Source organism: Agreia sp. PsM10 (assembly GCF_030433855.1).
GTDB lineage: Bacteria > Actinomycetota > Actinomycetes > Actinomycetales > Microbacteriaceae > Agreia.
Window position 1 is genome coordinate 111,184 of sequence record NZ_JARUXC010000004.1, and the last position, 115,343, is coordinate 226,526.

The 115,343-nt window shown below is 67.2% G+C and carries 102 protein-coding genes and 2 pseudogenes (2 of these 104 only partly in view); 61 read left to right on the forward strand and 43 right to left on the reverse strand.

The window, feature by feature from the left end; translation table 11 throughout:
- From QCD70_RS06590 to QCD70_RS06625, 8 genes are all read left to right on the forward strand, one after another.
- Nucleotides 1–1,403 carry the 3' portion of an ABC transporter substrate-binding protein gene (locus QCD70_RS06590; protein WP_301214383.1) on the forward strand. 136 nt of this gene lie to the left of the window's left edge, so 1,403 of the gene's 1,539 nt are visible here — the last part of the coding sequence; the start codon falls outside the window, past its left edge; its stop codon occupies nt 1,401–1,403.
- 95 nt (nt 1,404–1,498) lie between these two features.
- Complete coding sequence (locus QCD70_RS06595) at nt 1,499–2,443, forward strand: ABC transporter permease (RefSeq protein ID WP_301214385.1); 945 nt, start codon at nt 1,499–1,501, stop codon at nt 2,441–2,443.
- Complete coding sequence (locus QCD70_RS06600; RefSeq protein WP_301214387.1) at nt 2,440–4,383, forward strand: dipeptide/oligopeptide/nickel ABC transporter permease/ATP-binding protein; 1,944 nt, start codon at nt 2,440–2,442, stop codon at nt 4,381–4,383. The genes QCD70_RS06595 and QCD70_RS06600 overlap by 4 nt, the downstream gene beginning before the upstream one ends.
- A complete protein-coding gene (locus QCD70_RS06605) occupies nt 4,380–5,231 on the forward strand; it encodes an ATP-binding cassette domain-containing protein (RefSeq protein ID WP_301214389.1) in 852 nt (283 codons plus the stop codon). Before QCD70_RS06600 ends, QCD70_RS06605 begins: the two co-directional genes overlap by 4 nt.
- Nucleotides 5,228–7,402 (forward strand): beta-galactosidase, encoded by a 2,175-nt coding sequence (locus tag QCD70_RS06610; RefSeq protein WP_301214391.1) that lies wholly within the window; start codon nt 5,228–5,230, stop codon nt 7,400–7,402. Before QCD70_RS06605 ends, QCD70_RS06610 begins: the two co-directional genes overlap by 4 nt.
- Nucleotides 7,399–9,186 carry a glycoside hydrolase family 3 protein gene (locus QCD70_RS06615; RefSeq protein WP_301214393.1) on the forward strand — a complete coding sequence of 596 codons (1,788 nt, stop codon included), beginning with the start codon at nt 7,399–7,401 and terminating at the stop codon, nt 9,184–9,186. The genes QCD70_RS06610 and QCD70_RS06615 overlap by 4 nt, the downstream gene beginning before the upstream one ends.
- 3 nt (nt 9,187–9,189) lie before the next feature.
- On the forward strand, nt 9,190–11,673 hold the full coding sequence (locus QCD70_RS06620) for a beta-glucosidase family protein (protein ID WP_301214395.1): 2,484 nt from the start codon (nt 9,190–9,192) through the stop codon (nt 11,671–11,673).
- Nucleotides 11,670–13,196: a glycoside hydrolase family 43 protein gene (locus QCD70_RS06625; protein WP_301214397.1), complete on the forward strand. Its 1,527-nt coding sequence runs from the start codon at nt 11,670–11,672 to the stop codon at nt 13,194–13,196. The genes QCD70_RS06620 and QCD70_RS06625 overlap by 4 nt, the downstream gene beginning before the upstream one ends.
- An 89-nt stretch (nt 13,197–13,285) precedes the next feature.
- Here QCD70_RS06625 and QCD70_RS06630 read toward each other — a convergent pair whose 3' ends face one another.
- Together QCD70_RS06630 and QCD70_RS06635 are read right to left on the reverse strand one after the other, a co-directional pair.
- Nucleotides 13,286–16,180, reverse strand: a complete 2,895-nt coding sequence (locus QCD70_RS06630; protein WP_301214399.1) for an alpha-L-rhamnosidase — start codon at nt 16,178–16,180, stop codon at nt 13,286–13,288.
- Between the two features lie 279 nt (nt 16,181–16,459).
- Nucleotides 16,460–16,672 carry a hypothetical protein gene (locus QCD70_RS06635; protein ID WP_301214401.1) on the reverse strand — a complete coding sequence of 71 codons (213 nt, stop codon included), beginning with the start codon at nt 16,670–16,672 and terminating at the stop codon, nt 16,460–16,462.
- Nucleotides 16,673–17,252: 580 nt separating this feature from the next.
- Here QCD70_RS06635 and QCD70_RS06640 point away from each other — a divergent pair.
- Entirely contained in the window at nt 17,253–17,963 is a 711-nt protein-coding gene (locus QCD70_RS06640) for a hypothetical protein (RefSeq protein ID WP_301214403.1), read from the forward strand.
- A gap of 269 nt (nt 17,964–18,232) precedes the next feature.
- Here the strand turns inward: QCD70_RS06640 and QCD70_RS06645 are convergent, their stop codons facing one another.
- Both QCD70_RS06645 and QCD70_RS06650 read right to left on the reverse strand, forming a co-directional pair.
- The gene (locus QCD70_RS06645; protein WP_367316699.1) at nt 18,233–19,315 is read right to left on the reverse strand and encodes a sensor histidine kinase; all 1,083 of its coding nucleotides are present in this window, start codon (nt 19,313–19,315) and stop codon (nt 18,233–18,235) included.
- A gap of 16 nt (nt 19,316–19,331) precedes the next feature.
- Nucleotides 19,332–20,027: a response regulator transcription factor gene (locus QCD70_RS06650; protein WP_301214407.1), complete on the reverse strand. Its 696-nt coding sequence runs from the start codon at nt 20,025–20,027 to the stop codon at nt 19,332–19,334.
- 87 nt (nt 20,028–20,114) lie between these two features.
- On the opposite strand from QCD70_RS06650, the gene QCD70_RS06655 reads away from it, so the two are divergent.
- The 7 genes and pseudogenes from QCD70_RS06655 (at nt 20,115) to QCD70_RS06680 (ending at nt 26,710) form a co-directional block, all read left to right on the forward strand.
- Entirely contained in the window at nt 20,115–21,158 is a 1,044-nt protein-coding gene (locus QCD70_RS06655) for an NAD(P)-dependent oxidoreductase (protein ID WP_301214409.1), read from the forward strand.
- Nucleotides 21,151–21,957, forward strand: a pseudogene (locus tag QCD70_RS19200) (hypothetical protein); the annotation flags it as partial. The gene QCD70_RS06655 and the pseudogene QCD70_RS19200, both read left to right, overlap by 8 nt.
- A 221-nt stretch (nt 21,958–22,178) precedes the next feature.
- Nucleotides 22,179–22,385, forward strand: a pseudogene (locus QCD70_RS06660) (D-alanine--D-alanine ligase A); the annotation flags it as partial.
- Entirely contained in the window at nt 22,382–22,990 is a 609-nt protein-coding gene (gene vanX / locus QCD70_RS06665) for a D-Ala-D-Ala dipeptidase VanX (protein WP_301214411.1), read from the forward strand. The pseudogene QCD70_RS06660 and the gene vanX, both read left to right, overlap by 4 nt.
- Nucleotides 22,991–23,469: 479 nt before the next feature.
- The gene (locus QCD70_RS06670) at nt 23,470–24,816 is read left to right on the forward strand and encodes an efflux RND transporter periplasmic adaptor subunit (protein ID WP_301214413.1); all 1,347 of its coding nucleotides are present in this window, start codon (nt 23,470–23,472) and stop codon (nt 24,814–24,816) included.
- A 65-nt stretch (nt 24,817–24,881) separates the two neighbouring features.
- Nucleotides 24,882–25,523 carry an ABC transporter ATP-binding protein gene (locus tag QCD70_RS06675; protein WP_301214415.1) on the forward strand — a complete coding sequence of 214 codons (642 nt, stop codon included), beginning with the start codon at nt 24,882–24,884 and terminating at the stop codon, nt 25,521–25,523.
- Nucleotides 25,520–26,710, forward strand: coding sequence for an ABC transporter permease (locus QCD70_RS06680; protein ID WP_301214417.1), 1,191 nt, complete (start codon nt 25,520–25,522; stop codon nt 26,708–26,710). The genes QCD70_RS06675 and QCD70_RS06680 overlap by 4 nt, the downstream gene beginning before the upstream one ends.
- 840 nt (nt 26,711–27,550) lie before the next feature.
- Here QCD70_RS06680 and QCD70_RS06685 read toward each other — a convergent pair.
- Together QCD70_RS06685 and QCD70_RS06690 are read right to left on the reverse strand one after the other, a co-directional pair.
- Nucleotides 27,551–28,507: an aldo/keto reductase gene (locus QCD70_RS06685; protein WP_301214419.1), complete on the reverse strand. Its 957-nt coding sequence runs from the start codon at nt 28,505–28,507 to the stop codon at nt 27,551–27,553.
- A gap of 99 nt (nt 28,508–28,606) precedes the next feature.
- Nucleotides 28,607–29,593, reverse strand: coding sequence for a cytochrome c oxidase assembly protein (locus QCD70_RS06690; RefSeq protein ID WP_301214421.1), 987 nt, complete (start codon nt 29,591–29,593; stop codon nt 28,607–28,609).
- Nucleotides 29,594–29,624: 31 nt separating this feature from the next.
- Here QCD70_RS06690 and QCD70_RS06695 point away from each other — a divergent pair, with 31 nt between their 5' ends.
- Nucleotides 29,625–30,299: an AIM24 family protein gene (locus QCD70_RS06695; protein ID WP_301214423.1), complete on the forward strand. Its 675-nt coding sequence runs from the start codon at nt 29,625–29,627 to the stop codon at nt 30,297–30,299.
- Nucleotides 30,300–30,329: 30 nt separating this feature from the next.
- Here the strand turns inward: QCD70_RS06695 and QCD70_RS06700 are convergent, their stop codons facing one another.
- Nucleotides 30,330–31,343, reverse strand: coding sequence for a sugar phosphate isomerase/epimerase family protein (locus QCD70_RS06700; RefSeq protein WP_301214425.1), 1,014 nt, complete (start codon nt 31,341–31,343; stop codon nt 30,330–30,332).
- A gap of 86 nt (nt 31,344–31,429) precedes the next feature.
- Complete coding sequence (locus QCD70_RS06705; RefSeq protein ID WP_301214427.1) at nt 31,430–32,686, reverse strand: Gfo/Idh/MocA family protein; 1,257 nt, start codon at nt 32,684–32,686, stop codon at nt 31,430–31,432.
- 108 nt (nt 32,687–32,794) lie between these two features.
- Between QCD70_RS06705 and QCD70_RS06710 the strand changes: the two genes are divergently transcribed.
- The 4 genes from QCD70_RS06710 (at nt 32,795) to QCD70_RS06725 (ending at nt 37,078) form a co-directional block, all read left to right on the forward strand.
- Nucleotides 32,795–33,049: a hypothetical protein gene (locus tag QCD70_RS06710; protein WP_301214429.1), complete on the forward strand. Its 255-nt coding sequence runs from the start codon at nt 32,795–32,797 to the stop codon at nt 33,047–33,049.
- 451 nt (nt 33,050–33,500) lie between these two features.
- On the forward strand, nt 33,501–33,998 hold the full coding sequence (locus tag QCD70_RS06715) for a hypothetical protein (protein ID WP_301214431.1): 498 nt from the start codon (nt 33,501–33,503) through the stop codon (nt 33,996–33,998).
- Nucleotides 33,999–34,646 (forward strand): hypothetical protein, encoded by a 648-nt coding sequence (locus QCD70_RS06720; RefSeq protein ID WP_301214433.1) that lies wholly within the window; start codon nt 33,999–34,001, stop codon nt 34,644–34,646.
- A complete protein-coding gene (locus QCD70_RS06725) occupies nt 34,643–37,078 on the forward strand; it encodes a nucleoside triphosphate pyrophosphohydrolase (RefSeq protein ID WP_301214435.1) in 2,436 nt (811 codons plus the stop codon). Before QCD70_RS06720 ends, QCD70_RS06725 begins: the two co-directional genes overlap by 4 nt.
- A 53-nt stretch (nt 37,079–37,131) precedes the next feature.
- Here the strand turns inward: QCD70_RS06725 and QCD70_RS06730 are convergent, their stop codons facing one another.
- Nucleotides 37,132–37,701, reverse strand: coding sequence for a TetR/AcrR family transcriptional regulator (locus tag QCD70_RS06730; RefSeq protein WP_301214437.1), 570 nt, complete (start codon nt 37,699–37,701; stop codon nt 37,132–37,134).
- A 153-nt stretch (nt 37,702–37,854) separates the two neighbouring features.
- On the opposite strand from QCD70_RS06730, the gene QCD70_RS06735 reads away from it, so the two are divergent.
- Both QCD70_RS06735 and QCD70_RS06740 read left to right on the forward strand, forming a co-directional pair.
- Nucleotides 37,855–38,898, forward strand: coding sequence for a zinc-dependent alcohol dehydrogenase (locus tag QCD70_RS06735; RefSeq protein ID WP_301214439.1), 1,044 nt, complete (start codon nt 37,855–37,857; stop codon nt 38,896–38,898).
- A gap of 72 nt (nt 38,899–38,970) precedes the next feature.
- On the forward strand, nt 38,971–39,633 hold the full coding sequence (locus QCD70_RS06740) for a pentapeptide repeat-containing protein (RefSeq protein ID WP_301214441.1): 663 nt from the start codon (nt 38,971–38,973) through the stop codon (nt 39,631–39,633).
- A 92-nt stretch (nt 39,634–39,725) separates the two neighbouring features.
- On the opposite strand, the gene QCD70_RS06745 is transcribed toward QCD70_RS06740, so the two are convergent.
- From QCD70_RS06745 to QCD70_RS06765, 5 genes are all read right to left on the reverse strand, one after another.
- Nucleotides 39,726–41,942, reverse strand: a complete 2,217-nt coding sequence (locus QCD70_RS06745) for an MMPL family transporter (protein WP_301214443.1) — start codon at nt 41,940–41,942, stop codon at nt 39,726–39,728.
- A 201-nt stretch (nt 41,943–42,143) separates the two neighbouring features.
- Nucleotides 42,144–42,497, reverse strand: coding sequence for a DUF4342 domain-containing protein (locus QCD70_RS06750; protein ID WP_301214445.1), 354 nt, complete (start codon nt 42,495–42,497; stop codon nt 42,144–42,146).
- Between the two features lie 129 nt (nt 42,498–42,626).
- Nucleotides 42,627–43,277, reverse strand: a complete 651-nt coding sequence (locus tag QCD70_RS06755; RefSeq protein WP_301214447.1) for a response regulator transcription factor — start codon at nt 43,275–43,277, stop codon at nt 42,627–42,629.
- Between the two features lie 8 nt (nt 43,278–43,285).
- Entirely contained in the window at nt 43,286–44,479 is a 1,194-nt protein-coding gene (locus QCD70_RS06760; protein ID WP_301214449.1) for a sensor histidine kinase, read from the reverse strand.
- Between the two features lie 172 nt (nt 44,480–44,651).
- On the reverse strand, nt 44,652–45,704 hold the full coding sequence (locus QCD70_RS06765; RefSeq protein ID WP_301214451.1) for an SDR family NAD(P)-dependent oxidoreductase: 1,053 nt from the start codon (nt 45,702–45,704) through the stop codon (nt 44,652–44,654).
- A 63-nt stretch (nt 45,705–45,767) separates the two neighbouring features.
- Here QCD70_RS06765 and QCD70_RS06770 point away from each other — a divergent pair, with 63 nt between their 5' ends.
- The 4 genes from QCD70_RS06770 (at nt 45,768) to QCD70_RS06785 (ending at nt 48,182) form a co-directional block, all read left to right on the forward strand.
- Nucleotides 45,768–46,367: a TetR/AcrR family transcriptional regulator gene (locus QCD70_RS06770; RefSeq protein WP_301214453.1), complete on the forward strand. Its 600-nt coding sequence runs from the start codon at nt 45,768–45,770 to the stop codon at nt 46,365–46,367.
- Between the two features lie 89 nt (nt 46,368–46,456).
- Nucleotides 46,457–46,615: a hypothetical protein gene (locus tag QCD70_RS06775; protein ID WP_301214455.1), complete on the forward strand. Its 159-nt coding sequence runs from the start codon at nt 46,457–46,459 to the stop codon at nt 46,613–46,615.
- Between the two features lie 109 nt (nt 46,616–46,724).
- On the forward strand, nt 46,725–47,552 hold the full coding sequence (gene ppk2 / locus QCD70_RS06780; RefSeq protein ID WP_301214457.1) for a polyphosphate kinase 2: 828 nt from the start codon (nt 46,725–46,727) through the stop codon (nt 47,550–47,552).
- Between the two features lie 66 nt (nt 47,553–47,618).
- Nucleotides 47,619–48,182 carry a cysteine hydrolase family protein gene (locus QCD70_RS06785; protein WP_301214459.1) on the forward strand — a complete coding sequence of 188 codons (564 nt, stop codon included), beginning with the start codon at nt 47,619–47,621 and terminating at the stop codon, nt 48,180–48,182.
- Here the strand turns inward: QCD70_RS06785 and QCD70_RS06790 are convergent.
- The 4 genes from QCD70_RS06790 to QCD70_RS06805 form a co-directional block, all read right to left on the reverse strand.
- On the reverse strand, nt 48,179–48,499 hold the full coding sequence (locus QCD70_RS06790) for a DMT family transporter (RefSeq protein ID WP_301214461.1): 321 nt from the start codon (nt 48,497–48,499) through the stop codon (nt 48,179–48,181). The two genes, QCD70_RS06785 and QCD70_RS06790, sit on opposite strands and share 4 nt — an antisense overlap.
- The gene (locus QCD70_RS06795; RefSeq protein WP_301214463.1) at nt 48,499–48,855 is read right to left on the reverse strand and encodes a DMT family transporter; all 357 of its coding nucleotides are present in this window, start codon (nt 48,853–48,855) and stop codon (nt 48,499–48,501) included. The genes QCD70_RS06790 and QCD70_RS06795 overlap by 1 nt, the downstream gene beginning before the upstream one ends.
- 124 nt (nt 48,856–48,979) lie before the next feature.
- Nucleotides 48,980–50,380, reverse strand: a complete 1,401-nt coding sequence (locus QCD70_RS06800; protein WP_301214465.1) for an alpha-hydroxy acid oxidase — start codon at nt 50,378–50,380, stop codon at nt 48,980–48,982.
- Between the two features lie 11 nt (nt 50,381–50,391).
- Nucleotides 50,392–51,180: a FadR/GntR family transcriptional regulator gene (locus QCD70_RS06805; protein WP_301214467.1), complete on the reverse strand. Its 789-nt coding sequence runs from the start codon at nt 51,178–51,180 to the stop codon at nt 50,392–50,394.
- Between the two features lie 213 nt (nt 51,181–51,393).
- On the opposite strand from QCD70_RS06805, the gene QCD70_RS06810 reads away from it, so the two are divergent.
- A complete protein-coding gene (locus tag QCD70_RS06810; protein ID WP_301214469.1) occupies nt 51,394–51,921 on the forward strand; it encodes a YbhB/YbcL family Raf kinase inhibitor-like protein in 528 nt (175 codons plus the stop codon).
- A gap of 13 nt (nt 51,922–51,934) precedes the next feature.
- Here QCD70_RS06810 and QCD70_RS06815 read toward each other — a convergent pair whose 3' ends face one another.
- Nucleotides 51,935–52,297: a hypothetical protein gene (locus QCD70_RS06815; RefSeq protein ID WP_301214471.1), complete on the reverse strand. Its 363-nt coding sequence runs from the start codon at nt 52,295–52,297 to the stop codon at nt 51,935–51,937.
- A gap of 111 nt (nt 52,298–52,408) precedes the next feature.
- On the opposite strand from QCD70_RS06815, the gene QCD70_RS06820 reads away from it, so the two are divergent.
- From QCD70_RS06820 to QCD70_RS06840, 5 genes are all read left to right on the forward strand, one after another.
- Nucleotides 52,409–52,795, forward strand: a complete 387-nt coding sequence (locus QCD70_RS06820) for a PadR family transcriptional regulator (RefSeq protein WP_301214473.1) — start codon at nt 52,409–52,411, stop codon at nt 52,793–52,795.
- On the forward strand, nt 52,792–53,157 hold the full coding sequence (locus tag QCD70_RS06825) for a DUF1048 domain-containing protein (RefSeq protein ID WP_301214475.1): 366 nt from the start codon (nt 52,792–52,794) through the stop codon (nt 53,155–53,157). Before QCD70_RS06820 ends, QCD70_RS06825 begins: the two co-directional genes overlap by 4 nt.
- Nucleotides 53,117–53,941: an ABC transporter ATP-binding protein gene (locus QCD70_RS06830; RefSeq protein WP_301214477.1), complete on the forward strand. Its 825-nt coding sequence runs from the start codon at nt 53,117–53,119 to the stop codon at nt 53,939–53,941. The genes QCD70_RS06825 and QCD70_RS06830 overlap by 41 nt, the downstream gene beginning before the upstream one ends.
- Nucleotides 53,938–54,702: an ABC transporter permease gene (locus tag QCD70_RS06835; protein WP_301214479.1), complete on the forward strand. Its 765-nt coding sequence runs from the start codon at nt 53,938–53,940 to the stop codon at nt 54,700–54,702. Before QCD70_RS06830 ends, QCD70_RS06835 begins: the two co-directional genes overlap by 4 nt.
- Nucleotides 54,703–54,997: 295 nt before the next feature.
- Entirely contained in the window at nt 54,998–59,455 is a 4,458-nt protein-coding gene (locus QCD70_RS06840) for an SdrD B-like domain-containing protein (protein ID WP_301214481.1), read from the forward strand.
- 112 nt (nt 59,456–59,567) lie between these two features.
- On the opposite strand, the gene QCD70_RS06845 is transcribed toward QCD70_RS06840, so the two are convergent.
- The 8 genes from QCD70_RS06845 to QCD70_RS06880 all read right to left on the reverse strand — a co-directional run bounded on the left by QCD70_RS06845 (nt 59,568) and on the right by QCD70_RS06880 (nt 68,202).
- On the reverse strand, nt 59,568–59,720 hold the full coding sequence (locus QCD70_RS06845; protein WP_301214483.1) for a hypothetical protein: 153 nt from the start codon (nt 59,718–59,720) through the stop codon (nt 59,568–59,570).
- A gap of 61 nt (nt 59,721–59,781) precedes the next feature.
- On the reverse strand, nt 59,782–60,420 hold the full coding sequence (locus tag QCD70_RS06850; protein WP_367316702.1) for a phosphotransferase: 639 nt from the start codon (nt 60,418–60,420) through the stop codon (nt 59,782–59,784).
- 154 nt (nt 60,421–60,574) lie between these two features.
- Nucleotides 60,575–62,011: a rhamnulokinase gene (locus QCD70_RS06855; protein ID WP_301214487.1), complete on the reverse strand. Its 1,437-nt coding sequence runs from the start codon at nt 62,009–62,011 to the stop codon at nt 60,575–60,577.
- 52 nt (nt 62,012–62,063) lie between these two features.
- Entirely contained in the window at nt 62,064–64,112 is a 2,049-nt protein-coding gene (locus QCD70_RS06860; RefSeq protein WP_301214489.1) for a bifunctional aldolase/short-chain dehydrogenase, read from the reverse strand.
- A gap of 133 nt (nt 64,113–64,245) precedes the next feature.
- Complete coding sequence (locus QCD70_RS06865; protein ID WP_301214491.1) at nt 64,246–65,007, reverse strand: DeoR/GlpR family DNA-binding transcription regulator; 762 nt, start codon at nt 65,005–65,007, stop codon at nt 64,246–64,248.
- 152 nt (nt 65,008–65,159) lie between these two features.
- On the reverse strand, nt 65,160–65,876 hold the full coding sequence (locus QCD70_RS06870) for an alpha/beta fold hydrolase (protein WP_301214493.1): 717 nt from the start codon (nt 65,874–65,876) through the stop codon (nt 65,160–65,162).
- A gap of 57 nt (nt 65,877–65,933) precedes the next feature.
- Nucleotides 65,934–66,452: a MaoC family dehydratase gene (locus tag QCD70_RS06875; protein WP_301214495.1), complete on the reverse strand. Its 519-nt coding sequence runs from the start codon at nt 66,450–66,452 to the stop codon at nt 65,934–65,936.
- Complete coding sequence (locus QCD70_RS06880) at nt 66,442–68,202, reverse strand: MFS transporter (protein ID WP_301214497.1); 1,761 nt, start codon at nt 68,200–68,202, stop codon at nt 66,442–66,444. Before QCD70_RS06880 ends, QCD70_RS06875 begins: the two co-directional genes overlap by 11 nt.
- A gap of 435 nt (nt 68,203–68,637) precedes the next feature.
- Between QCD70_RS06880 and QCD70_RS06885 the strand changes: the two genes are divergently transcribed.
- The 3 genes from QCD70_RS06885 to QCD70_RS06895 all read left to right on the forward strand — a co-directional run bounded on the left by QCD70_RS06885 (nt 68,638) and on the right by QCD70_RS06895 (nt 71,040).
- Nucleotides 68,638–69,555: an AraC family transcriptional regulator gene (locus QCD70_RS06885; RefSeq protein WP_301214499.1), complete on the forward strand. Its 918-nt coding sequence runs from the start codon at nt 68,638–68,640 to the stop codon at nt 69,553–69,555.
- Nucleotides 69,552–70,304: a helix-turn-helix domain-containing protein gene (locus QCD70_RS06890; RefSeq protein WP_301214501.1), complete on the forward strand. Its 753-nt coding sequence runs from the start codon at nt 69,552–69,554 to the stop codon at nt 70,302–70,304. Before QCD70_RS06885 ends, QCD70_RS06890 begins: the two co-directional genes overlap by 4 nt.
- Nucleotides 70,305–70,608: 304 nt before the next feature.
- Nucleotides 70,609–71,040: a hypothetical protein gene (locus tag QCD70_RS06895; RefSeq protein ID WP_301214503.1), complete on the forward strand. Its 432-nt coding sequence runs from the start codon at nt 70,609–70,611 to the stop codon at nt 71,038–71,040.
- A gap of 105 nt (nt 71,041–71,145) precedes the next feature.
- Here the strand turns inward: QCD70_RS06895 and QCD70_RS06900 are convergent, their stop codons facing one another.
- The 8 genes from QCD70_RS06900 to QCD70_RS06935 all read right to left on the reverse strand — a co-directional run bounded on the left by QCD70_RS06900 (nt 71,146) and on the right by QCD70_RS06935 (nt 80,875).
- Nucleotides 71,146–72,684 (reverse strand): DHA2 family efflux MFS transporter permease subunit, encoded by a 1,539-nt coding sequence (locus QCD70_RS06900; protein ID WP_301214505.1) that lies wholly within the window; start codon nt 72,682–72,684, stop codon nt 71,146–71,148.
- A gap of 223 nt (nt 72,685–72,907) precedes the next feature.
- Nucleotides 72,908–74,071 carry an L-rhamnose isomerase gene (rhaI, locus tag QCD70_RS06905; RefSeq protein WP_301214506.1) on the reverse strand — a complete coding sequence of 388 codons (1,164 nt, stop codon included), beginning with the start codon at nt 74,069–74,071 and terminating at the stop codon, nt 72,908–72,910.
- 103 nt (nt 74,072–74,174) lie between these two features.
- Nucleotides 74,175–74,525, reverse strand: coding sequence for an L-rhamnose mutarotase (locus QCD70_RS06910; RefSeq protein WP_301214508.1), 351 nt, complete (start codon nt 74,523–74,525; stop codon nt 74,175–74,177).
- A gap of 13 nt (nt 74,526–74,538) precedes the next feature.
- Entirely contained in the window at nt 74,539–75,987 is a 1,449-nt protein-coding gene (locus QCD70_RS06915) for an L-fucose/L-arabinose isomerase family protein (protein WP_301214510.1), read from the reverse strand.
- Between the two features lie 137 nt (nt 75,988–76,124).
- Nucleotides 76,125–77,186 carry a rhamnose ABC transporter substrate-binding protein gene (gene rhaS, locus QCD70_RS06920; RefSeq protein WP_301214512.1) on the reverse strand — a complete coding sequence of 354 codons (1,062 nt, stop codon included), beginning with the start codon at nt 77,184–77,186 and terminating at the stop codon, nt 76,125–76,127.
- 44 nt (nt 77,187–77,230) lie between these two features.
- On the reverse strand, nt 77,231–78,286 hold the full coding sequence (locus QCD70_RS06925; protein ID WP_301214514.1) for an ABC transporter permease: 1,056 nt from the start codon (nt 78,284–78,286) through the stop codon (nt 77,231–77,233).
- Nucleotides 78,279–79,319, reverse strand: coding sequence for an ABC transporter permease (locus tag QCD70_RS06930; RefSeq protein WP_301214516.1), 1,041 nt, complete (start codon nt 79,317–79,319; stop codon nt 78,279–78,281). Before QCD70_RS06930 ends, QCD70_RS06925 begins: the two co-directional genes overlap by 8 nt.
- On the reverse strand, nt 79,316–80,875 hold the full coding sequence (locus QCD70_RS06935; RefSeq protein ID WP_301214518.1) for a sugar ABC transporter ATP-binding protein: 1,560 nt from the start codon (nt 80,873–80,875) through the stop codon (nt 79,316–79,318). Before QCD70_RS06935 ends, QCD70_RS06930 begins: the two co-directional genes overlap by 4 nt.
- A gap of 237 nt (nt 80,876–81,112) precedes the next feature.
- On the opposite strand from QCD70_RS06935, the gene QCD70_RS06940 reads away from it, so the two are divergent.
- Nucleotides 81,113–82,126 (forward strand): LacI family DNA-binding transcriptional regulator, encoded by a 1,014-nt coding sequence (locus QCD70_RS06940; RefSeq protein WP_367316703.1) that lies wholly within the window; start codon nt 81,113–81,115, stop codon nt 82,124–82,126.
- 3 nt (nt 82,127–82,129) lie between these two features.
- On the opposite strand, the gene QCD70_RS06945 is transcribed toward QCD70_RS06940, so the two are convergent.
- From QCD70_RS06945 to QCD70_RS06970, 6 genes are all read right to left on the reverse strand, one after another.
- Entirely contained in the window at nt 82,130–83,293 is a 1,164-nt protein-coding gene (locus QCD70_RS06945) for a glycosyltransferase WbsX family protein (RefSeq protein WP_301214522.1), read from the reverse strand.
- Nucleotides 83,290–84,987, reverse strand: a complete 1,698-nt coding sequence (locus tag QCD70_RS06950; protein ID WP_301214524.1) for a hypothetical protein — start codon at nt 84,985–84,987, stop codon at nt 83,290–83,292. Before QCD70_RS06950 ends, QCD70_RS06945 begins: the two co-directional genes overlap by 4 nt.
- Nucleotides 84,984–85,775 carry a carbohydrate ABC transporter permease gene (locus QCD70_RS06955; protein WP_301214526.1) on the reverse strand — a complete coding sequence of 264 codons (792 nt, stop codon included), beginning with the start codon at nt 85,773–85,775 and terminating at the stop codon, nt 84,984–84,986. Before QCD70_RS06955 ends, QCD70_RS06950 begins: the two co-directional genes overlap by 4 nt.
- Before the next feature lie 2 nt (nt 85,776–85,777).
- The gene (locus QCD70_RS06960) at nt 85,778–86,752 is read right to left on the reverse strand and encodes a carbohydrate ABC transporter permease (protein WP_301214528.1); all 975 of its coding nucleotides are present in this window, start codon (nt 86,750–86,752) and stop codon (nt 85,778–85,780) included.
- A gap of 131 nt (nt 86,753–86,883) precedes the next feature.
- Nucleotides 86,884–88,215, reverse strand: coding sequence for an ABC transporter substrate-binding protein (locus QCD70_RS06965; RefSeq protein ID WP_301214530.1), 1,332 nt, complete (start codon nt 88,213–88,215; stop codon nt 86,884–86,886).
- An 89-nt stretch (nt 88,216–88,304) separates the two neighbouring features.
- Entirely contained in the window at nt 88,305–89,792 is a 1,488-nt protein-coding gene (locus tag QCD70_RS06970) for an ADP-ribosylglycohydrolase family protein (protein WP_301214532.1), read from the reverse strand.
- 228 nt (nt 89,793–90,020) lie between these two features.
- Here QCD70_RS06970 and QCD70_RS06975 point away from each other — a divergent pair, with 228 nt between their 5' ends.
- The 24 genes from QCD70_RS06975 to QCD70_RS07090 all read left to right on the forward strand — a co-directional run bounded on the left by QCD70_RS06975 (nt 90,021) and on the right by QCD70_RS07090 (nt 112,888).
- A complete protein-coding gene (locus QCD70_RS06975; protein WP_301214534.1) occupies nt 90,021–91,046 on the forward strand; it encodes a LacI family DNA-binding transcriptional regulator in 1,026 nt (341 codons plus the stop codon).
- Between the two features lie 67 nt (nt 91,047–91,113).
- Complete coding sequence (locus QCD70_RS06980) at nt 91,114–92,124, forward strand: LacI family DNA-binding transcriptional regulator (RefSeq protein WP_301214536.1); 1,011 nt, start codon at nt 91,114–91,116, stop codon at nt 92,122–92,124.
- A gap of 348 nt (nt 92,125–92,472) precedes the next feature.
- Nucleotides 92,473–93,828: a Tm-1-like ATP-binding domain-containing protein gene (locus QCD70_RS06985; protein ID WP_301214539.1), complete on the forward strand. Its 1,356-nt coding sequence runs from the start codon at nt 92,473–92,475 to the stop codon at nt 93,826–93,828.
- 17 nt (nt 93,829–93,845) lie between these two features.
- On the forward strand, nt 93,846–94,667 hold the full coding sequence (locus tag QCD70_RS06990) for a phosphoenolpyruvate hydrolase family protein (protein ID WP_301214541.1): 822 nt from the start codon (nt 93,846–93,848) through the stop codon (nt 94,665–94,667).
- Nucleotides 94,668–94,682: 15 nt separating this feature from the next.
- Nucleotides 94,683–95,111, forward strand: coding sequence for a cupin domain-containing protein (locus QCD70_RS06995; RefSeq protein ID WP_301214543.1), 429 nt, complete (start codon nt 94,683–94,685; stop codon nt 95,109–95,111).
- Complete coding sequence (locus QCD70_RS07000; protein ID WP_301214544.1) at nt 95,111–95,503, forward strand: cupin domain-containing protein; 393 nt, start codon at nt 95,111–95,113, stop codon at nt 95,501–95,503. Before QCD70_RS06995 ends, QCD70_RS07000 begins: the two co-directional genes overlap by 1 nt.
- A gap of 79 nt (nt 95,504–95,582) precedes the next feature.
- On the forward strand, nt 95,583–96,449 hold the full coding sequence (locus QCD70_RS07005) for an NAD-dependent epimerase/dehydratase family protein (protein WP_301214759.1): 867 nt from the start codon (nt 95,583–95,585) through the stop codon (nt 96,447–96,449).
- A 24-nt stretch (nt 96,450–96,473) separates the two neighbouring features.
- Nucleotides 96,474–96,725: a hypothetical protein gene (locus QCD70_RS07010; RefSeq protein ID WP_301214547.1), complete on the forward strand. Its 252-nt coding sequence runs from the start codon at nt 96,474–96,476 to the stop codon at nt 96,723–96,725.
- Nucleotides 96,726–96,775: 50 nt separating this feature from the next.
- Nucleotides 96,776–97,243 carry a Dabb family protein gene (locus tag QCD70_RS07015; RefSeq protein WP_301214549.1) on the forward strand — a complete coding sequence of 156 codons (468 nt, stop codon included), beginning with the start codon at nt 96,776–96,778 and terminating at the stop codon, nt 97,241–97,243.
- A gap of 383 nt (nt 97,244–97,626) precedes the next feature.
- Nucleotides 97,627–98,304, forward strand: a complete 678-nt coding sequence (locus tag QCD70_RS07020; protein WP_301214551.1) for an IclR family transcriptional regulator — start codon at nt 97,627–97,629, stop codon at nt 98,302–98,304.
- Nucleotides 98,301–99,410, forward strand: a complete 1,110-nt coding sequence (locus QCD70_RS07025) for an ABC transporter ATP-binding protein (protein ID WP_301214553.1) — start codon at nt 98,301–98,303, stop codon at nt 99,408–99,410. Before QCD70_RS07020 ends, QCD70_RS07025 begins: the two co-directional genes overlap by 4 nt.
- Complete coding sequence (locus tag QCD70_RS07030; protein WP_301214555.1) at nt 99,407–100,057, forward strand: ABC transporter permease; 651 nt, start codon at nt 99,407–99,409, stop codon at nt 100,055–100,057. Before QCD70_RS07025 ends, QCD70_RS07030 begins: the two co-directional genes overlap by 4 nt.
- The gene (locus tag QCD70_RS07035; RefSeq protein WP_301214557.1) at nt 100,054–100,785 is read left to right on the forward strand and encodes an ABC transporter permease; all 732 of its coding nucleotides are present in this window, start codon (nt 100,054–100,056) and stop codon (nt 100,783–100,785) included. The genes QCD70_RS07030 and QCD70_RS07035 overlap by 4 nt, the downstream gene beginning before the upstream one ends.
- Nucleotides 100,786–100,868: 83 nt before the next feature.
- Entirely contained in the window at nt 100,869–101,786 is a 918-nt protein-coding gene (locus tag QCD70_RS07040) for an ABC transporter substrate-binding protein (RefSeq protein WP_301214559.1), read from the forward strand.
- Between the two features lie 53 nt (nt 101,787–101,839).
- Nucleotides 101,840–103,528, forward strand: a complete 1,689-nt coding sequence (hutU, locus tag QCD70_RS07045; RefSeq protein ID WP_301214561.1) for a urocanate hydratase — start codon at nt 101,840–101,842, stop codon at nt 103,526–103,528.
- Between the two features lie 2 nt (nt 103,529–103,530).
- Nucleotides 103,531–105,069, forward strand: a complete 1,539-nt coding sequence (locus tag QCD70_RS07050) for an HAL/PAL/TAL family ammonia-lyase (RefSeq protein WP_301214563.1) — start codon at nt 103,531–103,533, stop codon at nt 105,067–105,069.
- The gene (locus QCD70_RS07055; protein ID WP_301214565.1) at nt 105,062–106,270 is read left to right on the forward strand and encodes a CaiB/BaiF CoA transferase family protein; all 1,209 of its coding nucleotides are present in this window, start codon (nt 105,062–105,064) and stop codon (nt 106,268–106,270) included. The genes QCD70_RS07050 and QCD70_RS07055 overlap by 8 nt, the downstream gene beginning before the upstream one ends.
- A 2-nt stretch (nt 106,271–106,272) precedes the next feature.
- On the forward strand, nt 106,273–107,193 hold the full coding sequence (locus QCD70_RS07060; protein ID WP_301214567.1) for a 3-hydroxyacyl-CoA dehydrogenase family protein: 921 nt from the start codon (nt 106,273–106,275) through the stop codon (nt 107,191–107,193).
- Complete coding sequence (locus QCD70_RS07065; protein ID WP_301214569.1) at nt 107,190–107,960, forward strand: enoyl-CoA hydratase-related protein; 771 nt, start codon at nt 107,190–107,192, stop codon at nt 107,958–107,960. Before QCD70_RS07060 ends, QCD70_RS07065 begins: the two co-directional genes overlap by 4 nt.
- Nucleotides 107,961–107,962: 2 nt before the next feature.
- On the forward strand, nt 107,963–109,174 hold the full coding sequence (locus QCD70_RS07070; RefSeq protein ID WP_301214571.1) for an allantoate amidohydrolase: 1,212 nt from the start codon (nt 107,963–107,965) through the stop codon (nt 109,172–109,174).
- Nucleotides 109,171–110,523, forward strand: a complete 1,353-nt coding sequence (locus QCD70_RS07075; RefSeq protein WP_301214573.1) for a formimidoylglutamate deiminase — start codon at nt 109,171–109,173, stop codon at nt 110,521–110,523. Before QCD70_RS07070 ends, QCD70_RS07075 begins: the two co-directional genes overlap by 4 nt.
- Before the next feature lie 28 nt (nt 110,524–110,551).
- Nucleotides 110,552–111,757 (forward strand): imidazolonepropionase, encoded by a 1,206-nt coding sequence (hutI, locus tag QCD70_RS07080; RefSeq protein WP_301214575.1) that lies wholly within the window; start codon nt 110,552–110,554, stop codon nt 111,755–111,757.
- A gap of 8 nt (nt 111,758–111,765) precedes the next feature.
- Complete coding sequence (locus QCD70_RS07085; RefSeq protein WP_301214577.1) at nt 111,766–112,305, forward strand: HutD/Ves family protein; 540 nt, start codon at nt 111,766–111,768, stop codon at nt 112,303–112,305.
- Between the two features lie 4 nt (nt 112,306–112,309).
- A complete protein-coding gene (locus QCD70_RS07090) occupies nt 112,310–112,888 on the forward strand; it encodes a hypothetical protein (protein ID WP_301214579.1) in 579 nt (192 codons plus the stop codon).
- 11 nt (nt 112,889–112,899) lie between these two features.
- On the opposite strand, the gene QCD70_RS07095 is transcribed toward QCD70_RS07090, so the two are convergent.
- Nucleotides 112,900–114,162, reverse strand: coding sequence for a D-arabinono-1,4-lactone oxidase (locus QCD70_RS07095; protein ID WP_301214581.1), 1,263 nt, complete (start codon nt 114,160–114,162; stop codon nt 112,900–112,902).
- On the reverse strand, nt 114,159–115,343 hold the 3' end of the coding sequence (locus QCD70_RS07100; protein ID WP_301214583.1) for a family 78 glycoside hydrolase catalytic domain. The gene runs 1,560 nt beyond the window's last position; 1,185 of the gene's 2,745 nt are visible here — the last part of the coding sequence; the start codon falls outside the window, past its right edge — the gene reads right to left on this strand; its stop codon occupies nt 114,159–114,161. Before QCD70_RS07100 ends, QCD70_RS07095 begins: the two co-directional genes overlap by 4 nt.

Consider the following 115,343-nt stretch of genomic DNA (forward strand, 5'->3'; position numbering starts at 1 on the left):
AGATCGTTCAGCCGACCACGTTCGCTGCAGCGCAGTCGAACTGGGCGAACGAGTCGCCCTACATGCAGGCCGTCTACGACACCCTCCTCACAGCCGACACCGAGGGTGAGGTTCAGCCCGGACTCGCCACCAAGTGGGAGTACAACGACGACAAGACGCAGCTCACTCTCACGCTGCGCGACGACGTGAAGTTCACCGACGGCACCGCCCTCGACGCCGAGGCCGTGGCCCAGAACCTGGTCCGCTTCCGTGACGGCGCCGGCCCCAACGCCTCGTACCTGGTCGACATGACGGATGCCGTCGCCACCGACGCCACGACCGTCACGATCACCCTCAAGGCCGCCAACCCGGCGCTCCTCACCTACCTCTCGCAGAACGCGGGCCTCGTCGAGGCGCCGAGCGCCTTCGAGTCGTCCGACATCCAGACCGTCCCGGTCGGCAGCGGTCCCTACACGCTCGACACCGCGGCGACCGTCATCGGAACCTCCTACGTGTTCAACAAGAACCCCGACTACTGGAACGCCGAGAACCAGCACTACGACAAGATCGTGATGAACGTGTACGGCGACCCGACCGCTCTGCTCAACGCCGTCAAGGGTGGACAGGTCAACGCGGCGAACACCCTCAACAACAACGATGTCGCGCAGATGGAGGCCTCCGGCTTCACGGCGAACCCGCTCGAGCTCAACTGGGCCGGCCTCACTCTGATGGACCGCGACGGCACCGTCGACCCTGCGCTCAGCAACGTCAAGGTGCGCCAGGCCATCAACTACGCGTTCGACAAGGACGCGATGCTGAAGACGGTCGAGAGCGGCTTCGGCACCCCCACCACCCAGGTGTTCCCCGAGCGCTCCGCCGCCTACGACAAGAGCCTCGACTCGGCCTACGACTACGACCCCGCCAAGGCCAAGGAGCTCCTGGCCGAGGCCGGCTACGCCGACGGCGTCACCATCCAGATGCCGAGCACGCCCCTTCTCGGAACGGCCACGTTCACGCTGATCCAGCAGCAGCTCGCCGATGTCGGCATCACCGTCGAATACGGTGAGCCCGGCAACAACTTCATCGCCGACGTGCTGACCCCGAAGTACCCCGTGGTCTACATCCCCCTCCAGCAGGGTGGCGACTGGGAGCTGATCCAGTTCCTCATCTCTCCCACGGCGACCTTCAACCCGTATCACACCACCGACGACACGGTGAACGGCTACATCGCCACCGTGCAGAACGGAACCGAGGAGGAAGCCGACAAGGCGGCCGCGGACCTCAACAAGTACCTGGTCGACAACGCCTGGTTCGCACCGTGGTACCGCCCGCAGTCGACCTACGTGACCGATGCGAACACCTCGGTCGTGATGCAGCCCGGCAACGCCGTGCCCTACCTCTGGAACATCACGCCCAAGGCCTAGCCGCCCTGAGCCCCGCCGGTGCCGACACATCGTGTCGTCGGCACCGGCGGGGCGTCTCCCACAGCTTCATCCCTCCTCATTCCCGTAAAGGAACAATGGTGTTGAGATTCATCCTGAGGCGTTTGGCCTCCGGCGTCGTGCTGATCGTCGTCATCTCGACGATCGCCTTCGGCCTGCTCTACGTCGGCGGTGGCGACATCGCCCGCCGCATCCTCGGCCAGACCGCGACGGCCGAGACCGTCGCCCAGAAGACGGAACAGCTGGGTCTCAACCGGCCTCTCTACGAGCAGTTCGTCGACTGGGTGTCCCACGCCGTCATCGGAGACTTCGGAACATCGTGGTTCACCGGGCAGGAGGTCATCCAGGCCATCTCGTCGCGAGTCGCCGTGACACTGTCGCTCGTGATCGGCGCGACGCTGATCAGCGCGATCGTCGCCGTGCTGCTCGGGGTGTGGGCCGCGCGTCAGCGTGGGTGGCCCGACAGGCTCGTGCAGGTCATCTCCGTTCTCGGCTTCGCCATCCCCGGGTTCCTCATCGCCCTCGGCCTTGTCATCGTGTTCGCCATCAACCTCGGCTGGTTCAAGCCGACGGGCTTCGTGCAGTTCGCGACGTCGCCCTCGGGCTGGTTGTCATCGATCACGCTCCCCGTCATCGCCTTGGCCATCGGCGGCATCGCCGGTGTGACCCAGCAGATCCGCGGATCGGTCATCGACGCCCTGCGCCAGGACTACGTGCGCACCCTGCGCAGTCGCGGGCTCTCGGCGAATCGGGTCATCTACAAGCACGTGCTGCGCAACGCGGGTGGCCCGGCCCTCGCCGTTCTCGCCGTGCAATTCGTCGGTCTTCTCGGCGGAGCCGTGATCGTGGAGCAGGTCTTCGCCATTCCGGGCCTCGGCCAGGTTGCCGTGACCGCCACCAACCAGGGCGACATCCCGCTGGTGATGGGCCTCGTCGTGGTCACCGCCATCATCGTCGTGGTCGTCAACCTCGTCATCGACATTCTGCAAGGCTTCCTCAACCCGAAGGTGCGACTCTCGTGACCTCCTCCATGCCCCTGCCCGATCCGCAGCTGACTCCCGCGCTCGAAGAACGTGCCGCCCGGGTCTCGCTGTTCCGCAAGCTGCTCAAGAACCCCGTGGGCCTCATCGCCCTCATCTTCCTCGGGCTGCTCGTGCTCTCCGCGATCTTCGCGCCGCTGCTCGCGCCGTCCGATCCGAACACCGCCTCGCTGCAGGAGGTTCTCGCTCCTCCGGGAGGCGAGCACCCGCTCGGTGCCGACTCGGCCGGGCGCGACGTTCTCTCGCGACTCCTCTTCGCCACGCGGTTCTCGCTCGCCGGCGCACTGCTGGCCCTCGCGGTCGCCGCGGTCATCGGCGTGGTCAGCGGTCTGATCGCCGGATACTTCGGCAAGTGGTTCGACTCCGTCTCGTCGTGGTTCGCGGGCCTGCTCATGGCGCTCCCCGGCATCGTGGTGCTGCTCGCCGCGCGGGCCGTGCTCGGCCCGTCGATGTGGCTGTCTATGGCCATCTTCGGTGTTCTGCTGTCGCCCGCCTTCTTCCGCCTGGTCTACGCCTCGGTCTCGGCCGTGCGCAACGAGCTCTACGTCGACGCGGCACGAGTCGCGGGGCTGTCGGATGCCCGGATCATCGCCCGACACATCCTCACGGTCGTGCGCGCCCCCGTCATCATCCAGGCCGCCATGATCACCGGAATCGCGATCGCGATCCAGGCCGGACTCGACTTCCTCGGCCTCGGCGACACGACGGTGCCCAGCTGGGGATCGATGCTGAACGACGCGTTCGCCAAGATCTACACCAACCCCGATCTGATGATCTGGCCGGCGTCGGCGATCGCCCTCACCTGCATCGCGCTGACGCTGCTCGCCAACGTCATGCGCGACGAGCTCGAGCGAACGGCCGGTCCGGTCAAGCGTCGCAGGAACCGCAACCGCGACACCGAGGCGCCCATCGTCAAGGCTGCACACCTCTCCACCGTCGGCATGGCCACGATCTCCGAAGAGGAGCGCCGCCTGGCCCTCGAGCAGCCCGCCGCCTCGGAGCCCCGAGAGATCGTGCACCCCGTGGTCGTGCATCCGGACCCCGAAGACGGAGGCCGGTCGTCGACCGGCAACCCGTTCGGCGAAGAGCTGCTCTCGGTCAGGAACCTCGCGGTCGGCTACGACCAGCCCGACGGGTCGATCAAGGTCGTGGTCAACGACGTGTCGCTGCGCGTGCGTCGCGGCGAGGTGCACGGACTGATCGGCGAGTCGGGATCGGGGAAGACCCAGACCGCGTGGAGCGTTCTCCGCCTTCTGCCCGACGGAGGCCGCGTCATCGACGGGTCGATCTCGTTCGAAGGAAAAGACCTCGCCCACGCGACCGAGAACGAGATGACCAAGCTCCGCGGCGCGAAGATCGCGTACATTCCGCAGGAGCCCATGTCGAACCTCGACGCGTCGTTCACGATCGGCTCTCAGCTCGTCGAGCCGATGCGCGTGGTGCTCGGACTCGGCAAGGCGGAGGCGACCAAGCGTGCCCTCGGACTGCTCGAGCGGGTCGGCATCCCGAACCCCCAGCGCACCTTCGACGCGTACCCGCACGAGGTGTCGGGCGGTATGGCCCAGCGCGTGCTGATCGCGGGCGCCATCTCGTGCGACCCCGACCTGCTGATCGCCGACGAGCCGACGACCGCCCTCGATGTGACCGTGCAGGCCGAGGTTCTGAGCCTGCTGCGCGAGCTGCAGGCGGAACTGAACATGGGCGTGATCCTGGTGACCCACAACTTCGGCGTCGTCGCCGACCTGTGCGACAGGGTGTCGGTCATGCGTGCCGGCCGCATCGTCGAGACCGGTCCGGTGCGGTCGATCTTCGCGGCCCCCGAGCACGAATACACGAAAGCGCTCTTCGCGGCGATCCTCGAGGAGGGCGAAGCCCGCGGCGAGCTCGTCACCGCACAGACAGAGAAGGAGGGCCTGCGATGAGCGAGCTGCTGCTCGACGTCAAAGACGTCGTGGTCGAATACCCGATCAAGGGATTCCGCAAGGAACCCTTCAAGGCCCTCAAGGGGGTCTCGCTCGACATCCGTGCCGGCGAGACCGTCGGTCTCGTGGGCGAGTCGGGATCGGGCAAGACGACGCTCGGTCGCGCCGTGCTCGGACTCGCTCCGGTCACGGGCGGCTCCATCCTCTACAAGGGCTCCGACATCGCGCACCTCGGTCGTCGTGAGCGTCGTGCGCTGTCGAGCGAGATCCAGGTGGTCTTTCAGGACCCGTACACCTCGCTCAACCCGTCGCTGACGATCGAGCAGATCCTCGTCGAGCCGCTGACGGTCAAGAACATCCCGGCGAAGGAGGCCTCGCGTCGGGTCCTGTCGCTGCTCGACCAGGTCGGCCTGCCGCAGTCGGCCGCCGACCGCCTGCCGCGCGAGTTCTCCGGCGGCCAGCGTCAGCGCATCGCCATCGCGCGGGCCCTCGCCCTCGAGCCGCGACTGATCGTGTGCGACGAGCCTGTCTCCGCCCTCGACCTGTCGACGCAGGCGCGGGTCATGGACCTCTTCAAGGAGATCCAGGAGCGTACCGGCGTGGCCTACCTCTTCATCTCCCACGACCTCGCGGTGGTGCGCAACCTCAGCCACCGCGTGGCCGTGATGTACCACGGCGAGATCGTGGAGTGGGGCGACGGCGATCAGGTCACCGCTCGCCCGACGCACCCGTACACGCAGCGACTGTTCCTCGCCGCTCCGGTTCCCGACCCCGTGCGGCAGGAGCAGCGTCGGGCCGACCGCGAGCGCCTTCTCGCCGAGCAGGGCCAGCAGGCGGGAGCTCTGTGAGCATCCGTTTCGGAGCCGCTTACTATCACGAGTACCAGCCGAGCCCCCGGCTCGATGACGACCTCGACCTCATGCAGCAGGCCGGGTTCACGGTCATCCGCGTGGGCGAGTCCGTCTGGTCGACGTGGGAGCCGGAGGACGGCGTCTTCGATCTCGACTGGCTGCAGCCCGTGCTCGACGGCGCCCACGCGCGCGGCATCGGCGTGATCCTCGGCACGCCGACGTACGCCCTGCCCATGTGGCTGGCCCGCAAGCATCCGGAGGTCGCGGCCGACGTGGCGACCGGCGTGCCGAACCGCTGGGGCAACCGGCAGGAGATGGACTTCACCAACCCGGCGTTCCTGTTTCACGCCGAGCGCATCATTCGCAAGATCGTCACGCGCTATCGCGACCACCCGGCGATCATCGGCTACCAGGTCGACAACGAGCCGGGCATCCGACTGCTCTACAACCACGGCGTCTTCGAGGCGTTCAAGGACTCGTTGCGGCACACCTATGGCGATGTCGAGACGCTGAACCGCGAGTGGGGCCTCGTCTACTGGTCGCACCGGCTCTCGACCTGGGACGACCTCTGGGTTCCCGACGGCAACTACCAGCCGCAGTACGACCTCGCGTGGCGGCGTTTCCAGGCCAAGCTCGTGACCGAGTTCATCGGCTGGCAGGCCGCGATCGTGCGAGAGATCGCCGATCCCGCGCACTTCGTGACCACCTGCATCTCGTACGACCAGCTCGGCGTCGAAGACGTCGACCTCTCGGCCGAGCTCGACGTGGCCAGCGGAAACGCCTACTACGAGATGGAGTCGTCTCTCGCGCACCCGTCGACCGAGGAGCGCTCGACCGGCTGGATCGTGAAGGGCACCTGGGCGCTCTTCCACCTCGCCGACCTCATGTACTCGTCGAAGCAGGCCCGTTTTCTCGTGACCGAGACGAACGCCTCGTCGATCGGCCACTCGCCCATGAACTTCTCGCCCTACGACGGACAGTGGCGCCAGGCCGCCTGGGCGCTCGTCGCCCGCGGCGCCGACATGATCGAGTACTGGCACTGGCACACGCTGCACTTCGGCACCGAGACCTACTGGGGCGGAATCCTGCCTCACAGCCAGAAGCCCGGTCGCACCTATCGCGAGCTGGCGCTGCTGGGTGCCGAGTTCGGCCGCGCGGGAGAGCTCGTCTCAGACGGCACGCCCGACGTCGACGTCGCCGTGCTCTACGACTCCGACAGCAAGTTCGCCCTGTCGTCGCAGGCTCCGTTCCCCGCGCCCGGCCAGTATCTGGATGCCGACGCGTACCGCAAGATCATGGCGTCGTTCGTGCGGGGCGCGTTCGACGCGGGGCTGCAGACGCGGCTCGTGCGACCGCAGCAGCTCTTCCCCACGCGGGCCGCGGATGGCGTGGAGCCGATCGCGGGCCGGGACGCCGCCGCGGTCGCGGCCGAGCTGCCCGTGCTCATCGTGCCCGCCTTCTTCACGGCGGCGGACGCCGAGCTCGACTGGCTGCGCGACTACGCCGAGGCCGGCGGACACCTCGTTCTCGGGCCGCGCTCCTCCTACTCCGACAGGGAGGGCCGCGCCCGCCTCGAGCAGAAGCCCGCGCGCCTCGACGACGCGGCGGGGGCCTGGTACGACGAGCTCGCGAACCTGACCGAGCCGCTCGAGGTGGCCGCGGCATCCGATGCGCCCGACGGCGTCGCCGGACTCGCCCTGCGAGACGGCTCGGCGGCGACCGACTGGATCGACGGACTCACCCCCACCACGGCCGACGACCTCGTGTCGTATGTGCATCCGCATTTCGGCCGCTGGCCCGCCGTGACCACGAGGGCTCACGGCGCGGGCCGCATCACCATGGTCGGAACCGTGCCCAACCAGCAACTCGCCCACTCGATCGCCGAGTGGCTCGTCGCCGAACCCGTGGCCGCGTGGGGCGACCTGCCGCCCAGCGTCACCGTGACGAGCTCGACCGGGCCCGACGGACGCCGCGTCTTCTTCGTGCACAACTGGTCGTGGCTCGAGCACTCGGTTGCGATTCCGCGCGAGCTCGTCGACGTGCTGGATGCCGAGGGCCCGGTGCTCGCGTCGGGCTCGGCTCTCGAGCTGGGCGCGTGGGACGTGCGGGTGCTCGCGACCGAATCTCCGACGCCTTCTGCAACACCCTCACACAAGGAGACACCATGACCCGCTCGCTCGAACTCGACGAGGCCGGAGAAGCCCGCCTGGCGGAGATCGTCGCGTCGCTGACACTCGACGAGAAGGCCGGCCAGATGTTCCACGCCATGGCCTTCGTCGACGACTCCGCCATTCCCGACGAAGACGGGCAGCCGCTGCTTCCGGGCCCGGTACACGACTTCGTGGTGAAGCACCACGTGACCCACATGAACCTGGTCAACGTGCTGCCGCCCGCCGAGCAGGCGCGCTGGTACAACGCGCTGCAGGTGCTAGCCCGGCAGACCGGATCGGGTGTTCCCGTGACGGTGTCGAGCGACCCGCGCTCCGCCGTGACCGAGCGCGCCGGCGCCTCCCACTGGGCCGGCGACTTCTCGGCCTGGCCCGAGCCCATCGGGCTCGCCGCCACCCGCGACCCCGAGCTCGCCCGCCGCTTCGGCGACGCGGTGCGGCAGGAGTTCCGGGCCGTGGGCATCCGTCTGCTGCTCGGCCCCCAGGTCGACATCGCGACCGAGCCCCGCTGGTCGCGCATCAGCGGCACCTGGGGCGGCGACCCCGAGCTCACGGGCGAACTCGCCTCGGCATTCATCGAGGCCGTGCAGACTCCCGAGCTCGGGCCCGACTCCGTGGCCACGATGGTCAAGCACTTTCCGGGCGGAGGCCCCCAGAAAGACGGGGAGGACCCGCACTTCGCCCACGGCAGGGAGCAGGTCTACCCGGGCGGACACCTCGCCGAGCACGTCGTCCCCTTCCCTCCCGCGCTCGCGGCCGGCGCGAACCAGGTCATGGCCTACTACGGCATGCCCGTGGGCACCGAACTCGAAGAGGTGGCCTTCGCCTTCAACCGCCAGGTCATCACGGGAATGCTGCGCGAAGGACTCGAGTTCGAGGGCATCATCTCGACCGACTGGGGTGTGCTGAACGACCACGAGATCATGGGGCAGATGTTCGTGGCGCGTGCGTGGGGCATCGAGCAGCTCGATCCGCCAGCCCGCACGCAGCGTGCGCTCGAGGCGGGTGTCGACCAGTTCGGCGGCGACTCCGAGAGCTCGCTCGTGGCCCGGCTCGTGCGAGACGGCCGCGTCAGCGAGGCGCGCATCGACGCATCGGTGCGGCGCATCCTGCGCGAGAAGCTGCGGCTCGGCCTGTTCGACGCCCAGCCGCTCGACCCGGCGCAGGCCGCGGATGTCGTGGGCCGGGCCGATCTCGTGGCCGCCGGCCTCGAGGCCCAGCGCCGCTCGCTGACGCTGCTCACGAACGGCGATCCGGCGCATCCGACCCTGCCGCTGGCGAACGGCCTGCGCGTCTTCGCACCCGACATCGACGACGCGGTGCTGTTCGCGTACGCCGACGTCGCGAGCTCGGTCGACGACGCCGATGTGGTGATCCTCCGCCTGTCGACCCCGCACGATCACCGGCAGACCACGATCTTCGAGAGCAACTTCCACTCGGGTCCGCTCGACTTCGCCCCCGATGAGCTGGCGAGCATCCGCGAGACGCTCGCGGCTCGGCCCACCGTCGTGGTGCAGAACCTCGAGCGCCCGGCGGTCATCCCCGAGATCGCGGCCGAGGCGGCGGCGCTGGTCGCCGACTTCGGATCGAGCGACCGCGCCGTGCTCGACGTGCTCTTCGGCCGGGCCGAGCCCGAGGGACGCCTGCCGTTCCAGCTGCCGCGCTCGATGGCCGACGTGCTCTCGGGCGACCTCGACCAACCGCACCGCTTCGCCGACCCCCTCTTCGATTTCGGCCACGGGCTGAGCTATTCCAGCGACCGACGTTCAACAGAAAGCAACTGAGACATGACCGACCTCATCCAGGCCACCACCGACCCGCGACTGCTCGAACTGCTGTCGAAGCTGACCCTCGAGGAGAAGGTGCTCGTGCTCACCGGGCACGACTTCTGGGCCACGTGGCCGCTCGAGAAGATCGGACTGCGCCGCATGCTCGTCTCCGACGGACCGTCGGGTGTTCGCGGCGAGGTGTGGGACGAGCGCAGCCCGTCGCTCAACCTGCCCTCGGCCACCGCGCTCGGCTCCTCGTGGGATGCGGACATCGCGCGCCGCTACGGCAACGTCGCGGCCGTGGAGGCGCGTCGCAAGGGAGTCGACGTGGTGCTCGGCCCGACCATCAACCTGCACCGCTCGCCACTGGGCGGCCGCCACTTCGAGGCGTTCAGCGAGGACCCGGTGCTCACCGCCGACCTGGCCGCCGCCTACGTCGAGGGTATGCAGGAGAACGGCGTGGGCGCGACGCCCAAGCACTACATCGCCAACGACTTCGAGACCGACCGTTTCACTGTCGACGTGCGGGTGGCCGAGCGCCCCCTGCGCGAGCTCTACCTGCTCGCCTTCGAGAAGGCCATCACCGAGGCGCACGCCTGGCTGGTCATGAGTTCGTACAACTCCGTCAACGGCGCCACGGTGACCGAGAACGACCTGCTCGAGACCCCGTTGAACTCGGAGTGGGGCTTCGACGGCGTGGTCATCAGCGACTGGACCGCCGTGCGCGACGTGAACAGCGCGCGCTTCTCGCAAGATCTGGTGATGCCCGGACCCGCCGGCCCCTGGGGCGACGCCCTCGTCGCCGCCGTGCGTGCCGGCGAGATCGAGGAGTCGGCCGTCGACCGCAAGGTGCTGCGCCTGCTGGCCCTGGCCGCACGGGTCGGGGCGCTCGAGGGCTTCGACGCACCCGTGCCCGAGCCGGTCGTGATCGAAGACGGGGTCGCCTTCGCGCGCATCGCCGAGGTCGAGGGCGCGGTTCTCGTGCGCAACGAGAACGCGGAGCTGCCGTGGAATGCCTCGTCGCTGACATCGGTCGCCGTGATCGGCCACAACGCCCGCTTCGCCCGCACCCAGGGCGGCGGAAGCGCCACGGTTCTTCCCGACAAGGTGGTCACGCCGCTCGATGGCCTGCGCAGCGCCCTTCCCGACGTCGCGATCAGCTACTCGGTCGGCGCGGTCGTGCAGGAGGGCATCGCCGAGCTTCCTCTCGAGCGCATGACCAACCCGGCCACGGGCGAACCGGGCGCGCACGTGCGGTTCCTCGACGCATCCGGTGCCTCGATCTTCGACGAGGATCGCCGCGCGTCGGCGCTCGTCTGGTTCGGGGGCGACGCCCCGATCGCGCAGGCCTCGTCGCTCGAGTTCACCACCCGGTACACGCCGGATGCGACGGGCGAGATCCTGCTCGGCTTCGCGGGCGCCGGCAACGGCCGCGTGATCGTGAACGGCGAACTGCTGCATGAGGAGAACGTGGTCACGGCCGGAACCGACCTCGGTGCCGCGTTCCTCTCACCGCCCTCGAGCTCGGTCGCGGTTCCTGTCGTCGAGGGCGAGCCGATCGACGTGACCATCGAATATGACATCGAGCAGGGCGGCCCGCTGGCCGGCGCGCTGAGCATCACGATCGGCATCGAGCCGGATCGCTCCCACCCGGAGCAGCTCATCGCCGACGCTGTCGAGGCGGCCCGTTCGGCCGAGGTGGCCGTGGTGGTCGTCGGAACGAACTCGCGGGTCGAATCCGAGGGTTACGACCGCGAGTCGCTCGCGCTGCCCGGTCGACAGGACGAACTCGTGCGCGCCGTGGCCGCGGTCAACCCGCGCACCGTCGTGGTGGTCAACTCGGGATCGCCCGTGCTGCTGCCGTGGCGCAACGAGGTCGCCGCCGTTCTGCTGAGCTGGTTCGGAGGACAGGAATACGGAGACGCGGTCGCCGACATCCTGCTCGGGCTCGCCGAGCCGGGCGGCCGCCTGCCCACGACCTGGCCGGTCGAGCAGTCCGACGTGCCCGTGATCGACGTGACGCCCCAGAACGGCGTCGTGTCGTACGACGAGGGCATCCACATCGGGTACCGGGCCTGGCTGAAGGCCGGCACCGAGCCCGCCTACGAATTCGGCCACGGTCTCGGCTACACGACCTGGACCGTCGATGACCTCGCGCTCGACACCTCGTCGATCGCCGAGGGCGGCACCATCTCCGCCGCCGTGCGCGTCACGAACACGGGAACCCGCCCCGGCAAGCAGGTCGTGCAGCTCTACGCCTCGCGGGACTCGTCGGCCATCGACCGCCCTGTGCGCTGGCTCGTCGGCTTCGCCGCCGTGCGCGTCGAACCGGGCGAGAGCGCGTGGGTCACCATTCCGGTGTCGGCTCGCGCCTTCGCCGACTGGGGCGTGGATGCGCAGGGCGCCCCGGGCTGGCACTACGAGCCGGGCGTGTTCCGCCTGCACGCGGGCACCAGCGTCTCGGCGCTCGCCCGCTCGAAGTCGGTCGAGGTGACCGCGTGAGCGAGAGCGGCACTCGCGCAGGGTGGCCCAACCCGCTCATCGCGGGCTTCTACCCCGACCCGAGCGTGCTCAAGGTCGGCGACGACTACTACCTGGTGAACTCGACCTTCGAGTACCTGCCCGGCATCCCCGTGTTCCACAGCCGCGACCTCGTCGAGTGGACGCAGATCGGCCACGTCGTCTCGCGTGAGGGTCAGCTCGACTCGCACGCTGTGCCGACGCTGGGCGGGGCGTGGGCTCCGACCATCCGGCACCGCGACGGTGTGTTCTACGTCGTCGTGACGGACGCGATGGGTCGCGGAATGCTGATCTTCACGGCCACCGACCCGGCCGGCCCCTGGAGCGACGGCACGCTCGTCGACGGCGTGCACGGCATCGACTCCGACCTCGCCTGGGATGAGGACGGGCTCGCGTACATCACCTACTCGGGGCTCGACGTGACCAGCGGCAACCCTCCCGGCGAGCACGGCGGGATCCTGCAGGTGACCGTCGACCTCTCGACCGGCGCCGTGCTCTCTCCGCCCGTTCCGCTGTGGCAGGGATCCGGGCTCAAGTTCCCGGAAGCTCCCCACCTCTACCAGCACGGTGACTACTGGTACCTCGTGATCGCCGAGGGCGGCACGGAGCGAGGGCACGGCATCAGCGTGGCCCGTGGCACGCACCCGGCGGGGCCGTTCGAGCCGGGGCCGGGCAACCCCATCCTGTCGGCGCGCAGCACGTCGCGGCCCATCCAGAACACCGGGCACGGCGACCTCGTCGAGACCCCGGATGGCGGCTGGGCGATCGTGATGCTCGGCATGCGGCCCACCGGCATGACGCAGGCGTTCTCGGCGATGGGGCGCGAGACCTTCATCACCGACGCGCGCTGGACTGACGACGGATGGCTCGAGGCCGACCCGGTTCTGCTGAACCCGCGGGCGGGGGAGTTCGAGTTCTCCGATTCGTTCGAGGGCTCCTCTCTGGGGCTCGAGTGGATCGGCGTGCGGCGGTATCCGTCGTCGTTCGCGTCGCTGAGCGAGCGGCCGGGGCACGTCGTTCTGAGCGGCGACGGGTCGACCCTCGACGATCCGAGGCCGGCGTTCCTCGGGTATCGCCAGCAGCATCCGCTCGCCTCGGTGTCGGTGCTGGTCGACCCCGGATCGGACGGTCTCGGCGGGCTGGGCGTTCGCTACGACGAGCTGCACCACTACGAGGTCGAGGTGTCTGCGGGGCGGGTGACCGCGCGCGCGGCCGTGGCGGGCATCCGGCAGGAGTGGTCTGTGGAGGTCGCCACGGCGTCGCCGGTGACCCTCCGCCTCGATTTCGTGGCGTCTGTCGGCGAGGGGTTCCTGCCGAACCTCACGAGCGATCAGGTGGTGCTGAGCGCCGTGACCGCCGACGGCGAGCAGCACGAGCTGGCGCGTGTCGACGGCCGCTACCTCTCGCAGGAGACGGCCGCGTCGTTCACGGGCCGCGTCATCGGCCTCTACGCGACTCGCGGCGAGGTTGCCTTCACCGCCTTCCACTACACGGGCCAAGACTGACCCGCGGCCCTCAGCAGTAGTGCCCCGGGCGGACAGTAGTTACCGGCGCACCGGGCACTCTTGTCCGCACGGGGCACTCTTGGCGAGAGCTATGCGGCGCGGGAGGCGTTCAGGGTGGCGAGGTACTGCTCCACGCGGGCGACGTTGTGCGGGGGCATCATGATGAGGGACTTTCCCAGGGGGCTGCCACTCTTCCAGCGGCCGTCCTTCGTCCAGCCCAGGCCGATGAAGTAGCCGAGCTCCGCGAAGAGCGCTTCGAGTCCGTCACGCGCCTCGGTGTCTCCGACGATCCGAGACAGGGGAGTCTCCATCGTCAGCGGCTCGGTGTCGGCAGCGGCGACCAGCGATGACACGTCGACCGTATATTCGTGCCGCCCCGATCCGACCTCGATCGCGTCGGCAGAAGCCGTGCCCGGCAGCGTGATGCGGGCCGTGGTGTTCGGCGGAACCACCGCGACGAGCGAGAACGACGGGCCCTCGAGCATCCACGACACGTCGACGACGCCGAAGCCGGTGTCGAGGCTCGCGTGCGCACTCGTGAGCCCGCCCCCGAGTACAGGCGCGATCTCGACGACAGAGTAGCCCGGTGCGCCGGGTGCGATGCCGCCGATGGAGCGCTGCATCCAGTCCGCGACCGCGCCCAGGGCGTAATGGTTGAACGATGTCATCTCGCCGGGGTTGATGCTGCCGTCGGGCAGCATGCTGTCCCAGCGCTCCCAGATCGTGGTCGCGCCCATGGTGATCGGGTACAGCCACGACGGGCAGCCCTCCTCGAGCAGCAGCCTGAACGCCACGTCGCTCTGCCCTCCGCGCACGAGCGCGTCGCAGATCAGGGGAGTGCCCACGAATCCGGTGCCGATGCGGTAGCCGTGCGAGCGCACGAGCTCCGCGAGTCGCGCGCCTGCGGTGGCCAGCGCCTGCGGTTCGGTGATGAGCTCGAAGCCGATCGCGATCGCGTACGCGGTGTGCGCATCCGACATCATGCGGCCGGCGGGCGTCACATACTCGGCGAGAAAAGCCGATCGGATGCCGTCGGCCAGCTCGCCGTACCGGCTCGCGTCGGCGTCATGGCCGAGCACGCGGGCGGCCTCCGCGGTGCGAGCCGTCGAGCGGTAGAAGTAGGCGGTGGCCACGATGTCCGGATCGGTCTTGGCCTTCGCCGGGTTCTCGGGCGGCGCGCTCGGGTCGAGCCAGTCTCCGAACTGGAACCCGCCCGTCCACAGGTGGTCGTCGCCGGCCAGCGCATCCACCACGTCGACCCACCGGGTCATGCTCTCGTACTGCGCGGCCAACGCGGCGCGGTCTGCGAAACGCTCGAAGAGGGCATCCGGAACCAGTGTCGCCGCGTCGCCCCACGCGGCCGCGGCCATCGGCGGCATCGGAAGCGGGCTCGGCACGACGAACGGCACCACGCCCGCGGCCGTGCGCTGCTCGGCCTCGAGGTCGCGCAGCCACGAGCCGAGGAACCCGCTCGTGTCGTAGAGGTAGCTGGCGGTGGGAGTGAAGACCTGGATGTCGCCGGTCCAGCCGAGGCGCTCGTCGCGCTGCGGGCAGTCTGTCGGCAGGCTCAGGAAGTTGCCGCGCATGCCCCAGAGCACGTTCGAGTGCAGCTGGTCGAGCTTCGGATTGCTCGTCTCGAGATGGCCGGTACGCACCATGTCGTTGTGCACGACCACGGCCGAGATGTCGTCGAGTGCGAGCTCGCCCGGCCAGTTCGTGATCTCGGCGTAGCGGAATCCGTGGAACGTGAAACGCGGGCTCCACACGCGCTCGCCGCCGTCGCCCGTGAACGTGTCGGTCGCCTTCGCGAAGCGCAGCGGCCGGATGCCCAGCTCGCCGTCTTCGAGCACCTCGGCGTGGCGCAGGGTCACCTCGTGACCGGCCGGCGCGTCGATTCGCAGCTCGAGCCACCCCACGAGGTTCTGGCCGAAGTCGACGAGGGTCTTGCCCGACGGCGAGGTGAAGATGCGCTGCGCGGGCACGCTCTGGATGCGACGCACGGGCGGCGCGAACGACGGCACGAGCCGCGCGGGGTCGGCTTCTTGCGGTGAGAGTTCGTGCACGCCTGTCGGTGCCGGAAACGCGGCGCCGACGACAGTCAGCGCGTCGTCGTCTTCGCGGGCGTCGAACGCTTCGCCGGGGTAGATGCCCGCGCTTACGACCGGCCCCGCAGCGGTGCCCTGCCAGCTGTCGCCGGTGAGAACGCGCTCGATCGTGCCGTCTTCGTAGGTCACGACGAGCTGGGCCGAGAGGGCCACGGGGCCCGGGTAGAAGGTGGCGAAGTTGCCGTCGAACCCGAAGCGCTCGCGGTACCAGCCCTCGGCCACGGTGGCCCCGAGCACCACGGCCTCGCCCGCGGCGAGGCGGTCGGTCACGTCGTAGCTCTGGAAGGTGAGGCGGTCGTCGTAGGCGGTCCAGCCCGGGGTGAGCACCTCGTCGCCCACGACGCTGCCCGCGAGGGTGAGCTCGTAGATGCCGTGGGCGGTGGCGGAGAGCACCGCGGAGGTGACGTCGTCGCGGGGTGTGAACTCGGTGCGGAAGCGCACGGTGCCGCGGCTCAGGTTCGTGCGCTGCGCGAGGTCGGCATCGGTCGGTCCGTCGACGGCGATGAAGGGGGCGACCCAGTCGTCGGCGGTGAGAGGGCCGGTGCGGAGGACGTGCCAGTCGCCGAACTCCGACTCCGAGCCGTCCTCACCGTGAACACGCACGCGCACCTCGACCGAGTCGTAGGCGGCGAGCGGCGCGAACGGCCAGGCGACGTGCTGCGACTCGCGCCCCTCGACGGTGAACGACTCCGTGCTCCCCGTATCCGAGTCGCCCTGAGAGCCGCGGCGCACCTCGATGTCGGCCGATGCCTGCAGCCAGCCCGGCGCATCCGTGGTCACCTGCCACGAGAGCGACGGGATGCCCGTGGCCAGGAAGTCGGGGCGGCCCCGGCCCTCGGCCCAGAGCTTCGAGACGACGGGGGCAGTGGAATGGGACATGGACTCTCCATTGAGGCGTGGGACAGACGGCGAGTGAACCGTTTCAAAAACCTTACAGTTGTTCGGTTTTTACCGCTAGTGGGCAGCCCGGGCGAGCGCGCGCTCAGCGGGCGAGCGCGCCTCCGGTGGCGGTCCGTTCACCCGTAAGCGGCGCGGGCTTCCCAGTACTCTTCGGCGGGCTCGGCCAGCGCGGCGAGGTGCTCCTTGTCGCGCGAGGGCGCCCACTCGGCGTCGGCGTTGTCACCGTGAGTGAGCACCGTGACGCTCGGCGGGCCACAGTCAGGCGTCGTCCACCTGCACCTCGACGATGGGGGAAGCGGCTGACTCGATGCACTGCCGGATGCGTCTGACGGCCTCGTGGGGGCCGTTTCGGTGGGTGATCGCCGCGGAGGTCGCGCTGTGTGCGGCCGCCATGGTCACGAGTTTTGCGGGGCTTCTGGTGCCGTGATGCACCGAGAAAGCCGACGAGACGTGCACGTGCGTGAACGTCAAGGGTCCGAACCTCGGACACCGCCCAGCCGGCCTCGAGCCGGGCGGGGTCGACGACGGCCAGTGACCCACCTGGTCCCGGCCAGCGAGGCGATAGACCAGGTGCTCGAGCAGCCCGCCACCCGCGCCGTGCCGACCGTGCGTGATGGTCGACCACCTCGGTGACCGGTCGAGCCAGGGCAACGGTCTCCTGGCGACGTCGAACGTTCTCGCGTCCCACTCAAAGCGAGTGCGAACACTATCCGGGGTTGTTGCTAGGCTCGCCGCCATCACCGCGCCGCCAGAGTTTAAAATATATGTTCGAAACGTGGACGGGGTCACCCATGCATCAGTTCGAGGCGGTGTGTCAAGTACGTCTTGATTTCGTTCAGTAAGTAGAATCCGTCTCGAGTTCCCCCGGAAGCCTTCATGGAGTCACATGGTGTTGTTAATCGGACGATGAAGCCCCCAGGGGGCTCTGCGGCAGGCAATTAATGAATTTTCGTCGACACCTTCTCCGATTTCTCCTACTCTGAGACACGAAGCGCGTTCAGTGCTAGAGCGATCCACGCAGCACGTGGTGACACGATGGAGGAAGTCCACAATGAATTGTCTCGCAAATACCGGTTTCGAACCCTGGATTCCGCTCGTCGCGGGCGCAATCGTCATCTCGCTCGGAATGGCCTTCTGGCTCGTCGCGCGGCGTACGAAGAGCCGAGGTGCCGCGGCACTTGGACTGACGCTTCTTCTCATTGTCGGCGCGGGGGCGTTCAGCACGTTCACCGCTCCGTCTGCTCAGGCTGCTGCCCCGTGCCCGCCCGCTGCAGCCGCTCCTGCCACTACGACGGCGCCCGCTACGCCGACACCCACTACGCCGGCACCCACTACGCCGGCACCCACTACGCCGGGTGCGACGGTGCCGGACTTCACTCCGACGCTCGAATTGTCGTCCGACAGCACGATACCGAATGGAACGATCACCGCGGACATCGCTCTTGACGAACTCTTGAACGTGGCCGCGACGGGCCCGATCACCGTGTTCGTTGAATACCCTCTCTTCACGACCGCCACATTCGCGGGCAGCGGATGGACCGTCGTTTCTGACGATGGGGCAGGCTTCGCTGAGCTGACCTATACGCCGACTCTCGGAGCGGGCGCCGACACTTCAAACCTGACATTGACCCTCGTCCAGAACAGTGCCACAGTAACGGCCACGGGAACGGTAACCGTGACGATCCTTGACGGTTCCGGTGGTGACAGCGTCAGCAGCAACAATGTCGTCGCGGATGTGTACACCATTGTTGCTGCTGACTGAGGCAGGTCTGGACGATTCCACACTCTGCGTCCACCAGGACCGGAGAAGTGCAAACTGTGGTTCTAGCTCATCAACGGAGTGGACAACAGGTGGAATGGCTAAGCCGGCGTCGGATATCAGCTGCGTTCTCACCGACGATGCTGACTTCATCGCCCTGACCTTCAGCAGTATTATGTTTCGGCGGAAACGGGTCGGGACTGAAGATCTGCAGGTTCTGTGACGAACGGTAGTTTCGGTGACGACTCAAGCGTGCAAGCTCCTATGTCGGATCACTCGTGTTGGGGGACAGGCAGCATCCGCGGCGTGAGGCGTACCTCGACATGTAGACCCCCAGTCGGTGGGGCCGTGATGCTGAGCAGCCCGTTGTGGGCTGTGACGATGCTTGAGACGATGGCCAAGCCAAGCCCTATACCGTCATGGTTGCTGCGGACTCGTTCCACGCCCCGTTGAAAAGGCTCGGTGAGAGTGGCTACTATCTCTGGATTCACGACCGGGCCGGTGTTCTCGACGGTCAGGATCACTGAATCCGCTCGGTTGCTGGAAGTCACGTGAATGCGTCCGTGATTGGGCAGATTGTGCACGATGGCGTTATGAATGAGGTTCGTGGTGAGCTGAAGGAGGAGGGCGGGGGAGCCCTGGGAGGGGCAAAACTCCCCCGAAGTGTCGATGACGACGCCGTTTTTTTCTGCAAGGGGCAGAAGGATCTCCGCTGCTTGCTCGGCGATGAGAGAGAGATCGACCTGCTCGAGAACAAATGACTTCTGGTCAGCGCGTCCCAACAGCAGCAGCGCCTCAGTGAGGTTGATAGCTCGCTCGTTGATGGCGGCGAGTTGCTCGATCGTGGCGGTCACATCCGGGTCAGGGTCGGTTCGGGCCACATCCAGAAGTGTTTTGGTGATCGTCAGGGGAGTTCGCAATTCGTGAGATGCATTGGCTGAGAATCGTTGTTGTTCGAGCGCCTGGGCCTCGAGTCGGGTGAGCATCGTGTCGAAGGCATCAGCGAGCTCGTGGAACTCGTCGTTGCGGCCTGGGAGCTGGATCCGATGCGACAACGATCCTGCGGAGGCTTTGCGCGTTGCGTCCATTATCCGATCGAGGGGGAAGAGCACGCGCCCGGCGAGGACCCAGCCTCCCAGGAGGCCAGCGGTGACCAGAACGATCATCACGATCGCAGCGACGGGCTGGAACACCCGGATGAGATCGAGGCGATTCGGGCTGAACTCGCCTGTATCGGTGTAGGGGTACACGCTTTCGGGAACATAGCGAAGAAGAAAGACCCAGACGGCGACAAGAATGAGGGAGCCGGTGAGCACGACAACTCCCGCATAGCTCATAGCCAACTTGGCGCGCACGCTCAAACCATGCGCCCTATCCACTGAGAGCACTCGCCGAAACACTGTCTTCCGAGGTTTCGATGCGGTAGCCGACGCCGGCAACGGTGGAGATCAACCACGGGTTGCCCAGTCGTTTACGCAGCGTCGAGACGGTGATTCGCACCGCATTGGTGAAGGGATCGGCGTTTTCATCCCAGGCTCGCTCAAGAAGCTCCTCACTGCTGATGACACCTCCTTCGGCGGCGACGAGCACTTCGAGGACAGCAAACTGTTTTCGGGTGAGGGCGACGTAGCGTCCATCGCGGTAGACCTCCCGGCGAAAAGGATCTATCCGAAGTCCGGCAATCTCCCGCACGAGAGGTCTCCGGTTCACCCGCCGACGGTCGAGTGCCCTGATTCGCAGTACAAGCTCTCGAAACTCGAATGGTTTCGTCAGATAATCGTCGGCTCCGAGCTCGAAACCTGACGCCTTGTCGTCGAGACGATCGGCCGCTGTGAGCATCAGGATCGATGGGCCGCTGCCCGAGGCGATGATGCGTTGCGCGATCTCGTCCCCGGATGGACCGGGGATGTCGCGATCGAGAACGGCAATGTCGTAGTTGTTCACGCAGAGCATCTCCCACGCCATGTCGCCATCATTCGCGATATCAGAGGCAATCGCTTCTAACCGCAGCCCAGCATGAAGGGCATCGGCCAATACAGGCTCGTCTTCGACGATAAGAACACGCATGCCTTGATCATATGATTTTTCGACTTATTCTCAGCGTATGAAAATTCAGGTACGGGAACGCAACACGCCCCCGTCTTGACTTGCCTCATGACACACCGCCATCGGGCCCGTACAGCGGCCCTCCATCATGTAGGCAGTCACTCCGCCTCAACCCCCACGTCTTCACAGCCCACTCGTCTCACCGTCTTCGCGTGCAGTTCGTACGAAGCAGCCTTGTTCCGCGGAATGGCGACTCGATTCAGGGTCGAGCCGATCGTTTCTGAGCGACCATTCTCAGCGGCGACCGCTGCTTTGGCTGCAGGCAGCCGGTGCATCAGCGTCAACCACACAGCACAGATCTCCAATGCAACTCTTTGGGAACTCAGCCTGGCGGGGGTGGAGTACATCTCCACGCGAAGCATCGGTACCGACCATCTCGATGTGGGATATGCGCAGGATGTGGGGATCACCGTAGAGAACGTCGGCTACTCACCTGACAGCGTCGCGGACTACACGCTGATGCTGATTCTCATGGCCATCAGGGATACCAAATCGGTGCTACGGCGAGTTGACGCGCGGGACTACCGCCTTGGTGAGGTGCGGGGTACGGCTCTTCGCGACCTCACGGTGGGCGTCATCGGGACCGGCCGCATCGGTACGGCGGTCATGCACCGCTTGCAAGGTTTCGGGTGTCGAGTGTTGGCCTATGACACCCGGCCCCGTGCCGAGCATGACTACCTGCCCCTGGACGAGCTGCTGCAGCAGAGCGATCTCGTCACTCTGCACACGCCGTCGACCCCCGCCAACCATCACCTTCTTCACCGAAGCCGCCTCGCCCAGCTACCGGACGGCGCCTTTGTCGTGAACACCGCTCGGGGAGCACTGGTTGACACCGATGCTCTTCTCGACGAACTGGAAAGCGGTCGCCTCGGAGGCGCTGCACTTGACGTCGTGGAAAACGAAGAGGGCGTTTTCTATGCCGATCATCAGAACGCACCTGTGGTGCGCGACCAACTCGCTCGTCTTCAACAACTACCCAACGTGGTGATCAGCCCTCACATCGGTTTCTACACGGAGCGCGCTCTCAGCGACATCGTCGAGAACAGCCTCATCAATTGCGCACGATTCGGAAGCAGAAGACACCATGGATAAATTGACAATCGGTATTATCTTCGGCGGAGTTTCTGAGGAACACGACATCTCTGTGAAGTCTGCCCTGGAAGTGGCTGCGCACCTCGACCTGAGCAAGTACTCACCGGTCTGGATCGGGATCACCAAGACGGGAGCCTGGACTCTCTGCGAGGCCCCGCGGGAGGGCTGGGACAACGGCTCCGGACCTCAGGTAGCCTTGTCGCCTGACAGATCGACTCACGGTCTGCTGGTGCTGGACGGCGAGCAGTATTCGACCATCACTCTCGACGTGGTCTTTCCCGTTCTGCACGGAACGCTCGGCGAAGACGGGGCCATCCAGGGGCTGCTCGAGCTTTCCGCACTTCCTTATGTCGGGTGTGGGATTCAGGCGTCCGTGCTGGCCATGGACAAATCTCTCGCTTATACGGTGGCGCGAAGTGCAGGGATTTCGACACCGGGCTACTGGGTGGCCGAGCCTCACGACGAGATCCACCCAGATCAGTACTCATACCCGGTGTTCGTGAAGCCGGCACGTTCTGGTTCGTCCTTCGGGGTCAGCAAGGTCGACGACAAACAGCAGTTGCTCAAGGCAGTCGAGGTTGCCAGAGAGTTCGACTCCACGGTTCTGATCGAGGAAGCCATCATCGGGGACGAGATTGGATGCGCAATGCTGGGTGCTGGGCGCGACTTTCTTGTAGGCGAACCCGACAGGGTGGCACTAACCAGCGGCTTCTTTCGGATCCACCAAGAAGCCAAGCCCGAGCAAGGCTCGGCAAACTCGACGTTCGTGGTTCCAGCAGATATCTCTCCAGAGAATCGGGGGGGGGGGGGGGGGGCGGCCGCCCCCCGCCCGCCCCGCCCCCCCCCGCGCCCACGCGCCCGTCCCCCCCGCCCGCCCACCCCCACCACACCAACCCCCCCACCCACCACCCGCACCACAACAAACCAACCCCCCACAACGGCGCCCAAAACGCGCGTTGGGGGTTACCACAATATAACACCCCAGATAGGGGGGGGCGGGGCCCGCCCCCCCCCGAAACGGTCTACCGAGCGTTGGGATGTCGTGGGCTTGCGCGAGTGGACATGTTCTTGAAGCACGACGGAACGATCGTTCTCAACGAGGTCAACACACTCCCTGGGCTGACCTCATACAGCCGATACCCGCGGATGATGGCCGTAGCAGGAATCACCCTGTCTGAGATCATCGACCGACTTGTGGCCGTGGCCTTAGGGGGAGGCGAGCGGTGAGACACGGATTTGCGTTCATTGATGAGAGTGCCCCCGGCATTCGGTGGGATTCCAAATACGCCACGTGGGACAACTTCACGGGAAAGCCAGTCGATGGCTATCGCGCCAATCGGATCGTCGGCACGCATGAGTTGTGCGCAGCCCTCACCCGTGCGCAAGACAAGGCTGTCTCCTTGGGCTTCGGCATCCACCTCTGGGATGGATACCGCCCCCAGCGCGCCGTGGACTGCTTTGTCCGTTGGTCTCACTCGCCCGACGACGGGAGAACAAAGCTCCGCCACTATCCGCGTATCGATCGCCCGGAGATGTTCGAGCAGGGATACGTGGCCACCCAATCCGGTCACAGCCGAGGAAGCACAGTCGATCTGACTCTCTACGACCTGGCCACCCTCGAACTCGCCCCGATGGGCACCGACCACGATGTCATGGATACCCTCTCCCACCACGGAGCCGAAGGCATTGCCGACGAGGAGACAGCCCACCGGTCCCTTCTTCGCTCGGTGATGGAGGACGTCGGCTTCACGGCATACGAGCGGGAATGGTGGCATTACACCTTGGCTGAGGAGCCATACCCCGATACCTACTTCGATTTCCCCATCTACTAGGGATCGACATGGCTCGCGTTCGCGTCTTCTCTTCGATGAGGCCATCCAAGATCATGGCATTTCGACCAAGGCCGCCAGATGGGTCAAAAGAGGCGACAAGTTAGAGCACGTTACCGGTGACGCAATCGATCTGAAAGACCAAGAAGCTGGGGATGGATGGACGAATTCGGGGAGCCAACGGTCTCTGTCGTGTTTATGAAAATGAGCCCGGGCACTTCGAGTTGACTGCCGAGCTCAATGAAACATGCCCTCCGGTGATCGCAGATGGCTCCGCAGGTTGATCGGCGGTCGAGAGCCGTGCGCGGCGGATGTTCCGACTGCAGTACGAGACGCCCAATCGTGTAGTAGGTCCCTCCGGCACGCTCGGCAAGACAATCTCGTTATCGAAGAATTCGATTCAACAGGTTCCCGATCAGATGTTGCTTTGACCGGTTGAATACGGCCAAATTCCCATTACCAACGCCGAGGAGGCACCTTCCATGAGTAAACCCGAACCGGACGATCCGCTGACGCCGCTCGACGAGCACCTCTTCAGCGAGACGCGCCCCACTCCGCTGTCTCGTCGTCTTCCCCGAAAGCGGCTGTGGGTCGTCGGCCTATCTGTCACGGTCATTGCCGTCATCCTGGGTGTCGTCGTGCTCGTCGCGCACCCGTTCGCGCAACAGCCCGCCGCGAAGATTGCGACCGCCACGGTCGAAACAGGCACTGTCACGACGACAGTCGAGGCAAAGGGCGCGATCACTGCGGCCGCAACGTCGAACGCATCGTTCTCAAACCCCGGCACCATCACCGGCATCTCTGTGACCATCGGTCAGCCGGTCGTCGTCGGACAGGACCTGGCGACGATCGACTCAGCCGACGCCGATAGGGCGCTGGCAAAAGCACAGGGCGCCTTGGGGGCGGCTGAGACCGCACTCGACAATTCACGTGAGTCCTATTCAAATACGGCGACCGATCTTGCGAACGCTCGGGCGACTCGCGATGCCACACCAGCGGACTCTCCTGACTATTCAACTGCTGTTGCAGCCGTCCGCGAACTAGAGAATGCTCTGCCACTCAGAGACACCGACGTCGTGAATGCAGTGAACACGCGAGACGATGCCTCGCGAGACGTCGATGCTGCGCAGGCCGAACGCGATAAAATGGTGTTAAAAGCATCGATTGCGGGTGTCGTCACAGCGATCAACGGCACCGTCGGATCCGTGACCACCGGAGGCGGCAGCTCGAGCGGTTCCGCAGGATCGCCGGGAGAGTCCGGCTCGGGCGCAACGGCGGGGAGCGCTACCACCGGCCCTAGCGGATTGATAACAATTTCGGACACGTCGTCGCTCTTCGTGTCGGCCGCCATTCCCGAAGCCAGCATCGGCACAGTGGCCCCAGCGCAATCAGTGACAGTCACCATGGCCGGAGATTCGACAGTCACGATGTCAGGATCGGTCGTCTCTATCGCCCCCACACCACAGACGAACGCCGCCGGAATCGTCACTTTCGCTGCGTCGATCCAGCTCACCACCCCGCCGGCAACGGTGAGGATTGGAGAAACCGCATTGGTCAGCATCGTGACAGCCAGCGCGGTCGATGTGCCGACTCTGCCGATGTCTGCCGTGACGATGACCGGCCCCGGCGAAGGAACAGCGCAGTTGGCGCCGAGGAAGAAATCTGACACGGACGGCAAGATCGTGCCTATCAAGGTAGGCCTCTCCGGGGACGGAGTCGTGGAGATCACACACGGTCTCGCGGTCGACGATGTCGTACAGATCGCAACGCCGTCTGAGGATGGTATGGGCGATGGCGCGGACGGCTCCAGCGGCAGCGAGGGTTTCTGATGACCGTGCGAGACACGGCCATCACCCTTCGGGCAGTCCGACGCGAGTATGGGAAGGGTGAGAGCATGGTATCTGCCTTGGACGGCGTCGATCTCGTCGTGCCTTCCGGTGAGTACCTCGCCGTCGTGGGCCCGTCCGGCGCAGGAAAATCCAGCCTCCTCAACATTCTGGGTTGTCTCGACCAACCGAGCTCTGGGTCGTTGGAGATCGGAGGTCGTCTCGTTTCGGACCTTCCCGAAAAGAAAGTGGCTTCCATCCGGAACACGGAGATCGGATTCGTTTTTCAGTCGTTCAACCTCATTCCTTCGCTCACGGCACTCGCCAACGTCGAACTCCCGATGGTCTATGCCGGTGTCGGCCGCATCGAGCGGCAGAACCGTGCCCAGGCTGCTCTCGGACAGGTCGGTTTGCGGGGCAGAGAAAGGCATCGCTCGAATCAGCTTTCCGGGGGGCAACAGCAGCGTGTCGCTGTTGCGCGCGCCATCGTGAACCGACCGACTTTCATCCTCGCTGACGAACCCACAGGCAATCTCGATTCGCACGCAACAGAAGATGTACTGACCATCTTCGACGAATTGCATGGTGGGGGCGCGACAGTCATTGTCATCACTCACGAAGATGAGGTGGCTGCGCGCGCGCAACGGGTCATCGTGATGCGAGACGGCCGAATTGAACGCTCCTACCGAAACGAGAAGGTGACATCGTGAGTCCGCTGGACCTCGTCGCCGCAGCCGTTCGAAGCCTGCGAGGCAATCTCACCCAATCGATTCTGACAACCCTGATGGTCCTGATCGGAGTCGGTTCCGTGATCACACTCGTGGCCGTGGGCAATGGGACGACCGCGCAGGTGAACGCGCAGGTCGCCTCGCTCGGAGCAAGCGCCATCTACGTCAACCCGGCCACGGATGACCAGGGATCAATATCTACTCCTCTCACGCGGGCAGATAGAGACTCCCTCGCCTCGGACCCTCTCGGTACCGCCATCGGTCTCGTCGCACCAATCGTGTACGGGAACTCCACGGCCAGTGCTGGTTCAGTCTCCGCCTCCCCGCAAATAATGGGCACGACACCGGACTTTTTTTCAATCACGAACGCGAAGCTCAGCGCTGGTCGATTCTTTACAACATCGGATGCACTCACCAACCAGAGTGTTGCAGTCATCGACGAAGGATTGCAGATGGCGCTCTTGCCCGACGGGTCTTCTGCGGTGGGCCAGACGATCATTGTCGCCGACACGCCGACTCTCGTCATCGGGGTTCTGGCCCCGACAGCCATCGACGCGATGTACGGGATGGCCAGCGGCGGCACCGCCTACGAGCCGATCGACCACGTCGAAGCGATCATCACGGGCTACAACGACCTCGGTTCGATTGCCCTCAGCGCCACGAGTCCTGACACAGTCGACGCAGCAGAGTCGCAAGCGGCAGCGATCCTCGCGGCACGCGGCGAACCGACGCCGTACTTCTCTTCATCGGATGAGCTGCGCGAAACGCTGGGCGGTACCCAAGAGAGTCTCAGCAACCTGTTGTCGAGCGTCGCGGCAATCAGTCTGCTCGTGGGAGGAATCGGGGTCACCAACGTTATGTTGCTCACCGTTCGGGAACGCACCAGAGAGATCGGGATTCGAAAGGCTCTCGGCGCTCAGCCCATCTCCCTGGCGGGCCAGTTCGTGCTTGAAGCGACTGGTCTGAGCATCATCGGTGGCGCGCTCGGCGTCGCCGGCGCACTGATCGCGACCCTCTTTCCCGTTACCGGCGTCATGCCCATCGTTGACGTCCCCACCATAGGTCTGGCGGCCGGGATTTCGATCGCCATCGGAATCTTTTTCGGCACCTACCCTGCGGTGAAGGCGGCGCGGATGAATCCCGTGGCGGCGCTGCGCGTGGGCGCCTGATGTGAGATGGATGTCGCCGGCGGAAAGAGCGCGATCATCGCAACTATCCGCGCAAGAGGAATGAAGCGCCACGAGAGTTGAACGACGGTCTGGTTGCATATCCGTAACGTTCGCGACGTTGCTGTCGCCGCTGCTGCCTGAACCGATGGTGACTGTAAAGACGTTCGTTGACGTGACCGTAGCCTGGCCTGGGTCGTACCAAATCACGAGCGAGGTTGTGGTCGCGCTTGGGGCAAGTCCCGAATACTCATACTGCACATACTCATCGCCGGGGTTCCCTCCGCCGATGAGAGTCCAGCCGGCACCCGCAGACACGATGGTCGGCGTCATCCAAGATGCGTACTCAAGGAACAACGTGATCGGTCCAGTTGCGGGTGCACCATTGAGTTCAGTCATAGTGAAGGTGGCCGTCGTGGGGGTGCCGAACGCAACCTCGGCTGGCGCCACAACACTCGGGGTGAAGTCTGGTTCAATGGCCGGCGGGACCGTCGGAACGGTCGTTTCGGTAGGCACTGGAGTGGGCGACGCTGACGGCAGGGTTGTTGATGAGGACGTGGACGCGACGGGACACGGCGCGGCCTGCGCTGCAGGCGTTAGCGCGGTACCAAGCGCACCGCCGCCAATCAGGAACAATGCGACGTGTCCAACTGCAGCGAACGCACGCTTCCGCATTCGTCGAGACACGGCCCAGAATGCAACGCCGCCTACAAGGCCAACCGCGGCGATCGTGAGAGGAATCCAGGCATCTAGGTCTGTAGACGAGAGATCGAGTGAGGGGTCAAAGGCCCACCACCTTTCGACCGGCCGACCCCGAACTACCGGAGAGGCCTTCGCAGCGCCTCAGCTCCAGGGGCGGGCGGCGCGGGCTTCCCAGTACTTTTCGGCAGGTTCGGCCAGTTCGGCCAGGCGCTCCTCGTCGAGCGAGGGCGCCCGCGCCTCGAGGTTCTGCTTGAGCTGCTTGCGGGTCACCGCCCCGGTCAGCACGATGTCGGCCCACGGATGCGCCACGGCCGCGCCGATGGCCAGCCCGTCGAGGCGCTGCCCGTCTTCGGCGGCGAGCGCGGCGGCGGCCGTCTCTTCGCCGCGCGATGTCAGCCGCCCGTTGGCCAGCACCTCCTTGACCACGACGAGCCACTTGGCATCGTTCGCCGCGGTGAGCGCCTCGCCCACCGAGGGCTCGAGCAGGTTCCAGGTGGACTGCACGGCAGAGAACGGGGAATCGGCCAGGCCGAGCGCGCGCTCGATGACCTCGGCCTGCGCAGGCCCGCTCGTCGAGAAGCCCACGCGCACGCCGCTCTCCCGCAGGGCGCGCAGCCTGTCGAGAAGCGCGCCGTCGTCGAGGGCTGTGCTGTCGGAGGTCAGCGAGTGCACGAGGTACACGTCGGGTTCTGTGCCGAGCGCCGCCTGCGTCTCGGCCCACTGCCGCTCGAACATCGCGAGCGAATGCTCCTTGCGCTCCTGCTGCGGCGCGTCGAGGCGCCAGTCGCCGGTGTACTCGTAGCCCCACTTCGATCCGATGGTCAGTTCGTCGCGATACCCCGGATGCGCGGCCAGCCACGATCCGAGGAACTCCTCGGCGCGCCCGTACGAGCGCGCCGCATCGACGTAGCGGATGCCCAGCCACCACGCGGCATCCAGAAGTTTGTGCGCCCGCTCGCGTATCGCATCCACGCTGCGATCGGCACCCTCGCCCAGGTCTTTCGCGCGCCCGCCGGTGATGTACGCGGGGCGGCCGATGGCGGCGAGTCCGAGCCCCAGGCGCGATGCGATGCTGTCTTCGATGTCGATGTCATCCACCGTTCGAGCGTACGCGCACCGACCCGGATGCATCCGCGCCGACTCGGCGCATCCGCTGCTGGACGGCCGGGCGCGGATGCGCCGAACGGGCGCGGGCGCTCAGCCGCGGCGTTCCAGGTGCGCGCGGGTCAGGGCGTCCATCTCGTCGTCGCTCAGCGCATCCATCTTCTTGGCGTCGCGGCGGTCGAGCCTCGACCAGCGCACGAAGAGCAGGATCAGTATCGGAACGTCGGCGATCTCGGCGATGAACCAGAGCAGGTCGCCCGCGAGATGCTGATCGTGCAGCGGGGTCGGCCACCAGCCGGGCGCCAGCTGTGACGCGACCGCGCCGACACCGCTGACGACGCCCGGCCCGACGCCATCCAGAACGCCGTCGTTCAGTCGCATCAGCACGCCCGGAATCGCGTCGAGAACCAGCTCGACGAACGCCAGCAGGAACTCGGCCGTGATGAACAGGGTGCTGCGCGCGGCCGAGTTCTCGACCAGCGGAAGGGCGAACAGCAGCCCGATGGCCGGCACCAGCACACCGATGGCGGGCTCCGCCACGGGGCTCAGCCTGAGCACGCCGGCCAGCGGAGTGAGGAAGACGCAGAAGGCGAGCGCGGCGAACAGGGTGGCGAAGGCCGCGTTGCCGGTGACGCGAACGACCCACGACGACAGCACGCGTTCGAGGCGCGCGGAGCCGCGGGGGCCGAGGGCGCGTCGCGCCACCTCGACGGGGCGGCCGAGCACCATCAGGGCGGGCACGATGAACAGCAGCAGCGCGATGCGGGTGGTGAAGGCGAGTCTGAGCTGGTCGCTGTAGGTGCCGAGAAATCCGAACGAGACCACGGCCCACGAGCCGAGGCCGGCGACCATGAAGAGCACGGTCCGCGACACCGGCCAGCGCCCGCCGCGAGACCGGATGCGCCGCACGCCGATCGCATACAGCGCGGCGCTGGCGAGTATCGCCGCGAGGGCGACCGGGTCGAGCGACCACGAGCCGAGGAGGGTGTCGAGGGGAGGCGTCTGCGTGCCTTTCGCGAGGGATCGAACCTCACGGATGCTACTCCTCGCGGCTGGGCCACCCCCTAGGCTGGGGGCCATCCACCCGCACCGCACGAGAAGGAGACTCCCCATGCGCTCGACACTCTTCAGCCAGGAGAACAACGAGGTCGAATCCGACGCTCTGATGGCCCTGCAGAACCCCTACATGCTGCGCTCCCGGGTCACGCCCGGGCGCGACATCATCACCCGCAAGGGTGCGATGGTCGCCTACCAGGGCAACATCGAGTTCAAGCACGAGGGTGCGAGGGATGCCGGTGCGCTGTTGCGCAAGATGGTCTCGTCGGACGACCAGCCGCTCATGCGCGTGTTCGGACACGGCGACGTGTTCTTCGCGCACCACCGGGCGAACATCCACCTCATCCAGCTCGAGGGGGAGGGCATCACGATCAACGGAACGTCGCTTCTCGCCTTTCAGGCCGACCTCGGCTACGAGCTCACGCGGCTCAAGGGTGCGAGCATGCTCGCCGGCGGCTTCTGGAACACGACCGTGCACGGCCACGGACACATGGCCGTCGCCACGCAGGGCACCCCGATGATCCTCGACTGCTCGCAGCAGCCCACGTTCACCGACATCAACGCCACCGTCGCCTGGAGCGCGAACCTGCAGCCGACCGTGAAGTCGTCGCTGAGCGCGGGCGCCTTCATCGGCCGTGGGTCGGGCGAGGCGTTCCAGTACGCGTTCCACGGACCGGGCTGGGTCATCGTGCAGCCGTCGGAGTTCACGGGCGTGGTCGCGACGGCGTAGTCACACGAGCTGCGCCGGGCGCAGCTGCGGCTAGTCGACCTTCGTCGAGAAGGCGGCGTCGAACGAGGCCGTCGGTGCCTCCCAGAGCAGGGAGCGCACGAAGGCGAGTGCCTCGGGCGCGCCGCGCAGGCGGTCCATGCCGGCGTCCTCCCACTCCACCGAGATGGGTCCGGTGTAGCCGATGTGGTTTAGCGCGCGGAACGCGTCCTCCCACGGAACGTCGCCGTGCCCGGTCGAGACGAAGTCCCAGCCGCGGCGCGGGTCGGCCCAGGGCAGGTGCGAGCCCAGGATGCCTGCGCGCCCCGAGTTGCCGTTGCGCATGCGGGTGTCCTTGCAGTCGACGTGGTAGATCAGCTCGGCGAACTCGGTGATGAATTCCACCGGGTTGATGCCCTGCCAGACCATGTGGCTCGGGTCCCAGTTGAGCCCGAACGACTTTCTGTGGTCGATGGCCTCGAGCGTGCGCACGGTCGACCAGTAGTCGTAGGCGATCTCCGACGGGTGCACCTCGTGGGCGAAGCGCACCCCCTCGCCCTCGAACACGTCGAGGATCGGGTTCCAGCGGTCGGCGAAGTCCTGGTAGCCGGCGTCGATCACGTCTTGACCCACGGGCGGGAACATGGCCACGTACTGCCAGATGCTCGAGCCGGTGAAGCCCACGACGGTGTCGACGCCGAGCTTGCGGGCCGTGATCGCGGTCTTCTTCAGCTCCTCGGCGGCGCGCTGGCGCACACCCTCTCCGTCGCCGTCGCCCCAGACCTTCGCCGAGACCATGTCCTTGTGCCGGAAGTCGATGGGGTTGTCGCAGACCGCCTGCCCCTTGAGGTGGTTCGAGATCGCGAAGACCTTCAGGTTGTTCTTCTCGAGGATGTCGAGGCGCGACTGCACGTAGGCGTCGTCTTCGGCGGCGCGCCACGGGTCGAGGTGGTCGCCCCAGCAGGCGATCTCGAGACCGTCGTAGCCCCACTCTCCCGCGAGCCGGGCCACCTCCTCGAAGGGAAGGTCGGCCCACTGGCCGGTGAACAGGGTGACGGGGCGTGTCATGTGCTTCTCCTTGTGCTCGTTCCCTGAGCCTGTCGAAGGGAACTCGTCTGAACGCTTCCCTTCGACAGGCTCAGGGAACGGATCGGTTACGGGGTGACGGATGCGCCGCCTGCGGCGGCAGAACTCTCCACCGCGGCGAGCACCTTCTGAACCCGCAGTCCGTCGGCGAACGACGGCTGCGACTCGGTGTCGTCGCGGATGGAGTTCAGGAAGTCTGCGAACTGGTGCACGAACGTGTGCTCCCAGCCGATGATGTGGCCGTCGGGCCACCAGTGGCCGATATACGGATGCCCGGCCTCGGTCACGAGGATGCGTCGGAATCCCTGCTCCCCGGGCGCATCGCCGGAGTCGAAGAACATCAGCTCGTTGAGGTTCTCGAGGTCGAACGTCAGGCTGCCCTTCTCGCCGTAGATCTCGAGCGCGAGGCCGTTCTTGGCGCCGAGCGCGAAGCGCGAGACCTCGAGCTGAATGATGCCGCCCCCTGAGAGCCGGCCCGTCGCCCACGCGGCGTCATCCACTGTCACGTCTTCGAGCGCGACGTCGGCCGAGCCCGGCCCGGAGCCCGCGGCCGAGCCGCCGATCGCGCCGTCGCCGCTGTCACCGGCGGGGCGCTGCGTCACGAAGGTGTGCACGCCGCCGGTGAGGCTGTCGATGCTCTCGCCCGTGAGGTGCAGCACGAGGTCGGTGGCGTGCGAGCCGAGGTCGCCGAGCGCGCCCGAGCCGGCCTCGTCGCGACGCAGCCGCCAACTCATGGGGGACGAGGGGTCGCTGAGCCAGTCCTGCAGGTAGCTGATGCGCACGTGCCGGATGGGACCGATGCGGCCGTCGTCGACGAACTTCTTCGCCAGCGCGATCGCGGGAACACGGCGGTAGTTGAAGTTGACGATGGCGTGCTGCCCGTTGGCCCGGGCCTTCTCGAACGCCTCGGCCATCTCCTCGGCCTCGGCGACGGTGTTGGCCAGCGGCTTCTCGACGATCACGTGCTTGCCGGCGGCGAGCGCCGCGAGCACGATCTCGTGGTGCAGGATGCCCGGGGTGCAGACATCGACGATGTGCACGTCGTCGCGCTCCAGCACGGCGCGCCAGTCGGTGGCGCTGTCCTTCCAGCCGAACTTCTCGGCGGCCGCAGCCACCTTGGCCGCGTCTCGGCCGACGAGCACGGTCTGCTCCACGGCGGGAACGTCGAAGTAGGCGGCCACATTGCGCCAGGCGCCCGAGTGCGCCTTGCCCATGAAGGCGTATCCGATGACGGCTACGCCGAGCGGTGCGGCCGTCTGGGGAGTCGCGGGGTCCTGGCTCACTTCGTCTCCGTTCGCGTCGTCGCGTTGTGCTGCGGTGTGCATCCATTATCGCGGCACTCGCTGGTCGCGTGATCTGCGACGGCTGCGCTGATTGAATTGGCCGCCGCTCCGAACGCTGACGAAAAGCTCTACGTAGCGTGCAAGTCCAGCATGAGTGAACCGCGATTGCATGGGATCAGCGTCAACGATCTATCGGCCCGCAATGTCGAGGTAGGCGAGCCTCCTGACACGTTCGTGGGCCTGCGCTTCGATGCGATCGACTTTGCAGGGCGCGACCGGTCTGTTGGCAGTCAGTTCGGAGAGCGCGCCTCCGACGGCGTCAAGCGCGCGACGCGGCGTGGCGCGGGGCAACGTTATCTGCCGCCGACTCGCCTCACTGAGGGGCTGAAGGCCGACCCGGTGTGATCGAAGGAGATCTACAAGCCCATGCCAGCAGGCGGCTCGGGCAATCGAATGACTGGCGGGTGCGGCGGTGTTCTTGACGTCGTATGCGTCGAATTACATTGACGGCAATCTCCTGTTTGTCGACGAATGCCGCTTCGGGCGGTGAGTCTAAATTTGCCTGACCACGTAATTATCGGCAATAGAGGCGGGCATGATCCGCGGAGGAGCGGTGTGCCGAGATAATCTCGCACTCGCAGGGGGACCGTCAGGGGTCCGCATCTAGAATCGACGTGACTACTAGAGTTTCGTTTGAGGGTTGGGAAAACAAATCGTGACGATAAGTGCAGCGGCGTCGGTAATGCCTCAGCTTTCGGGGGACGAGTCCTCCGACTGCAAATTCTGCGCCCTTCATTCATTCGAGCCTCTCCTGCTCGAATCACGTTCGGGATCCCTGGTTCCTTCTGTTGGGTCTATGGTCGAGGGCTGGCTTCTTGCCTTTCCCGCCGTCCATGTTCTCTCGTTAGCCGATCTGAGTTTCGACGACTGGGATGGTTTCTCGGAACTTCTAGAGAATGCTCGCTCCTTGTTGCGGGGTGCCTATGGATCGACGGTCATGTTTGAACATGGGTCAGCGGGCGTCGGCAGGCTTGCAGCGTGCGGGGTCGATCATGCGCACATGCATTTAGTGCCTCTCGACATTGATCTCAGAGCAGCGATTTCTAATCTGGCCGGCGAACTCGGTGAGTTTGAATGGACTCGGATCGAGGGCCGGGTCGAGCCAATAGCCGAGGAAGATTACATCTTCATAAGTGATCGAACGGGCTCTTGGGTAACGCGTAGCTCTCACCTTCCGAGTCAGGTGGTGCGTCGTGCAATTGCGCTGGAGCTCGGCATTTCTGAGTGGGACTGGAAGAAGGACGCGCGGCCAGGAACTGTATCCTCGACGCGTGCTCGGCTCAGGGACATCTAGATGTCCGCGGGCGAATCGGATCCCGTACCTGAGGGAGTACCTCCAAAGGGAAACGCTTCTGCCCCTGCCGAGGACGTTCCAGGTTTCGCGCCAGATGAGCCCACGGATGAAAGAAAACTCGGTGACTGGCGTTCGAGATACTGGGAAAAATCCGCTCGGCGAGCAATTCAGATTGAGGCTGCTTTCGTTTGGCTGTGTTTATCCGGCACGATAGCCGGCATTCTGTTCGCGGCGATTATCTCGACGATGCCGGATCAGATCGTCCCATCGCAGACGTGGGAGTCGCTATCTCCATTTGTTCTGTCCTACCTAGGCGGGCTGTTGGGTGGAACGCTCTTTTCGATGAAATGGCTTTACCACACCGTCGCGAAAGGCCTGTGGAACAGGGACCGCAGGCTTTGGCGAATCTTCACGCCATTTCTCTCGGGTGGTGCCTCCCTAACGGTTATCCTGCTTTGCGCCTCAGGTGCGATCCCTTTATTCGGTCCTGAGCTAGTCAGAACGAACGTTGGTGCGCTGGGGTTGTCAGTCGTGTTTGGCTACTTCTCGGATCGCGCATTCAGCAGCTTGGAGCGGGTTGCCGAAGACAACTTGGGGCTCGCGCGTAAACGTAAGGCCACTGGTCAGCAGAACGCGAAGGAGAAATGACAGAAAACACGCATAACCCGCGCAGCCTTTTTCTTTCTAGTCCGTCGCTGTCGGCCAACGAGTTCAGGCTGGCCGAGGTATCAGAGGCTGGTGGCAAAGGTGCTGGGCTACTTCGGTTGTCGCCGAATTGGTATCCGGAAACTCTGATTGTTGGTCCGCACGCACACCGCATGTACCGAGCTGGTGACATAACAGCAACGTTTGCGTCAGATTCCGAAGACAGGGAGCGTCTTGAGCATGTCCTGTCGCGGATGACCTCGCATACGAGCTCGAAGCGCATATTTGTCAGGAGCTCCGCGGCGCGGGAAGGGGTCTCAGAGCGGGGTAAGTACGAATCCGTTACGGCCGAAGCCTCTGCAGCAAGCATGCAGGAATCGATCGTGGCAATGTGGAAGTCGGTCGGACTTGAAAATGACCTCGGCGTCGTCGTCCAGCCATTCATCAATGTGAAAGTTCGGGGGCACCTTTCCAATGAACATCGCGTGAGTCGTGATACGACGTCCTGGGTTTCGGAAATGTTCGTTGGAAATCAAGGCACTACTCAGACCTGGCGAGTGACGGGCGCTGTGCCAGCAGGCGATGGTGCGCTCATGTGCCCGAATGTGCGATCGATCGAAAAAGTTCTTCGTGGTGCAGCCAAATTACTCAGCGGTCTCCCTTTCCGTCATCACCTCGAGTGGGTCTGGGATGGCGAGCGTATCTGGGTGGTGCAAGCCGACCGCGTGCCGCCCACAACCGGCAATGCGCCTGGAGACGCGTGGTCGGCCCGGCGAGGGGAGAGCATCGACCAGACAAGCCTCAATGTTTGGGCAGAGCTCTCGGGAGATGTCCTGGCAGACTCGACGGGCTGGGATAAGGCGGGCGCCCTTAGGAAATTCTCGGACTCTGGCCTGCCAGTAGCGCGAGTTTGGATACTCGAAGGTGCCCAAATCATTAATTCACTAAACGGTGATGAGGTAGTGCCAGGTCTCGTAGAAGATCTCGCACTGTTGGCGTCAGGACACATAGTCGTTCGAACCGATGTTCGTGGTGCTGGCGCGCAGCTAATGCTTCCAAAGACCGGTACAGAATCGGATCCTGTCGCTATAGAGGCTTTCTTGAGGCAGACCTGTTCCAGCCTGATCGCCGCTGGCGTCGGCCCGGAGAATATTGCTTTTCTTGCTCATCGCTATTTGCGGGCAAGAGCTTGCGCTTGGAGTCTCGCCTATCCGGACCAGGCATTTGTAGAGATTGACAGCATGTGGGGCACGCCGGATGGGCTCGCCTGGCTTCCGCACGACAGCGCTTGGGCCAATGTGGATACCGGTGAGGTGTGGCGCTCGATTGAGGGCAAAACAAACTTCCTCGACATCGATGAGCACGGAACATGGACATACCGTGAATCGCCGACGGAGTGGATATGGCGGGCAAGTATGTCTGAGGATCAGATACGCAACGTGGCGGCAGGGGCCTCCCGCTTAGCAAAGCAAGCAGGAGCACCAGTTCTTACCATGTGGTTCATTGGCATTCTCGAAGGCGCGGATGCAGAGTACTTACCGTGGTTTCAGCAGATTCGTGACGCGGATGAAGCCGACGTGCGAGGTTCAATATCGCCAGCCAAGGATCGCCGGACAGTGACGACCACCGAAGAGCTAGATAGCGTGGGTCGAGATGCTGGCCCGAGCTTCAAGGTCCTTCGAATTGTCCCCGGACCTGACCTAGTTCGAGATAAGGACTTTGTGACGAAGGTCATAGAAGTGGCCACCAGTAGGGACCTGACCGTGGAGCTCGTTGGGAGTCCTCTAGCTCATCCTTACTATCTAATTCGTCGCGCTGGAGTAGCAGTAAGTTGTGTGAGCCAATTCGAACAGCCACTCACAATTCATAACAAATTGGTGCGGGACAACATCGTTGATCAGATCGAGTCGAATGGAGAGGTAGTCGTTTCGTACCGGGCAGCAGGAACTGAGAGGACGCGCCTGCTGCGGCTAAAACTTGTCGAAGAATCGCTCGAACTGCTCCGCGCTGCGACAACCGAACAAGCCACAGACGAGATAGCCGATGTCGAGGAAGTGCTCGATTCACTTAGGGTTGCGCTTCGCGTTCGAAGGTCGGATGTTCGCGAGAGACGCGCTGAAAAGCGGACGGTCAGGGGAGGCTTCGATGAGGGCCTTGTACTCGTAAGTGCTGGAAGGCAGACCTCGGATTCCGACAACGAGTTAGATGGGTTCGATGATGCAGGTCCTAGTCGCCGCCCGTGGCAAGTACAACAGCATCTGGACAAGATCATCCTCAGTGCCTTGCCGCCGGTTGCAGGAGAGCAGCAAACATATGTCTTGAAGCTTGGCGACCGGTCAGTCCGCATTGTTTACAGGGGTGCCCGAATCGAGATTAGCCAAGAGGGCGAAACAAAATCTGAGCCCGGAGATGAGTTGCTCTTCCTCGACCTCTAGGCGTAGGCGCTGAATCGAAGAGATTTCGGTGAGTCACTGCGTCCGGAGATTGTTCATTTTGGGGTTAAGGGATTCAGCACCCTCGAGGTCGACTCGATGAACACGCGGCGCAGGGTCTCGCGGGGGATGCCCTCGATCGCGGGGTTCACCGCCGACACGAGCAGGCCGCCGCCCGCCAGCGCGAGCGCCGCCCGGGCCTCGGGAGCGGGCTGGGCTCCGATCAGCAGCGCATCGAGTCTGCTCGCGAGAGCCCGGAACTCCGTCGCCTCCTCGAGCTCGCGCCCCACCTGCGGATCGCGCTGCATCGCCGCCGAGAACAGTCGGTTGTCGAGCACGAGGTCGACGAGTCCGGCGAGCGCGAGGTCGAAGCGTTCCTGCGCGCTCGAACCCTTCTCCGCCTCCGCCGCCACGCGCTCCATCTGCGCGAGCGCCGGGGCCGCCACCGCGAGCACGATCTCCGACTTCGAGTTGAACAGGTGATAGACCGCGGCCTTCGTCACGCCCAGCGAGTCGGCGATCATCTGCAGCGACGTGCCGTTCACCCCGTGCTGCGCGAAGAGCGCGAGCGCGGCCTCGAGCAGGCGCGAACGGCCCTCTCCCCGCGGTGCCACGGGCCTGCCCATACGCTGCGCCTTCCGGTCGGATGCTCGTGGGCGCGTCGGTCGGAACGCCCGTTCTGAGAGTAGCCCGGGAGTCGGCGCATCCAAGATAGCCGATCGGCTATCTTTACATCATTCGACTACCCGTCATCCAGCCCCACGCCCGAGGAGAACCGCATGTCCGACCTGTCCACCACCCCCGCTTCGATGGCGCTCTCGATGGTCACCGGCCCCGGCCAGACCTCCGTCGTCGAGGTGCCCGTGCCCACCGCCGGGCCCGCCGACGTGCTGGTCAAGATCCGCGCGTGCGGCATCTGCGGCTCCGACGCGATGTACATCGCCATCGGCGGGCTCCCCGGTCGCGAGGGCCGGACCCCGCTCGGCCACGAACCCGCCGGCGAGGTCGTGGCGGTCGGCAGCGATGTTGTCGGCGTGAGCGTGGGCGACCACGTGGTCGTGAACCCCATGGCGGCGCCATCCGGAATCATCGGCTCGGGCGGTGCGACCGGCGGAATGGCCGACTACCTGCTCGTCGAGAACGCGGTCGTCGGAACGAGCCTCGCGATCGTGCCCGACCACATCCCGTTCGAGGTCGCTGCGCTCAACGAGCCGATGGCCGTGGCTCGGCACGCCGTCAACCGCACCCGGCCCAAGCCGGGCGACAAGGTCGTGATCTTCGGCGCGGGTCCCATCGGGCTGGGCGCCGCCATCAGCTACATGGCCTTGGGCGTCGAGCACATCGTGGTGGTCGACGTGATCGCGTCCCGCCTCGAGAAGGCCCTGCAGATCGGGGTGGATGCCGTGGTGAATTCGGCAGAGGAGGACCTGGTCGAGCGGCTGGTCGCCCTGCACGGCGAAGGACCGGCGCGTCGGGGAGTGCGGAAGCCGGCATCCGACATCTACCTGGATGCGACGGGCGCGGCCCCGGTGGTGAAGGCCATTCTCGGCGCGGCGAAGCACGGGGCGACGCTGGGCATCGTGGGAGTGCACAAGAAGCCGGTCGAGGTCGACTTCGGCGAGCTGCTCGGCTCGGAGCTGACCATCGTGCTGTCGATGGGCTATCCGACCGAGATCTTCGAGGTGACCCAGGACATCATCGCCAACTGGCAGAAGTACGCGGTGATCGTGAGCGACGTGTTTCCGTTCGCCGACGTGCAGCGAGCATTCGAGGTCGCCGCGACGCCGGGCGCGGCGGACAAGGTCGTGGTCACCTTCGACTGATCGCGAGGCCCATCCGTTGCCTAGACTTCTGCGGGGCGGCCCGTGCGGCCGCCCGCAGGAGAGAGGCTGATCATGGCGCGCAAGCCCGGTACACAGGCACCCCGATTGGATGCGATCAGGCTCGACGACCTCGTCGCTGGCGACCCCGAGACGCTCCGGTCGCACGACGTCTACGAGGGCCTGCGCTTCGAGGGCGCCGACCTGTCCGGCCGCGACCTGTCGGGCGTCCAGCTCAGGGAGTGCGCGTTCGACGATCTGCAGGCGCACGATGCCTCTCTGCGCGGGGCGACGTTCGCCGACGTCGAGATCCATCGGCTGAACGCGCCCATCTTCTCGGCCCCCAGGGCGGAGCTGCGCTCGGTCACGATCGACGGATCGCGCCTCGGCTCCGCCGAGCTGTACGAGTCAGCCCTCTCGTCGGTGCACATCTCGTCGACCAAGCTCGGCTTCGCCAACCTCTCGGGAGCCAACCTGCTCGACGTGCTGTTCACCGGATGCTCGATCGACGAGCTCGACCTGAGCAGCTCCAAGCTGAACCGCGTGGCGTTCGTCGACTGCACGATCGGAGTGCTGAGCCTCAACCACGCCACGCTGCAGAACGTCGACCTGCGTCGCGCCGAGCTCTCCCGCCTCGACGGGTTCACCGCCCTCGCCGGGGCGACGCTGTCGAGCGGCCAGGTCGCCGACCTGGCGTCGTCTTTCGCCGAGCACCTGGGCATCCGCGTCGAGGACTGAGTGGACGGGCCCTTCGACAGGCTCAGGGAACAGCGCGGCGACAGGCTCAGGGAGCGTTCCCTGAGCCTGTCGAAGGGCGAACAGCCCCGCCGCTACACCCCGGCACCCACCGGTATGCGCTCCGCACCCGAGGCGGAGACCGGCGCCGCTGCATCCAGAGCATGGCCCTCGGTGTCGATGTTCGGAACGATGCGGTCGAGCCACTTCGGCATCCACCAGGCGGACTCGCCGAGCAGGCTGAGCAGCGCCGGAATCAGCACGAGCCGCACGATGAACGCGTCCGCCATCACGCCGACCATCAGTCCGAAGGCGATGGATGCGCCGATCGCGAAGGTTCCCGTGGCGAACCCGGCGAAGACCACGGTCATGATGGTCGCTGCCGCCACGAGCACCGGTCCGGAGCGCGCGAAGCCCTCGCGGATCGCCTTCTTCGGGGACATTCCCCGGTCGTGCATCTCCTTGATGCGCGAGACCAGGAACACCTGGTAGTCCATGGCGAGGCCGAAGAGCACGCCCACCAGCAGCAAGGGGAGCAGGCTCATCATGGGGTCGCCCTGGGGCGCGGCGATCACTGCGTCGAGCCAGCCCCACTGGAACACCGCGGTGCTGGCTCCGAACGAGGCCCCGACCGACAGCAGGTATCCGAGCGTCGCGATCAGCGGAATGAGCAGCGATCGGAACATCACGACGAGCAGCAGCATCGAGATGACAACGATCACGATGATGTACTTGATCAGCGCGCTGGTGAGCGCCGCGTCCTGGTCGAGACCGATCGCCGTCTCGCCGGTGACCTCGAGGTGCACGCCTGTCAGCGAGTCGGCATCGTCGGTGATCGTGGTCACCACGTCTTTCGTCGCCTGGTCGATCGGGCCGCCGTCGGGGATCACGACGATCCGCGCCATGCGTCCGTCGGCCGAGATCTCGGCCGGAACCACCTGCTGAACGCCCGCCAGCGTGCCGAGCCGGCCCTCGACATCCGGCGCCTTCGAGGCGATGTCGTCGCCTTCGGCGAGCACGATCAACGGGCTCTGGATGCCGCCGAACTCGTCGACGATGAGGTTGTAGGCGGTGCGCTCCGTCGACTCCGGATCGGCGCCCCCGGGGATGCTGAACGCGGTCTTCATGCTGAACAGCGGCAGGGCGACGATCACGAGAACCACGATGCCGGCGAGCGCCGAGACGATCGGCCGGTTGACCACGACGCTGCCCCAGCCGCGCAGGAGTCCACGCTTCTGCGTGGCACCCTCCACCCAGACGGTTCCGGAGGCGAGCTCCGCGCGCTGCTTCTTCGAGAGGGCTCGCGTGCCCATGGTGCGCATCAGCGCGGGCAGCAGCGTGAGGGCGAGCAGCACGGCCACGGCGACGGCGGCCGCGGCGGCGAAGCCCATCTCGGTGATGAAGCTGAGGTTGGCGACGAGCAGGGCCACGAGAGCGACGATCACGGTGAGTCCGGCGAAGACGACGGCTGTGCCTGCGGTTCCCGTCGCCCGGGCCACCGCGTCTTCGACGCTCTTGCCGCTTCTCAGCTCTGTTCTGAACCTCGACAGGATGAAGAGGCTGTAGTCGATGCCGACGGCGAGGCCGAGCATGGCCGACAGGATGATGGAGTTGTCGCCGAGCGGGAACAGTGCGCCGTAGGCGAGCACTCCGACAAGGCCGACGCCCACGCCGAAGACGGCGATGAGCAGATTGACGCCGGCCGCGAGCAGCGAGCCGAAGGTGAGGATGAGCACGAGGAACGCGATGATCACACCGACGCCCTCGCCGATGCCCGGCTCGGGGGCGCCGAGGGGAACGAGGTTGCCGCCGAGTTCGACGCCGAGGTCGTTCGGCGCGTTCGCCTGCAGCTCGAGGGCCGCGTCGTAGGACGACACCTGCTTCGCGTCGGACAGCTCGCCGTAGCTCAGCGTCGCGACGGCGAGGGTGCCGTCCTCGGATACGTAGGGCCGGTTCGCGTCGAACGGATCGCTGACGGCGTCGACTCCGGGGAGTGCCGCGGCCTCGCTCAGGACGTCGGCGATCTGCGCCGCGACCGCCGGGTCGGAGACGTCTCCGCCATCCGGCTGGAAGACGAGTTGCAGCGTGTCACCTGTGGCATCGGCCGAGGCGGGGAATTCGTCGTTCATGCGATCGAGGGCCTGCGACGCAGGAGAGTCGGGAATCGAGTCGGTTGCCGCGGCCGGCGAGGCGAGGTTGCCACCGATCACGAGGGTGCCGATGAGGCCGGCGAAGATCAGGAGCCAGGCTCCGATCACCACCATGCGGTGTCGGGCGCTGAACCGTCCGACGCGGGCGAGGAATGTGGACAAGAGAGGCTCCTTGGAGTGAGGCGGAAAGGTCTACCTCAATACTCGCGAGCGGTGTTCTCCTCGGAATCGTCCTGCTGGATCGTGCGGTCTAATGCGTTTGGATGAGACGGCCGGCAACTCGGTGCAGCCACGGCCTATGCTCGTCGCTATTCGACGAGGAGTGCCTCCTGCTGCACCGAATTACTGCGCTGCGCTGCTGCGTCAGATGGATGCCGAGGGGTCGGGCTCGGCCGGGCCGTCCGTCGGGCTCGCGGCCGGCGTCGTGGCCGAGCCGTCTACGGAACCCGCGGCATCCGCTCGCCGTTCGACGACCAGCGTGATCTTCGAGACGACCGCGGCGATCGCGCCGATCGCGAGCAGCACGGGGGCGATCGCCACGGTGAGTGCGAGGCCGACGAGGCCCGCGTTCACCGGGATCTCGAGCAGGGCGCTGCCGTCTTCGCGCTTCAGGATGATGCGGCGCACGTTGCCTTCGTGGATGAGGTTCTTGACTGTCTCGACCAGCTTGTCGCCGGCGACCTCGAACTGCTCGAACGTGGATTTCTTGTCGCTCATGTCGTTTCGTCCTGTCTGACGTCGATGTTCGTACGACGATCCGGTTCGGAACGCCTGGATTCCAGTCTGGCCGTGTCGCGCGCTGCGCGCATCAGTCCCGGGTACGACTCACCCGATTCACATGCAGTACTACGACGCCGCGAACCCGGCCCGATAGGCGAATGTCACGAGTTGGGCGCGGTCGCGCGCTCCCAGCTTCGCCATGGCCCTGTTCGCGTGGGTCTTCACCGTGTACGGCGACACGAACATCTCGGCGGCGATCTGCGTGTTGTCGAGTCCGCGCGCCGCGGCCTTCACGACGTCGAGCTCGCGGGGGGTGAGCGCCGAGAAGCGGTCGAGCATGGCGGCGTCCGCAGCGGGTCGACTCTCGTGGGCCACGTGGCCGATGAGAGCGGCGCTCGCGGAGGCCGACAGTGCCCCGCCGCCCGTCGCCACCTCGTGGATGCCCGCGGCCAGCTCGGCGGGGCCGATGCCCTTGCTGAGAAAGCCGTTGGCTCCGGCGCGCAGGGCCGCGAACACGTTCTCGTCGTTGTCGAAGGTGGTCAGCACGATGATGCGCAGCTGCTCGCTCGTGTAGGCGGCGCGCAGACGCTTGGTCGCCTCGACCCCGTCGATGCCGGGCATCCGGATGTCCATGAGCACGACGTCGACGCTCAGTCCGTCGATCGCGGCGAGGGCCTCGAACCCGTCGCCGACGTCGGCGACGATCTCGATGTCGGCTTGCGGTTCGAGGATCGCGCGCAGGCCCGCGCGGATCATCTCCTGGTCGTCCACGATCATCACCCGGATCATCGGATCTGCCCTCCGTCTATGCGCAGTGTCGCGACGACGATGAACGCGTCGTCGGTGTCGACGACCTCGAGGCGGCCGCCGGCCGACGTGGCGCGCTCGCGCATGCCGATCAGACCGTAGCCGCGCCGCGCAGCGGCAGTCTTCGGTGCCCGGCGCGCCCGGGCATTCGTGACCGTGATCGTCAGGATGCCGCCATCCGACCGGGTCGTCACCGAGACGGCACCCGGGCCATGGCGCTGCGAGTTGGTGAGCGCCTCCTGCACGATCCGGAACGCGGCCGTGCTGACCTCGGCATCGATCGCCTCCGGCGCCTCGCACAATTCGGCCTGCACCTCGACGCCGGCCGAGCGGTAGGAGTCGATGAGGCGCGCGATGCCGCCGAGGTCGGGCGTGGGCCGTGACGCATCGCCGGCAGCGGATTCAGGCTCGTCGGTGCGGAGCACGTGCAGGATGCGTTGGGTCTCCGAAAGGACAGCTTGCACGTTCGACCGGGCCGAGGTGAGGGACGATCGGGCGGTAGCGGCCTCTGCCGGGAGGCTGACCTCGGCGACTCCGAGATGCATGTTGAGCACCGCGATCTCGTGCCCCACCACGTCGTGCAGGTCGCGGGCGATGCGCAGGCGTTCCTCGCTCACGCGCTGGTTCGCCTCGGCATCGCGAGTCGCGAGTGCTTCGAGGGAGCGCTGTTCGAGCTCGCGCCGGTAGCGGTCCTGGCTGCGAGTGGCACTGCCTGCGGCGGCGGCGGCCAGGGCGAATGCGAAAGCCACGATCGATACCGGGTAGACGAAGCCCTGGTCGTGGAACAGCGAGACGGACACGTAGTTGGCGGAGCCGATGACCAGGCCGACCATGACCGCCGGCATGCCTCGGACCGCGAGGGAGAACGCGGCGAACACAGCGAGGTTCCAGGCCATGAGCGGATCCCAGTCCACCGCATTGGCCACGAAGGGCGCGGCAGCGATGACTGCCAGGCCGACCCAGCGCCACCGGTAAGACACGGCGATGCCGAGAAGGGAGACTATGAGGGGGATCCAGGCCACGAAGCCGTATCCCTGCAGCGGGGGGACCACGAATTCGGTGGCCGAGGCCAGCCCGATGGTGATCAGGGTGATGCGGTCGAGCAGTGCGGGTCGTCGATACCACGAGGGGCGGTACGCCACCATCTCGGTGGGTGAGCTCGACGCGGTCATTCGTTGATCCTCCCACCGGGTCCGCGACAGAAGGTACTGCGGACGCGGTAGATCTGCCGCGTGGCGCCGGGCGCGGGTGTTCTCGTCCAGCGCGGCGGCTGAACCACTGCGCTTCGCGAAAACACCCGCGCTCGCCGACGCCGATGCCGGACCTGGCGCGCCGCCCAGGCCGTTACGCCACAGACCAGCCGCCATCCGACGGCAGGATGACGCCGTTCACGTTGACGCCGTCGTCGCTCAGCAGGAACGTGATCGACGCGGCGAGGGCGTCGCTCTCGACGGCCTCGGGCATGACCGACATGCCCACGCGCACCCGCTCCGCACCGAGCTTCGAGCCGAACTTCGCCTCGATGTTCGTGATCGTCGGGCCGGGGGCGACCGCGTTGACCCGGATCCCGCTGGGTCCGTACATGAACGCGCTGCTCTTGGTGAGCCCCGCGACAGCGTGCTTCGACGCCGTGTAGGCCGCGCCGGCCGCCGATCCGCGCAGGGCAGCCTCCGAAGCCGTGTTCACGATCGAGCCGTGGGCCTGGCCGAGCATCGTGGGCATGACGGCCCGCATCAGCTTCATCGTGCCGTCGACGTTGATCGAGAAGACGCGCTTCCACACGTCGTCGGAGACGTCTCCGACCGGTGTCATGTCGTCCATGATGCCGGCGATGTTGGCCAGGCCGTCGATGCGGTCGCCGGCTGCGGCGATGATCTGCGCCACGGCCTGATCGTCGGTGATGTCGGCGACGACGGTCACGATGTCGGCGCCCGGGGTCTTCGCCACGAAGTCGTCGAGCCGCTCCTGCGAGATGTCGACGGCGACGACGCGGCCGCCCTCGCGGGCGATTCTGGATGCCGTGGCCCGGCCGATGCCGGACCCTGCGCCGGTCACGATGATCGTCTTGCCCGAGAAGCGACCGTCGTCGATGCGCTCGACCCACTCCGGAGTCTGGACGGCCGGCTCGGCGTCGTCGGTCACGACGACGGCCGGCGTGCCTTCGGGAACCTCGCCGGCGGCCGCACGGCGAACGAGGTCGTCGATCAGCTCCTGGCTGAACGCGCCCTGGCTCATCTCGACCAGTCGATCGAGCGAGAGCTTGCTCACGGTGCGCAACGCACTGGCATCCTGACCCGCCTTGGCCAGCAGGTCGTTCATGATGGGGCCGCCGACCGGGTGCGACAGCCAGGTGCCGATGGTCGAGGAGCTGGTGAGGGGCGTGTTCTCTGCGGTCATGGGATGCATCTCTTTCTCTCGAGTCTTGAACCGGACAACTCTGTCCGCACGTAGGCTACACCCGTGACAACACCGAAACCTGAACCCCGCAAGGCGAATCGCGGCCCCAGTGCGGGGCCCGAGAACCGGCGTGCGCTCATCGTGGCCGCGCGCGAGGTGTTCGGAGACGGAGGGTACGCCGCGCCGCTCAGCTCGGTGGCCAAGCTGGCCGGGGTCGGCCAGGGCAGTCTCTACCGGCACTTCCCCGACCGGCTGTCGCTGGCCGTCGCCGTCTTCGACGAGAACATCGGAGAGCTCGAAGCCATATCCAACCGCGCCGACAGCACTCTCGACGAGCTGCTCGACGCGATCATTGCGCAAGCGCTGGTGTCGACGGCGATGATCGACATGATCACCGCCGACCTCGACGACCCGAGGGTTCAGCACCTCCAGACGCGCATCGAAGACGTCGTCGACGCGATCGTGCAGCGTGAGCGTGCGGCCCATCGCATCGGCGACAGTGTCGAGACGGCCGACGTGCTGCTGGCCATCTCGATGCTCGCCGGGGTCGTGGCTCGGACGCCGGCGGATCGACGCGGCTCCGTTGCGCGCCGGGCCTGGTCGCTGTTTCACGCGGCGTTCGCGCCCTCCGAGCGAGGGACTCGGGTACCACCGACGCAGTAGGAGAAGTCATCCCTGCGCACGATTCGCATCCCGGCCGAACCCGCGAGTCTGGAGTCATCACACGCGAACAACCGAAAGGACGCGACACGATGACCACGACCTACACCCGACTCCGAGCCGGGGAGCACGTCGACCGGGCCCCGAGGCGCCCGTCGACTCTCTCGACGCTCGCCTACGTGGCCGTCGGCACCGGAGCGATGGCTGTGAGCGCACTCGCCGTCGGGCTGGGTGTGCTCGCCCAGAACTGAGCGCGCCGGGTGAGCGCGCCGGCTCGATCGCGGGCGACCACTGTACGCAGGGGCGACGGATGCGGCAACCCCGCGAGCCCGGACGGCCAAGGGCGAGGAGAGTTCGCCCATGGCCCATTCGAAGAAGTCCTCCTCGCGCGTGCAGCGCATGCCGAAACCTCTCTACGAGAAGGAGCTCGAGCGCCTGCAGATCGAGCTCGTGAGCATGCAGCAGTGGGTGATCGACACAGGCGCCCGCGTCGTCGTGATCTTCGAGGGCCGCGATGCCGCGGGCAAAGGCGGCGCGATCAAGCGCATCATGCAGTACCTCAATCCTCGATCCGCCCGGGTCGTCGCGCTGCCGACGCCGAGCGAACGCGAGAAGGGGCAGTGGTACTTCCAGCGCTACATCGAGCGGCTGCCGACGACGGGCGAGATCGTGCTGATGGACCGCTCCTGGTACAACAGGGCCGGCGTCGAGCGGGTGATGGACTACTGCACACCCGAGCAGTACCGTCGATTCCTGCACCAGGTTCCGACGTTCGAGCGCATGCTCGTCGAAGACGGCATCATTCTCATCAAGTACTGGTTCTCGGTGTCCGACGACATCCAGGAGGAGCGGTTCCATTCGCGGTTGAACGACCCGATGCGTCGCTGGAAGCTCTCCGACACCGACGTGGTCTCGATCACGAAGTGGGAGGACTACTCCCGCGCGAAGGACGCGATGTTCGAGGCGACCGACCACGCCGACGCGCCCTGGTGGACCATCGAGAGCGACGACAAGCGCGCATCCAGAATCAACACCATCAGCCACCTGCTGTCGCAGGTGCCCTACGAGTCGCGCGACCCCGACGAGGTCACGATCCCGCCCCGCCCCGTTGCCGACGACTACGACAGGCCCGAGAAGGAGCGCTACAAGTACGTGCCCGATCACGCGGGGGCCGTCTCGAAGCGCTGAGGCGGATATGGTTGACTCTCGTCGTACCGGACAACATGATCCGGTAGGACGCGACGGAGGACGACCATGACCATCACAGCTCTCGACCCGAATCCCGCCCTCGTTGTGATCGACCTGCAGGCCGGAACCGCGGGAAACCCGCAGAATCCCACCGCGCATCCGATCGACGGTGTCGTGGCGGCGGCGGCGAACCTGGCCACGGCGTTCCGCGAACGCGGACTGCCCGTTGTGCTCGCCAACGTCGACGGCATGCCGGGCGGGCGCACGCAGTACGGGGAGGGGGCTCGCGCGTTCCCGGCCGAGTTCAGTGCGCTGCTGCCCTCGTTGGCGCAGCAACCTTCAGACCTGATCGTGACGCGTTCGACCTGGAGCGCCTTCGCGGGCACCGACCTCGACGCGACCCTGAGGCGGCTCTGTGTCACACAGGTCGTGCTCGCCGGCATGGCGACGAGCTTCGGCGTGGAGTCGACCGCGCGTCAGGCGTACGACCTCGGCTACAGCGTGGTGTTCGCGCTCGACGCGATCACCGACCGGGTCATCGAATCCCACGACGGCAGTGTGCAGCGGGCGTTCCTGGCCCTCGGCCAGGCAGCGACCGCGGCCGACGTCGTGGCGCTGCTGCCGGCCTAGTACTCCGCGCCCACCTCGACCAGGAGTACTCCGCCCATCACGAGGGCGATGCCCGCCGCCATCACCCAGGTGAACGGTTCCTTGAAGATGAGCCGTCCGGCCACCGCGGTGAGCGCGACCCCGGCCGCCGACCAGATTCCGTAGGCCACGCCGAGCGGCATGTCGTTCTGCAGCGCGAACGACAGGCACGTGAATGCGATGCCGTAGCCGAGCGCGACGGGGATGTACCAGAGCTTGCTGCCCGTGATCGCGGCCTTCAGTGAGAGGGTGGCGGTGACCTCGGTGAGGATGGCGCCGATGAGGAAGATCCAGGCCATCAGCTCGCCTCCGTCGCGCTCGCGCGCGTCTTCTCGGCGCGCTGCCGTCCGAGCTCGATGCAGAGCACGCCGCCGATGATCAACAGCAGCCCGGCCCCCATGACCGGAGTCAGCGGCTCACCGAACAGCAGCGCCGAGAACAGGGCCGTCAGGGCAACCCCGAGGGCTCCCCAGATTCCGTAGGCGACGCCGAGCGGCAGCCCCGCGCGCAGCACCAGCGACAGGAAGACGAACGCCCCCGCGAAGCCCGCCGCCATCAACGCATACCAGCCGGGATGCTCGAGCGCGGCTTTCAGTGACAGCGACCCGGTCACCTCGCTCACGATGGCGCCGCCCAGAAACAGCCACTTCTTCACGCTCGGTCACCCGTCATGTCGCCAGTGTGTCAGAGGGCCGCGCTGCAACTCAGGAAAACTCGCCTCGCGACGATCGAAATACGCAAGGAGGACTCGAATTTCCTGAGTTGCAGCGCGACCCGAACTACGCGTCGGCGGGCGTCGCCTCGACCTTCTTCTCCGCCGCCCTGGCGACCGCAGGGGTGGATGCGGCGGGCTTGCGGGTTGGCGCCTTGCGCGTGCCGGCCGACGCGGCCGTGCCCTTCGAGGGCCGCGAGGCGGCCTGCTCGGCCACCGCGGCGGTCTGCGCCGAGACGGCGCGGGGCGCCAGGCGCTGCAGCTGCGTGACATGCGCCGGGGTCAGCTCCTCGATGGAGGCGACCTCGAGCAGCTTCATCGTGCGCACGATCTGCTCCGACAGGATCGAGATCGTGCGGTCGACGCCCGCGCGCCCTCCGGCCATGAGCCCGTAGAGGTAGGCGCGGCCGATCAGGGTGAACTTCGCGCCGAGGGCGAGCGAGGCCACGATGTCGGCGCCGTCCATGATGCCCGTGTCGACCATCACCTCGACGTCGCCGCCGACCTCGCGGGCCACGTCGGGCAGCAGGTGGAAGGGGATCGGGGCACGGTCGAGCTGGCGCCCTCCGTGGTTCGAGAGCAGGATTCCGTCGACGCCGAGGTCGGCGAGGCGCTTCGAGTCCTCGAGGTTCTGCACTCCCTTGATCACGATCTTGCCGGGCCACATGCTGCGGATGAACGCGAGGTCGTCGAAGTCGATCGACGGGTCCATTGCCGAGTCGAGCAGCTCGCCCACGGTGCCGCCGGTCGACGACAGCGACGCGAACTCGAGCGGGGGAGTCGTGAGGAAGTCGTACCACCACCAGGGCCGGGGGATCGCGTTGATGATGGTGCCCGCCGTGAGCTGCGGAGGAATCGAGAAGCCGTTGCGCTTGTCTCGCAGGCGCGCGCCGGCGATGGGGGTGTCGACGGTGAACATGAGCGTGTCGAAGCCGGCCGCGGCCGCCCGTTCGACGAGTCCGTACGAGATCTCGCGCTGGCGCATCACATAGAGCTGGAACCAGTTGCGCCCGGTCGGGTTCGCCGCCTTGACGGCCTCGATCGACGATGTTCCGAGGGTCGACAGTGTGAACGGGATGCCGGCCGCGGCGGCGGCCCCGGCCCCGGCGATCTCGCCCTCGGTCTGCATCAGACGGGTGAAGCCGGTGGGGGCGATGCCGAACGGCATGGTCGAGGTGCCGCCGAGGATCTGAGTGGTCGTGTCGAGCTTCGACACGTCGCGCAGGATCGACGGGTGGAACTCGATGTCCTGGAACGCCTGCCGCGCACGCGTGAGCGACAGCTCGCCCTCCGCCGATCCGTCGGTGTAGTCGAACGCCGCCTTCGGGGTGCGCCGCTTGGCGATGGTGCGCAGGTCGTCGATGGTCAGCGCGCCCTGCAGCCGACGCTTCTTGCCGTCGAGCTCGGGCTTCTTGAACTGCATCAAGGGAAGCAGCTCCTTGGGGTTCGGAAAACGGCGTTCAACCATGGGGCAGTCCTCTATCTGGTCAGGGGGTCGGCGGGTGCGGAGATGAAATTGGTCTCGGTGTAGTAGCCGGTGATGTGCGCACGAACGCGGCCGCGGGCGAGCTCGGCGTCGCCTGTCTCGATGGCGTCGACGATGCTGCGGTGCTCGTGGCGCAGGCGGCCGGATGTCTCGGCCCACGACGGCAGGTTCGGCACGCCGGCGAGAACGTAGCTCTCGATCGAGTTGCGGAGGCCCGCCATCATCGAGGCGATCACGGCGTTGCCGGAGAGCTCCGCGAGCGCCAGGTGGAAGGCCGCGTCGAGCGCGAGGAACTCGGCCTCGGAGACCCGGCCATCGGCATCCATCGCATCGAGCAGCTCGACGGCGGGGCCGAGATCGAGCCCGTCGACACGGGCCCCGGATGCCTCGGCCAGCTCGGTCACGACGGCCGCCTCGAGCACCAGTCGGGTCTTCACCACGTCGCGCACGTCGAATCCCTGGGCGGCGACCTGCAGGCGCATCAGTGACGACATGCCGCCGGATGGGCGGGCCACGATGATGGCGCCGGACTGCGGGCCCGATCCGGTCTGCGTGCGGATGAGCCCGAGCACCTCGAGCACGCGCAGTGCCTCGCGAACAGACGAGCGGCCGACGCCGAGTTCGCTCGCGAGCGTCCGCTCGGCGGGCAGGTGGTCGCCGGGAACCAGACGCCCGGCGAGAAGGTCGGCCTCGATGTGCTGCAGCACGACCTGCCAGGCGCGGCGCGGGTCGATCGGCGCAGCGGATGCGGGGGAGACGGCACGCGCGTCGACTGCGGTCACGTCGCGTCCTCCTCGATCGCCGGCTATCACGGGGCGCCTGTGGTCAGGCCGTGTGGTCAGACCACAGCATATGCGCGGTGTCGCCGGTTGTCCATCCATGCCGCACTCTCAGGTGCCGGGTCTAGCGTTTAAGCCAGCCCTCTTCTCCCAGGCTTCCGGGACGTGTTCCCTGAGCCTGTCGAAGGGGAACGGCACCCGAACAAAGGACATCCGATGAGCGCGAACCCCTACGACCGACTTCCGAAGCTCCCCTCATTCGACCTCGAATCGGCCGATGTGAAGCAGGGCGAGCGGTTGTCGAACGATCAGGTGGGGTCGGGGGCCGGCGGCAGCGACATCTCGCCCCAGCTGAGCTGGTCCGGTGCGCCCGAGGCGACCAAGAGCTACGTCGTGACGGTCTACGACCCCGACGCACCCACGGCATCCGGATTCTGGCACTGGGCCGTGTTCAACATTCCGGCCGAGGTGACGAGTCTCGCCGCGGGCGCCGGAACCCCGGGCAGCGAGCTGCTGCCGGCAGGCGCGATCACCCTGCGCAACGACGGAGGCGTCGCCGGATTCGTCGGAGCCACCCCTCCTCCCGGCCACGGCGACCACGAGTACTACGTCGTGGTGCACGCGGTCGACGTCGAGACCCTCGACATTCCCGAAGACGCGTCTCCCGCGATGCTCGGCTTCAATCTCTTCTTCCACGGCATCGGTCGCGCGGTGATCAGCGCTCCGTACAGCGTCTCCGACTGAGCCGCGCGGGCGGTCAGCCGATGAGCGACCGCACGTAATCGAAGGATTCCCTGGTCAGTGCCGACCAGTTCTCGAGCGTCTTCGCGGGGTCGGCCGTGTGCAGATCGTCGCCCGAGGGCACCTCGATCCACTCGCGCATCGTTCGCCGGCCCATCGACAGCGGCGCAGCTCGCCCCTGCTCGATCAACTCGAGTGCGCGCTCGCGCGGCACCTTCACGATGAGCCGGTCGTCGCTGCCGATGAACGCGACGATCTTCGTGCCCGTTCGGATGCCGGGGTTGTGGAGCATGGTCCCGAGCTCGACGGGGCCGGCCGACCTCAGGCTTGCCGCGATCTCGTGCAGCAGTTCGATCGCGGCGTCGGATGGCGTGCTCATGCGGACCACCGTACTCATTCTCGGCCGCTCCGCTAATCAGTCTTGCTATCTACCGGTACTCATGTTTACTATGTAGTGGTAGTCAACAACACTGAGTAGTAGGGAGTCCGGATGGGCAAGCAGGCGACCGAGATGCTCAAGGGTGCACTCGAAGGAATCGTGCTCGGCATCCTCAGCGACCGGGCGGCGTATGGCTACGAGATCACGGCCTGGCTGCGCGATCAGGGCTTCGCCGACATCGCCGAGGGCACCATCTATGCCCTGCTCCTGCGCATCGAGCAGCGCGGCTACGTCGACGTGGTGAAGGAGCCATCGGAGAAGGGGCCGCCGCGCAAGGTCTACACGCTGAACTCCGCCGGCGCCCGCACTCTCGACGAGTTCTGGGCCAACTGGAGCTTCCTGGCCGAGTGCATCGAGCAGCTTCGCGCCCGCGTCGATGCTCCGCCGACAGGCACCACTCGAACACGAACATCACGAATCGAAGGAGAGCACTCATGACCGCTGCATGGATCGAACAGGTCACCGGATCGTTCGAAGACAAGAAGCGCTGGCGCGAATACAAGGCGCGCAAGAAGCAGATGCCTGGCAGCTACCGAACCGCGATCGAGGGGCTCGAGCGCTATCTCACCTATGCCGGCGCGGTCAGCAAGGGAGACGTGCTGGTGCAGATGTTCGACGACCTCGCCGACCTCGTGGAACGCGCTGCTGCGGACTCGACGCCGATTCGCGAGATCGTCGGCGACGATCCCGTGGAATTCGCCGAGGAGTTCATCAGGAACTACAGCGACGGGCAGTGGATCAGCAAGGAACGCGCCCGGCTTGTCGAATCGATCGATCGTGCCGTCGCCGACCAGGCCTGACGCGGGGCCCGCCATTCGGGTGCGCGGGCTCGTCAAGTCGTTCGGCGACCTCGCCGTGCTGCGCGGCGTCGACCTCGATGTCGATCGGGGCAGTGTCTTCGCGCTTCTGGGCTCGAACGGCGCGGGCAAGACCACGCTCGTGCGCATCCTCTCGACGCTGCTGTCATCGGATGCGGGCCCGTCGATCGTGAACGGGTTCGACGTGGCCGTCGAGCCGGCGCGAGTACGCGAATCGATCAGTCTCACGGGGCAGTTCGCCGCCGTCGACGAGGTGTTGTCGGGGAGGGAGAACCTCGTGCTCATCGCGCGGCTCCGCCACCTCCCGAAGGCGGGCGCGATCGCCGACGAGCTGCTCGCTCGCTTCTCCCTCACCGACGCGGCAGATCGTCGCGCTGCGACGTACTCGGGCGGAATGCGGCGACGGCTCGACATCGCGATGAGCCGCATCGGATCGCCCGCGGTGATCTTTCTCGACGAACCGACCACGGGCCTCGACCCGCAGGCCCGCGCCGAGGTCTGGCAGACGATCAGGTCACTCGCCGATTCGGGGACGACCGTGATGCTGACGACTCAGTACCTCGAGGAGGCGGAGCAGCTCGCCGACCGGATCGCCATCCTGCACGAGGGAACGATCATTCGCAGTGGCACCCTCGACGAACACACCAGTCTTCTTCCGGCAGCCCGGGTGGAGTACGTGGAGAAACGTCCGTCGCTCGAGGAGGTCTTCCTCGCACTCGTCGGCTCCGGCGCTCCGGATGGTTCACGTCGAAAGGATCCGTCATGACAACTCACGTGATCGGCGACACCGCCGTTCTGACTGCGCGATCGCTGCGGCACATCCTGCGCAGTCCCGACACGATCGTGACCACGGCCGTCACCCCGATCGCCCTGATGCTGCTCTTCGTCTTCGTGCTGGGCGGCGCCATCGACACGGGCGGCGACGTGCCGTACGTCGAGTACCTGCTCCCGGGCATCCTGCTGATCACCATCGCGTCGGGAATCGCGTATACGGCCTATCGCCTGTTCCTCGACATGCAGAGCGGCATCGTCGACCGCCTGAGGTCGATGCCGATCGCGAGGTCGAGCGTTCTGTGGGCGCACGTGCTCACGTCGATGGCGGCCAATCTGATCTCGGTCGTCGTCGTCACGGGTGTGGCGTTGCTGCTCGGCTTCCGGTCGGGTGCATCGGTGCTCGCGTGGCTTGCCGTCGCCGGCCTGGTGGTGCTGTTCACCCTCGCCCTGACCTGGATCGCCGTGATCGCAGGACTCTCGGCGAAGTCGATCGATGGGGCGAGCGCCTTCAGCTACCCGCTGATCTTCCTTCCCTTCATCAGTTCGGCCTTCGTTCCTACCGATTCGATGCCGGGGCCGGTCGCCTGGTTCGCAGAGAACCAGCCTGTGACGTCGATCGTCGACACGATCCGAGCACTGCTCGCAGGGCAGCCCGTGGGCGGCGAGATCTGGATCGCGCTGGCATGGCTCGGCGGCATCCTTGTCGCTGCATACGTGGCGGCGCTCGCGACCTACCGCCGCCGCCTGAGCTGAGCGCGTGACCATCGGGGAGTGACGAACCCGGTACGGACTCGACTATGAGGAATATTCGCGAATTCGCGTAATGACGGGTCGGCTCGGCTGTCTCTTCCTGTAGGAGCAGGCGAGTCGCCCCCAAGACTCGTCGCCCCGTTTCACGGTGTTCTCAATGCGCTGAGCGGATGTATTCAGATCTATCGGACTCCGAATTAACAACTTTTCCTCACATATGGGCCGAACTTGCCCTACGGTGAGAACCGCACGGAGAAAGAGTGGGGACTCTCTCAGGTTCACAATCCAAGGAGACCCCATGCCCTCACGGCTTGCAGTGATTCGACGCGTCCGCGCGCTGCTCAGTTTTGTCGCGATCACCGCGCTGACGGCGAGTGCGGTTGCCATCGCGGCACCGGCCTACGCGGCCGGTGAATCGCTGAACGTCGTCGTCGCGCAGACAGACGGCACCCCGACCTTCGATGCCCTTGATGCGAACGCCACGAACGGCATCGTGCGCACAAACGACACCGTGAGCTACATCGTCAGCGTCCAGACCCTCGGGGGAGCCCAGACCGCTCCGACGATCACCTTCGACCTGCCCCAGGGGCAGGAACTCGTGAGCCTGCCGAACTATTGCCTGACCGGGTCGAGCGTCACGCCGACGACCATCGGCAGCCTGACGCCTCCCATAACAGCCACCAGCTGGACCACCTATCCGGTGCAGACCGTCGTCTGTGTGCTCGCAGACAGAGGCGTCGACCCGACAACCAACGACTACGGTTTTGTGGCCAAGGTTGCCGCCGAGATTCCCAACGGAACCGTGCTGGATGAATTCACGGCGTCCGCCACGTCGACGGCAGTCAGCGATCAGCAGCCCATCGCATCGCCTGAGTCGAATGCTCTTCAGGTCACCGTTGCAGCAGCGCCGCGCTTCGATCTGTCTAAGAACGGCACGAGCGACGTCGACGACAACAGCGCCTACATTCGCCAGAACACCACGACGTGCACAACCCAACGCATGATCGATGCGGGTTTTGTGGGCTGCCAGGTTCTTCAGTTCCCCGTTCTGATCTCGGTTCCCGAGGGGGGAAAGGGCAACAACCCGTTGAGCTCTGACATCACCTTCGTCGATGACATCAGCCCCGCCGCCCTCTGGGGCGCGGCCGCTGTCGCCAATCCCGAATTCGACCCGGCCTTCGCGCCGGCCGTCGTGAGCTGTGGCCCCGTCGACAATTCCGTCGCAGGGGCATCGTTCTTCTACCCCTACGGCTCCATCGCGGCCGGCGGATCCTCCACCAATTCGGTGCGCGACTCCGGCACCTTCGATTGTGACCAGGATGCCGCGGGTGGACCTGTCACGGTCAGTATCTCTGGCGCGGACACCTCGGCCAAGACCTACCCCGCGACCAACGGTTCCAACAACGTGGCCATGCCTGCAGGCAAGGCCTATGTCGTCTCCGGCTACATCCTTGTCGAGTTCCCGACGGCTGCCCTGAGTGCCATCGGCGTTGAAGCGGAGCCGGGTCAGAACACCGGCTCCTTCTCTCTGCCCTACGAAAACGTGTATACGGAGCTCGCCTCTACTGACCTGACCGGCACTGCCCTTCCTGACGAAGCAAATACCGAGAACAACGTGGTGCGGGGGTCCAGCACCATCGATCTGAGCAACGGCTTCAGCAAGACCTTCCTTGGAGAGCCGGGAAACGCAGCGAACTCCGGAGGCAGTGGATACGCGGCCGGAACTATCGCGGGCCCTCCTGGTTCGCAGGATGGCGGTGACGGGCGGGGTATTGTCCAGCCAGGCGGCAAGGTTCTCAGTGGTCTGTCGCTGCAGATGGACAACCCTCCCGGAATCGGGGCATCCACGCAGGTGGTGTGTGACGCCTGGGACAACACCAAGATTGCCATCACGGAGGCACAGTGGCGCGGCGCACAGGCCGGAACGACCTCCGCTGCGGCTGCGTCGCCCACCATCGGCTACCTGCAGCAGCTGCCCTCCAATGGCGCAGCCGTCTGGCTCACCAACTACAGCTCACCCGCCGCTCCTGCGGTGACGTATGAGTTCAGCAACGGCACCCCCGGAACGGCGAGCGTGAACTCCTGCCGTGACGAAACGACCGGGTGGTACTCCTCGCCGGCTGCTGTTCCCGGAAACGATGCGACCTTGGCTGCGCAGGGCGTTTACACGGGTGTGTCCCGTGTTCGCGCCGTCGTACAGGTTCCCTCCGACGTGTCAGCCGACTTCAGCTTCTCGGGCCTGATCTCCATCGGTTTCACCGTCCTTCCCGCAGCAGCAACCGGAGACGTGATCGGAAACTGGGGAAGCTCTTACATCAGCTACAGCGACGGCAACACGCCGCCGACACTGGCAGAGGTACAGGCAGACCCCCGGGCGATCGACTACGACTCGACGTACGTGCCATCGAACGACACCGGCACCCGAGGCGACCGTGTCACTGTCCAGGCGGTGACCGCCCGAATCATCAAGTCTGTCTGGAACCCCGCCACGAGCACCTATGTCTCCGATGGTGTGCCTGTCTACAGCACCGGCGTAAACGTGAATTACAAGCTTCAGCCAACCCTGACCTCCGGAACGACGACCGGTCAGACGGCCGCGGTAACAATCGAAGATTGCCTCCCGGCCGAGCAGAGCTTCCAGAGCTCCAGCCTCGAGGGTGGCACGGCGATTGCGCCGAACATCATCACCGCCGCCGGCGCACCAGACGGCTCCGAATTGGACTGTGCTGCAGGCAATACGTACCTCCGCTGGGATCTCGGTGAGCAGCCGATCAACACGCCGCTCCCCGCAATTCTGTACACGGTCGAGGTCATTGCGACAGCGCCCAACGGCACCGAGACAAACACCGCCCTCGTGACCGCCGTGGGCGATGCATCCTCCGTTGCGGCCCGTCGCGATACAGCTCAGATCCAGATCCAGACACCCACGGGTATCAAGCTGGCGAAGACGACCCTGACGCCGGTCATCGACGTCAACCCGGTCGGCATCACGAACCCACGGACCCTCGACTGGACGATCTCGTTCGCAGCGATCGACACCTCCGGCGTCTCGAACGTCGACATCATCGACGTGCTGCCCGCGAACGGTCTGAACGGAACCTCGTTCACTGGCACGCTCGCGTTCGACACGGCCACCGCCACTGCATCCACGGGAACGGCGACGCTGCTCTACACGAAGGCGGCCCCCGCATCCATCAGCGGCAACCCCGATGCGGCGTCGAACGCCGCTGGCGGTACGACTGTCTGGTGTGACGCACCGGCAGGCGGAGCCGTTGTGTCCGGCGCCGGAAGCGCGGCCGACTGCCCCGCAGCGGCCAGCGCCGTGACCGGCCTGCGCATCCTGCGTGCCGGAGCGTTCAGCGCCGGCTCGACCGTCACGGTTGAGGTCTCGATGACCCCGTCGGGCAACACCGCGGGCGACGTGTACAACAACAGCACCCAGGCAGATGCCCAGGGCGTTCTCCAGGGTGTCGGACCGGTGGCTCGCGCCATCACCGTCGCATCCTCGTCGATCGGCGACTACGTCTGGAACGATGTCAACGGAAATGGCCTGCAGGATGCGGGTGAGCCCGCCATCCCGGGATTCCCCGTGTCACTGACCGGCACAGACATCGATGGCAACACCATCACCGCCGCAACGACGACCGACGCGGCAGGCAATTACCTGTTCGCCGGCCTCCCGCAGGGCACATACACGGTGACCTTCGACCCGGCCGGTCTGGGTGACACCTACTCGTTCGCCCAGTACAAGCAGGGCACGGACGGCGCGCTCGATTCGGATGCCGACCAGACGACGGGCGAGGCGCCCGCTGTCACGCTCGCCCAGAGCGAGCAGCGTCTCGATGTGGATGCGGGCCTGACGAGAAACCAGACCGCGTCGATCATCTTGACGAAGGTCGTGGTCGACCCCGACACGAGCGACACAGCCGGTGACGCCACGTCGTTCCCGGTGACCATCACGTGCACCGTGCCGGAGAACCCGACGCCGATCGTGATCGAGACCACGGTCGCGGCCGATGGAACTCCGACCGAGGTGACGGGCCTTCCCGTCGGTGCGACCTGTGTCATCGTCGAGACCGACACCGACGGCGCAGTCGTCACCTACTCGGTCGAGAACGGCACGATCACGACCATCGGCGAACCCGTCGACGTGACGATCACGAACACCTTCCCCGGAACATCCGTGGCCAAGCAGGTCGTGGGTGCACCGGTGAAGAATGCCGACGGCAGCTACGCGATCACGTACGACGTGACGGTGTCGAACACGGGCAAGGTGGACACCGTCTACACGGTCGAGGATGAACTGCACTACGGCGCCGGTATCGTCGTCGACAATGCGGAGATCACCGACTCACCCGACGGTGTCGACGTGAACGACGGCTGGAACGGTGTCACCGACCTGGTGATCGCCGAAGACATCGACATCCCCGTCGATGGAGTGCACGTCTACCGGGTCGTCGTCACCGCGACGGTTCCGACCACCGTTACCACGGGAGCCCGCAACTGCGAGGTCGGCACGGGCGAGACGGGCACAGGGTTCCTGAACTCCGCGACCGTCGTGACCGATCGCGGTGAGACCACCGCCTCGGACTGCGCCCCGGCGCCGGAGGAGCCCGTCGTTCCGGTTGCGAAGCCGGGAACCGGAAGCCTGCCCAACACGGGAGCGAACGTGACCGTCGGGCTCGCGGCGCTGCTCGGGCTGATGCTCGCCGGCGGAGTCGCGCTCGTCATCTCGAGGCGTCGACGGGTCGAATGACGACTGACCCATCGCGCGCTCTTCACCCCCGACCGCGTGGGGTAGAAGACTGAGCCCGGCGGGCGCATCCAGAATCTTCAGCCACAGAGACGACGGATGCGCCACGCCGGGCTCAGTCGGTTCGGGGGAGCCGGCGGCTCGCGTCGGCAAGGTGCGCCGGGGCGAACGCCGGCGCAACCAGGGCGCGCAGGCTCTTGAGCGATCCGGTCACCAGCTCCTGGGCGCGGGCCTGGATGAGCACGTTGCCGATGGTGGTCGCCTCCACAGGGCCGGCGACAGACCGTGCGACCCGTGCGGATACTGCGCAAGATCATTTTTGCCGGGCATCAGAGCGCATCATCGAGAATTCGCTCCAGAAGATCGGACGCAGCACGGAGGTAACCCTGCGCATGATTTTCCCTAGCGTGCACGTCGAACCGTGAGTTTCCCTCTTTCACTTCAGCCTCTATGTACTGTGACATGGCGATCAATCGCATAACGGCCGTGGTCAGTACTTCCGAAGCGGATATCTCGCTCCCGTAGCTCTCGAGGAACATCGCAAGCCGCGCAGATACATCCGGTGGTTCGGTCCAGCCCCAATTCGGAAGGTCTGCGATCGGGTGAAGGGGAACAAAATGGTACGCGGCATAGGCCAAGTCCCAGACCCTACTCATGGGCCGAGCCTGAAAGCTGCGAGAGGCGTCGTGCACGGAGCGAATCGCTGTGGCAAGACTGACGAGTGCTTGATCTGAGCGCACCTCGGCCGAAAGCGGCGGATACCCACTATCTCCAGGAAGGTACTCGAGTATCTCCGTTCCGTCGTAACGCAATTCGATGGGCATGGGTGTGACTGTCACACCAGCGTCGCGGAGGTGCCGCAGGAACCTGTGTACGCTCGTGGCGCCCGCCGCATGCGTCCGATGAACCTGGTTGTCGACCAGCTGTGCGTCAGCGAAACGCCCCCGCTGAAACCCTTCTATTGCCATGCGTCGTCTTTTCGACGGCTTGATTCAAGCCAGATTTGCGCGACGCCGATCAGGAACCTCGCTGGATTGCGCGGCATTCTCATGTGTCCATCGTGGCACTGGTCGAATAGATGTGCATCAATCAGCACGTTGTCGTCGCAGGGCACGAAGAACGCTAGCGCGACCGCGGCTCGTACTTCACCGGCGCGAACGCCTGGGCCACCAGCGATCGCAGCGATTCGAGCGAGCCGTCCACCAGCCCCTGGGCGCGGGCCTGGATGAGCACGTTGCCGATGGCGGTCGCCTCGACGGGGCCGGCCAGAACGGTGCGGCCCGTGCGGTCGGCCGTGAGCTGGCACAGCAGGGTGTTGAGCGATCCGCCGCCCACGATGTGGATGGTGCTGATCGTGCGCCCCGAGAGTTCGGCGAGCTGCTCGATCTTCGTCGCGTACGCGTGCGCGAGGCTCTCGATGATCGACCGCACGAATTCGCTCATCGTGCGCGGCGCATCCAGATCGTTCTCGACGCACCAGTCGACGATGCGGCTCGGCAGGTCGCCCGGCGCGAGGAAGCGCGGGTCGTCGGCGTCGAAGACGGCGACCGGCGTCGTGACCTGGGAGGCCTCGGCGATGAGCGTCGGCAGGTCGATCGTGGTGCCGCCCGCCTTCTCCCAGGTGCGCACCGATTCGCTCAGCAGCCACAGGCCCATCACGTTGTTCAGGTAGCGCACGCGCCCGTCGACGCCGCCCTCGTTCGTGAAGTTGGCCAGTCGACCGGCCTCGCTCACGACGGCGCTCGGCAGCTCGACGCCGACGAGCGACCACGTGCCGCTCGAGATGTAGGCGAAGTCGTCGCCGGTCGCGGGCACGGCGACGACAGCGGATGCCGTGTCGTGCGACCCGACGGCCGTCACCTTCAGGGACTGTGCCGCCCGGCGAGAGAGCCCGATGTCGGATGCGACGGTCGGCAGGAGGGCGCCGATGGGCGTGCCCGCTTCGACCAGTTCGGGGAACAGCCCACGGGGCAGTCCGAGGCGCGAGATGAGCTCGTCGTCCCACTCGCGGGTGTGCACGTTGAGCAGTCCTGTGGTCGAGGCGTTCGTCTTCTCGGCGCGGGCGATGCCCGTGAGCCAGAAGTTGATCAGGTCGGGGATGAGCAGCGCGGTGTCCGCTGAATCGAGCGAGCCCGCGATGCGGTCTGCGGCGAACTGGTAGAGCGTGTTGAACGGCAGGAACTGCAGTCCGTTGCTCGAGTACAGCTCGGCCGCCGAGACGATCGCGTTCGTGGCCTCGACTCCCGCCGAGGTGCGCTCATCGCGGTAGTGGTACGGGTTGCCGAGCATCCGGTTGCCGCGCAGAAGCGCGTAGTCGACGGCCCACGAATCGACGGCGATGCTCTGCAGCGCGGGCTCCTCGCGCACGGCCGCGCCGAGACCCGAGACGACGTTGCGGTAGAGCTCGAGGATGTTCCAGTGCAGCCCGTCGATCGTCGAGACCGGGTTGTTCGGAAACCGCGCGACCGGGCGCAGGCTGAGCTCGTTGTGCGAGACGTGGCCCAGCATGACTCGGCCGCTGGTGGCCCCGAGGTCGACGGCGGCGACGGCGGCGGTCATCAGCGTGGCCCTTCGACACGCTCAGGGAGCGACGAGGTCTTCATGACCAGCATCATCGCAGGAAGGCCGCCGCGACGCCCGCGTCGACGGGGATGTGAAGGCCCGTGGTGTGCGTGAGGTCTTCGCCCGTGAGCACCGCGACCGCGTTGGCCACGTTCTCCGGGAGCACCTCGCGGCCCAGGATGGTGCGCTTCGCGTAGTACGCGCCCAGCTCCTCTTCGGGCACGCCGTAGACGGCGGCGCGCTTGGCGCCCCACCCGCCCGAGAAGATGCCGGAACCGCGCACGACGCCGTCGGGGTTGATGCCGTTGACCTTCACTCCGTGCTCGCCGAGCTCGACGGCCAGCAGACGCACCTGGTGCGCCTGGTCGGCCTTCGTCGCGGAGTACGCGATGTTGTTCGGTCCGGCGAAGACCGAGTTCTTCGACGAGATGTAGATGATGTCGCCGCCCATCTTCTGCTGGATGAGCACCTTGGCGGCGGCCTTCGACACGAGGAACGACCCCTTGGCCATGACGTTGTGCTGCAGGTCCCAGTCGCCCTCGGTGGTGTCGAGCAGCGGCTTCGACAGAGAGAGTCCGGCGTTGTTCACCACGAGGTCGAGTCCGCCGAACGCGAGCACCGCGGCGTCGATCGCGGCCTGGATCTCGTCTGCGCTCGTCACGTTGGCCTGCACGCCGATGGCGACGTCGGTCGATCCGAGCTGCGCGGCGGCATCCTGAGCCTTCTCGAGGTCGAGGTCTGCGATCACGACGCACGCGCCGTCTTTCGCGAGGCGGGTCGCGATGGCCTTGCCGATTCCGGATGCCGCACCCGTGACGAGCGCGACGCGTGTGGCGTGCGACTTCGGCTTGGGAAGGCGCTGCAGTTTGGCCTCTTCGAGGGCCCAGTACTCGATCGCGAACTTCTCGCTCTCTTCGATGGGGGCGTATGTCGACAGCGACTCGGCGCCGCGCATGACGTTGATGGCGTTGATGTAGAACTCGCCGGCCACGCGGGCGGTCTGCTTGTTCGCGCCGTAGCTGAACATGCCCACACCGGGAACGAGAACGATCGCCGGGTCGGCGCCGCGGATCGCGGGGGAGTCGGCCGTGGCGTGCCGGTCGTAATAGGCCTGGTAGTCGGCCCGATACTCGGCGTGAAGCTCGACGAGGCGTGCGGTCGACTCCTCGATGGATGCGTCGGCCGGCAGGTCGAGGATCAGCGGCTTGACCTTGGTGCGCAGAAAGTGGTCGGGGCAGCTCGTGCCGAGCTCTGCGAGGCGCGGTGCCTCGCTGGAGGCGAGGAAGTCGAGCACGACGTCGGCGTCGGTGAAGCTGCCGACCTTCGGGGCGTCGGCGGAGGCGAGGCCGCGGATCGTGGCGCCGAGGGCGGCGGCCTTCGATCGGCGCTCCGCCTTCTCGAGCGGGGCGAAGCCGTCGCGGGCGGGGCCGAAGGGCTCGGCCTTTCCGTGCTCGGCGATGTAGGCGGCGGCGGTGTCGATGATCCAGAGGCTGTTCGCCTCGGTCTCATCGCTGGTGTCGCCCCACGCGGTGATGCCATGGCCGCCCAGGATGCAGCCGATCGCATCCGGGTTCTGGCGCTTGATCTCGGCGATGTCGAGACCGAGCTGGAAGCCGGGGCGACGCCACGGAACCCAGACGACCTTGTCGCCGAAGATCTTCGTTGTGAGCTCCTCGCCGTCTGCCGCGGTCGCGATGGCGATTCCGGAGTCGGGGTGCAGGTGGTCGACGTGAGCGGCGTCGACGAGACCGTGCATGGCCGTGTCGATCGAGGGGGCCGCGCCGCCCTTGCCGAACAGGGTGTAGTCGAAGGCGGCGACCATCTCGTCTTCGCGGTCGACTCCCGGGTAGACGTTCACGAGCGAGCGCAGGCGGTCGACGCGCAGAACGGCGAGGCCCGACTCGGTGAGCGTGCCGAGGTCTCCGCCCGATCCCTTGACCCACATCAGCTCGACCTGCTCGCCGGTGACCGGGTCGGTGGCGGTGCCCTTCGCGGAGGTGTTTCCGCCCGCGTAGTTCGTGTTCTTCGGGTCCTGTCCGAGTCGATTGGAGCGGGCGATCAGCTCGGCTGCGGCGACGGGGGTCTCGGGGGAAGTCATGGGCGCTCCAATGCACGGGGTTTGTTGCGTTTTGTTAGATGTTACAAAATCTAACGCGGGAACACAATGCTCGAGATGCCCTTCGACAGGCTCAGGGAACGGGCAGGCGTTCCCTGAGCTTGTCGAAGGGGGTCTAGAGAAGTTCGACCAGGTCGCGGTACGGGTCGAGCGCCGCGTCGGCCGGGTCGAGCTCCGTCACGAGGACGCCGATCTCGTGCCACGCGAAGCCCACCGCGAGGGCCTGCTGGCCGAGCTTCGACGAGTCGACGAGCAGCACGATCTCGCGAGCCCTCTCGGCGAAGGCCCGCTTCACCTGGCTCTCCGCGAGCGACACCTCCGAGCTTCCGTTCGGCGCATCCAGAGAGTAGGCCGACGCGAAGAACCGGCCGTAGAGCATGGACTGCGCACTCTGGCATGCGATCAGCCCGACGAAACTTCCGGTGCGGTCGTCGAGCTCTCCGCCGACGAGAATCGGCGACACCGCCTTGTTCTGATCGAGGGCGGCGAAGTTCTCGTAGCTGTTGGTCGCGACGGTCAGTGGGCCGGTCGGTGCGAGGTGGGCGGCGAGGCCTCCGGCGGTGGTGGATGCGTCGACCGCCATCGATCCTGCGCCAGGGAGAAGAGCGGCGGCCTTCTCTGCGATGCGTGTCTTGGCGGCGAGGCCCGTTGCCCGGCGCTCGCCGAACGGCCGTGCGTCGAGGGCCGGAACGGCGCCGCCGCGCACCCGTCTCGCGAGGCCCGCCGCATCCAGTTCGTCGAGGTCGCGGCGCACGGTCATGACGCTCACGCCGAGCTGTTCGGCGGCGGCCTCGAGCCGAACCCCGCCCTCGGAGCGCAGGGTTTCGAGCAGCGCATCGCGCCGGGCCTCGGCGCCGAAGCTGCGAGTCGTCGCCATGGTCGCCTCCTGTGTGAACTCGGCTGTGTTATCTCACATAAAGTAACACGGCTTCAGGAGTGGCGATGGGTGTTGCCCAGCGCGACGGATGTCACCGGGCGACCGGCAACATCCGTCGCGTCGAGCAACACTCGCGACCGGTGCTAGCCGACCTAGCCGAGCTCGTCGATCGCGTCGGTGATGAACTGCGCGACCTCGGCCGGCTTGGTCTGCATGACCAGGTGCGGAGCATCCAGCTCGATCACCTTGCGAGCGCCGGCTCGCTTGTATCCGAAGCGCTCGACGTCGGGGTTGATGGTGTGGTCTGCGCTCGAGACGATGCCCCAGCTGGGCTTGGCTTTCCAGGCGGCCACCGGCGCGGTCTCCGAGAAGGCGACGGCCGCGAGGGGGCGCTGTCCGACGGCGAGTACGCGCGCGGTGTCGGTGGGAACGCCGGCGGCGAAGATCTCGGGGAAGGCATCGATCTTCACCGAGACGTCGGTTCCGGGCTCCGCGCCCTCGATGGGGTACGGCGAGTACACGAGGTTCGCGGCGAGCGGCGAGTCGGGGAAGCCGCCCTGCAGCTGGCCCAGGCTCTCGCCCTCGTCGAGCGCATAGCCCGACACGTAGACGAGGCCGATCACGTTCTCGGCGACGCCCGCGACCGTGATGACGGCTCCGCCGTAGGAGTGGCCGGCGAGGATGACCGGTCCGTCGATCTGCTCGACGAACGACTTGATGTAGGCGGAGTCGCCGATCAGGCTGCGGTTGAACACCGGGGGAACGTGCACGGTGTAGCCCTGGTTCAACAGCGCGAGGGTGACGGGCGCCCAGCTGGCGGCGTCGGCGAATGCTCCGTGCACGAGCACGATGGTGGGTTTCGTGGACATGATCTTCTTCCTTATTTCTGAGGGGTGGTGTGATGCGCGGATGCGCCGATGGGAAAGTCAGGCGCCGGCCGGGGTGCGGCGCAGCAGGTAGGTGTGCTCGCCCGAGAGCACGATCTCGGAGCGTTGGTTGTGCACGGTGGCCGAGGCGGTGACGATGCCGTTCGGGCCGTCGGGGGCAAGCGAGGTGATGCGCAGCTCGGAATAGAGGGTGTCGCCGGCGTGCACCTCGCCGAGGAACTTCGCACTCAGGCCGGTGAAGGCGATGAACACCTCTCCGATCACATGCGGGAACAGGGTGGCGCCGGGAGCCGTGAATGCCAGCACCTGCAGGCCGTGCACGACCGGTGCGCTGTGGCCGTGGGCCTTCGCCCAGACGGCGTCGTAGTGCACCGGGTGATTGTCGGCCGAGACGGCCTGAAACGCGGATGCGTGCGCGTCGGTCAGCGTGCGGCTGGGCGCACGGAACACCTCCCCGACGATCAGCTCTTCGAACGTTCGGGGCGCGACGATGGCGAAGTCGAGCGGGTCGAAGTCGTCAGGGGCGGAGGCGTGGGTGGTGGAGGCGTCAGCGGACACGGTCTGTTCCTTCTTTCGTGGGGGTCTTCGGGATGTGACGAGGCACGGCGACCGAGACGAGGTGCTCGACCGTGGGCGGGGAGGCCGACAGCCGGCGCGCGGCGTCGACGATCTCGGCGTCGTACCCGGTCGTGCGGGTGTGGTGCTGGCTCAGGTGCTCCCGCCAGGTGCCGACCTGGAACGCCTCGATCAGGAATCCCGGATGCTCGCGGTCGTCGTAGACGTTCCAGGAGCGGGCGCCCGTTCGACGACGGCTCTGCTCGACGGCGCGCATCGCGTCGAGGAAGGCGGCGCGATCGGTGTCTGCGATCTCGTAGCGCACGATGACCAGCGTCGAGCCGGCCGGGTCGAGCGGGTGCGCGGCCGGCGTGGCCGCATCCGGAACCGTGGCCGAACCCGAGCCCGAGCCTGTGCCCGAGCCCGTCTCGGGGCCGGCGTCGTCGTCGCCCGGCAGCGGCGTCGCGATCGGCGGAACGTCGGTCAGGGGCATCGCGGACGACGCCCTGCTCTTGTCGGCGGTGGAAAGGAAGGGCCTCGCGAGCAGCAGGGCCGCGCCGAGCACCACGACCACACCCGCTCCGACCATCGTCTCGGCCGTGCCGAAGACACCGCCGAGCGCTCCGATGACCGCGGCGCCGAACGCCGTGCCCCCGAACAGCACCAGTTGATAGACGGATAGTCCGCGGGTGCGCACCCATCCGGGCAGGAAGGCCTGCACCGTGCCGTTCAGGGTGGCGATCACGCCGATCCACGACAGCCCCACGAGAACGAGCACCGGCAGGGTGATCCACAGCGTCTGCGACAGGGCGGTCGCCGCGATGCCGATGCCGTAGGCAGTGCTCGTGACGACGACGAGGCGGGAGGTGCCGAGGGCCGCCCGCGCCTTCGGAATGACGAACGCGCCCGCTATCGATCCGATGCCGAGCGCGGCGAGGAGAACGCCGTACCCGTTGGAGTCGAGCCCGAGGCGGCTGCTCGCGAGAACGGGGAGCAGTGCCCAGAGCGCGTTGGCCGGAATGATGAAGATGAGCAGCTGAAAGTAGATGCGCCGAACGACCCCGGCGTGCAGCACGTAGCGCAGGCCCGCGCGGGTCGCCGACATGAAGGGCTCGCGGTCTCCCTGCGGCGGCGTGTAGCCCTTGAAGAGGATCAGCGCGATCAGCAGTCCCGCGAAGCTCAGGGCGTTCAGAGCGAAGACGAACGGGATGCCCCACGATCCGATCACGACGCCGGCGATGGCCGGTCCGATGGCCCGGGCCACATTGACGCCGATCGAGGAGAGCGAGGCGGCCTCGCCGACCAGGGGTTTCGGCACGACTCCCGGAACGAACGCCTGATACGCGGGCAGCTGGATGGCCGACGCGACGCCGAGCGCGAAGGTGAAGGCCAGCAGCAGAGTCGGTGTCATCACTCCGGCCGCGGTGAGCACGGCCAGCCCGGCCGCCACGAGCGCCTGCGCCGACTGCACCCCGATCAGCAGGTGCCGCTTGTTCGCGAACTCGCCGAGAACGCCCGCGGGGATGCCGAACAGCAGCACGGGGGCGGCCGCGGCGGTCGAGACGAGCGCGATGATCGCGGGCGACGCGTGCTGTTCCACCAGAAACCACTGGGCGCCGACCGTCTGCATCCAGCCGCCGATGTTGCTCACGACATCGGCGATCCAGAGCCAACGGAAGATGGCGACGGCCAGCGGGGCGAGTGCTCCCGGAGCCTTCGCCGTCGTCTGACCGGTGTCGAGCGGAGAGGTCATGACTGCCCTTCTTTCGACAGCCGCTCTGTCGCGCGAATCCGGCTGTCCGAGGTCGAATGCGTCGAGACTACGACCGCGAAGAGAAAGCAGGCTAGTAACGCTGGGGTCAGGGCCGCTCGGTCGCTGAAGGCGACGGCACCTGCCCCACCGATCAGGCATCCGCCGAGGAAGCCCGGAAGCAGCGGCCACGCGTCGAGCCAGCGCGCGCGTCGTGATGGCCATGAGTGACGTTCCCTTCGCTGAGCTAGCTGACATATGCGCTGTGAGCCGGTGATCTCACTGTGCTCCGGCCCTGGGAAGTGCTGCCGAGGCCTGCGCCTGAGACGTCGAGTCCTGCGTAAAAAGCCGATTCCTCGACAAACGAAGGAGCACCGCTTCGACAGAGGACGCATGATTGAGGAACGGTCAATCCACAATCTCGAGGGGGGTCACGCGGTGCTTCTGCCATCGAACGACTCCTGTGTGCTGGTGCAGATGTCGGCGAAGACTCTGCGCGAGGTACCCGCATACCGGCGCATGTCGCGGCGCTCGTTCGAGGGGCTCGCGATGTCGCGCATCGCCTCCGTTCCTCAGGCGGTCACGGCGCACCTCGACGAGGTTCCCGCCGGTCAGATCGAGAGCGCCCAGGTGCAGCTCGTGCACTCGGGCCGGCTGATCCTCGATCAGGCGGATCACCAGACCGAGGTGCGGGCGGGCGAGCTCGTGGTGTACGACGCGTCGCGGCCGTTCTCCTTCGTCTACCCCGACGAGTTCCGAACGACGATCGTGCAGATCCCCGCCCACGCGCTCGGGGTGACGAACGGCGAACTGCTGACGATCTCGGCCGGCGCCGTGTCGCGCAGCTCGGCCAACGCAGGTGTGCTCGCCGCCCTGTTGAAGGCGGCCGACACGAACTACGACGGCCTCGGCGGGAACAGTCGGCGGGCCCTCTCTCGAACGCTGGTCGACGCCGTGCGCCTGGTGGCCGCAGAGCACACGGACCGGATGTCGACGGTCGACGACAACCGGGTCGCCTTGGCCTCGGCCGCCCGGTCGTACGTCGCCGCGCACGTGCACGACCCCACCCTGTCGGCGGTCGTCATCGCGGCGCGCATGCACGTGTCCGTGCGCACCCTGCACGCCGCCTTCGAGGACGAGCCCGAGACGCTCGGCCAGGCCATCCGGCGTTCGCGTCTCGAGGCGGCGCGCACCCTGTTGGCGACGACGTCGCAGACCGTGCGAGCCGTGGCCGAGAGCGTGGGCTACTTCGACGTCACCCACTTCATCCGCGTGTTCAAGAATTCCGAGGGCGTGACGCCCGCCCAGTGGCGGCGTCGGCAGGTGGGCGGCAGCGGGTCGGGGCTGCTCTCGTGACGAAGGGCGGGCTGGTTACCGAGACCGTCGAGATCGTCGTCGAATCGGATGTCGAGGGTTCTCGAGACGGCGGCAGGGCGTCGATCCGCGTGCGTGGCGCTCGCGTCACGCTGCGCGTGCCTGGGTCGGTGTCGGCATCGGCGCCGGAGCCTGCGTCGGCGTCTGCTGGATCGACCGTCGCTCGGGTGGAACTCCTGTGGCTGACGCCGGCGGAGACCGAGGTGCTCGAGCATGGCGGTGCGATCGACGCGACCCAGGGGCTCGGGGCCGTGCTCGCTCCGCTGCTGATCCGGCTCGGCGGCGCGCAGGATGATCGTCGGAGACTCGCGATCATGGCGCGCGGGTTGCTGTCGGCGATCGCGGCCGAGCGCGCGGTCTCGGAGGATCACGACGTGACCGCACGGCAGAGGCTGGCGGTGCTGGCCATGCAGCTGGTTCACTCCCAACTCGAGGATCCGGGCCTGTCGAGCGCCTCGATCGCGCAGCAGCTCTCCGTGCCGCTTCGCACCCTGCAGGATGCGTTCCGCTCGTCGCCCGCGTCCCTCGCGGAGTCGATCCGGCTGTTGAGGCTGGAACGGGCGTGGCTCGACCTTCATTCTTCGCCCGGAGAGTTTCCCCTCGACGTGTCGGCGCTGGGCGCGAGGTGGGGCTTCCGCGGGCGCGACCATTTCGTCCGGGCCTTCGAGCGGCACTACGGGGTGCGCCCCGAGCTGGCTCGCGACGCGTCACAGAGTGCTGTTCGGGTATGAGATCCGCGCGTTCTGTGACAGGTCGATGGGTATCGGCGGTGCGACGTTGCGGCTCACCTGATCGAGGAGCGCGCGGCGCGCACTCGTGCGCAGACGGCAGTATGGATGCATGACGTGGCGAGAGAGACTCGGTCGCGCGGGTCGTCCCGTCGTCCTGTCGATTGCGCGAGTACTCCGCGGCGACTCAGAGGCGGGGAATTCTCCGGTGCAGGTCACGCCGACGCCGTCTCCAGTTCGGCCGGCCACCCCGGCGATACAGCCCGAGCCTGAGTCCGGGTCCCCGAGCGAGGTGCACGCATGGTCGTTGCCTCCGTGGGGGCTCCTGCCCTCTCAGATTCCGCAGCGGCTCGAGGTGCTGCCAGGTCCGTCATCGCTGGAGCTCTTTCGCCGATCGCGCAGGATTGCCGCCTGGGGCTTCGCGTCGTATGCCGTTGTCGTGGTCGCGGCGTTCATCATCGTCGGCAGGCCGGGGCCGGTTACCCTCTTCGCCCTGGTCGCGCTGGTCGTAGGGGGCGCGGCGTTCGGGCTGGTCGGGCCGCCTTATGTGGAACGCATCAAAGACGAGCATCGTGAGGGATACACGGTCTGGCGCCAGAACACGCTCTGGAAACCGCAGGTGGATGCCGCGACCGGCTTCGTAATCAGGCCGGCGGGGGCTCGCGCGCTCTCCCTGCAGGAAGAGGCCGTGGCTCTGAAAAGAGTGCGTGAGATAGCGCGCTACCTCGACGAGCGCTGACGAGTCGGGTTTGGGATCGCGCCCATGTTGCCCAGCGCGACGGGTGTTGCCGGGTGACCGGCAACATCCGTCGCTGCGGGCAACAGACGCGACGTGCGAAGCGGGTTAGTGGGCCGCAGGGACCGCGTCGTGCGGGGCTCCCTCTGACTGGGCGGGTGCCTTTACGAAGAAGCTGATCACGATCGCGGCGAGCGAGATGAACGCGCCGTACATGATGGCCGCGTGGATGCCTCCGGCGGTGTCGACCGCGCTCGGTGCGCTGCCACCCGAGAGGGCGATCGCCCGTGCGGACATGACGGACACGAAGAGGGCGGTTCCGGCTGCCCCGGCGAGCTGCTGCACTGTTCCCACCACGGCACTGCCGTGCGAGTACAGCTTCGGAGTGAGCGACGCGAGGCCCGCGGTGAACAGGGGCGTGAACAGCAGCGCGAGGCCGAGGCTCATGCCGATGTGCGCGACGAGCACCCAGCCCCATGCTGTGGTGGCGGTGAAGAGGGTCATGCCCCAGAAGGCGGCGCTCACGATGATCGATCCCGGAATCAGCAGCACTCGCGGCCCGAAACGGTCGTAGATGCGGCCGACGAACGGCGCCAGGATGCCCATGAGCAGCCCGCCGGGCAGCAGGAGCAGGCCCGTGGAGAGGGTGCTGAGGCCGAGGACGCTCTGCGTGTAGATCGGCAGGATGATGAGGGTTCCGAAGAGGGCCATCATGCTGATCGCCAGCATCGCGATGGCCACCGAGAAGGTGCCCGAGCGGAACACGCGAAGGTCGAGAAGCGCCTTCTCGCGACGGGCCAGCGAGACCTGGCGCAGGATGAACACGGCCAGCGCCACGATGCCGACGACGAGCGGCAGCCAGCCGGGCATCGCGCCCTCAGCGCTTTCGCCGCCGAGGGAGCTCAGGCCGTAGACCAGCCCGCCGAACGCGAAGGCCGAGAGGATGACCGAGAAGACATCGAGGGGAGCCTTGCGCGGCTCGGTGACGTTGGGGATCTTGAGGAAGCCGAGCACGAGCGAACCGACGGCGATGGGCAGAACGATCCAGAACATCCAGCGCCAGTCGAGCACGCTGAGGATGAGCCCCGAGATGGTGGGGCCGATGGCCGGGGCCACCGAGATGACGATCGAGATGTTGCCCATGGTGCGGCCGCGGGTTGCCGGGGGAACGAGGTTGAGCACGGTGGTCATGAGCAGCGGCATCATGATGGCCGTTCCGCTGGCCTGGATGACCCGGCCCGCGAGCAGGACCTCGAAGCCCGGAGCCATGGCCGAGATGAACGTGCCCGCGCTGAAGAGCGCCATCGCGGCGAGGAACACCGGCCGTGTGTTGAAGCGCTGCAGCAGGAACCCGGTGATGGGAATGACCACGGCCATGGTGAGCATGAACGCGGTGGTCAGCCACTGCGCGGCCTCGGCGGCGATGTCGAGGTCTGTCATGAGCACGGGCAGCGCCACGCTCATGATCGTCTCGTTCAGGATGACGACGAATGCCGACACCAGAAGCAGCGAGATGACGAGGCGGTTGCGCCCGGCGAGCGCGGGATCTTCGGCCCAGGGCGACGCGGGTGCGTCGTGCGACCCCGAAGCGGTGGACGGCGCGACGGCCGGTACGGAGTCTGTGGGCGGTGCGAGGCGATCAGTCACGAGAACTCCAGGGCTGAGGGGAAGAAAGAAGAAAGGCAGCGGAGGCGAGCGGAGCAACGGCTCGCGGAATTCGCTTCATCGGGAGAACCTGCCTCCACTCTCCACTATTCCTCCGACACTCGAAAGAGTTCGAACACGAACGCGCCCGCCCGGTGCATACGCGCCCTGTCGAGGGGCGGCGGATGCGCCGAGCGGGCGCGGATACGGTGGGATCAGCGGGTCGCTACGCGCCCCAGCTCGCCTGCGCGCCGACGCGCTCGGCCGAGATCTTCTCCTGGTAACCGGATGCCTGGAACGCGGCGATCGGATCGGCCGGAAGACCGCGCGACTCGCGCCACTGCGCCAGCGGACCCCGGACATCCGTGTAGAAGGCGTCCATCAGAATCGCATTCGCGCCGAGCACGTCGTTGGACTCCTGTGCCGCGGTAAGGGCGGCGCGATCGACGAGCAGTGCGCGCGCCGTCATCTCCTGCACGTTGAGCACCGAGCGCATCTGGCCGGCGATCTTGGCCTCGATGTTGTGGCACTGGTCGAGCATGAAGGCCACGACCGAGTCGGGGCCGTAGCCGCCGCCGCGAATGACCTCGTAGAGGATGCGGAACAGCTGGAACGGGTCGGCCGCGCCCACGATCAGGTCATCGTCTGCGTAGAAGCGCGAGTTGAAGTCGAACGAGCCGAGCTTTCCGAGGCGCAGCAGCTGGGCCACGATGAACTCGATGTTGGTGCCGGGCGCGTGGTGACCGGTGTCGAGGCAGACCAGGGCGCGCTCGCCGAGCGCGGCGACCTGGGCGTAAGAGGTTCCCCAGTCGGGAACGTCGGTGTGATAGAACGCCGGCTCGAAGAACTTGTACTCGAGAACCAGGCGCTGCTCGGCGCCGATGCGGTCGTAGATGGTCTGCAGCGACTCGGCGAGCCGGTCCTGGCGGCCGCGGATGTCGTCCTGCCCCGGATAGTTGGTGCCGTCCGCGAGCCAGATCTTGAGGTCTTTCGAGCCCGTCGCATCCATGATGTCGATGCACTCGAAGTGGTGGTCGATGGCCTTCTGGCGCACGGCCGGGTTCGACGAGGTCAGCGAGCCGAACTTGTAGTCCTCGTCCTGGAACGTGTTCGAGTTGACGGTTCCGAGCTCGACACCGAGGTCGTTGGCGTAGGCGCCGAGGGCGGCGTAGTCGTCGACCTTGTCCCACGGGATGTGGATGGCCACCTTCGGGGAGAGCCCGGTGTACTTGTTCACCTGCGCCGCGTCGGCGATCTTCTCCTCGGGGTTGCGGGCCGTGCCCGGGGTTCCGAAGACGCGGAATCGCGTGCCCGAGTTGCCGAACGCCCAGGAGGGGAGTTCGATCGACTGCCCCTCGAGCTGCTGGGCGATGTCGCTGAATTGCACCATTGGAATTCTCCGTATTTCTTAAGTCGTGCGAGCCGGCCCACCTCGGGCCGACGCCCAGATGAATCGATTCAATTGTGTCTAGATTAGTTGCTGGGTAGAGCTTTTACAATCGATGGGCGGCGGCCAGCTGGTCTGCGAGGTTGAATACTTCGGGGATGTAGTCGAAGGCCTGGTCTGCGGGCACGTCGAGATCCACGAAGTTCTCGGCCATCGCCGCCTGCCAGCGTGCGTTCACCTCGGTGCCTGCCATCCCGTCAAGCGACGCCTGAAGATCGTCGGTCTCGAAGTAGCCGATCACCAGACCATCCGGCCGCAGGAAGATCGAGTAGTTGCGCCAGCCCGTCGCATCCAGCGCCTCGAGCATGTCGGGCCACACGGCGGCGTGCTCCTCGCGGTACGCCTCGATGCGGTCGGGCTTCACCTGCAGTTGAAAGCAGACGCGTTGCACAGTCATAGGGCTCCCTCTCTCAGCGCCACGCGGGCAGGGCCCGCATGTCGACGTGTCGGTGCTCGATTCCGAGAAGGCTGGCGGCGGCCCGGATGTCTGCGGCCCGGTGTCCGACACAGAGCGCCCAGTGATGGCCGATTCCCGTCTGCGACCACTCGTCGACCCACTCGCCGGGGTCGCCGCCGAAGTCGACGCGGGAGGTCGTGTTGCCGATAGCGAGTAGCGGACCCGGCTTCACGACGCCCTCGCTGGTGATGAAGGAGTAGCTGCCATCGGCATCCTGACCGATGCCGAACGTGGTGACCGGGCCCTGCTTCACATCGAATTCGACCGAGACGCCGTAACCGCGCTTGCCGTGATAGATGCCGAGGCCGCGCAGCAGCGGGTCGCGCTCGGAGACCTGCAGGTGCGCGGGGCCGTCGTGACCCATCTCCACCACGTCGTCGACGAAGTTGAGCGCCTGGATCTCGGTGAACGAGCCTCCGGCGCCGATGGTGTGCGCAGCGAGCATGGCGAGGCTGGTGCGCAGCTCGTACTCGCCCACGAACGGGATGCCGCGAGCCGTGAGCAGGGACGAGCCCAGGATCATGCCGGCGCCGAGGCGCTCGTGCTGCTCTCCCTGCAGGCCGCGGTGGTAGTAGGCGGCCGAGTCGAGGTCGAAGTCCTCGACCAGCCGGTCGAGTCCGACCGAGACCTTGGCGCCCCACGAGAAGTCGTCGTCGTTCACGGAGTCGTCGATGGTGAACAGGCGCCGGGCGAGCTCCTTGCGGTCGGCGACCTGCGCATCCGTCACCTCGTCGACCCGCACCCTCAGGTCGTCGAACTCGAGAACCTCGACGTGCGAGCCGAACTGCGTCGAGACGAGGGTGAGGTCGGTCGACACGTCGAGCATGCCGGGATAGAGGTGGCCCATCAGGCCGTGGCGGGCGTTGCGAAGGACGCCGCGAACGGCAGCGGCATGCACCCACTGGGTGATGCGCGCCCAGGCGGACTCCTGCTTCAGGTGGCCCGAGACGCTGCGAAACGGGATGCCCGCCCGCTTGAAGACATTGGCCACCTCGGGCACCGGGCACTGGCCGCAGTAGGCGAGCCACTTGCCGGTGTCGAAGTTGGCGTGGTCCATGGCCTCGGTGGGCTGCAGATCGATCACGAGCACGGGGGTCTTGGCGCGCTGGGCGATCGGCAGAACCATCGACGAGGTCAGGTAGGTGGTGAGGAAGATGACGATGAGGTCGCAGTCGGCGACCCGCAGTTTCTCGGCCGCGACCGTGGCCTCCTGCGCATCCGATACGAAGCCCACGTCGATCGTCTCGGCGTCGAGCTCATTGAAGCGGCCGGTGACGTAGCGGCTCGACTCCTGCAGCTGCGGGAGGAGCTCGGGGAACTGGGGCCAGTAGGCGGCGAGGCCGCCGGCGACGAGGCCGATGCGGGTCTGGCGGTGCTTCTTCGGAGGAAGGAGATCGTTCATGGTTCCGTCCGTTCTGGTGATGCGGGGAGTGATCTCGATACGGCGCTCGTTCCTCGCGCCTACTCGATCAGCGCACACGCTGCGCTGATCGAGTAGGCCGCCCGCGGCCGTATCGAGATCGAGGGGGTGACTACTTCTTAGAAGTCGTAGTCGTCGATGTTGTCGGCGTTGAAGCGGGTGGGCGGTCCGACGATCGCGACACCGCCCTCGCCGACCGTGATCTCGCCCAGGTCGCCCGCGTCGAAGGTGTCACCCTCGGCGCCGGTGATGGTTCCGTCGACGAGCGCCTTGCCGGCGAACGCGGCGACGTAGCCGAGCTGTGCCGGATCCCAGAGAGCGAACTCCTTCACGGTGCCGTCCTTCACGAACTCGCGCATCTCGTTCGGCAGTCCGAGCCCGGTCAGCGCGACCTTGCCCTTGTAGTCCGAGGTCGAGAGGTACTTGGCCGCGGCCGCGATGCCCACCGTCGTGGGCGAGATGATGCCCTTGAGGTCGGGGTACGACGAGAGCAGGCCCTGTGTCTCCTGGAAGGACTTGTCGGCGTCGTCGTCTCCGTAGACCTTGGCGACGAGTTTGATGTCCTTGTAGTCGGGGTTCGAGGCGAGCTCCTCCTCCATGTACTTGATCCACTCGTTCTGGTTCGTGGCCGTGGCCGTGGCCGAGAGGATCGCGATGTCGCCGGCTCCGCCGATCTGCTCCGAGATGATCTCCAGCTGGATCAGGGCGACGTCTTTCGCGACGACCTGGCTGATGAAGATGTCGCGGTAGTCGGGGTTGGTGTCGGAGTCGAATGCCACGATCTTGGCGCCGGCCTCGCGAGCCGTCTGCAGCGACGGGCCGACGGCATCCGGGTCGTTCGCGGCGATGACGATGACCTTCGAGCCCTCCTGCGTGGCCTGCTCGATGAAGGGGATCTGAGCGCTGGCGCTCGCCTCCAGCGGGCCGAGGACCTGCGAGGTGAAGCCGGCCTCCTTCGCGCCGTCCTCTCCACCGCCCAGAACCACGTCGGTGTACGGGTTGTTCAGCTGCTTGGGCAGGAACGCCATCGTGTTGTCGCCACCGCCGCCCGCCGAATCGGTGCCGCCGTCGGTCGATCCGCCCGCGGCGCATCCGGTTGCCAGCAGCGCGACCGAGACCGCGACCGCGGCGACGGTTGCTGCGCGGCGACCGCCGCGCGACTTACGAGAAAACAACTCCATTGTTCTTCCTTCTTTCGTGTGATTTTGTGCGGACGCCTGGTGCTTTAGGCGTGGGGTGAACCAGAAGACGATGTCTGCTGGACGACTCGGTGAACACGGGCGAGCCGCAGTCGTTCGCGCGCCCACGAGACGATGCTCGGGGCCACGACCGACAGCACGAGCAGGCTTCCGGTCACGATGATGAGGGCGGTCTCGGGCACCTTCGCGAGGCGCAGCGAGTAGGTCAGAACGCCGATGAGCAGTACGCCTCCCACGACGCCCGGGATCGACCCCTTGCCGCCGAAGATCGAGACGCCGCCGAGCAGTACGGCCGCAATGACGCTGAGCTCCATGCCGGTTCCGTTGTCGGGGCCGGCGCTGGCCAGGCGCAGGGTGAGAAAGACGCCGACGATGGATGACACGACGCCGGTTCCCACGAACAGCCAGAATTTGGCCTGCCCCACCCGGATGCCCACGAACGTGGCTGCCTCCTTCGAGAAGCCGAGGGCGTAGAGGCCGCGGCCGAACGGGGTGAAGTGCAGCAGCACGGCGAAGAACGCGATGATGATGACCACGAAGATCATGACCACGGGGATTCCGGTCGCGCCGATCTTCGAGAGCACGAAGGTGTTGAGCTCCTTCGGGAAGTTCGCCACCTTCTGGTCGCCGATCACCACGAGGGCGAGTCCTCTATAGAGGGCGAGCGTTCCGATCGTCACCGCGAGTGACGGCAGGCCGAGGGTCGTGATGAGGAAGCCGTTGAAGACGCCGCAGACCACGCCGACCAGCACCGAGACCAGGATCACGATGCCGATGTCCCAGCCGGAGTCGCGCCACAGCACGCCCATGACCGCGCTGGTGAGGCCGGCGATGGAGGCGACGGAGAGGTCGATCTCGCCCGAGATGATCACGAGGGCCATGGGCATGGCGATGAGCAGGATGGGGATCACCTGAATAGAGAGGAAGCCCACGGTGAGGGTCGAAGCGAAGAACTTCACCGAGATCATCGACACGATGATCACGGCGACGAGGATGTAGATGATGATCGCGTCGCTGCCGGTGAGGCGCTTCGCGAGGCCGCTTCTGGCCTTGACGATGTTCGGGCTCAGTGTTTCAGACATCGCGGGACTCACTCACTCGAAGCTTGCGGGCATTGCGCACCGACACGGCGCGGTCGACGATGATGGCGGCGAGGATCAGCATGCCCACGAAGGCCTGCTGCCAGAACTTGTCGACCCGGGTCGCGGTGAGCGAGCTCGTGATGGTCGAGAGCAGCACGGCGCCGATCGCGGCTCCGAAGACGGTTCCCGTTCCTCCCGAGATCGCGACGCCACCGACCACGACGGCCGCGACCACGTCGAGCTCGAGGCCCGATCCGGTGAGCGCGCCGACCGAGTTGTAGCGCGAGGTGTAGAGCACACCGGCCAGGCCTGTCAGGGCGCCGGATGCGATGAATGCGGCGAGCACGCGCGGCCCGACGGCGATTCCGAACAGCCGTGCGGCATCCCGGTCGCTGCCGATCGCGTAGAGGTCGCGACCCGCCCGCACCGAGTGCATGAAGATGCCGACCGCGATGACGACCACGATGGCCACGATCGTGATGATCGGAATGCCGAGGAAGACATCCACGCTCAGGTTGCCGAACGCCTTGGGGTTGTCGCCCGAGAAGTACTGCTTCGATCCGGCCCAGCTCGTGAGGATGCCTCTGAAGATGTACATCGTTCCGAGGGTGATCACGAGCGCGGGCACTTTCGCGGCCGTCACGAGGAATCCGTTTATCGCCCCGAGAACGGCACCGAACAGCATCCCGGCGAGGAAGACGAGGGGGATGGGGACGCCCGGCCACGCGTTGAAGAGCGAGCCGGTGCCGAAGGCGACGAGGCCGAGGATCGAACCGATCGACAGGTCGACGTTCTCGGTGATGATCACGAGCGCCTGGCCGACCGCGAGGATGATCACGATCGTCGCGTTGAGCATGAGGTCTTTGACGCTCTGCGGTGAGAGGAACCGCGGGTTGATGAGCGTGGTGATGATGACCAGGGCGATCAGGGCGCCGGCGACCGGGATCTCGCGGGATCGGAAGAAGCCCCGAACGGCATGAAGCGGGCCGCCGTGGTCGGTGTGCACGGGTGGACGCGCGGTGTCGATGCTCACAGGGCACCTTCCAGGCTCGATGTGGCGGCGCTCATCACGCGTTCGGCGGTGGCCTCGGCGCGGGGCAGCTCTGCGGTGATGCGGCCCTCGTGCATGACCAGGATGCGGTCGGCCATGCCGAGCACCTCGGGCAGCTCCGACGAGACCATGATGATGGCGATGCCGCGGCCGGCGAGGTCGGAGAGCAGGCGGTGCACCTCGCTCTTCGTTCCCACGTCGATGCCGCGGGTGGGCTCGTCGACGATCAGCAGCGTCGGCTCGGTGGCGAGCCACTTCGCCAGCACGACCTTCTGCTGGTTGCCGCCCGATAGCGTCGAGACCGCGTAGTCCTGCGATCCGGTCTTGACCTGCAGGCGGCTCGACCAGTCTTCGGCGGTGCGGCGCTCGCGGCTGCCCGAGATGAGGCCGAAGCGGGCGAGCGACCTGCGCAGGGTGAGGGTGGCGTTCTTGGCGACCGAGAGATCCATGACGAGGCCCTGCTTGCGGCGGTCCTCCGGAACGAAGCCGATGCCGGCGGTGATGGCCGCCTGAGGGTTGTGCGGGGGGAGAGCCTTGCCGTGCAGGGTGACGGAGCCCGAGTCGTAGCGGTCGATGCCGAAGACCGCGCGCACGACTTCGGTGCGGCCGGCGCCCACGAGTCCGGCGAGGGCCACGATCTCGCCGGCCTTCACCTCGAACGAGATGTCGCGGAACGTGCCCAGCCGGGTGAGACCCTCGACTGACAGCACCGTCTCGCCGACCGGGGCATCCACCTTCGGGAAGAGGGCGCCGAGCTCTCGGCCGACCATCTCCTTCACGATCTGCGGGACGGTGACCTCGCTGGTGTTGTGCACGCCGATGTAGCGGCCGTCGCGCATCACGGTGATGCGGTCGCAGAGCGCGAAGACCTCTTCGAAGCGGTGCGAGATGAACAGGATGCCGGCGCCCTTGTCGCGCAGGCCGCGTGCGACCCCGAAGAGCCGGTCGACCTCGACGCCGGAGAGGGCGGCGGTGGGCTCGTCCATCACGAGCACCTTGGCGTCGAGCGAGATGGCCTTGGCGATCTCGATGATCTGCTGGTCGGCGATCGAGAGGCCCTCGGCGATGCGGTCGGGATCGATCGGCACGCCGAGCGTGGCGAAGAGCTCGCGGGCCATGCGGCGCATCTCGCCGCGGTTGATGAGGCCGGCGCGGTTTCGCGGCTGGCGTCCGATGAAGATGTTCTCGGCGACGGTGAGGTCGGGGAAGAGGGTCGGCTCCTGGTAGATGACCGAGACGCCGGCTGCCTTGCTGTCGGCGGGGGTCTTGAACGCGACGTGCTCGCCGCCGACCACGAAGTCGCCGCCATCCGGAGCGTGCACGCCGGCGAGGATCTTGACGAGCGTCGACTTGCCGGCGCCGTTCTCGCCGACGAGGGCGTGGATCTCGCCGGCTCGCAGGTCGATGGTTCCATCGGCCAGGGCGACGACGGGGCCGAAGGTCTTGGATGCGCCGGTGAGCGAGAGCGCGGGCGTACCGGATGCGGGGGTGCCCGATGGCTGGTGCGGCTCGATGCCGTGCTGGACTTCATTCGCCATGGGCTGGCGCACCTCCACGTTGAGGACGATTGAATCGATATAACTCGAATCTGTTGGAACCCTACGGCGACGGGAGCGGCAGCGTCAAGGCCGTTACCAGTTCGCAACCTTGTGCCGGGGCATCCGCTCTGTATGGTGGGGTGAATCGATACAAGGTTGTATCCCGATCACCCTCGTGTCCGCTGGCCGCCGTGCTCCCTGCGCGGTGTCGAAGAACCGCCTTCCGGAGGATGAATGATGGTCGCCGCCAATGTGCGTGACGTGGCCGCCCTGGCCCGGGTGTCGGTGGGCACGGTGTCGAATGTGCTCAACAGCACCAAGAAGGTCGCCCCCGGCACGGAGAAGCGTGTTCTCGAGGCGATCGAGACGCTGGGCTTCGTGCGCAACGACGCCGCCCGACAGCTGCGGGTGGGGCAGAGCCGCATGGTCGGAATGATGGTGCTCGACGTGGGCAACCCGTTCTTCACCGACCTCGCCCGCGGGGTCGAAGACACCCTCGCCCTCTCGTCGCGATCGCTCATTCTGGGCAACAGCGCCGAAGACGCGGCCCGCGAGGAGTCGTATCTGCATCTGTTCGAGGAGCAGCGGGTCGCCGGCCTGCTCATCACCCCGGTGAGCCGCACCACCGACCGGCTCGAGCGCCTGCGCCGCCGCGGAACTCCCGTAGTGCTCGTCGACCGGTTCGGCGGCATCGGCGACTTCAGTTCGGTGTCGGTCGACGACCGCAGGGGAGGACAGATCGCCCTGCAGCATCTGGTCGACATCGGGCGGGTGAGGCCCACGTTCATCGGGGGTTCGAGCGCCGTCGTGCAGGTGAGCGAACGCCTGCACGGGGCCCAGTCCGTTCTCTCCGAGGCAGGCATCGCACCCCTGCGCGTGATCGAGCGCCCCTACATGTCGGCCGACGCGGGGCGGGATGCGGCGGAGGAACTGCTCGCCCTCGACCCCTCCGAGCGGCCCGACTCGATCTTCGCGGCCAACGACCTGCTCGCCCTCGGGGTGCTGCAGGCGCTCACCCGTGCGGGCGTGCGCGTGCCCGACGACATCGCGATCATCGGCTACGACGACATCTACTTCGCCGCATCGGCCGCGGTGCCGCTCTCTTCGGTGCGCCAGCCGACCCGGGGCATGGGCAAGGCCGCCGCCGAGCTGTTGACCGCGGAGATCGACGGCACGGCCGGGTCGGAGTTCCAGCACGTCGTGTTCGAGCCCGAGCTCATGGCGCGCGAGAGCACGCGGGTGCCGACCTGATCGTCAGCGCCCGAACACCCGTCGAACCGCGTCGAGGTAGGCCATGCCGTGGGTGGTGTCTGGCAGCAGATACGAGCCCTCCGTCCACTCGTTCCACGCGTTGATGCTGACGATCGGATGCGGGCCGCCGTGTCGGTCGGCGAACGACTTCGCCTCGACGAGGCCGGCCTCGAACTGCACAGGCGACGCGTCCCACGTGGTGAGAAAGGGGTAGGAGCCGCGCTCGTAGGGCAGCTGCTGGGCGGTGCGCGGACTCGAGTCCCAGCCGACCGTGACGTTGGGGTGAAAGGGCACGGTCAGCGCGGCGGCGGCGCGCTCGTAGTCGGCGAACGCCTCCCGTCGCAGCAGGTCGGCGTCTCCGGCAGGAAAGTCGTGGGCATCGACGTCGACGTGGTGCATCCACACGTACGACGTGGCCGAGTCGAACGCGAGCCTCGTGACCAGAGACAGCGGATCGTCGACGACGACGGCGGTCGGCAGCACACCGAAGCCCCAGATCACCGCGTCGAGATGGATTCCGGGCAGGCCGCTCGAGATCGCCTCGGCGCGCAGCCAGTCGAGCGCGTCGACGGTCTCGGCCACGCCGCCGAGCCCGGCGATGAGAGAACCGATCTCGTAGACGGAGAGCCACGGCCTGCCGTCGACGCGCAGGTACGACGGATGGGTGAAGTACTCGGCGATGATGTGCCTGCCGAAGCGCTCGAAGGCCGCTCGGTCGATGGCTCCGGTAGCGAGTCGAGGGGGAGGCGCGTTTGCCGATACCGCCGGAAAGATGTCGACGAGCTCGTGGTTGGCCCACATCAGGGCGAAGGTCATATCGCCCACGTTGGGAGCCCGCAGCAGGCCGTCGCGCAAGGCTCCCTCGAGGTAGCCGCCGTCGTCGTACCAGTAGTAGTCGATCAAGAAGCCGTCGATGCCGTTCTCGGTCGCCAGCTCTATCTGCCGCGCTCCCACCTCGGGATCGGCCTCGTTCCATTCGCCGAGCGCGGGCACCCGCGGCTGCCTGTGGCCGGCGAAGCGGGGGCGCGCATCGCGCAGCAGGCTCCACTCGGTGAAGCCCTCGCCGAACCAGGCGGCGTTGCGCGGGTCGTCATGCCAGCTCGGAAAGTAGTACGCCAGCACCACCGGCCGTCGAGCGTCGCCGGCCCGCTCGCGTGGCGCGCTCATGCGTGCGCTCCGCTGTGCTCGGCGACGATGCCGGCGAAGCCGAGGCGCGTCATCCGCGCGTTCCTCGCGAGCTCGGTCGTGACCAGCGGCGCCAGCCGAACGGTGGTGCCGAACTCGTTGCGGCCGGCCACTCGCACCGCATACTCGCCCGGCGCGTCGCCGCGCTGCAGCACCGGATGCGACGGGTCGAGCACGAGGGAGCGGGCGCGCACGAGGTCTTCCGCGTCGTTCTCCTGCGCATTCGCGGCATAGGCGAGCTGTCCGCGAAAGAGGGTGACCCGGGTCTCGCCGAGCTCCGGTGCGCCCGACGTCGTGTTGCCGAACGGCGGCGTCGAGGCGGTTCCCGCGACATCGAACCACAGCGCGGGCGACACCTCCACGACGACCACCGAGTGCGCCTCGAGCGCGTCGAAGATCAGCCAGCCGGCCTCCAGGCGACCCGTCGAGAACGACACCGTCACGCTCTCGGGGATCCGCAGCCGCAGCCCGCTGCCCTGCGGCAGGGCGGCGCCCGGTCGCAGCTCGACGCGATCCCCGAACGGGTAGCCGCCGGCGACCTCGAGCAGCACGTCGCCATCGGCAGACTCGACCACGGCGTCGAGCGGCTGGCTCACGACCAACCCGCCCGACGCATCCACTCGCGCCAGCGACCGGCTCAGCGCGCCGAGCGCCTCGATGCCGTGGAAACTGCAGCACCACCAGGCCTCGGGCGCGTAGTCGAGGGCGAGCAGCGGGCCGTCGCCGACGAGCGTCTCGCAGCCGAAATGACCGGATGCCTGCTGCGCGTGGGCAAGACCGTTGAGGCCGGCCAGCCAGGCGCGCTCGCGAAATCGATCGAGGCCGGTCGCCTCGGCGAGTTCGAGACAGAGCATCACCCAGTCCGCGGTGCCGCAGCCCTCGGTGTTGATGTCCCAGGGCGCCGAGAGGCTCTCGAGGGCCGAGCCGCTCGGCAGCAGGAACCGGGCCGCCACCTCGTCGGCCAGCCTGCACACGGCATCGACCTCCGAGCAGTCGTCGTGGGCGACGGCGACCTCGAGGCGACCTCGCAAGAAGAGCAGGTACCCGTGCAGGTGCAGCCGATCGACGATCGCGGGAGCCGCCTCGACGAGCCGGCGGGCCGCATCCATCGCCCGGTCATCGCCGCGCAGGGCGGCGAACCGGCCGAGCGGACGCACCAGCGACAACGGGTCGAGGAGGAACTTGCGCGACGGTTCGCGCGAGAGCCAGTCGACCCAGCCGGCGGCGGATGCGACGGCGTGGCCCGCCAGACGATCGATCGCGTCGCCGAGACGGTCGGCCCTCTCGGCCGACACCCACGAGACGCTCGAGAGCAGGCCGTCGAGCAGTCGGCCGTGCCCCCACGCGGCGCCGTGATCGCGGGCCAGCGCGGGCAGCGCGGGGGAGCCGAACGAACCGTCGGGGTTCTGGGCGGCGATCACGCGGTCGAGAATGCGGTGCGCTTTGTCGAGGTCGACGGGCAGGCGTTCGCGGTGGGCCACGGCGACAGCGCCGAGGTAACGGCCCGACAGGTCGCCGCGGTAGTCCTGGAACAGGCGGTGCGCGTCCGGCCGGTGTTCGACATCCTGCACCACGAGGTCATCGCTGTAGGGCGTGCTCGAGGCGAGTTGAGCGGTCGCGAGACGCAGGCGTTCGCGAAGGATGCCCCGCGCGAACGCCTCGGCGCCGTCGCTCACTTGACGGCACCCGCCGTCAGTCCCTTCTCGAAGAACTTCTGCAGCAGCAGGTACGTGATGACGATGGGCAGGCATACCAGCACGAGGGCGGCGAAGATCTTGGGCACGTCGGAGCCGTAGGTGCTGGTGAAGAACTGGGGCACCTGGGTGAGCACCTGCAGGTTCTGATCCTGCAGGAACAGCAGGGGCAGGAAGAACTCGTTCCATGCCTGCAGGAACGCCCAGACGATGATCACCGCGGTGATCGGGCGCGAGAGGGGGATGACGATGCGCACCAGCGTTCCGAAGCTCGTGGCGCCGTCGATCTTCGCCGCCTCGATCACCTCGTCGGGGATTCCGTTGAGGTAGTTACGGGCGAGGAGCAGGGTGAGCGGAACCGTGACCGCGCTCAGCGGCAGGATCACCGCGAGGAAGTTGTTGAACAGGCCGAGCTGGCGCACGATGATGAACATCGGCACCATCAGGGCGATGCTCGGCAGCACGAGACCCACGAGGATCGCGTTGAAGAGAAGCTTGCGGCCCGTGAACTTGAGCTTCGCGAAGGCGAAGCCGGCCAGCATGGTCACCGCGTAGATGAGCGCGATGGTTCCCGCCGAGATCACCGCGCTGTTCAGCAGGAAGGTGAAGAACGGCGTCTGCGTGATCACGGCCGTGTAGTTGGCCAGTGGCCCCTGGCCCGAGAACGAGATCGCGACGATGGCCACGAGGGGGAACAGGAAGGGGATGACGAGCACCGTCGCCACCACCTGGTAGACGAGCCTCTGTCGAAGGGATACGCGTCCGAACATGATCAGTCCTCTCCGAACCGGTATGCCCGCATCTGGAATGCGGTGAGAGTGAGGGCGAGCACCAGCAGAACCATGGCGAGCGCCGCCGCGTAGCCGGAGTTGAACTGCTGCACGGCCTGTTTGTAGATGTAGGTGGTCAGGAACTCCGTGCTGCGACCAGGGCCTCCGCCCGTCACGAGGAACACGATGTCGAATGTCTTCAGGGCGCCGATCACGCCCGTGAGCGCGAGCGTCGCGTGGGTTCCCTTGAGCTGGGGGATGACGATGGACCGGATGATCCGCCAGGTTCCGGCGCCGTCGATCTGGGCGGCCTCGTAGAGGTTCTGGTCGATCTGGCTCACCGAGGCCTGGTACAGGATGAAGCTGAATCCCGTCCACTGCCAGATGTTGATTACGGCGAGGGCGATGAGTGCCGTCTTCGGGTCGGCGATCCAGGCGTTCGTGAGAACGTCGAGGCCGATGAATCGCAGGGCCTCGTTGACCTGACCGTCGGGGCTGAGCAGCTGACGGAACGCGATCGACACTGCGGCCGGAGAGAGGATGACCGGCACGAAGACGATGATCTTGTAGATGTTGCGACCGAAGATCGGGCCACTGAAGATGAGTGCCATCGCGAGCCCCAGCGCCATCTGCACGAGGATCACGATCACTCCGAAGATGGCGACGTGCGAGAGCGAGTCCCAGAAGATGCTGTCGCTGAAGATCTTCACGTAGTTGTCGAAACCCACCGACTCGGGGTTCGGGTCGATGCCGTTCCAGTCGAGGGTGGAGACCCATCCGTTGTAGCCGATGCCGAGGTAGACGACGCCCACCACCAGAATCAGGGCGGGCAGGACGTAGAGGTAGGCGGTGCGGCCGCCGCGTCGCTTCGGCCGCCGGGTGGGTGGATGCCCGTGGCCGCGTCTCGCACGCGAGTCGCCGGGGGTGCCGGTCCCGTCCTCCGGGTCGGAGGTGTCGAGGGTGGGGCTCATCGTCATTGACTTGTCGCCTTCGTCGGGTGGTGCCGTGGGGGTGGGGGACTGCTGGGGGAGGTCGAGGGACCGCGGCGGTGCCGCGGGCCGGGAGGGAGCCCGGCCCGCGACACCGCCGCTTTCGGGTCGGCGGAGCGCTACTTGTATGCGGCCGTGATCGCGTCGTCGACGGCCTTCGCGGCATCCGCCGAGCTCTGTTGACCAGAGGCGACGGCCGAGAGGGCGTCCCCGAGGGCGGTCTGCACGTCGGCGCTCGAGATCTGTCGGGCCCCGATCATGTCGGAGAGGGCCGGGCCCTGCGCCTCGAGCGCGGACTTCTGGGCGTCGGTCACCACGTCGCTCAGATCGAGCGGCACGGAGGAGAGGGCGGGCTGCTGCACACTCTTCGCCATGAGCTCCTGGCCGGCGTCGCTCGCGCTGAGCCACAGGGCGAAGGTCGCCGCGGCGTCTTTCACCTTGCTGCTCGAGGCGACGGCGAAGCCCACATCGGGACCGCCGAACATCGTTCCCGTCTTTCCGCCGTCGACGACCTGCGGGAAGAAGTAGGGCACGAACTCGGTGTCGGCGAGTGCGGGGTCGCCGTAGGTGTCGACGTACTGGCCGAGTCGTGTCTTGGTGGTGTCGGAATTCTGCCAGCTGCCGAAGGCGATCAGAGCCGCCCCGCCCTTGTGGAACGCGTCGTTGGCGTCGGGGTAGGCCGCGGCTCCGAGGGCGCCGTCCTGGAAGATGCCGTCGTCGAACATGCTCTTCCACACGTCGAACGCCTCGATGAACTCGGGGGTGTCGAACGAGGCGTCGCCGGCGACAGCGTCGTAGAAGTCGCCGGGCGCGATCTGGTTGATGATCGACTGGTAGACGTCGATGTTCTGCCAGGAGTCCTTCGCTCCCTGCTCCATGCAGTCCTTGCCCGCGGCCTCGACCGCAGCGCAGAACGTCTTCAGTTCGGTCGCGGTCGTGGGCACCGTCAGGCCGAGCGAGTCGACGAGCGTCTGGTTGGCCCAGACGAGGCCTCCACCCGTGATCATCCACGGGACGCCGACCTGCTTGCCGTCGACGGCGAGCTGGTCCGTCGCCGTGAGCTTGTCCGACCAGTCCGCGCCGACCGTCTCTTCGAGGTACGGGGTGAGGTCGGCGGAGAGCGGGGCGAACTGCTCGGTGAGCGCGCCCACCTGCGTGCCGAAGACATCCGGCCCCGAGCCCGAGGTCAGGGCCAGCTGGGTGGCGCTGGTGTAGTCGGCGAACTGGATGAAGCGGTGGTCGATCGTGATGTCGGGGTGTTCTGCCTCGAAGGCCTTGATATACGGCTCGGCCGTCGTTTCGTCGGGGTTCCACGACCAGAAGGTCACGGTGGTCTTGCCGTCGGTCGGGGTGTCGCCGCCGGTGCTGCACGCCGAGAAGGCGAGCGTTGCGGTGACGCCGAGGGCCAGCGCGAGCGCTGCCCGTCGTTTCGTGATGCGGGTGATTCTCATGGTGTTGTCGTCCTCCAGTTACTTCGGTGTATTCGGGAAGAGCACCCTTGCGGCCAAGGGTACGTAGTGATGCCCGGTCGGGGCAGGCTTCAGCCGCGATCCGGCGCGAACGCGTTCTCGATCCAGAGAGCGCTCGGCAACTCGACCAGGCCGATGACCCATTCGGCTACGGCTCGTTCGGCGGGCGGCTTGCGCACGGCGATGACGAGGTCGTGCACGCCGTCGCCCAGCGTGAAGTCGTGGGTCTGGCCGACGGGTGCGGCGTGGGGAGCGGGGAACATGTACTGGCTTCCCTGGGCCCCGAACAGGAACTCGTCGTCGAGCCAGACCCTGAAGTGCTCGGTGCTGTTGAACATCAGTCGCACGTTCTCGCGGCCGCGGCCTGTCAGCGAGTAGCGGAGCACGAGGATGCGGTCCTCGAACTCCTCGCGGGGCTTCGCGACCCACGTGCCCGGAAGGGTGGCCGGGGCGAAGTCGACCTGCGCGGCGGGTGACGCGGAGCCGATCGGCGGCAGTTCTGTCTGGTCGCGGATGTCCCATTTGCCGAACATCGTGTTGTACCAGCCGAGCTGCACGGGGATGGCGTGCGAACCGGCGTCGAAGACCGGAAGCTCGGGCTCCGGTGCTCGGCCGCCGAGGCGCTCGGCCAGGTCGATCACGAGGTCGGTGAAGCCGTCGATCGTGGCGGGGGGAGTGATGCCGGTGATCTCGTCGTTGAGCACGAGGTCGCGGCCGATGGGGGCCAGCCACTTCTGGTCGATGGAGCCGGGGTCGAGGATTCCGAGCAGGGCGCCGAGCGAGGCGGTCGACGAGTCGCAGTCCTCGCCGCAGTTGTTGGTGATGCAGATGCGCTCCGAGAAGTCGGCGCCGGCGAGCCAGCCCAGCACGACGAATCCCGTGTTGGGACGCACGTCGGTGAAGTCGCTGCGCCCGTAGCGTTCCATGATGCGCTCGCGCACTTCGAGCCAGTCGAGACCGTCGGCCACCCAGGCGCGCGTGTCGGTGACGACCGCGTGGATTCCGCTGTCGGAGGGGATTCCGGCGAGTGCGCCGTCGAGCAGGGTGTCGGGGTCGGACTCGACGAAGGCCAGCGACTGCAGTCTGGCAAGGAACTGGGCCGCGACGATGCCGTCGCCCGCGTGGTCGAAGCACGCGTCCTCGTAGGCGTAGGCGGCGGCGAGGTCGGGGTCTCCCGGGGCCAGGCAGGCCCAGAGCTCACTACGGATCGCCGCCCCTTCGCCGCAGGTGAACCAGTTGTCGAACGACCCGGTGTACGGCGGGCGCAGACCCTCTGCGAGGTTGCGCATGCCCACTCCGTACTCGTTCCAGGGGAACTCGACGTGATCCGCCCAGGAGGCGGCGAGGATGTGGCGGTCGACCACGGGGGTCTCGAGGCCGTCGATGATGCACGCGTAGAGCACCTGCAGGTCGAGGTCGTCGTTGGGCACCATCTCCTCGGGAACGGGGTAGTAGAAGTCTGCGGACAGGGGGCCGGACAGGCCTTCGAAGGTCTGGCCCAGGGTTCCGCCCACGGCCTTGCCCAGCCAGCAGCCCAGGATCTTTTCTCGTGACGCCATCGTCAGGTGCCTCTCATCAGTAAGGGTTCGGCTCTCGGCCGGATCTCGTCGAATCCAATATCGGCGAATTCGATTTCGACGATTCTTGGCTGAAACGTTCTATGAAACGATTCATGAACCGATTCACGGGCTATGATTGCACATGCCGGAGACGGTGACAAGAGCTTTATCTAATCGTTGCCCGCGGAGCCGCTCGGGGGCCGATGGCGGGCTCGGGGAGGGCAGCACATGGTCGTGAGCATTCGTGACGTAGCCGAGCACGTGGGCGTATCCCTGGGAACGGTCTCCAACGTCCTGAATCGACCGAATACCGTCAACGCCGACATGGTGGCCCGAGTCCTCGAGGGCATCCGGGAACTCGGCTATGTCCGCAACGACGCGGCCCGACAGCTGCGTGCCGGCAACAGCCGCACCATCGGCATGATCGTGCAGGATTCGAGCAACCCCTTCTTCGCCGATATGGCGCGCGGCGCCGAAGACCAGGCCGAGGTCGGCGGTCGTATGCTCATCGTCGGCAACTCCCACCAGAGCGCCGAACGCGAACTGCGCTACATCGACCTGTTCGAGGAACAGCGGGTGCAGGGTGTCTTCCTGGCGCCGATCGACGACCTGACCGAGCGCCTCAAGCAGCTGCGACAGCATCGCATCGCCCCCGTGCTCGTGCAGCGCCGTGTGAGTCTCGACGATTTCTGCTCGGTCGCCGGAGACGACGAGCACGGCGGATATCTGGCGGTGAAGCACCTGCTCGACATCGGCCGACGACGCATAGCCTTCGTCGGAGGGCCGGTGAGCATCATCGGCATCGAGGATCGACTCACGGGTGCCCGCCGAGCGGTCGATGAGGTGGCCGACGCCACCCTCGAGGTCATCGACACGGCCGAGCTGACCGTCGGCGTGGGTCGCAGCGTGGGCGAGCAGATCCTCGACCGCGATCGAAGTCGCAGGCCCGACGGCATGTTCACCGCCAACGACCTCGTGGCCCTCGGGCTGATCCAGGCGTTCGTCATGTCGCACAGCATCCGGATCCCCGACGAGATCGCTCTCATCGGCTACGACGACATCGCCTTCGCCACCGCAGCCGTCGTGCCGCTGTCGACGATCCGCCAGCCCGGCGCCATGTTCGGCGTCATGGGCGTCTCGTTGATTCAGGAAGAGGTGGATTCGCCCGGCGGCCACACGCATCGACAGGTGCTCTTCCAGCCCGAACTCGTGATCAGGGAGTCGACGGCGGGCTTCCCCGACGCGGCCGCGTGAGAAGCTCGTCGGCGCGGAACGGCGTCGTGGCCGGGCGATCGACGGGCCTGGCCCTAGGGTGAGAACCATGTCAGCGTCGAGCGTGAGAGACGTCGCCCAGCGCGCCGGCGTCTCCGTCGGCACGGTGTCCAACGTGCTGAACCACCCCGAGAAGGTGTCGCCCGCGTCGGCCGAGCGGGTGCAGCGCGCCATCGACGAGCTCGGATTCATCCGCAACGACGCCGCCCGGCAACTGCGCAACGGCCGCAGCCGCACCATCGGCATGGTCGTCCTCGATGTGCGCAACCCGTTCTTCACCGACCTGGCCCGCGGAGCAGAAGACGAGGCCTCGCGGTCCGGGCTCACCGTCACCCTCGGCAACAGCGATGAGGATCCGACCCGCGAGGCCACCTACCTCGACCTGTTCGAGCAGCAACGCGTCTACGGAGTCGTGATCTCGGCCTACGCCGATATCAGCGAGCGCCTCTCCCGCCTGAAGAAGCGCGGCATACCGGCCGTGCTCGTCGACCGGTCGAGCTCCGACGGGGCGTTCAGCTCGGTGTCGATCGACGACCTCGCCGGTGGGCGGCTCGCGGTGGAGCACCTGATCTCGCTCGGTCGAACCCGGCTGGCATTCGTCGGCGGACCCATGGGTATCCGCCAGGTCGCCGACCGACTCGAGGGCGCCCGCGCGGCGGTCGCGGCGCATCCGGATGTCTCGCTCGAGGTCATCGAGATCGACGCGCTGAGCGTGCTCGCGGGGCGGGCGGCCGGGGCCGACATCGTCGGGCGGGCGGTGCGTGAGCGGCCCGATGCGATCTTCGCGGCCAACGACCTCGTGTCGATGGGGCTGCTGCAGGCGTTCGCGATGCAGGGGGCCGACGTGGCGGTTCCCGGGCAGATCGCTCTCATCGGCTACGACGACATCGACTTCGCGAGCGCGGCCGTCGTGCCGCTGTCGAGCATTCGGCAGCCGAGCGCGCTGATCGGCAGGACCGCGGTCGAGATCCTTCTCGCCGAGGCGGAGGATCCGTCTGCGCCTCCGCAGCAGGTGGTGTTCCAGCCCGAGCTCGTGGTGCGAGCGAGCACCGGCGGCTGACGTCGCGCTGGGCGGGCTGACGCCGCGCTGAGCGGGCTGACGCCGCGCTGAGATGTCAGAGATGGCGGGTCCGGGCGGCGAGAAGTCGCCATCTGTGACATCTCGGGCCCGGTCGATGCGAGCGTCGCTCGCGTGATGACGGCTTCGTTGACCGCAAGTGCGTTCTCGGTGGGAAGAAGTCGCCGCAACCGTCATCGCTCTAGCTCGAGCCTCGTGGTTCACCGGTTGACACGTTTCAATATCTGTTCGAAGATGATGAGGGCACCGGTTCGGCGGGTGCCCCACAACGACGTGCACTGTTCGAACAGCGGGCAGGTCGGCACCTCACGATGACGAGAGAGAGACCGAGTGAGCGAGAGTTCGCCAGCGCAGGCGTCCGAGACCCAGCCCCAGTCCGAGCACGAAGCCCAGTCCACGGCGTCGCGGCCGACAGTCGCCCTCGTCGGCACACTCGACACCAAGGGTGCCGAGTACCAGTGGATGGCCGAGCAGCTCGAGGCCCTGGGCATCGATGTCGTCGCGGTGGATGCGGGCATCCGCGATCCCCACGGTTTCGCGGGCGCCGTCGCGTTCCCGCAGGCCGCCGTCGCCGAGGCGGCCGGCACCACGATCGACGCGCTGCGCGACGGCGACGACCGGGGTGCCGCCGTGACCCGCATGGGAGAGGGAGCCGCCGCCGTGCTCGCGCAGCTCTTCTCCGACGGCGGAGTGGATGCGGTGCTCGCGTTGGGCGGCAGCGGCGGCTCGGCGATCGCCGCCCGCGCGGTGCGCGATCTTCCCATCGGTCTGCCGAAGCTCATCGTGTCGACCATGGCCTCCGGCGACGTGTCTCCCTATGTCGGCGCCAGCGACGTGACCATGATGTACAGCGTCGTCGACATCGCCGGAATCAACCAGATCTCGCGGAGTGTGCTCGGCAACGCGGCCGCCGCGGCGGCGGGCATGGCGACGGCGTACGCGCGGCGCGGCGGCGCTTCGACAGGCTCAGCGAGCGGGGGCGGCGCTTCGACAGGCTCAGCGAGCGGCGAGGGTGCCGAGCGGCCGCTCATCGGCGCGTCGATGTTCGGGGTCACGACCCCGGCCGTGGATGCCGCGCGCGATCGACTCGACGAGCTCGGTTACGAGGTGCTCGTCTTCCATGCCACGGGCTCCGGAGGCAAGGCGCTCGAGGCGCTCGCCCGCTCGAACATGCTGGCCGGGGTACTCGACCTCACGACCACCGAACTCGCCGACGAGCTGGTCGGGGGCGTCCTCACAGCCGGGCCCGACCGGGTGACGGCCGCCGGAGCATCCGGAACCCCGCAGGTGGTCAGCCTGGGCGCCCTCGACATGGTCAATTTCGGACCCGAGGCGACCGTGCCGGCGCAGTTCGCCGACCGCCACTTCTTCGTGCACAACCCCACGATCACGCTGATGCGCACGACCGTCGACGAGAACGCCGAGCTCGGCCGATCGCTCGGCGCCAAGCTCGCGGCGGCCGAGTCGCCGACGATCCTCATGATCCCGCACGGGGGCGTCTCGGCCCTGGATGCCGCGGGCCAGCCGTTCCGCGACGTCGCGGCCGACGAGGCCCTGTTCGAGAACGTGACCGCGGCCGTCGAAGGCTCCGCCGTGACCGTGCTCGACCTCGATGCCAACATCAACGACCCTCTCTTCGGGCGCCAGGCCGCCGACGAGCTGCACGCCCTCATCACGAAGAACTGAACGAAAGGACAGTGAGCATGGACAGAGCCACCGCACTCGAGCGCCTGCGCTCCACCATCGCCCAGGGCAAGCCGATCATCGGCGCCGGAGCGGGCACGGGAATCTCGGCGAAGTCGGCGGAGGCCGGCGGCGTCGACCTGATCATCATCTACAACTCGGGCCGCTACCGTATGGCCGGCCGCGGCTCGCTGTCGGGCCTGCTCGCCTACGGAGACGCCAACCAGGTGGTCGTCGAGATGAGCCGCGAGGTGCTTCCGATCGTGCGCGACACGCCGGTGCTCGCGGGCGTCAACGGCACCGACCCGTTCCGCATCATGGAGCACTTCCTCGACGACCTCAAGCGCATGGGCTTCGCCGGGGTGCAGAACTTTCCCACGGTGGGACTCATCGACGGCGTCTTCCGGCAGAACCTCGAGGAGACGGGTATGAGCTACAACCTCGAGGTCGACATGATCCGCCTCGCCGCCGAGCGCGAGCTGCTCACCTCGCCCTACGTGTTCGACATCGAATCGACCATCGCGATGACCGAGGCGGGGGCGGATGTGCTGGTTCCGCACATGGGGCTGACCACCGCCGGCACGATCGGCGCGCACACGGCCCTGACGCTCGAGGACTGCGTCGATCGCGTGCAGGAGATGCGCGACGCGGCCGTGAAGATCAACCCCGACATCATCGTGCTCTGCCACGGCGGCCCCATCGCCGAACCCGAGGACGCGGCCTACGTCCTCGCCAACACGACCGGTGTCGCCGGGTTCTTCGGCGCATCCAGTGCCGAGCGCCTGCCCACCGAGCGCGCCATCAAAGCCCAGATCGAAGAGTTCAAGAACATCACGTTCTAGCGAAGGAGCATCACCATGACCACATCAGCGACATCCGGCCGTCGCCCCGACGAGGTGCCCACCCGCACCTTCGGCTGGGGAACCATCAAGTGGCTCGTCACCCCGCACCTCGACGAGGGAGCCCAGCTCACCGTCGGAGAGGTCATCATCTACCCCGGCCAGGGCCACGCGCCGCACGACCATCCGGGAGAGGACGAGGTCATCTACGTCATCTCCGGCGAGGGCGAGCAGACGGTCGGCGACGGCCCGGCGTTCCCGATCCGCGAGGGCGACGCGGTGTACATCCCGAAGGCCACGCAGCACTCCACCTACAACACCACGTGGCGTCCGCTGCGGCTGTCGGTCACCTACACGCCCGGAGGCGCCGAGACCGGTCTCGACGGCCTGCCCGACGCGCGCATCCTCGACCCCGGCACGGCGCCGCTCTGGAGCCAGTCCAACTGATGCCGATCATCGAACCGGGCTCGTGGCTCAACCCCGAGACGAAGCCCGACTGGACAGGCATCGCCTCGATCGGACGCTTCGTCGTCGCCACGGAGGGCGGCCGTTTCGAGCGGCATCACCACGACGACGATGAGGTCTGGATGATCTGGGAGGGCAAGGGCAAGATCCTGCTCGAGGGCAAGGAGCGCTACGTCCAGGCGGGCGACATCGTTCTCACCCAGGCCGGAGACACTCACGACATCGTCGAGGTCTACGAGACGCTGCGCGGCTTCTTCCTCGAGAGCGGGCTGCCGGCCGGTGGTCGCGTCGGCCACCTGCACACGAGCGAATCGGATGCGGCGGGGCACGACGTGCCGGCCGCGCCGGTTCCCGAAGACTTCCCCGCCCGCTGACCCGACCCTTCGACAAGCTCAGGGAACGAGCCGTTCCCTGAATCTGTCGAAGGGACGACTCCAAGAAATGGACACTCCTATGCGCATCGCCGTCACCGGAAGCTCCGGCAAACTCGGACGGGCCACCGTCGACCGACTCCTGGCCGACGGCCACGAGGTCATCGGCTTCGACCTCGCGGGCTCGCCGGCCGCCGACCCTCGACTGCGGTTCACGACCGTGGACTTCACCGACTACGGGCAGACGCTCGACAGCATGCTCGGGGTCACCGCGCGGCACAGTGGAATCGACGCGCTCGTGCACCTCGCCGCGATCCCCGTGAACGGTCTGGTGCCCGACGCGACGACGTTCCACAACAACGTCACGGTGTCGTTCAACGTGTTCTTCGCCGCCATCCGGGCGGGCATCACGACCATCGTCTACGCGTCGAGCATCACCGCCATGGGCTTCCCCTTCGACGAGCCGCCGGCATCCCTGCCCCTCGACGAGAATGTGAGCGCGGCGAACAACACCTACGGCCTCGGCAAGATCGTCGAGGAGGCGATGGCCGGGCAGTTCGTGCGCTGGAACGACGAGCTCTCGATCACGGCGCTGCGCTACACGAACGTGGTCACCGCCGAGGAGTACGGCAGCTTCGAGCGTGCAGTCGATCCCAGCTATAGGCGTGATCTGCTGTTCAGCTACATCGATACGCGGGATGGCGCGGCCGCCGTGGCCCTCGCCCTCGCCGCGGCCGAGCCCGGCTTCGAGGTGTACAACATCGCGGCATCCGACACGGGACTGTCGATCCCGTCGGCCGAACTCGCCGAGATGACGTTTCCGGGCACCCCGGTGACGAAGCAGCTCGGCGAGTTCGAGACGCTGATGTCGATCGACAAGGCCCGCGACCGCCTCGGCTTCGAGCCGAAGCACCTGTGGCGAGAGGGCTACGCGGCGCTCGGTAGCTGATTCAGGTATGACATGATCCGCCCCATGCTCGTATGGCTCACCGACTGGCGGTTCGACAGCTATGGCGATGCGGTAGATCAACCATCACGCCGCGCGCGAGGCGAAGTCGCCCAGCTGATGAGTGTTCGGTGCCGTCAGATCCAGACCGCCGAGGGCATCGTCCCCGCGCCCGGCGAAGCCCGATTGCAACCGGTACGCGACACGTCCGGTTCGTGGATGCGCGGGGCCGGGCAGGTGACGGGTGAGAGCGACGGCGACGGCTGTCTCTACGGCTAGGTGCTCACGGTGGCGCTCCAACGCCGTGTCGCAGCTGATTGAATCGGCGCATGACAACTGCCTCCGAGCGACTCCACACCGAACTGCTCGAGGTCGGTGTCGAGAGGTTCACGTCGAGCACCTACAAGCCGGGTCCGGTCCTCCATATCGTGCTCTTCCGTTTCGATGACGGGGTGCAGCACAATCGGCGAGACCATGCCGTCGCGAGCTTTCACATGCTGGCGCAGTCCGAACGCGATGGCAGGCCGTACATCGAATCGATCGTCTCGGGCGCGCAGCTCTCCGGCGAGGACGGCGCCAACGATTACGAATATGGATTCGTCGTCCGATTCGGTTCTCTTGGGGATCGCAACTACTACGTGGGCGAACCGATCATCACCGACCCTCGGCATTACGACACGCTGCATGCCGCGTTCAAGAAGGAGATCGGGCCCTTGCTGCGTCCGCAGGATGGGGTCCAGGTGATGGACTTTCTGCCCGACCCCCACCGCCGTGACGCTCGCCGTGCGTACAAGTAGGCGGTGGTCGCGGGGCTTTCGACCGTCTGGGCTTCGAGCCGCAGCATCTGTGGCGAGAGGGCTACGCGGCGCTCGCGTGACTAATTCAGGAGGAGCGGCCGACCGCCGCCACTATCCACGAGGCGAGCCTCTCCTCCTGAATACGTAGCGCTCTCGGCGCAAATGGTCTTGATTCGCGGGCTCGTTCCTTGCCCGCTGCTCGACCGACGCTTCGGCGCGCCGTCATTGCGCGCCTCCGAGTGGCTGCATCGCCCGCCTCCGGCGCTCCATAAGAAATGAGTCTTGCCATTCAGTGGCAATACCATTTTACTAATTGGAAACACGAGGGCGCCGTGAGTGGAAACATTCCGTCGTTAATGTCGAAGACGACAGGAGGTCCACCCATGGCCGAATCATCCACTCGCACGGTCGACCGGGCGCTTGTTCTGCTCGGAATCGTGTGCGACCGCGGCTACGTCTCGCTCGCCGACGCGGCCCGCGACGCGGAGCTGTCGGCCAGTACGGCCCTCCGGCTGCTGCGAACGCTCGAGGCGCAGGAGTTCATCCGCCGCGATCCCGACAACCGCTACACGCCCGGCGCGCGCCTCGTTCAGCTGGGCGCCCTCGCCCTCGCGAACGAGTCCCTCGTCTCCCTGGCTCGCGACGCCATGTCGCGCATGGTCGAAGCCACGGGGGAGTCCTGCTACCTGTCCGTGCCGGGCGCGAGCGGCACCGCCCTCTACATCGCCATCGTCGAAGGAACGCACTCGGTGCGTCACGCCAGCTGGGTCGGCCGCACCATTCCGCTCCATGGATCCGCCGCCGGCGCGGTCCTGAGCGGCGAGACAGACGCCTCGGGCTTCGTGGTGGTGCGGCAGGGCGTCGAAGACGACGTCACCGCGATCGCCGTTCCCGTCATGGTGGGCGCCCGCGTGATCGCCGCGCTCTCCAGCGTCATCCCAAGTTATCGCCTGCGAGACGAACAGGTCGCCCACATCGGGGAGCTGCTTCGCGTCGAGGCGGGCTCGATCGTCTTTCCCCCCGCTGTGCACAGCCGCCGAACGAAGGAGCGCGTCTCATGATCACGTTCGAGAACATCACCAAGGTCTATCCCGACGGGACGACGGCCGTCGACGATCTCTCGCTCGTCGCCCCGAGCGGAAAGCTCACGGTCCTCGTCGGCCCCTCGGGCTGTGGCAAGACTACGTCGCTCCGCATGGTCAACCGCCTCATCCGGCCGACCTCCGGCGACATCCTGCTCGACGGCGAATCGACGAACGGCATGGACGAGGCGCTCCTGCGTCGACGTATCGGGTACGTGATCCAGCATGCCGGGCTGTTCCCGCATCGCACGATCCTCGACAACGTGGCGGCCACCGCGCGCCTGACCGGCAAGTCGAAGCGAGAGGCGCGGCTCATCGCGGGGGAGCTCATCGAGCGGGTCGGCCTGCCCTCGACCTTCGCCACGCGCTACCCGTGGCAGCTCTCGGGCGGCCAGCAGCAGCGCGTCGGTGTGGCCCGGGCTCTGGCCTCCGACCCCGACTTCATGCTCATGGACGAGCCGTTCAGCGCGGTCGATCCCGTCGTGCGGGGGCAGTTGCAGGAGGAGTTCCTTCGCCTGCAGCGCGAGATCGGCAAGACCATCATCATGGTCACCCACGACATCGACGAGGCGCTGAAACTCGGCGACCAGGTCGCGGTCATGCGCACCGGCGGCCACCTCGCCCAGCTCGCCACACCGGAGGAGCTGCTCACCGCTCCCGCCGACGACTTCGTGGCCGACTTCGTGGGCCGCGATCGGGGCTACCGCTCGCTCGGCTTCGTGACCGCGGCACCCGACCTCGCCGTCCGTCCCGAGCCCGCCGTCGAACTCGGCAGCACTCCCGAGGCCGCCCGGGCCGCGTCGACCGACGACTGGCTGCTCGTGGTCGACGGCCACCGGCATCCGCTCGGCTGGGTCGAGCAGCGCGCCCTGACCGGCCCGATCACGATCGGCGACCTCAACCTGAGCGGCACGGTCGCCAGTCGAACCGGCACGATGCGGCAGGTTCTCGATGCGAGCCTCAGCGCGCCGAGTCGCCGCGGCGTGCTGGTGGATGCCGACGGCGCGCTCATCGGCTCGGTGACGGCCGCCGAGGTGGTCGGCTCCCTCGACGAGATCCGCTCTGCCAAGGGTGCGGCCTCATGAACTTCGACTGGATCGGCCGGGAATCGGACACGATCGTCGTTCTGCTGCTCTGGCACATCGCACTCTCCGTGATCCCCGTTGTCATCGGACTCGCGATCGCGCTGCCCCTCGGCTGGGCGGCCCACCGCAGCGGCATCTTCAAGTCGGCGATCCTCGGCACCACGGGACTGCTCTATACGGTGCCGTCTCTCGCCCTGTTCGTTCTGCTCCCGCCGATCCTCGGCACCAAGATCCTCGACCCCGCGAACGTGGTCGTCGCGTTGACCGTCTATACGGTGGCGCTGCTGGTGCGAACGGTGTCGGACGGCCTCGACTCCGTTCCGGTCGAGACGGTTCAGGCGGCCACCGCCATGGGCTATCGCGGCTTCCAGCGGCTCGTGTCCGTCGAACTCCCCGTCGCGGTTCCGGTGATCTCCGCCGGCCTGCGTGTCGCTGTGGTCTCCAACGTGAGCGTGGTCTCGATCGCCGCGCTCATCGGAACCCAGCAGCTCGGCCTGCTCTTCACCCAGGGAGCCCAGCTTCAGTTCCTCACCCCGATCATCGTCGGCATCGTGCTCTGCCTCGTGCTGGCCATCGTGCTCGACGGACTCGTGGTGCTGCTCAACAAGAGACTCACCCCCTGGGTGCCGAAGGTGGTGCACGCATGATCGACTACCTCATCGACCCCGCTCACTGGACGGGCAGCGACGCGATCGGCGTTCTGATCGTCCAGCACCTGGTCTACACGGGCATCGCACTGCTCGTCGCCGCGCTCATCGGCGTTCCGATCGGTCTCTACGTCGGCCACACCGGCAAGGGCACCTTTCTCATCGCGGGCGTCGCCAATGCGTTGCGGGCCCTGCCGACGCTGGGCCTGGTCATCCTGCTCGTGCTCATCATCGCCCCGGTCTTCGCCTCCGAGCTCGCCTTCGTCGTGCCGAGCCTGATCGTTCTCGTGCTGCTCGCCGTGCCGCCGATCATGACGAACACCTACGCCGGCATCCGGGCCGTGGATGCGAGCGCGGTCGATGCCGCCGTGGGCATGGGCTATCGACCGCTGAAGGTGCTCTTCTCCGTGCAGGTGCCGTGCGCGCTTCCCCTCATCCTGAGCGGATTCCGCGGGGCCACACTGCAGGTCATCTCCACCGCCACGATCGCCGCCTACGTCTCGCTCGGCGGACTCGGCCGGCTGATCATCGACGGCCGTGCGCAGAACGACTACGACCAGATGATGGTGGGCGCCGTGCTCGTCGCTCTGCTCGCTCTTCTCGTCGACCTCGGCATCGGGATCATCGGCCGCTTCGCCGTCTCGCCCGGCCTGACCCGGCGGCGCATCCGGTCGGCGACGCGCCCGACGACACCCAGCCCGGCGTCGTCAGCCCTCGTGGCCCCCTGAACCGCACCACCGCACCACCAGCACCATCCCGCACCAGTTCCATCCGGCTCCACTCCCTCTTATCGACAACCGAAGGACAGCACATGAGAACTCGATCAGTCATCACGCTCACCGCATTCGCTGCGGCCGCGGCACTCGCCCTGACCGCCTGCTCCGGCAGCGGCGGCGACCCCCTGTCGGCCGACGCACCGGCGACCCCGGCAGACGGAATCATCGTCGGATCGGCCGACTTCCCCGAGAGTCAGCTGCTCGCCACGATCTACGCCCAGGCACTGGATGCCGCCGGTGTCGACGCGACGACGAAGCTCAACATCGGCAGCCGCGAGGTCTACATCCCCGCTCTGCTCGACGGCTCGATCAACCTGCTGCCCGAGTATTCGGGAGCGACTCTCAGCTACCTGAACAAGGACTCGGAGGCGACCGCGCCCGACGAGGTGAACACCGCGCTCGGCGAGGCCCTGCCCGACGGCATCTCGATGCTCACGCCGTCCGAGGCGCAGGACTCCGATGTGCTCGCCGTGACCCGCGCCACGGCCGACAAGTACTCTCTCAAAACCATCGAAGACCTCGCCGCCCACGCCGGTGACATGGTCCTCGGCGGCCCGCCGGAGTGGAAGACGCGCCACGAGGGTGTGCAGGGCCTCGAAGAGGTCTACGGGATCACGTTCAAGGAGTTCCGCACGCTCGACGTGGGCGGCCCCCTCACGATCAGCGCGCTGACGAACGGTCAGATCGACGCGGCCGACCTGTACTCGACGAGCCCTGCGATTGAGGAGAACGACTTCGTGTCGCTCGTCGACAACAAGAACCTCTTCCGTGCGCAGAACATCGTTCCGATCATCGCCGAGGACCAGGCCACCGACGAGGTGACCAAGGTGCTCGATGCGATCTCGGCCGCGCTCACCACCGAGGACCTGATCACCATGAACGGCCGCCTCGCCAACGAGGAGAGCATCGACGACGTCGCCGCCGACTGGCTGGCCGAGCACGACCTCGCCTGATCCTCTCCGCCACACAGCATCACGATCCACGCAGTACTGAGAAAGGAACCACCATGAAGGGATCTCGCCCCGTTCGCGCTGCGCGCGGACTCGAGCTCACCGCCAAGAGTTGGCAGACCGAGGCGCCGCTTCGCATGCTGATGAACAACCTCGATCCCGAGGTGGCCGAGCGGCCCGACGACCTCGTCGTCTACGGCGGCACCGGCAAGGCGGCTCGCAACTGGGCCAGCTACGACGCGATCGTGCGCTCGCTGACCGAGCTCGAAGACGACGAGACCCTGCTCGTGCAGTCCGGAAAGCCCGTCGGCGTCTTCCGCACGAACAGGTGGGCTCCCCGCGTGCTGCTGGCCAACTCGAACCTCGTGGGCGACTGGGCGACCTGGCCCGAGTTCCGTCGCCTCGAGGCCGAGGGGCTCATGATGTACGGCCAGATGACGGCCGGTTCGTGGATCTACATCGGCACCCAGGGCATCCTGCAGGGCACCTACGAGACGTTCGCGGCCATCGGCCGCAAGCGCTTCGGCGGCACCCTCGCGGGAACCCTCACCGTGACCGGCGGCTGCGGGGGAATGGGCGGCGCCCAGCCCCTCGCGGTCACCCTCAACGGCGGCGCGGTTCTCATCGTCGATGTCGATGAGACCCGCCTGCGCCGTCGTCTCTCGAAGCGCTACCTCGACGAGGTCGAGACCGATATCGAGGTCGCCCTCGAGAAGGTGCGCGCGGCGAAGGCCGAGGGGCGTGCCCTCTCGGTCGGTCTCGTCGGCAACTCGGCCGAGGTGCTGCCTCTGCTGCTCGAGCGCGGCGTGCCGATCGACATCGTCACCGACCAGACCTCCGCGCACGACCCGCTCTCGTATCTGCCCGTCGGCATCTCCGTCGACGAGTGGGCGGCCGCAGCCGAAAGCGATCCGGATGGCTTCACCCTGAAAGCCCGCGAATCGATGGCCCGTCACGTCGAGGCCATGGTCGGCTTCCTCGACGCCGGCGCCGAGGTCTTCGACTACGGCAACTCGATCCGCGACGAGGCACGACAGGGCGGCTACGACCGGGCCTTCGACTTCCCCGGCTTCGTGCCCGCCTACATCCGCCCCCTGTTCTCGGAGGGCCTCGGCCCGTTCCGCTGGGTGGCGCTGTCGGGAGACCCGGAGGACATCAGGGTGACCGACGAGGCCATCCTCGAACTGTTCCCCGAGAACGAGGGTCTGCATCGGTGGATCCGCGCGGCCCAGGAGCACGTGGAGTTCGAGGGCCTGCCCGCCCGCATCTGCTGGCTGGGCTACGGTGACCGCGCCAAGGCGGGTCTGCGCTTCAACGAACTGGTGGCAGAGGGCAGGATCTCGGCGCCGATCGTGATCGGACGCGACCACCTCGACTCCGGCTCCGTCGCCTCGCCGTACCGCGAGACCGAGGCCATGGCCGACGGCTCGGATGCCATCGCGGACTGGCCCATCCTCAACGCCCTGCTGAACACGGCATCGGGCGCCACCTGGGTGTCGCTGCACCACGGAGGCGGCGTCGGAATCGGCCGTTCCATCCACGCGGGTCAGGTCTCTGTCGCCGACGGCAGTGCGTTGGCTGCCGAGAAGCTCGAGCGGCTGCTCACCAACGATCCCGGCATGGGCGTCATCCGGCATGTCGACGCCGGCTACGACCGGGCCATCGAGGTCGCCGCCGAGCGCGGCGTGCGCATCCCGATGTTCGAGGCCGCCGCCGCCGAGGCCCGGGCCGCCGAGGAAGTCTGACGGTGAGTCGCGACGCGGCGTGCGCCGTCACGATCGGCACGGCCGGCACCTCGATCGACGAGGTGGTGGCCGTGGCCGACGGCGCGCCCGTGCTGCTCGACGCCACGGCGCTCGAGGGCATGGCTCGCACGCAGTCGCTCATGGCAGGGGTGCTCAGCTCGGGCAGGCCCGTCTACGGGCTCACCACGGGAGTCGGCGATCTCTACGGCGTGACGGTCGGCGCGAGCCGCACCGCGGACATCCAGCTGGCGATGCTGCGCAGCCACGCCAGCGGCGTGGGCGAGCCGCATGACGAGCGGGCCGTGCGCGCCATCATGACGACCATGATCACGGCGCTCGCCCGGGGTTTCAGCGGGGTCGGCCCTGCGCTCGTTCAGACGATGGCCGCAATGCTCGACCGCGGCGTCACGCCCTGGGCACCGGCGCAGGGATCGGTGGGATACCTCACCGCCACCGCTCACATCGGCCTCTCGGTCTTCGGCTTCGGCCGCTCGTGGTTCGAGGGCGAACTGCTGCCCGGTGACGAGGCTCTTCGCCGGGCCGGCATCGAGATCATCGAGCCCGGCCCGCGCGAGGGCCACGCGCTCATCAGCGGCACCTACGAGATCACGGGGGTCGGCGCGCTGGCCGTGCACGCGGCCCGGCAGCTGGTCGACGTGGCAGATGCCGCGGGCGCCCTCTCGCTGGAGGTCCTTCGCGGAAACAGTCGCGGTTTCGACGCCCGGCTGCAGGCCATGCGCCCGCACCCCGGGCAGGCCGAGACGGCGAGGCGTCTGCGCGCGCTGCTCGACGGCAGCGCCATCCTGGAGGCGAATCGGGATCACCGGCTGCAGGACGCCTTGAGCCTGCGCTGCATTCCGCAGGTGCACGGATCGGTGCGCGACGCGCTCGCCGAGGTCGAGCGGGTCATCGGCATCGAGATCGACTCGGTCACCGACAACCCGGTCTTCGTCATCGAAGACGGCGAGCTCGTGGCGCTTCCGGGCGGCAACGGACACGGTGCTCCGATCGCGCTCGCCCTCGACTACCTCGCCATCGCGATCGCCGAGGTGAGCACCATGTCGCAGGCGCGGAGCGACCGCCTCACCAACCACCACCTGAGCGAGCTGCCGCCGTTCCTCATGGCCGCCGGCTCCGCGGCATCCGGTTTCATGATCCCCCCGTACGCCGCGGCGGCGCTCGCGGGTGAGAACCGGGCGCTCGCGGCTCCGGCGACCGTCCACACGGTCTCCACTTCGGCGGGGCAGGAGGACCACGTGAGCATGGGCACCACGGCGGCGATCAAGGCCCGCACGGCGGTCGCGAACGCCGCGACAATCGTGGCCATCGAGCTGCTCTGCGCCGCACAGGCGGTCGAGTTCCACGCCCCCCTGCGGCCGGGAGCGGGAACCGGCGCGGTCTACGACGCCATCCGGGCCCTCGTGCCACACCGCACCAGCGACACCGAGATCGCCCCCGACATCGAAGCCGTCAGGCTGCTCGTCATCGACGGCACGCTGCACGACATCATCACAGCCGTCACGAAAGGCCACCATGACTGACCCCACCACCCCTCCTGCGTCACCGCTCACCGGCGTGAAGGTCCTCGACCTGGCCCGGGTGCTCGCCGGCCCGCTCTGCGCGGCCATGCTCGGCGACCTCGGCGCGACCGTCACCAAGGTCGAACTGCCCGGACACGGCGACGACTCACGGCATTTCACGCCGCACCAGAACGGTGAGAGCACGTACTTCATGCTGCTGAACCGCGGAAAGCGGAGCATCACGATCGACCTCAAGTCGCCCGAGGGCCACGCTCTGCTGCTCAAGCTGATCGCCCAGGCCGACGTGCTGGTGGAGAACTTCCGGCCCGGTGTCACGGAACGTCTCGGCATCGATTGGGAGACGGTCAAGGCCATCAATCCGCGCCTCGTCTACGTGAGCATCTCGGGCTTCGGTCAGACGGGTCCGCTCTCGAAGCGCGCGGCCTACGACCACATCGTGCAGGCGATGGGCGGCATCATGAGCGTCACGGGCTGGGCCGACGGTCCGCCCACCCGGATCGGCGACGCGGTCGGCGACGTGGTCGCGGGAATCTACGGTTCCTGGGGTGCGCTCGCCGCGCTGCTGCAGCGCGGCATCACCGGGGCGGGCCAGCACGTCGACGTGGCCATGCTCGACTCGATCTTCTCGCTGCAGATGGTGTCGTTGTCGCAGGTGCTGGGCGGCGCACCCCTGGCGGGGCGCATCGGCAACAGCCACCCGATCAGTGCGCCGATGGACTCCTACGCCGCCTCCGACGGACACGTGGTGATCGCCGTCGCAAACGATCCTCTCTTCGCCCGGCTCGCGTCGGCGCTGGGCCGACCCGAGCTCACGAGCGATGAGCGCTTCGCCACCGACCCCGCACGCATGAGCAACCAGCACGAGCTCCGAGAGGTGATCGAGGCCTGGACCTCTGTTCGCGGCGTCGACGTCATCGTCACCGAACTGGAGGTCGCCGGTGTTCCGGCCGCTCCCATCTGGGACATCGAGCAGCTGGCCGCCAGCGAGCATGCGGCCCACCGCGGGCTTGTCCAGACGGCGGAGCATCCGGTCGCCGGAACGGTGAGCGTCGTTCCCCAGCCGGTGCACTTCAGCGCCGCGGCAGCGGCGGGAACCTTCGTCGCACCGACCCTCGGCCAGCACACCGACGAGGTGCTCTCCGAAGACCTCGGCCTGTCGACGGCCGAGATCGCCGAGCTGCGCGCGAACGGGGTGGTGTGACGATGAGCGACAGCGACACCCACGACAGCGACCACCTGAACGTCGCCGTCGTCGGCGCGGGCACGATGGGCGCCGGCATCGCCGGTGTCTTCGCCGCCCGCGGCCACGACGTCTCGCTGTACTCGCGAAGTCGCGCCACCCTCGATATGGCACTCGACGCGATCGAAGCACGGATCGGCACCGACGTCGGCCGCATCCGCGTGACCACCGACCTCGCCGAATGCGTCGCCACCGCGGATCTGGTGAGCGAGAACGTCGTCGAGCGGCTCGACCTCAAGCGCGAGGTCTTCGCCGACCTCGAGCGCCTCGCACCCGAGCACAGCCTCCTCACCACGAACACGTCGAGCGTTCCCATCACGGCGATCGCCGAGGGCCTCGACCGACCTGAGCGTGTCGTCGGGCTGCACTGGTTCAATCCGCCCGCCGTCATGCCGCTCGTCGAGGTGGTGCGCGGCGCATCCACCGACGACCGCACCGTGGCGAGGGTCATGTCGATCTGCGCGGCCATCGGCAAAGAGGTGATCGAGGTGCGCCGCGACGTGCCCGGCTTCGTGATCAACCGGCTGCAGTACGCGATGCTGCGCGAGGCCATCGCCCTCGTCGAGGCGGGCGTGGCCACCATCGAAGACGTCGACCGCGCCGTCGAGACCACCCTCGCACCCCGCTGGTCCGCCTCTGGCCCTCTGCGGCTCATGGACCTCGCCGGCCTCGACACAGTGGAGAAGGTCTCTGCCGTGATCATGCCCGAGCTGAGCACCGCCGCAGGAGTACCGAAGATCGTGAGCACTCTGGTCGCAGACGGCGCGCTCGGCGCCAAGAGCGAGCGCGGCTTCTACGCGTGGACGCCCGAGACCCTCGCCGCGGCCGTCGCCGAACGTGACGAGACAGTACGGCTGCTGACCGACCGGAGGAGCGCACGATGAGCGCGCTCCTCGCCCTCGACCGCCTCGGCGCGATCGCGACGATCATGTTCGGGCGCCCCGAGAAGCGCAACGCGCTGAGCCGCGAGCTGCTCGAGCAGCTCGTCGACACGCTTCGTGCTCTCGAGCGCGATCCCGAGATCCGCGTCGTCGTGCTGCGCGGCGACGAACGGGCGTTCGCGGCCGGCGCCGACCTCGGCTCGTTGGGCGATGCCGGTCCGATCGAGCTCTACACGAGCGGTTTCAGCGAGCTGTGGGACGACGTCGCCGCGATTCGCACGCCGCTCGTCGCATCCGTCTCCGGGTTCGCGCTCGGAGGAGGGCTGGAGCTCGCTCTCATCTGCGACGTCATCGTGGCCGCCGACAACGCGCAGTTCGGATTCCCCGAGACCGGCATCGGCATCGTTCCGGGGGCCGGGGGAACGCAGCGGATCGTGCGCGCCGTGGGCAAGCCCGTGGCCATGGACATGCTGCTCACCGGTCGACGACTGACCGCCTCCGAGGCGCTGGGCTTCGGCCTGGTGAGCCGCGTCGTGCCGCTCTCGTCGTTGGAGGAGGAGAGCCGGACGGTCGCCGAGCGGATCGCCGCCGCCGCGCCGCTGGCGAGCGCTATGGCCAAGCACGCCGTTCTCACCGCCTTCGATGCGCCGCTGAGCGTGGGCGTCGCCCACGAGCGTGCGCTCTCCGCCCTGATCGCCGCGAGCGCGGACCGCGCCGAAGGGCTCCGTGCGTTCCGCGATCGCAACGCCCCCGATTTCACCGGAAAGTAGCCATGCCCTCTTCGACCGCAACCGTGAGCGGCCTGCTCGACACCATCGCCCCGGTGGGCCGCGATGGAGCCACGGGCGGCTACCGCCGGCCCGTCTTCTCCCACCCCGAACTCGAGCTGCGCGAATGGTTCGTGGCCGAGGCCGGTCGCCGCGGCCTCGGCGTGGAGATCGACCGCAACGGCATCATCTGGGCGTGGTGGGGCGAGCCCATGCCCGGCGCGCTGGTCACGGGCAGCCACCTCGACTCCGTTCCGGGCGGTGGCGCGTTCGACGGCCCGCTCGGCGTGGTCTCGGCCCTGGTCGCGATCGACCGGATGCGCGAACGCGGCGTCGTCCCCTCCCGCTCACTGGCGGTCGTCGTGTTCCCCGAAGAGGAGGGCTCGCGATTCGGTGTGGCCTGCCTCGGCTCGCGCCTGCTCACGGGGCTGCTCACGCCCGACGCCGCGCGTCGACTCACCGACCGCGACGGCAACACGCTCGCGGATGTCTTCGCGGGGGCCGGCGTCGACCCGGAGCACCTCGGTCCAGACCCCGAGGCGCTCGCCCGCATCGGCCAGTTCGTCGAGCTGCACGTCGAACAGGGCCGCGGTCTGATCGACCTCGCTGCGCCCATCGCGATCGGGTCGTCGATTCTCGGCCACGGCCGCTGGAAGGCGACGGTCACCGGGCAGGGCAACCACGCCGGCACCACGCTCATGAACGACAGGGCCGACCCGGTCGTGGCGGCGGCGGCGATCGTCGGGCTGATCTCCGAGCTGGCGCGCGCCCGCGACGACGCCCGGGCCACCGTGGGCCGGTTCGAGCCCCAGCCGGGAGGCACGAACGTGATCGCCTCGCACGTCGACTTCTGGATCGACGTGCGGCATCCCGACGACTCCGTCACCCGTGGCCTGGTCGACCAGATCGCCGTCGAGGCCGCGGCGCTCGCGGCGAGCTACGGATGCGACGCGCGGATCGCCGAGGAATCGTGGAGTCCCACGGTCGGCTTCGACCCGGCGCTGGGCCGCGCCCTCGCCGAACTCGTGCCCGGAGCCCCCGTTCTACGCAGCGGTGCCGGCCACGACGCGGGGATCCTGGCCGCTCGGGTGCCGAGTGCGATGCTCTTCGTGCGCAATCCGTCGGGTATCTCGCACTCTCCCGAGGAGTTCGTGGAGCGATCGGACGCCGACGACTCCGCCGACGTGCTCGCCGATGTTCTCGCGGGTCTGCTGTGAGCGACGCATCGGCGTCTCCTCCTGCGTTCTGGGCGGCACGGGCGTGGGTCGGCGACGGAATCGTCGATCGGGTGCGCGTCACGGCCGCGCCGGACGGGACCATCACCTCGGTCGTGACGGGCGTCGACGCGGCGACCGACGACATCCGGCTGTCGGGGGTCGTCTACCCGGGCGCGGTGAATGCGCATTCGCACGCCTTCCACCGGCTGCTGCGCGGTCGCACCCACGACGGCGGCGGAAGCTTCTGGACCTGGCGGGAGCTGATGTACCGCGAGGCCGGTCGGCTCGAGCCGGAGAGCTATGAGCGAGTGGCCACGGCCGTGTATGCCGAGATGGTGGCGTCGGGGTTCACCTCGGTCGCGGAGTTCCACTACGCTCACCACCGACCCGATGGTGCCCGTTATGCGGAGCCGCATGCCATGGAGAGAGCGCTCGCCCGCGCGGCGGTCGCGGCCGGCATCCGCTTGACCCTGCTCGACACCTGTTATCTCGCGGGCGGATTCGGCGTCGAGCTGTCGCCCGAGCAGGCGCGGTTCGGCGACGGCTCGGTGGGCTCCTGGCTCGAGCGCAGCTCGCGGCTGCGGGAGTCCATGGCCGACGAGTTCGACCCGCGGTTCGTCACGGTGGCCGCCGCGCTGCATTCCGTGCGCGCCGTGCCCGTCGCTGCGCTCTCGGTCGTCGCGTCCGAGCTCGATCCGACGATTCCGCTTCATATGCACGTGTCGGAGCAGCCGGCCGAGAACGAGGACTGTGTGCGTGCCACCGGACTGACGCCGGTCGGGCTCCTCCAGCGCGCCGGACTGCTTTCGCCGCGCTTCTCGGCGGTGCACGCGACGCACCTGAGCGACGACGACGTCGAACTGCTCGGCGCATCCGGCACCACGGTCGTCATGTGCCCGACCACCGAGGCCGACCTCGGCGACGGCATCGGCCCGGCCCGCGCCCTGCGCGATGCCGGAGCGGTGATCGCGCTCGGCACCGACCAGCACGCCGTTGTCGACCCCCTGCTCGAGACCCGCGCGCTCGAACACGGGGAACGCCTCGGCTCGGGTCGGCGGGGACGATTCAGTCCGGGCGAGCTGATGCAGGCGATGACGAGCGGAGGGTCGGCGAGCGTCGGCCGACAGACCGGCTCGCTCGCGGCCGGACAACCCCTCGACCTGATCGAGGTCGACCCGCGCAGCGCTCGCACGGCCGGCAGCGACCCCGGGCAACTGATGCTCACGGGCACGGCGAGCGACGTCGCCACGGTCGTCGTGGCCGGGAGGGTCGTCGCGAGAGACGGACGCCATGCCACGCTAGGCGACACCGGATCCCTGCTGCAACGAGCGATGGACGAGATGTCATGACCTACCCGAACAGACAGGAGGCGACCCCGTGACCATCACGGCGCTCACCGGAATCTCCCAACTCGTCACGAACGACCCCGGCGTCGAGACCCCCGCCGCCGGGCACCACGCACCGCTCGGAGTCATCACCGATGCCGCCGTCGTGTTCGATGACACGCGCGTGCTGTGGCGCGGCCCCGAGCGCGAGCTGCCCGAGGGCTTCGCCGACGCGGTCGTCGACGTGGGCGGACGCTCCGTGATGCCCGGCTTCGTCGACAGCCATGCGCACCTCGCCTTCGCGGGCGACCGGGCCGACGAGTTCGCCGCGCGCATGGCCGGCCAGTCGTACAGCGCCGGCGGCATCCGCAGCACCGTCGCGAACACCCGTGCGGCCAGCGACGAGCAGCTCGCCGCGAACGTGCGCCGACTGCGTGACGAGGCGCTCGCCCAGGGAACCACCACGCTCGAGAGCAAGTCGGGCTACGGCCTCAGCGTGCTCGACGAGCGCCGCAGCCTCGAGGTCATCGGGCGGTTCACGGCCGAGTCGACGTTCCTCGGCGCCCACGTGGTTCCGCCCGAGTTCGCCGACCGGCCCGACGACTACGTGTCTCTCGTCGCGGGCGAGATGCTCGACGCCTGCGCTCCCCACGCCAAGTGGATCGACGTGTTCTGCGACCGCGGCGCCTTCGACGTCGATGCGGCCCGCACGATCCTCACCGCCGGAATCGCCGCGGGACTCGCGCCGCGCATCCATGCCGGCCAGCTCGAGCAGGGCGGCGGCATCCAACTGGCCGTCGAGCTCGGCGCCGCGTCCGCCGACCACGTGACCTACGCGAGCGACGCCGACATCGAGGCGCTCGCGTCGTCGTCGACCGTGGCCACCCTGCTGCCCGGGGCCGAGTTCTCGACCCGGGCACGGTATCCGGATGCGCGTCGGTTCCTCGACGCGGGCGTCACCGTGGCGCTGGCCGCCGACTGCAACCCGGGATCGAGCTACACCACGAGCATCCCGTTCTGCATCGCCGTGGCCGTGCGCGACATGCTCATGACACCGGGCGAGGCGGTGTGGGCGGCGACTGCCGGCGGGGCTGCGGCACTGCGGCGCACTGACGTGGGGTCGCTGCGCGTCGGCGCGGCGCCCGACCTGCTGGTTCTGGATGCCCCGTCGTATCTGCACCTCGCCTACCGCCCGGGGGTTCCGCTCGTGCGGTCGGTGTGGCGTGGCGGGGCGGTCGTCTCGAGTCGCGCGTCGTGACGGGGGGCGTGGTCGCCTCTGTCCTTCGGGCGGGCGACCGGGTCGGCGTTCCGTGGCGCAATGGCGGGGGCACGACGACGGTCGTCGCCGCTGAGCCCGACTGGCGGGTGAGCATCGCGACGATCTCCGAGGCGGGAGACTTCTCCGCGTTCCCCGGGGTCGACCGGGTGCTGATGCCCCTGTCGCCGGCGGGGCTGACCCTGGCGATCGCGGGGCGCATCCGGCCGCTTGTCCAGTACGAGACCGTCTCGTTCGCCGGCGAGGAGGAGGTCGCCTCGGTGGACGTCTCGTCGACCGGTCTCGATCTCAATCTCATGACGAGGCGCGGGGAGTGCGACGGGTCTCTCGAGCTGAGCCGCCTGGACGGGACCCAGTCGTTCTCGGCGGTCGACGGCGGGACGACCCTGGTGATCGTGCTCGACGGCGATGTCTCGGGGGCCGGCGGGCCGTTGCTGAATCACGACGCCGTACTGCTGCCATCCGGAGCTGCGGTCGAGCTGACCGGTCACGGAGCTCTGGCCGTCGTCGGGGTGTCGCGACCATACTGAGGCCATGACCGATGCGAACATCGCCACTTTTCCGCCCCTTGTCGTCGGCACCGATCCCGAGGCGGTGAGAAAGGCGTTCCGGCTCCCGCTCGCCTTCGTCGCCGGGTTCATCGTGGTGATCGCGTTCGTCGCCGTGCTGGTCACCGCGATGATGGCGTCGCTGTCGGGGTTCGGCTCCGGCGTGCTCGCCGCACTGCCCTTTCTGATCACGCTCAGCTACATGGTCTATCTGGCGGTGCGAACCGCGCAGACGGCGGGCGAGCGGGCGTCGGCAGGTACCGTGCTGACGATCGATGCCGCAGGCCTGAACGCCACCATCCCGCAGGGCGTGCTCGTACTGCCGTGGCAGGCGATCGAGTCGGTCGCACTTCAGAAGCGGGGCAGGCACCGCATTGCGATCTTCCGAACGGTGCACGGCGTGACCCCCGACAGCCCCGGAATTCAGACCACCATCAAGCCGGGCATCTTCCGGCTGCTGGCGAAGAAGGGCTTCCGCATCGGCTCGGCGGGAATCGACGTGCCCGTGCAGACGGTCCTCGACGCGACGGCCGCGTTCACGGGCGGACGCCTCGTCGCTCGCTGACAGGCGCCCGCCTACTCCTCCGTGAAGATCAGCCTGTCGAGCGCGGCGTTGCGGAACGCGCCCGTCGGGTCCCACTCCGCGGCCAGAGCCCGGAACTCGGGAAGCCGCGGATACAGCCGTGACAGGGTCGCGGCATCCACCGTGTTGAGCTTGCCCCAGTGGGGCCGCGCGTCGAACGGCGCGAGCGCCTCTTCGATCTGCGGCAGCAGGGCCAGAACGGCGTCGGGCTCGTTCTTCCACGTGAAGTGGATGATGAGCGAGTCGCGCTGGTAGGCCATGCTCAACCAGAGGTTGTCGGCGGCGGCGGTGCGCAGCTCGGTGATGATCAGGTGTGGAGCGATCTTCTCTCCGAGGGCCCGCACGGCGCGCAGGGCGTCGCCGCCTTGAGAACGCGGAACGAAGTACTCCGTCTGGATCTCGTCGCCGTTCGACGGGATGCGGTCGAGCCGGAAGTGCGGAAGCCGTTCGAGCCATGGCCCGGGCTTGCCGCCCTGCTCGTTGAGGTTGTCGTCGGAGGTCTCCCACAGCGAACCCGCCGAGACGATGTCGCGCTTCGCGCCGTTCCACTCGTCGGGAACATCGACACCGGAGTCGAGCCTGGTCTTCACCCAGAAGTTGGCGATGGTGTCCTCGACCCAGTCGGTGAACACGCTCACGCTGTAGCCCAGCGAGGTCACTCCCTCGACGTCGTCGAGCAGCACGTCCCAGGGCAGGCCGCGGAAGACATCCTGCCGAACCTGGAACGACGGCTGGATGTCGAGGGTGATGCGCACGACAACGCCGAACGCCCCGAGGCCCACGACAAGGCCGTCGAAGCCGGGCTCACCGCGTCGAACGGTGCGCAGCTCGCCGTCGGCCGTCACGAACTCGAGCGCCGAGACCGCAGTCGAGAGCACCCCGTTGCCGTTGCCCGAGCCGTGCGTTCCCGTGGCGATGGCGCCCGCGATCGAGATGTGCGGCAGCGAGCCCATGTTGTGCAGGGCCCAGCCGTTGTCTTCGAGGTAGCGGGCCAGGATTCCGTAGCGCGTGCCCGCCCCGACGGTGACCGTCTGGGCCTCGTCGTCGAGAACGAAGTCGGGCTCGATCCCGGTGACGGTCACGAGCAGGGCGTCGGTGTCGGCGATGTCGCTGAACGAGTGTCGGGTGCCGAGGGCGCGGATGCGCTCCGCCCCGGCGACGAGGGAGGACACCTCATCGATCGTGGTCGCATCGACGATGTCGGCGGCCTTGTATTCGAGCGTTCCCGCCCAGTTCAGCTCGGGTTCGTTACTCACGCGGTTCCTTCGGTCTCGATTCTCCAGTCGCCCGACGTGAGCGACAGGGTCGCGGCCGACGCATCCGGTGAGATGGCAGAAGCCGGCTCGCCGTTGACAGCCACGGTTGTAGCGTACGCGGGAAGAGTCACCACGGCGGACGTATTCGCCGGCACGGTCACATGGATGCGCGTGCTCTGCGCGCCCCGGTCGATCGAGAGTGAGATGGTGCCGCGTGGGGAGGCGAAATCCGCACTCACCGATGCGAACTCGCCGGTGTAGTCGGGGTCGACGGCGAACACCCGGTAGGCCGACTCGAGCGAACGCAGGCCGAGCACGCCACGCCAGAAGTACTCGAGGGCGTGGCCGAGCATGTCGTGGTTCTTCGAGCGCACCTCGTCGGCCCAGAATTCGGGCAGCGTGGTCTCTCCGCGGCGGATGAACCGCATGTAGCTCGGGTGCTCCTCGCGCCGGGCCATGCGCATCCAGATGTCACTGCGCTTGAGGTCGGCGAGTTGCAGGAACAGGTACCGCATACCGATCTCCCCTGTCTCGAAGGTGGCCTTGTCGGCCTCGTCGAGGAACGCGGCCACCACGTCGGCCCTGTGCTCGGGTGGCACGAGGCCGAACTGCAGCGCGGCGGCCTGGTTGACCGCGGTGATCGAGGTGGGCAGGCCGTCGCGGTTCACGTAGCGGTACCGGCCGGTCTCAGGGTCGGCCTCCAGCAGGTGATCGTTGTACACCCGGGTGACCTCGGAGGCCTTGTTGCGGTACGCCACGGCGTCGGCCAGCCTGCCGAGCCGGTCGGCGAACGAGGCCATGATGCGCAGGCAGTCGATGTAGATCGCGGTCTCGAGATTCGCGTGTCCGTTGCCGTATGCGCCGCTGACGCCCCAGTCGCCGAGGCCGTGCCGGATGATGCCGCCGAGCACCTCCTTGCCCTGCAGGTAGCTCATGTAGCGCGCCGCCGCCGGATACGCCTCGGCGAGCATGCCCGTGGAGTCGTAGGCGTCGACGAGGAACTTCGGCAGGTACACGATCGCGCTGCCCCAGGCGATCGAGTCTCGGAACGGCCCGGTCATGTAGCGGATCTCGGGTGCCATCGTCGGCACGAGCCCGTCGCTGTCCTGCGCGCGCATCACGTCGCGGAGGATCTTCGTGTAGAGATCCTCGACGTCGCGGATGTACTGCGTGCCGTTCGC

Excerpts from the sequence above, each read along its gene's own strand:
- QCD70_RS06595 (WP_301214385.1), top strand. The coding sequence starts at position 1,499 with ATGGTGTTGAGATTCATCCTGAGGCGTTTGGCCTCCGGCGTCGTGCTG.
- QCD70_RS06605 (WP_301214389.1), top strand. The coding sequence starts at position 4,380 with ATGAGCGAGCTGCTGCTCGACGTCAAAGACGTCGTGGTCGAATACCCG.
- QCD70_RS06615 (WP_301214393.1), top strand. The coding sequence starts at position 7,399 with ATGACCCGCTCGCTCGAACTCGACGAGGCCGGAGAAGCCCGCCTGGCG.
- QCD70_RS06620 (WP_301214395.1), top strand. The coding sequence starts at position 9,190 with ATGACCGACCTCATCCAGGCCACCACCGACCCGCGACTGCTCGAACTG.
- QCD70_RS06630 (WP_301214399.1), bottom strand. The coding sequence starts at position 16,180 with ATGTCCCATTCCACTGCCCCCGTCGTCTCGAAGCTCTGGGCCGAGGGC.
- QCD70_RS06640 (WP_301214403.1), top strand. The coding sequence starts at position 17,253 with ATGAATTGTCTCGCAAATACCGGTTTCGAACCCTGGATTCCGCTCGTC.
- QCD70_RS06650 (WP_301214407.1), bottom strand. The coding sequence starts at position 20,027 with ATGCGTGTTCTTATCGTCGAAGACGAGCCTGTATTGGCCGATGCCCTT.
- QCD70_RS06655 (WP_301214409.1), top strand. The coding sequence starts at position 20,115 with ATGACACACCGCCATCGGGCCCGTACAGCGGCCCTCCATCATGTAGGC.
- QCD70_RS06670 (WP_301214413.1), top strand. The coding sequence starts at position 23,470 with ATGAGTAAACCCGAACCGGACGATCCGCTGACGCCGCTCGACGAGCAC.
- QCD70_RS06675 (WP_301214415.1), top strand. The coding sequence starts at position 24,882 with ATGGTATCTGCCTTGGACGGCGTCGATCTCGTCGTGCCTTCCGGTGAG.
- QCD70_RS06690 (WP_301214421.1), bottom strand. The coding sequence starts at position 29,593 with ATGGCCCCCAGCCTAGGGGGTGGCCCAGCCGCGAGGAGTAGCATCCGT.
- QCD70_RS06695 (WP_301214423.1), top strand. The coding sequence starts at position 29,625 with ATGCGCTCGACACTCTTCAGCCAGGAGAACAACGAGGTCGAATCCGAC.
- QCD70_RS06700 (WP_301214425.1), bottom strand. The coding sequence starts at position 31,343 with ATGACACGCCCCGTCACCCTGTTCACCGGCCAGTGGGCCGACCTTCCC.
- QCD70_RS06705 (WP_301214427.1), bottom strand. The coding sequence starts at position 32,686 with ATGCACACCGCAGCACAACGCGACGACGCGAACGGAGACGAAGTGAGC.
- QCD70_RS06710 (WP_301214429.1), top strand. The coding sequence starts at position 32,795 with ATGAGTGAACCGCGATTGCATGGGATCAGCGTCAACGATCTATCGGCC.
- QCD70_RS06715 (WP_301214431.1), top strand. The coding sequence starts at position 33,501 with ATGGTCGAGGGCTGGCTTCTTGCCTTTCCCGCCGTCCATGTTCTCTCG.
- QCD70_RS06720 (WP_301214433.1), top strand. The coding sequence starts at position 33,999 with ATGTCCGCGGGCGAATCGGATCCCGTACCTGAGGGAGTACCTCCAAAG.
- QCD70_RS06725 (WP_301214435.1), top strand. The coding sequence starts at position 34,643 with ATGACAGAAAACACGCATAACCCGCGCAGCCTTTTTCTTTCTAGTCCG.
- QCD70_RS06730 (WP_301214437.1), bottom strand. The coding sequence starts at position 37,701 with ATGGGCAGGCCCGTGGCACCGCGGGGAGAGGGCCGTTCGCGCCTGCTC.
- QCD70_RS06735 (WP_301214439.1), top strand. The coding sequence starts at position 37,855 with ATGTCCGACCTGTCCACCACCCCCGCTTCGATGGCGCTCTCGATGGTC.
- QCD70_RS06740 (WP_301214441.1), top strand. The coding sequence starts at position 38,971 with ATGGCGCGCAAGCCCGGTACACAGGCACCCCGATTGGATGCGATCAGG.
- QCD70_RS06750 (WP_301214445.1), bottom strand. The coding sequence starts at position 42,497 with ATGAGCGACAAGAAATCCACGTTCGAGCAGTTCGAGGTCGCCGGCGAC.
- QCD70_RS06755 (WP_301214447.1), bottom strand. The coding sequence starts at position 43,277 with ATGATCGTGGACGACCAGGAGATGATCCGCGCGGGCCTGCGCGCGATC.
- QCD70_RS06760 (WP_301214449.1), bottom strand. The coding sequence starts at position 44,479 with ATGACCGCGTCGAGCTCACCCACCGAGATGGTGGCGTACCGCCCCTCG.
- QCD70_RS06765 (WP_301214451.1), bottom strand. The coding sequence starts at position 45,704 with ATGACCGCAGAGAACACGCCCCTCACCAGCTCCTCGACCATCGGCACC.
- QCD70_RS06775 (WP_301214455.1), top strand. The coding sequence starts at position 46,457 with ATGACCACGACCTACACCCGACTCCGAGCCGGGGAGCACGTCGACCGG.
- ppk2 (WP_301214457.1), top strand. The coding sequence starts at position 46,725 with ATGGCCCATTCGAAGAAGTCCTCCTCGCGCGTGCAGCGCATGCCGAAA.
- QCD70_RS06785 (WP_301214459.1), top strand. The coding sequence starts at position 47,619 with ATGACCATCACAGCTCTCGACCCGAATCCCGCCCTCGTTGTGATCGAC.
- QCD70_RS06790 (WP_301214461.1), bottom strand. The coding sequence starts at position 48,499 with ATGGCCTGGATCTTCCTCATCGGCGCCATCCTCACCGAGGTCACCGCC.
- QCD70_RS06800 (WP_301214465.1), bottom strand. The coding sequence starts at position 50,380 with ATGGTTGAACGCCGTTTTCCGAACCCCAAGGAGCTGCTTCCCTTGATG.
- QCD70_RS06810 (WP_301214469.1), top strand. The coding sequence starts at position 51,394 with ATGAGCGCGAACCCCTACGACCGACTTCCGAAGCTCCCCTCATTCGAC.
- QCD70_RS06815 (WP_301214471.1), bottom strand. The coding sequence starts at position 52,297 with ATGAGCACGCCATCCGACGCCGCGATCGAACTGCTGCACGAGATCGCG.
- QCD70_RS06820 (WP_301214473.1), top strand. The coding sequence starts at position 52,409 with ATGGGCAAGCAGGCGACCGAGATGCTCAAGGGTGCACTCGAAGGAATC.
- QCD70_RS06825 (WP_301214475.1), top strand. The coding sequence starts at position 52,792 with ATGACCGCTGCATGGATCGAACAGGTCACCGGATCGTTCGAAGACAAG.
- QCD70_RS06835 (WP_301214479.1), top strand. The coding sequence starts at position 53,938 with ATGACAACTCACGTGATCGGCGACACCGCCGTTCTGACTGCGCGATCG.
- QCD70_RS06840 (WP_301214481.1), top strand. The coding sequence starts at position 54,998 with ATGCCCTCACGGCTTGCAGTGATTCGACGCGTCCGCGCGCTGCTCAGT.
- QCD70_RS06850 (WP_367316702.1), bottom strand. The coding sequence starts at position 60,420 with ATGGCAATAGAAGGGTTTCAGCGGGGGCGTTTCGCTGACGCACAGCTG.
- QCD70_RS06855 (WP_301214487.1), bottom strand. The coding sequence starts at position 62,011 with ATGACCGCCGCCGTCGCCGCCGTCGACCTCGGGGCCACCAGCGGCCGA.
- QCD70_RS06860 (WP_301214489.1), bottom strand. The coding sequence starts at position 64,112 with ATGACTTCCCCCGAGACCCCCGTCGCCGCAGCCGAGCTGATCGCCCGC.
- QCD70_RS06865 (WP_301214491.1), bottom strand. The coding sequence starts at position 65,007 with ATGGCGACGACTCGCAGCTTCGGCGCCGAGGCCCGGCGCGATGCGCTG.
- QCD70_RS06870 (WP_301214493.1), bottom strand. The coding sequence starts at position 65,876 with ATGTCCACGAAACCCACCATCGTGCTCGTGCACGGAGCATTCGCCGAC.
- QCD70_RS06880 (WP_301214497.1), bottom strand. The coding sequence starts at position 68,202 with ATGACCTCTCCGCTCGACACCGGTCAGACGACGGCGAAGGCTCCGGGA.
- rhaI (WP_301214506.1), bottom strand. The coding sequence starts at position 74,071 with ATGGTGCAATTCAGCGACATCGCCCAGCAGCTCGAGGGGCAGTCGATC.
- QCD70_RS06910 (WP_301214508.1), bottom strand. The coding sequence starts at position 74,525 with ATGACTGTGCAACGCGTCTGCTTTCAACTGCAGGTGAAGCCCGACCGC.
- QCD70_RS06915 (WP_301214510.1), bottom strand. The coding sequence starts at position 75,987 with ATGAACGATCTCCTTCCTCCGAAGAAGCACCGCCAGACCCGCATCGGC.
- rhaS (WP_301214512.1), bottom strand. The coding sequence starts at position 77,186 with ATGGAGTTGTTTTCTCGTAAGTCGCGCGGCGGTCGCCGCGCAGCAACC.
- QCD70_RS06925 (WP_301214514.1), bottom strand. The coding sequence starts at position 78,286 with ATGTCTGAAACACTGAGCCCGAACATCGTCAAGGCCAGAAGCGGCCTC.
- QCD70_RS06935 (WP_301214518.1), bottom strand. The coding sequence starts at position 80,875 with ATGGCGAATGAAGTCCAGCACGGCATCGAGCCGCACCAGCCATCGGGC.
- QCD70_RS06940 (WP_367316703.1), top strand. The coding sequence starts at position 81,113 with ATGGTCGCCGCCAATGTGCGTGACGTGGCCGCCCTGGCCCGGGTGTCG.
- QCD70_RS06945 (WP_301214522.1), bottom strand. The coding sequence starts at position 83,293 with ATGAGCGCGCCACGCGAGCGGGCCGGCGACGCTCGACGGCCGGTGGTG.
- QCD70_RS06955 (WP_301214526.1), bottom strand. The coding sequence starts at position 85,775 with ATGTTCGGACGCGTATCCCTTCGACAGAGGCTCGTCTACCAGGTGGTG.
- QCD70_RS06960 (WP_301214528.1), bottom strand. The coding sequence starts at position 86,752 with ATGACGATGAGCCCCACCCTCGACACCTCCGACCCGGAGGACGGGACC.
- QCD70_RS06965 (WP_301214530.1), bottom strand. The coding sequence starts at position 88,215 with ATGAGAATCACCCGCATCACGAAACGACGGGCAGCGCTCGCGCTGGCC.
- QCD70_RS06970 (WP_301214532.1), bottom strand. The coding sequence starts at position 89,792 with ATGGCGTCACGAGAAAAGATCCTGGGCTGCTGGCTGGGCAAGGCCGTG.
- QCD70_RS06975 (WP_301214534.1), top strand. The coding sequence starts at position 90,021 with ATGGTCGTGAGCATTCGTGACGTAGCCGAGCACGTGGGCGTATCCCTG.
- QCD70_RS06980 (WP_301214536.1), top strand. The coding sequence starts at position 91,114 with ATGTCAGCGTCGAGCGTGAGAGACGTCGCCCAGCGCGCCGGCGTCTCC.
- QCD70_RS06990 (WP_301214541.1), top strand. The coding sequence starts at position 93,846 with ATGGACAGAGCCACCGCACTCGAGCGCCTGCGCTCCACCATCGCCCAG.
- QCD70_RS06995 (WP_301214543.1), top strand. The coding sequence starts at position 94,683 with ATGACCACATCAGCGACATCCGGCCGTCGCCCCGACGAGGTGCCCACC.
- QCD70_RS07000 (WP_301214544.1), top strand. The coding sequence starts at position 95,111 with ATGCCGATCATCGAACCGGGCTCGTGGCTCAACCCCGAGACGAAGCCC.
- QCD70_RS07005 (WP_301214759.1), top strand. The coding sequence starts at position 95,583 with ATGCGCATCGCCGTCACCGGAAGCTCCGGCAAACTCGGACGGGCCACC.
- QCD70_RS07010 (WP_301214547.1), top strand. The coding sequence starts at position 96,474 with ATGCTCGTATGGCTCACCGACTGGCGGTTCGACAGCTATGGCGATGCG.
- QCD70_RS07015 (WP_301214549.1), top strand. The coding sequence starts at position 96,776 with ATGACAACTGCCTCCGAGCGACTCCACACCGAACTGCTCGAGGTCGGT.
- QCD70_RS07020 (WP_301214551.1), top strand. The coding sequence starts at position 97,627 with ATGGCCGAATCATCCACTCGCACGGTCGACCGGGCGCTTGTTCTGCTC.
- QCD70_RS07025 (WP_301214553.1), top strand. The coding sequence starts at position 98,301 with ATGATCACGTTCGAGAACATCACCAAGGTCTATCCCGACGGGACGACG.
- QCD70_RS07030 (WP_301214555.1), top strand. The coding sequence starts at position 99,407 with ATGAACTTCGACTGGATCGGCCGGGAATCGGACACGATCGTCGTTCTG.
- QCD70_RS07035 (WP_301214557.1), top strand. The coding sequence starts at position 100,054 with ATGATCGACTACCTCATCGACCCCGCTCACTGGACGGGCAGCGACGCG.
- QCD70_RS07040 (WP_301214559.1), top strand. The coding sequence starts at position 100,869 with ATGAGAACTCGATCAGTCATCACGCTCACCGCATTCGCTGCGGCCGCG.
- hutU (WP_301214561.1), top strand. The coding sequence starts at position 101,840 with ATGAAGGGATCTCGCCCCGTTCGCGCTGCGCGCGGACTCGAGCTCACC.
- QCD70_RS07055 (WP_301214565.1), top strand. The coding sequence starts at position 105,062 with ATGACTGACCCCACCACCCCTCCTGCGTCACCGCTCACCGGCGTGAAG.
- QCD70_RS07060 (WP_301214567.1), top strand. The coding sequence starts at position 106,273 with ATGAGCGACAGCGACACCCACGACAGCGACCACCTGAACGTCGCCGTC.
- QCD70_RS07065 (WP_301214569.1), top strand. The coding sequence starts at position 107,190 with ATGAGCGCGCTCCTCGCCCTCGACCGCCTCGGCGCGATCGCGACGATC.
- QCD70_RS07070 (WP_301214571.1), top strand. The coding sequence starts at position 107,963 with ATGCCCTCTTCGACCGCAACCGTGAGCGGCCTGCTCGACACCATCGCC.
- QCD70_RS07090 (WP_301214579.1), top strand. The coding sequence starts at position 112,310 with ATGACCGATGCGAACATCGCCACTTTTCCGCCCCTTGTCGTCGGCACC.